We start from the raw sequence: 115,343 nt of genomic DNA on the forward strand, positions 1-115,343 counted from the left end.
TCGCCGCGCGCACTGCGGGCGAGAGGACTTCACCAGCCGCCTCCAGCTGCTCTATGATGCTCATGGGCCACAATATGTAGTGCTCATGTGAACAAAGTCTACAGTTTTGTACAACCCACTGAACGGTTACGTCGCGGCAACGAGGGCCCAAAGTCCGCCTTCGCGGACTGCACGCGTAGTCGAGTGCACCAGGCCGGCCGAAGCGCGATCGAATTCTCCCTTTCCCCCGCTTGCGGGGGAGAGGGCCGGGGAGAGAGGGCCGCCAGGGGCATGCGCCGGCCTCAATCGAAACGCCCCAAACCTCCTGCCGCCCGCCCGAACGCCGGCCCAACCGAAACGCACCACACTGGCTCCCTTCCCCCGCCCAGTTTGCGGGGGAAGGGCTGGGGATGGGGGGCGCCCGCCCGAGCGCCGATCCTGGCCTCCCACACCGAAGTTCCCCCCTCTCCGCACGCAGTTTGTGCGGGGAGGGGCCGGGGGAGGGGCCTCCGCGTCTAGTCCCGCCCCGCCCGCCTCCCTACATTCCCACCGAATCGACCGTCTCGAAACGCGGCCACGGTTGTGGCCCGTACCGTCGTGACCGTCTCGACCGTAGTTACCGTCGTTACCGTAGTTACCCGAAATCACGCCATGTCCGACCAGATCCGCGTCCGCTTCGCCCCCAGCCCCACCGGCTACCTGCACGTGGGCGGCGCCCGCACGGCGCTCTTCAACTGGCTGCTCGCCCGCCGCACCGGCGGCGTGTTCGTGCTGCGCATCGAAGACACCGACCGCGAGCGCAGCAGCGGCGAAATGACGCAGGCCATCCTGGACGGCATGACGTGGCTGGGCCTCACCTGGGACGAGGGCCCGTTCCACCAGGCCGACGGGCTCGACCGCCACAAGGGCGACGTGCAGCGGCTGCTGGAGCAGGACGCCGCCTACCGCTGCTTCTGCACCCCCGAAGCGCTGAACGCCAAGCGCGAGCAATTGAAGGAGGAGTACCGCTACGACCGCGCGTGCTACCACATCCCACGCGATGAGTCCGCGCGCCGCGCCTCCGCCGGCGAGCCGTTCGCCGTGCGCTTCCGCGTACCCGAGGGCGAGACGGCGTGGGACGACGAGGTGCACGGCGACACGCGCTTCAAAAACGAGAGCATCGACGACTTCATCGTCCTGCGCACCGACGGCACGCCCATCTACAACCTGGCCGTGGTGTCGGACGACATCGACATGCGCATCACCCACGTGATCCGCGGTGACGACCACATCGCCAACACCCCCAAGCAGATCCTGCTCTACCAGGCCATGGGCGCCGCCGTTCCCCGCTTCGCGCACCTGCCCATGATCCTGGGGCCGGACGGGAAGCGGCTCAGCAAGCGCCACGGTGCCACCGCGGTCGGCCAGTACGCGGAGCAGGGCATCCTTCCACAGGCGATGAACAACTTCCTCGCGCTGCTGGGATGGAACCCCGGCGGCGACGTGGAGGTGATGGGGATGGACGAGTTGGCCGAGCGCTTCTCGCTGGAGCGCGTCAACAAGAAGAGCGCAGTGTTCGACACGGCCAAGCTGGAGTGGATGAACGGCCAGCACATCGCCCTCACCCCCGCCGAAGCGCTGCTGCCCCTGGTGGCGCCCGTCCTGGTGCGCGACGGCCTGCTCGGCGAGGCGGACGTCGACGCGCGGCGCGACTGGCTGCTCCGCCTGGTCGAGGAGCTGAAGATCCGGGGCCGCACCATCCACGAGATCGCCGGCCACGCGCGCACCTACCTGGTGGACGAGGTAGAGGAGTACGACGAAGCCTCCGTCGCCAAGCACTGGAAGAACGCCGCCGAAGTGGACCAGCGGCTGGCCGAGGTGCACGAGGGCCTCTCGGGGGTGGACCCGTGGACGCCCGAAGGCATCGACACCGCCCTCCGCGCCGCCGCTGACAAGGCGGGCGTGGGGTTCGGAAAGCTGGCGCAGCCGCTGCGCGTGGCCCTCGTGGGGCAGGCCGCCAGCCCGGGAATCGACTTCGTGGTGCACACGCTGGGGCGCGAGGGGGCGCTGCGGCGCATCGCCCGCGCGCGCGAGAAGCTGGCCGCCATGCAGGGCGCGTGAGCCATCGCGATACGTGATTGTTGACTTCCGGACACTCTGCTCCTAAGTTGCGCCCCAAGGCCAGGTAAGGCGGAAACATCCCGCGCTTCCCACCGCCCGCGCCACGGAAACGTATCGTGCGGCGCGGAAACAACTTGGGACGCCGGAGGGTGGGCGCACGGCACCGTCGCGCCATCCCGTTTCGCGTTTTCCGACCTGAAGTGTGATAGGCGGATTCATGAAGAGTCCGGGACCCTTGGAGGGAAGTACCCCACCCACGTTTCATCCCCGCGGAGGCGGCCATGCCTGAAGCGCTGACCAAGATCGAGCGCCGGATCCTGAACTACCTTGTGGACTACCTCAAGGAGAACACGTATCAGCCGAGCATCCGTGAAATCGGCAAGCGTTTCGGGATCAAGAGCACCAAAACGGTCTCGGAGCACCTCCAGTCGCTGGCCGACAAGAACTTCATCGAGCGCGACGCCTCCCGTTCGCGCGGGGTGAAGATCCTGGGGATGAACCTGTCGCCGGGAGTGGCGAGCGTGCCGCTGTACGGGCAGATCGCAGCCGGCGTTCCCACGCTCCTTCGCGAGGACGTGGTGGAGGAGTTCGAGCTCGACCGCAAGCTGGCCGGCAGCGCCGACGCCTTCCTGCTGGCCGTCACGGGCGACAGCATGACGGGCATGGGCATCGTCGAGGGCGACATGGTGCTGGTGGAGCCGGCGGACGAGGCCGACATCCAGAACGGCGAGATCATCGCCGCGCGGGTGGATGGCAAGGCCACGGTCAAGCGCTACTTCGCCAACAAGGGCCAGGTGGTGCTGGAGGCGGCCAACACCAGCTACGCGCCCATCCTGGTGCACGAGCACAACGACTTCACCATCCTGGGCCGGGTGACGGGGCTGTACCGCCGCTTCACCCGCGCCCACACCGAAGCCATCGTCACCGGCGCGCCCTGAGCGCCGGAGCCGTTCCAGGCGGGGGACCCCGGCGTTTCGCCGGGGTCCCCTTTCGTTTTTATCCGGGCGGGATGCCAAATGATGGGCGAAGAGGCGCGGTGCGAGGAGGACGAAAAGTGGATGCGGCTGGCGCTTGAGCAGGCCGCGCTGGCCGAGGCCCTGGGCGAGGTGCCGGTGGGCGCGGTGGTGGTGCGCGGGGGCCAGCTGGTAGCCACGGGGCACAACCTCACGCATACGCTGCAGGACCCGAGCACCCACGCCGAGATGGTGGCGATCCGCCGCGCCGCCCAGGTGCTGGGCGAGTGGCGGCTGCTGGAGTGCACGCTGTACGTGACGCTGGAGCCGTGCGCCATGTGCTCCGGGGCCATCGTGCTGGCGCGCATTCCGCGGCTGGTCTTCGCCGCGCACGACCCCAAGGCCGGCATGTCGGGCTCGTTGGCCAACCTGGTGCAGCACCCCCTGCTGAACCACCGCGTCCATCTCACCACGGGCGTCCTGGCCGAGCAATCCGGCGACGTTCTGCGCGCCTTCTTCCGCGCGCGGCGCCGCGGCAAGGCCCCGATGGCAGGTGAAGGCAGCCCACCTCCGGGCGAAAGCGGCTGAATCCGACGTGACGCTGCGGCGGATTCAGCCGCCCTTCAGCACTCGCGCTGGCCCAGACTCAGCCCGCCACCGCGCGCCCGAATCACCCTGCCCACACGATCGGCTGGGCTTCCTTCTCTCGTAGCATCCCCAGGATCTGTTCCAGCCACCGCTGGTCCACCTCGTCGAACGCCGCCGGGATGGTGCTGTCCACGTCGAATACGGCGATCAGCTCTCCGCGGGCGTCGAACACCGGCAGTACGATCTCCGACGCCGACGCCGAGTCGCAGGCGATGTGGCCTGGGAACGCATGCACGTCCGGCACGATCACCGTCTCGCGCCGCTCCGCCGCCGCTCCGCACACCCCGCGTCCGAACTCGATGGACAGGCACCCCATCGTGCCCTGGTACGGTCCCACGAGCAGCCGCGTGGGACCGACGCGGCGGTAGAAGCCCGTCCAGAAGTAGTAGGGCAGGGCATTGTGAAGCAGGCACACGATGGTCACCATCGCCGCCACCAGGTCCGGCTCCCCTTCCAGCACCGCCTCGATCTGCTGCGCCACCTCGGCGTAGCGCTCTTCCTTGGCCGCCGCGTCCAGCCTCAACTCCCCCGTCTTTTCCGCCACGAGCGTGTATTCCGCCATCGACTGCCTCGATCCGTGTTGATGTGCCTCGATTCCCATCGATCGCCAGGCCGTGCCCGGGATGCGCCCGCATACACCGCCGCCCCGCATGGGTGCGAGGCGGTGATGAGCGGCGTCGAGATCATCGAGGGAAGGAGCAGAGCGGGCGGTGAGCACGATGGCGCGCGATGCGAGCGGTACTCGCGGGGCGCAGTCCGCAAAGGCGGGCTTCGGGCAGTGGTTGCCGCGACTTCAGTCGCCCCTGCGGGGATGGGTGAGAGCCCCCCGGCCCATCAGCGGTGTCCCGTCCGCAGGACCATTCCCCTCTCCATCAGCTGCTTGAAGCGGCGCAGGTCGTCCCGCAGCATCACCTCGGGCAGCTCGTGGAGCGCGCTGGCGATGGCCTGGCCCACGATGCCGCCCGGCGGATCGAAATCCAGCGCGTGGTGGACGATGGTCTCGCCCGGGCGGGCGCCGGGTGTGAACTCCACGAACCCGCGATGCGGCAGGTCCGAGCCGGGGAGCGTCGTCCACGCGATGCGGCCGGGCCGATCGTCCGTCAGCTCGGATGTCCACTCGATCGTCCGGCCGCGTAGCCCCTCGGCGGTCCACTTCGAGCGCTGGCCGTCCTCGAGCACGTCCACGCGGATGATGCGGTGCATGAACTTCGGGGCGTTGGTGAAATCCCGCCAAAACGCATACAACTCGTCGGCCGAGCGGGCGATCGTGACGGATGCTTGGACCCGGGTGCCCCCGTCCTCGGCCGCGGGCATCGCGTCCGGCGAATCCACCGTCTCTCGAGACGTGTCGATGCCTGCGGCTGAATACAGGTGGCAGTGCCCGGTCACGCCGCGATGCAGCAGCGCGGCGCCAAGCGTGGCGAGCAGCGCGCCGGGCACGCCGCGGCGCCGGGCCCCGGCCAGCGCCAGCGCTCCCCCGCCGAGGGTGGAAACCAGGCGCTCCGTCCTGCCGACGTTCACCTCTCCCCCGAGCGCGTGCGCAAGCGTTGCCCCCACGTTGGCCACGATCCACTCCTCGTCTATCGTCGTTACTGTCCGCCGGATGGCGGCGCGGGAGGGGTGCAAGAGGTATTCCGAGGTGGGTGCGGTAGATGTGCGTTCCGGGGGGTGCGGTGTTCGGGCCGGCGCCCCCCATCCCCAACCCTTCCCCCGCAAACAGCCCCGGGGGAAGGGAGCCAGCCTGGCGCGCTTCGGGGAGTCCGGCGCAATCCCCGGCTGCCCTCTCCCCCCGGCCCCCTCTCCCGCAAGCGGGCGAGGGGGAGAATTCGATCGCGCTCCGGCAGGTGCGGCGCATCGTGTCATCCCGACGGAGCGGCCACGCCGAACCGGCCCTGGCGACGTAGGCGGCAGCGACTGAGGGATCCGCCACACACGCCGCGAGGCGCCCGGCGGTCGTGGAGTGAGCCGGGGCCGCTGTTCCGGGCGTGTACCCCCGAGGAGGGGGTACACGCGAACGACACCCAGTGATGTGTCTGCCGTTCCGGAGTGGGGTCGCGAGGTGTGTGGCGGATCCCTCAGTCGCTGCGAAGTTCGGCGTGTGGGCAGGTAGGTCGGGGCCGCTCCGTTGGGATGACAGCGCGCCGGGGGGGCGGGTGCGCGCGCCTTGGATTCTGCGTGGTGCGATCCTAAGCCGCGGGCACGCTCGGCAGCTGGCTCTGGGTCTCCCCCTCCCCTGCGCAGCGGGGGAAGGGGGCCGGGGGGAGGGGGCTCCCTCAGAGTGAGCGGCAGCCTGTCGAGCCGGGTGGGACCAGGCTCAGAGCACCGCCGGCTCCGGCAACCGGGACTGCGCGGTCTCCTCCACATGGCCGTGCGGATCGCGCTCCGCCAGCGCCGAGGCCGCAGTCAGGACCAGGGCGATCCATAGCGCATCCGCCAGCAGCAGGTGAACGATCTGCATCCACACGGGAACGAGCAGCACCACGTTCACCGTCCCCGCGACGATCTGCAGTCCGAACAGCCACGCCAGCATCCGCGAAAACCGCACGGTGGACGGGTCCGGCCGCATCCTGCGCACCGCCGCGCCAGAGAGGACCACGAACAGCCCCGTAGCGATGGCGATGGCGGGGTGCACCACCCGCAGCCGCTCCAGGAAGTGCGCCGTGGGCGACAGGTTCAGCCCTACGGAAGTCTTGGGGAACAGGGTGTCGCCCAGCGCGGTGATGGCGCCCGTCACACCGACGATCAGCGTCAGCACGATGGCCGAAAGCATCAGCACCGCCGCGGCGCCCTGGCCGCGAAGGCGGATGCGTGGAGCCCCGGTGGCCCACCAGGCGGTGAGCGTGAGGGCGCCCAGCAGGAAGAAGGTGTTGACCAGGTGAAGCGCCATCATGAACGCCCGCCAGCCGGACGAGTTGGCGCCCACGAGTTCCAGCAGCACCAGCCCGGCGCCCACCGCCGCCTCGGTGAGCATCAGCACCACCGACGCGACGGCACCGGCGCGCGCGGGTGCGCCCTTCGGCAGGCTGCGGAACCCGTAGAGGAGCAGCGCCACGACGGCGAGCAGCGCCAGGCCGCTGGTGGCCCGATGCGTGAACTCGATGATGGTTTCGGCCGAGGGGCTGCGCGGAATCGTCTGGCCGTTGCAGCGCGGCCAGTGACGCCCGCACCCCGCGCCGGAACCCGTGGCGCGCACGTACGCCCCCCACAGCACCACGGCCATGGTGTACGCCAGCACCAGCTGCGCGGCGCGGGCAAAGCCCTTGTGGGCGTTGGGGTTGATGGACATCAGGCGTGCGTGGGTGATGGGCGGCGACGGCGCACCACGGTACAGGGCCGGGGCGCGCGCGCGCAAGTGGTTGAACGCTTTGGGCTTGGCGGCCGTGGGGCAATCTCCCGCGGGAGTGTCGGGAATCACCCGCATAGGGTGGCGCTCCGGGGCCGCCAGCGTATATTTGGGCCACCCTGCACCCGGAACGAGCAACTCGATGTCCGAAGCGATCGCCGCCCTTTCCACCGAACCCCTGAGCGCTCCCCGCCCCGCGCCCCCGCGCGACGGGGCCGACGCGCAGATGACCACGGCCACGCAACGGGCCGGCATGGCCGCCGCGCGCACCGGGTCGGGGGGCGTGGCGCAGCGGCTGCGCGACTATGTGACGCTCACCAAGCCGCGCATCATCTCGCTGCTGCTGGTGACCACGGCCGCGCCCATGTTCATCGCGCTGGGCCGCATGCCGGGCGCGGGCGTGCTGCTGTGGACGCTGCTGGGCGGATACCTGATGGCGGGCGGGGCCAACGCCATCAACATGTTCATGGACCGCGACATCGACGCGCACATGCCGCGGACGAAGCTGCGGCCCATCCCCAGCGGCCGCATGTCCCCGGGGCACGTGCTGGCCTTCGGCGTCACGCTCGGTGCGGCGGCGTTCGCGCTGTTCGCGTTCAAGGTCAACCTGATCAGCGGCATCCTCGCGCTGGCGGGGCTTCTGTTCTACGTCTTCGTCTACACGCGCTGGCTGAAGCGCACCTCCCCGCAGAACATCGTCATCGGCGGGGCGGCGGGCGCGTTTCCGCCGCTGGTGGGGTGGGCGGCGGCCACGGGCGAGATCTCGCTGACGGCCGTCTACCTGTTCATGATCGTGTTCTTCTGGACGCCGCCGCACTTCTGGGCGCTGGCGCTGGTCAAGCAGAAGGACTACGGCCGCGCGGGCGTGCCCATGGCCCCCAACGTGTGGGGCGAGCGCGAGACCATGAAGCAGATGCTGCTGTACACGCTCATCCTGGTGCCCCTGTCGCTGGGGCCCGTGACGTACGGCGGGCTGGGCGCCTTCTACGGCGTGATGGCGGCCATCCTGGGGCTGTGGTTCCTGCGCGACGTGGTGCGGGTGATGCGCGCGGCGGATTTCGTGAAGCCGGCCTGGGCGCTGTACCGCAACTCGCTGCTGTACCTGGCCCTGCTCTTCGTGGCGATGGCCATCGACGGCGTGGTCTCGGCCGAGGGCGAGCGCTCGCCGGGCGTGGTGTTCGTGCGCTCGTCGCCGGTGGCCGTCGCCGCCGAGCCCGCTGCGCCGTGAGCAGGGAAGCCAACATCGGCTTTCAGGCCAAGAGCCCGTCGGGGGACGAGGGCTACGTCATCATGCTCTTTCCGCCGGACGCGGATGGGACGGTGCGCTACCGTGAGTGGCCCTGCGACCAGGACCCGGAGCTTCCCGGGCACGACCGGCAGGCGCCCGCTGGCGAGCTGGTCCGGCGCGTGGAGGAGTGGCGCCGCGCCGGGTGGAAGTTCACCGAATCGCCCATCCGCATCACCTACTGGCTGACCGAAGGCCGCTGACCGGCGGCCTTTTCCCCGTCCCTCCCCAACCCTCCCGCACCCATGCCCGCGACCGTGCCGCGTACCGAGACGCGCTGGCGCTCGGCCCTCGAAGAGCACCAGGTGGCGCTCGCTGGCTATCTGAATGCCGCCGCCGCGCTCCCCGCCGACGCCTGGACGACGCCCTGGCAGCCCGGCAAGTGGACCCCCGCCGAGATCACCGAGCACCTGGCCCTGGTGTACCGCATGTTCATCGGCGAAGCGACCACGGGAACGGCGATGAAGCTCAAGCTGACGCCCTTTCGCAGGCGCATGCTGAAGCTGCTCCTGCTGCCGCACATGCTCTTCCACCGCACCTTTCCCAAGGGTGCCCGCGCCCCGCGCGCGGTGCGCCCCCACACCCCCGGCGGAACCCGCGAAGAGGCGCTGGCGCAGCTGCGAACGCTCGCCGAGCAGTTCGAGCGCGCGGCGGAGACGGCGCGCGGGGCGGGGAGACCGGGGCTCACGCATCCCTACTTCGGCCTGATCGACTGGAACCGCGGCATGCGCTTCGCGGCGCTGCACATCGAGCATCATCGCGGGCAGATCGCACGGAAGCGGAGTGCGTGAGTGGGTGAAGTGCGTGCGTGCGCGCCAGCACTGACGAACGCGCGATCTGTCATCCAGAGGCCCAGGCGCACCTAACTGGCCCGTAGCACACCCCTCGCGGGCCGAAGGATCTAGCCAGGCGGCACTTCCGAGCCCGGGCGCGGCAGCGACACGGAATCCCGAGCCTCGCCCTTACCTCCTCAACCGATGCTGATCCCTCCCGCGGAGAACTTCCGCTCCGAATCGGGCAGCGACATCCCGATGCGTTGCTGGGCGTCGCTTCCCGAAATGGGATACGATCTCGGCGTTCCCGTCGGCGTGGAATGGGAGCCCGAGGCCCGCTCGCTCGCGCTTGCCGAGACGGTGCTTCCCTCGATCGATTCGATCCTGGACGAAGCCGTCGGCCACGTGCGCAAGTACGCGGACGTACAGCGGCTCGGCATCGTTAGCAGCCGGCCGGAGTTGCTGTGCGTGTTCTGCGACGCTGCACGGGAACGCGTGGAACTGAGCTTCTTCTGGGAAGTACAGCTTTACATCCACTGGACGGTCGCATTCCATTGGAGCGGCACCGGCGCCCGTACTCCGCTGGAGTTGTCGATCAGGCCCCGCTGAAGAACGTTCCCGCGAACCAGCCACCAAAGCGCGCGATTATGCATACGAAACATCTCCTGCTGACCACCCTTCTGCTTGCCGCCTGCGGATCGGAGCCGTCTCGAGACACGGACGCCCGGGCTTCTCCCGATTCCATCGCCAAAGCTCCTGCGGCGGTGGTTTGGGACACGGCGGATACCGCTTCGAGCGGACCAGAACGCGGTGCTGCCTCCATCGTGCTCGCGCCGGACGGACTGACGATCGGCGGTGCGGGCGCCCCCAAGCGGCTCGCGTTCGGCGGCGCCCAGGCGGGCGTGCTCGCGGATGTCGACGCCGCGCTGGGCGCGCCGAAGGAGCAGGGAAACCAGGAGGAGTGCCCGGCCGGCCCGCTATATCAGGCATCGTACACGTCCGGCCTGCAGGTGGTGTTTCAGGACGGCGAGTTCGTGGGATGGTTTGCGGGGGAGGGCTCCCGCTTTCGTACCCCGGAGGGCATCGGACCCGGTTCCACCTTGGGCGAGCTGAAGAAGGCCTATCCCGCGACGACCGTCGAGGAAACCTCACTGGGCCACGAGTTCGCGGCGGGCGAGCTCTACGGCGTGGTCACGGGCCCGTCCGACGCCGCCACCGTGGAGGTAATGTTCGCGGGTACCAACTGCATCTTCCGGTGAGGCCCGCCCGCGTGCCGCGCACGATATTTGGCAATTCTGTCCACTATTCGCGGACAGTCGGGTCACTTTGCTCGCTTTTGTCCACTATTCGCGGACCCTTGTGTCATTTTGCCCACATCCGTCCACTATGGCTGAAATGCCGACAACGATGCCGCGTTGGGAGCCGGACGATGCCTCTCGAAGGGCAGCTGCTCTAATCTGTTACACGTCCAGCACTTAGGGCCTTGCTGCTGTTCGGGGCGCGAACTGGATCGGCGATGCGTATGAAGAAAAGTGTTGACACGTAGTGGCGTGACACCCACCTTCTTTTCTGTCCGTCTTGCTTGTACGAAGAGGCCGCGATCCTTCAGCCAGGATTGCGGCCACTGTCGTTTTGCAAGAAGAGGATGCATGCCACCGCGGAAATCGGTCTGGGAGATCACGCTCCGGATTCAGCGACAATCCGACGAGCCTGAGAGGCTGAGTGGCTTGTACCTGTCCGAGACGTCCACGAGGCGGCCCGTTGTCGTACGCGCACTGCTCTGGTTTGCCGCCGCCACGACAGCAGGCTTGATCGGGCTGCTGCTCCAGGTGCTCCTCGGGTGACCGGTTCAGTCCGCGATCGTTCCAGGGTCGTGCTGGTGCCTCCGGGCAGATGATGTGCGCGCCGATCAGTGCACGCTCTCGTCTCGCGAAAGGGACCGTGGGATCGGGGCGCCGCGCCGCGGCGAAGCGGAATGCCTTTCCATGATCGAGCGCTGACCCGCGTTGACCACGCGTAGCCATTAGTATACACTGTCCGCATTCCTCCCTCTTTCCTCGCCCAACCGCCCAACCTTCTCGGCGGTGCGCACCTCTACCCGGAGCCAACGTGCGGAAGTGGATCAGGAGCCGCAGCCTGAGCATCGCCGCGATCACTCTGTTCCTGGCGGCCTTCGTGGGCCAGGTGCTGACGGGGCGTGCCGAGTACAACCAGGACCAGCAGGCGCACGGGGAAGAATCCGCTTCGCTGGTGCAGTACCTGGCGACGGGCCACTTCGGCGAGGCGACGCTGGAGAACTGGGAATCCGAATTCCTGCAGATGGCGGTGTTCGTGTTTCTGACCGCGTTCCTCGTGCAGCGCGGATCGGCGGAGAGCAAGAAGCCGGATGACGAGTCCGGCGCGGGCGAGGAGCCGAGCGACGAAGACCCCGCGAAGCACCGGAACGATCCCCGCGCCCCCTGGCCCGTCCGCCGCGGGGGCATCGCCCTGGCGCTGTACCGGAACTCGCTGTCCATCGTGCTGTTCCTGCTGTTCCTGGCCTCGTTCTGGGGCCACGCCATCACCGGCGCGGTGGAGTACAGCGAAGACCAGCTGGCGCATGGCGACGTGGCCGTGGGTACGCTGGGCTACCTCACCACGTCGCGCTTCTGGTTCGAGAGCTTCCAGAATTGGCAGAGCGAGTTCCTGTCGGTGTTCGCCATCGCGGGCCTGTCCATCTGGCTCCGGCAGCAGCACTCGCCCGAGAGCAAGCCCGTTCACGCGCCGCACGAGCAGACGGGCGAGGAGTAACGGGGCGTCTGCGCACGCATCCGCTCGACGCGTTCGCCGCGGCCATGTTGCTGGCTGGCGAATTCCGGTTTTCTGCCGGGCCGCGTCACGCGTTCAGCATTCAGCGCCTGCGCGGCGGGTGGAAGCCGTGGATCGGCGCGCCGTGCCGCAGCGAAAGCGGAATGCTGCTCACTGAATGGCCGGCGTTGCACCGGACCGGGGAACGGCGTAGACTGTGCCGCATCCGCCGTTTGTTTCTCGCCCGATCGGCCTCTCCGCATGATCAGTTCGAAGTCCCTTCTGGCGCTGGCCGCCGGCCTGGCGCTCTCGTCCGCTCCCGCCGCCGCGCAGGGCCGCTGGATCGCCGCGTACGCACCGGCGCAGGATCCGCTCACCGCCGCACTCGGCGCTTCGCTGCAGCAGTGGGGGATGCTGGAATCGATGCTGGAGCCGTTGAACAGGGACATGCAGCTGCCACGCGACATTACCGTCGAATTGGCGGAGTGCGGCACCCCCAGCGCCACGTACGATCCGGGCCGGCCCGCGATCCGGCTCTGCTACGAGCTGTTCAACCAACTCATGGCGTACTCCACGGCGCGCGGAGACAGCTCCGCCGCGCTGTTCGGGCGGGCGTTCAACCTCATCTTCCTGCACCAGGCGGGGCACGCGCTGATCGACCTCCTGAAGCTGCAGCCCGGGGTACCACTGGAGGAGGCCGCCGACCAGTTCGCCGTCATCAACACGACGGGCTTCGGCGATCCGGAGCGTTGGGTGGACGCCGCCGCCGCCCTTCACCAGCACGCCGTGGACTGGGAGCACCCCGGCTCCGGAGAAACCGCCTTGTACTTCGGCAGCGACCCGGACGCGTTCGGTGCACCCGCGGGCAAAGGCCGGCCCAGACCGGCGGGTGCGGCCAATTGCAAGCACGAATACGACGCCGTGTTGACCGCCTGGGTCACCATGCTCGAGCCGTACCTGCGCAACTGAATCCTGGCCCGCCGCCCGACTCCTTAGTCCCCTCGAACCCGTCCGGTTTGCCCATGCCCGTGCGCCTCCTGGCCAGTGCCGCCGCCATGCTTGCCCTGTCCTCCGCTCCCGCCGCCGCACAGGGGCGCTGGCTCGCCTCCTATCCCGAGGTGCAGAATCCCATGCACGAGGGGATGCGGAACATCCTGCAGCTGGACGGGATGCTTGAAGAGATGGCGGAGTCGATGAACCAGGCATTCCGACTGCCGCGGGACGTGACGTTTGAGCTCGCTGAGTGCGACACGCCTACCGCGACGTACGATCCAGGCCGGAGCGCCATTCGGATCTGCTACGAACTGCTCACGGAGCTGGGCGACCGTGAGGACGGAATGGACTCTGGGGAGCCTGCCAGCTTTCAGAACGCCTTCGCATTCATGCTCATGCACCAGGTGGGGCATGCGGTGATCGACGTGCTGCAGCTGGACGTGGGGCTGCCGATGGAAGAAGCCGCGGATCAGTTCGTCGTGGTGATGGTGGGGCTGGCGCCCGGTGAACTCGATCACCTGGTGGATGGCGTCGTCCTCCTCCACGATCTGGAGTTGGACTGGGAGACGCCGGAAACGGGGGCGACCGTTCTCGACGGCGGGCGGTTGGCGAAGCTGACCTGCCTGATCTACGGCGGAAACCCGGAGGCGCATGCGAACATGGTGGAACAGGGCGAGCTTACCGCCAGCCGCGCAACCAGCTGCATCGGCGAGTTCGCGGACGTACAGGCCCGGTGGACGGCCCTGCTGGAGAGCCATCTCAACCAGGGCTGATCCCGTCCACCAGCGCACAGCAACACAGAGCCCCGGCGCGGTCCTCCGCACCGGGGCTTTCGTCGTCACGAATGGCTTGGCCGGGCTTCGATCCATAAGATGGCGGGTTCGGTCATCTTGCGCGAAGTGCGGCTCAGGCACTTTGTTGTACGGTCTCCGCCCGCATTTTGGCGCTCCCCGCACGGCCCCTCGCCATGAAGATCGAGCAGACCACGTGGACCGCGCCGGGCGGATGGCAGCCCGCGGCCGGGCAGGGGCTGGGCGGCGCCGCCCAGCTGGTCCTGCTGTTCGGCTCGCGCGAGCTGGTGCAGCAGGCGCAGTGCTGGGACGACGCGCGCGCCCGCTACCCCGGCGCCGGCGTGGTGGGCTGCTCCACCGCGGGCGAGATCGCCGGCACGCGCGTGCTGGACGACTCGGTGGTGGCTACCGCCGTGGCGTTCGCCCACACCGAGGTGCGCGTGGGGCGCGTGTCGCTGGAGGAGTTCGGGAGCAGCGAAGAGGCCGGCCGCGCGCTCGCCCGGTCGCTGGAGCCGGCGGGGCTGGTGCACGTGCTGGTGCTTTCCGACGGGCTACACGTGAACGGCACCGAGCTGGTGAAGGGGCTTTCGGAGCAGCTTCCGCGCGGCGTCGCGGCCACGGGCGGCCTGTCGGGCGACGGGTCGCGGTTCGAGCGGACGCTGGTGGGGGTGGATGGCGACGTGGCGGAGGGAATCGTCGTCGCCGTCGGCTTCTACGGCCCGCGGCTGCGCGTGGGATACGGCTCGCTGGGGGGGTGGGACCCGTTCGGTCCCGAGCGCGTCATCACCCGCTCGCGGGGAAACGTGCTGTATGAGATGGACGGCTGCTCGGCGCTGCAGCTGTACAAGCGCTACCTGGGCGAGCACGCCGCCGAGCTCCCGGCCAGCGGCCTGCTCTTTCCCCTGAGCCTGCGCACGCCGGACAGCGAGGCGCCCGTGGTGCGCACCATCCTGGCCGTGGACGAGGCCGAGCAGAGCCTCACCTTTGCGGGCGACGTGCCCGAGGGCGCCATCGCCCGGCTGATGAAGGCCAACTTCGAGCGGCTGATCGACGGCGCCACCGGCGCGGCCCGCACCAGCGGCGACGGCATCCGGGGAGGGACCGCCCAGCTGGCGCTGCTCATCTCGTGCGTGGGGCGAAAGCTCATCCTCAAGCAGCGCACCGAGGAAGAGGTGGAGAGCGTGCGCGACGTGCTGGGCGGCGGCCCCGTGCTGGCCGGCTTCTACTCGTACGGCGAGATTTCGCCCTTCTCCGCCTCTACGCGCTGCGAATTGCACAACCAGACGATGACCGTCACCACTTTTTCCGAAGCGGAGTGATGCACAAGCTCCTGCTTCGCCAGCTGCGCCGCCACTTCGGCTCCGCCGACGTGCCCGCGGAGCTGCGCGGGTTCGTGGACGCGGTGAACCAGGCGTACGAGGAGGCCCAGGGCGACCGGGTGCTCCTGGAGCGCGCCATGGATCTCACCTCGCAGGAAATGCTGGAGCGGTACCGCGACCTGCAGGCCCAGGTGGGCGAGCGTGAGCGCGTGGAGCAGGCGCTGCGCCACAGCGAAGAGTACTTCCGGTCGCTCACCGAGAACGCCTCGGACGTGGTGAGCGTGCTGGAGGCCGACGGGACGGTGCGCTACCACAGCCCGGCCATCGAGCGCATCCTGGGCTACTCGCCCGACCTGCTCGCGGGCACCCGCGCCTTCGCCGGCGCGCACCCGGACGACCGCCAGGCGGTGGAGGCGGCCTTCGGCGAGGTGCGGCGCACGCCGGGCGCCGTGCGGTCCGTCACCTACCGCAACCGCCACGCGCGCGAGGGGTGGCGTGTGCTGGAGTCCACCGCCACCAACCTGCTGCACGCCCCGGCCGTGGCGGGCATCGTGATCAACTCGCGCGACGTCACCGAGCGCTCCGTGGCCGAGGTGGCGCTGCGCGAGTCGGAGATCCGCTTTCGCACCGTGGCCGAGTCGCTGGGCGAGGGGCTGCTGATCACCGACCTGGACGACGTCATCCAGTACGCCAACCCGCGGGTGGAAGAAATCTACGGTTGGCGCCCCGAGGAGCTGGTGGGCCGCAAGGGGCTGGAGGTGCTGATCCCCCCGGACGACATCGCGCCGTTCCGGGAGCGGATGGCCCGCCGCGCCCGCGGCGTTGCCGAGCGGTACGAGATGCGCGCGCTGCGAAAGGACGGCACCACGGGGTGGGTGGAGATCCACGGCACACCCTTCCGCAACGCCGCGGGCGACATCGTGGGCACCCTGGGCGCCATCACCGACATCACCGAGCGCAAGCGCGTGCAGGAGCAGCTGGCCCACGGCGCCCTGCACGACGCGCTCACCGGGCTGCCCAACCGCGCGCTCTTCCTGAACCGGCTGGAGCACGCGCTGGAGCGCATCCGGCGGGGGCGGGGCATTCCCTTCGGCGTACTGTTCCTGGACGTGGACCGCTTCAAGCTGGTCAACGACTCGCTGGGCCACGGCCCGGGCGACGAGCTGCTGCGGCAGATCGGGGCGCGGCTGGTGCAGGCGCTGCGGCCGGGCGACACGGTGTCGCGCTTTGGCGGCGACGAGTTCACCGTCATGCTGGAGCGCGTGGCGACGGCGGTGGACGCCACGCACGTGGCCGAGCGGCTGCTGGCCGCGCTGGCGGTGCCGTTCTCCATCGGCGGGCGCGAGGTGTACGCGTCGGCCAGCATCGGCATTGCGCTGTGCGACGGCGGCGACGCCCATCCCGAGGAGCTGCTGCGCAACGCCGACGCCGCGCTGGGCCGCGCCAAGGCGCACGGCAGGGGGCGCTGCGAGGTCTTCGACCGGCAGATGCACGCGGCCGCCATGCGCCGGCTGCAGATGGAGACGGACCTGCGCCGCGCCGTGGCCAACGGCGAACTGCGGCTGGAGTACCAGCCCGTGGTGTCGCTGGAGGGCGGCGGCATCGTGGGCTTCGAGGCGCTGGCCCGGTGGGAGCACCCGCGCCACGGCACCATCGAGCCCGCCGACTTCATTCCCGTCGCCGAGGAAACGGGGCTCATCGAGGGCATCGGCCGGTGGGTGCTGGACGAGGCGTGCCGGGTGCTGGCCTCGTGGCAGGCGGCGGTGCCGCGCGACCCGCCGCTCACGATGGCGGTGAACGTGTCGGCCCGGCAGTTCGTGCAGCCGGACCTGGTGCAGCAGGTGGAGTGCAGCATCCGCCGCCACGGCGTCCCGGCCCACTCGGTGCGGCTGGAGATCACCGAAAGCGTGCTGATCGACAAGCCCGACGCCGCCGCCGAAACCCTGGTTGCGCTGCGCGGCCTGGGGCTGAAGCTGCACCTGGACGACTTCGGCACCGGCTACTCGTCGCTGGCCTTCCTGGAGCGCTTTCCCATCGACGCGGTGAAGATCGACCGGTCGTTCGTGCACGGCATGGAATCCGAGCCGCGGCGCGCGCGCTTCGTGGCGGGCATCGCGGCGTTTGCGCGCAGCCTGGGCGTAGGCGTGGTGGCCGAGGGCGTGGACGCGCCCGCCCAGCCCGCCCTGCTGCGTGAGCGCGGCTGCCAGCTGGCGCAGGGATACCTCTTTTCCCGCCCCCTGCCCCCCGAGCAGGCGGAGGCGCTTCTGCTGGGGGAGCCCGCCTGGACTCTGGACTGACCGGCACGAACGGGGAGAACTGCTGATCCCCCGGCCCCGGCGCCCGACGAAGCCCCGGCGCGGACCTCCGCGCCGGGGCTTCCGTGCGTGGTGTGCGCAACAGTCCGCGGGTGTCAGTGGCCGCCGCCCATCACGTTTCCTCCGCGACCCACCGTGTCCGCTGCCGGAGGTGTGGATTCGGCGGTGTTGGCGTGCGGAGTGGCCTCGGCGGTTCGGCTCGAGCCCGGCTCGCTCGGGGACGCGCAGCCAGCAACGGACGCGAGCACAACGATGGGAAGAATATGGCGGTGTGGAATCACGGGTCACCTCCTGAACAGGTGGAAGTAGATAACGTCATGGAATGTACTCGCCTCTCCGTCCGTGCGCCCGGGGGCGCCGCGCCGGGGCTCGCGCGGTTTGCGAACGTCAGGAGTCGCGTGCACTAAGCCGGGTATGTTGCTTGCGATTTATCGCTCGTAAGGTGCCGCCCTTTAGGGACATTGAAGGATGCGCCGAGTCTCCCCTTGCCATGCAGGCGCACAAAGGAGGAAGTCGTGTTGAAGTCATCGTCAGTTGCGGTGCTCGGGATACTACTGCTGGCGGCCGCTGCCGCGAACGCTGCAGGGCCTTCCACCCAGGCACGTCAGAGCCAAGTGCCGCAGGAGAGGGACCTCCGGACGCTCGATGAACGATTCAGTGCCTTGAACCGGCAGATTCCGGGGTTCGGTGGATATTATCGGGGCGAGAACGGAAACTTCGTCGTGTTTCTCACCGAGCCAGCCGTGCAGCAGGTCGTCGCTCTTCAGGTTCTCACCCCCGTGCTTACGTCCATACCCGTTCCTGGCCGGCTGAACCTGACGCAGGTACCACAGATCCTCGTTCGCCAGGGCCGGTTCACGTTCGATCAGCTTGACGGGTTTCGGAACCAGGCTCGCGATGCCGTGCTAGGCCTTGACGGACTCGTGTCGGTCGGGGTTCATCCCGCGCAGAACAGGGTGTGGATCGGCGTTCGAGACACGGCGGCACGGGACCGGGTTCAAGCCGCCGTCGCGGCGATGAACATTCCGGGAGAAGCTTTCGTGGTCGAGGTGGTGGGTACGGCACGGCTGGATCAAACCCTTACGTTACGTCAGGCGGCGCCGGTTGTTCACGGAGATCGAGATCGACTTCATCTCCGGAGCGGGCGGTGAGTGCACGCTTGGGTTCAACGCCACTTCGAGCGGTTCCGCTGCGTTCGTCACCGCCTCGCACTGCACCCGCACCCAAGGGGGAGTAGAGGGTACGGGCTACTCGCAGCCCTTGGTCGGCAGCCGGCAGATCGGCACGGAAGCAAAGGATCCGAACTGGTTTACGAATGCTCAGGTCCCGCGTTGCCCCCGAAGCACCACGACGACTCCGATCTATTGCCGGTGGGCGGATGCCGCCGTAGCCACCTATTCTTCCGGGATTTCGCACGAGCGCGGGTACCTCGCCCGGACTACCTATTCAAGCACGTTCCGTGGCGATTCCGGGTCATATGTGGTTGACCAGGCTTCACCGCGGTTTCGGATCACGCAGGGGCTCTACGGTACCACCGCAGGCGATCCCGTCGACAAGGTGGGCTGGCGAAGCGGGTGGACCTGGGGCGATGTGGATGCTCCGTGCCAGGACGTCGACCTCGCGACGTTCAGCCGTCCGGGCTATTGGTTGTTGTGTCAGGACTATGCATGGTACGGCGCGGAGCGTGGTGACAGTGGTGCCCCAGTGTTCGCGTACCTGAGCTCCACCGAAGCCGGGCTGCAAGGAATTCACTGGGGTGCCCTCAGTGGCGGGCGCAAGCTGTACAGTCCGCTCGGCGGAATCGAGCGTGACCTGGGAACTCTGGGCTACTTCCCGTGATATTCGCCCACGAGAGCAACTTCTTCGACGCCATGGTTTCGGGGTGGCTGCACCTGTCCCGGGACCGGTTGCTGGGAGTGAAAATGATGCGTTCGTACCTTCTGGACCTGGCTGCGGTCATAGCAATTGGACTCGGCGCTTGCCAACCAGCGGCGACCGTCGTGCCGCCGCCTGATGTCCCTGCGCAGCAGCCGGTTCTCGCGACTGCCGATTCGGTCCGGCTCTGGATTGAGGCCCCGGCGGAGGTGCGTCGCGGCGAGCCGGTTCCCATGACGTTGCGGGTGCGGAACCTCCTGACCCGGCCCATCACCCTGGAGCATGGCGGAAGGCCGCTCACGTTCGACCTGATTGTCACCCGGCCCGACGGAACGCAGGTCTGGTCGCGGATGCACGGGCGGGGGGTGCTGAACATCCAGTGGAGCACGACGCTTCAGCCGGGCGAAACCCTGGAATTCACAGAGTCGTGGGACCAGCGCGCGAACAACGGGACGCCGGTTGCGCCCGGCACGTACTCGATCCGTGGCGCACTCGTGGCGGTACCCGGGAATCCCACCACTGAACCCAGACCGATCATCATCCGGCCGTAACTGGCCCCGTGACGCTCGACCAGCAACGAGCCCCGGCGCCGTCCTGCGCGCCGGGGCTCTCTCATCTCATGCGGTCAGCCGCCGCACCACTTCTTGCGCGCCCTTCTTGTAGAGCGTGATGCACACCAGGGCGCCGTCCGGGGCAATCACCATCCAGTTGCGGTCCCGCTTCTTGATCACCCACACGCCGGGCGGAGGTGGCGGGGGAGGGAACGGCGACTTCGGCTTGCGTGGCATGGGTCGGCTCCGTGTCTCTTGACCCTCGGGCCGCGGCAGGGCACCTTTAGCGAACGAGGCGGCCTTCGGGTCGGTTCGTGAACGAGGCTGGTCGAGCTTTCTTGACGGGAGGATCGGCCAGCCTTGCTTTTCGCCCTGCTGTTAATAATGATACTACCTACGTGACTGAAGTCAATACCCTTACTACCCGAAGAGATGGATTTCAAGACTGCGACCGACCGGCTGACTGACCGCATCACTGCTGATGATATCGCGGAAGCGTTCGGAGTCGCGCGAAACTCAATCGCTCGTGCTCGGTTGGATGGTTCGAACCCCGGCTATCGGCCACCGCCCGAGAACTGGCAGCCGGTGCTGGCGCGGTTGGCGCGGGAGCGGAGTCGGGCATACAGTTCTTTAGCCGAGGAGTTGGACGGAACTACTCTCGGAGAGTGATAGTTGGGTTTGAATGCAGAAATCATGGCGGCCGTCATAAGCGGGCGGGGGAGGTGGCTGAGCCGGCGCCCCCTGCCCTAGTACCAGGTGAGCGTGATCATCTCAACAGGCGTGCAGCCACTGTGCGATTATGCCGAGACCAATTCGCCCCAAGCAGACTTGTTAACGGCATGTGCCAGGCCTGCGCTAGTAGCTTGAGGGTAGCAAACAATAAGGGTGTCTGCTTGAGTGCATCGGGCCCGGAAAGGAGATCAGGAAGGCCCCCCCACGCCATTTGCTCGCGTCCTGAGTAGTCCACAGGGACGATGGTCGTGTCCGGTGCGCCCTCAATGGGTACGTAGATCGTGTTCCGCGTTGCTTCTGGAAACCGTTCGTATGCGAACGTGGCAACTGACCACGGATGGACGTTGTTGTAGACCAGAATGACCTCATGTCTGCCGCCTAACAATTCCAGGAATCCCGCCGCTGACGTCAGGCTCGTCTGTCCCATGGGATCGACAATTGAGATCCACGGCAGCGTCGTCGTTCGCAGTAAGTCTTCGCCGTACAGCAGTCCAACCTTCGCCAAGAACCTGTAACGTCCCGGAATCGAGCCGTGCAGTGCCATTCGATCTAGGCTGTGCCGGATCTCCGGCCGCAACAAATCAATAAGGTTTTTCCTGAGCGTGGGCGTATCCCAGGAGAGTGGCTCGGTTCGCGCGGCATTTAGTTCGACGTCTCCAACTTCGACTAGTCCTGTGATCCCGTTTGCTTGGACTGTTGAGATTGCGAATCCTTTCGAGCACAAAACTACTTGAGAGACCTTCGGAATAGCTATGATTCGCAGGTCTTCTCTTATTACCTCGGGTTGTTGGTCTGGCCATTTCTCGACTGGAGAGATGTCCCGAAGGGTCCGCGGGTGTCGCGCACCGATCCGTTGGCCAATAGGTACGTTGCTGCGCCCTCTCATCCGGGCCGGAGTTGTCGAGATCTGCTCGCGATTAAACAAGAATGCGCTGAATTCGTCCTGAGAGACAGACTTCCACCACTGGGGCTCTACTCGAGTGACCGCCGCCTGTTGGTGAACATCTACGGGAATGTCCAGCATGGGAGCCTTAGCCCTAACGATTGCCGCAAGCTCATCGTAGGTGGAAAGCTCTGCATTCGCGACCTTGATGCGAATCGTGGTTCCGGAGATCCCTGTAGCGCTCTTCTTGAGCAATGCGCCGCGTCGGCCCACCCCGTACAAACGCAGCAGGAGTCGCTCGCCACCACGCCGCTCTGTCTCAACTTCGACCATATTACCGACCATGAACACGGAAAGAAACCCGATCCCAAATCGGCCTACCGGTTTGAACCCGGATCCAATAACGCCGGCGAATTCGGCGAAACACTCATTCGATTGCCAATAATTTGCCGCGATTCCAAGTAGGAAATTGGTGATGATATGTGGGCTCATACCGATCCCGTCATCAACGATCGAAAGCTCACCACCTTCTTTTTTAACTTCAAGGCTAAGTTTGATGGTTCCCCCGCGCGGGGATCTGCTTTGCGCGATATCAACGGCTTGCTGGAGCGCAATGGCGTCTCTGGCATTCTGGAGAAGTTCGCGGATGGGAGCGAAATGATCACTCCCGTATAGAGTTCTACCTCCCAGAATCGAGACAAGTCGGGCCATCGAGTCAGACCGGAAACGCACATCTACTGGTTCGAACCCGGTTGTGCGAACGTAGGTTGCAAAGCTCTGCGGGGTTCGCACCCCTTTGACGCTCTCAAGTGAAAAGCGGCCCTCTGAGCAGGATCTACCAGCAATGTATTCCGAAACAGCAGAGATCTCGCGGTCCAAGCCGCTCGCCATCTCATAGAAGACCCACCATCCATCGACATCAGCAATAGCCCGCGTGCAGCCGTACACGATGTGATTAGACTCGCGGAATGGCCCCGTAATGAACTCTTGAGCGTTCCAGTGCTTCAGGCTCTCAGCAGCGATGCTCGACCTAAGTATCCGGTCCAGGGTAGATGCGCGATCAGAGTTAATATGCGCGTAATCCGCAATCCGCAGTACTCCCGCTAAAAACCCGAGATCTATCGTGTCCCCAACTGGCGTAGGGATCTTTCCACGACTCCCGGCTCGACGATCCACCTCGGAAAGGCTCCAATGGTGGCTCGCTGCAACCGTGCCAATCTGTTCCCCCCAGTGCGTGCGTAAAGTTGTCGATTCCAGCAAGTAACGATCAAGTCCCGGCAGTTTTTCATCAATCAACCGTTCCGCTACAGACGCATGCTGCTCTCGTGCCGCGAGTTTGAGGGCAAGCACACGGGCAGACGCCGAGTCATACCCATCGGCCTTGACCGCCCGCTCGTACACGGAAGCATACGCAGGACTCGTCTCAAGCTGCTTTCGGCCCTCCGGTGTAATCGCGACGGCCATACCTAAATCATGTATATAGAACGAGCAAGCCAGAACGAAGGCTTCGCTCAAGGTAAAGCGCTCGACTTCGGATGGAGTAAGGACCTGGTCTGTCACGGCCCAAAGTGCGTCCATGTGCCGAACCGAATGATCCGTAAAATCCGGGATAACATCAGCAATTCTGGCCCCGATCTCCGATGCTGTAGACCGGAGATGCTTAACGGCCTGCTGGAACTCCGGTTCGACATCAAGTCGCTTCCAGATTCCGGTTCCGGTGACACTGCTCGGCATTTCCGCGCTAATCATCCAGGTTGGCTAATCGAGTGGGTTGAAGCGGTGGGCGTAAACAGCATATCAGTCAGGCATCCGCTGAACAAGCGTCGTCTTCGGGCTGGCATCGAAGGCCGGCCGGCACGACGCGCGGATTCGTTCCGGGCTTCAGCGCAGAGATAAGCCTCACACGGGAACATCCTCCCGGGGTCAGCGCGAGTTCAGCGTGGCGCTACGGCGCGGTTCTGCACACGTCACTATCGGCTAAATGCGCTCAGTAAGAGATGCCTTATCTCAATCTCCTGCACAAGGACAAGCCTATGCAGGGGCAACCCCATAGCTTGCGCGTGGACTTGGGGCCGTTGGACTGCGATAGGAGGCAGGCGGGGTGGGGATATGCCGGCGGGTGGCGGGCTTGTGCTCCGCGTGTACCGCGGCTACCGATTCTATTACCGGTTCCACAACGGGAGTCCCGGGCCCGCCGCGCGCATGTAGCATCCACTCGCAACAGGCATCCGAAGGCTCCCGGAACCCCGGGGCTTTTTGTTCGCCTGCCGCCGCCACGCCGACAGGAGAACAACCGATGATCATCGTCACGGACCCGGACCCATCAATGCCGAACTGGACAACTTCCGCGAGCACATCGAAACGCGCGGCATGCGCACGCACCTGTCGCGCGGCGGCTGCACCATCATCGGCTCCATCGCCCGAGACGCTGCTTCACAAGGCCGCGCTGCTCCGTCGCTTTCTACCGCAATCAAGCGAGATTGAAGCTGCGCCACAAACCCCGAGATGAATTCAGGGCGATCCGAGCGTGTCGAGTTGCTAGTCAGAATGCGAAGTGAGAGCGGCAGGTTGGTGACGTTTGGAGAATGTCGTGAATCGGACTACGCGCCACGCCGGTGATCTCGCAAATTCTGGGACAGGCTACTCGGCAAGGATTTGCCTGCCTAATTATCCGGTGGCGGCAAGTGATCGTGTCGAGGCGCTTGTGCTCCAGCGGCCGTCGTATTAGCCTTGATCCCATGAGCATCTGCGCGCGCACCTGGTACCGCGGCTACGGCTATTACGGGTTTCCCAACGGGAGTCCGGGGCCGGCCGCGCGCGCGTAGGATCAGCTCGCCACAGGCATCCGAAGGCTCCCAGCTCCCCGGGAGCCTTTTTGTTTGCCCGCATCCGCCACACACCGCAGGAGAACGACCGATGATCATCGTCACCCGTCCGAACGTCACTGACGCCGAGGTGGACCACATCCGCGAGCGAGTCGAAACGCTCGGCATGCGCACGCATCTGTCGCGCGGCGAGCACCGCACCATCATCGGCTGCATCGGCGACGAGACGCTGCTTCACGAGGCTGCGCTCCTCAGCATCGCCGGCGTGGAATCGGTGCACCCCGTGCTCAAGCCGTACAAGCTGGCGTCGCACGAGTTCTCCGCCGGGCCCTCCATCGTGCGCGTGGGCGACGCGGCCGAGGTGGGCGGGCGCGCGCTGGCCATCATCGCCGGGCCGTGCTCGGTGGAAGGGCGCGACATGCTGCGCGAGACGGCGCGGTCCGTGGCGGCTTCGGGAGCGGGGATGCTGCGCGGGGGCGCCTTCAAGCCGCGCTCGTCGCCGTACGCCTTCCAGGGGCTGGGCGAGGCGGGCCTGAAGATGCTGGCGGAGGTGCGCGCGGAAACGGGGCTGCCCATCGTCACCGAGGTGATGGACACGCGCCAGGTGGAGCTGGTGGCGGAATACGCGGACGTGCTGCAGATCGGCGCGCGCAACATGCAGAACTTCTCGCTGCTTTCCGAGGTGGGGCGGGTGCAGCGCCCGGTGCTGCTCAAGCGTGGCATGAGCGCCACCATCAAGGAGTTCCTGATGGCGGCCGAGTACGTGATGGCGCAGGGCAACCGCGACGTGATCCTGTGCGAGCGCGGCATCCGCACCTACGAGACGGCCACGCGCAACACGCTCGACATCGCGGCCATCCCTGTGCTCAAGGCCGAGACGCACCTGCCGGTGATGGTGGACCCCAGCCATGCCGGCGGCCGGGCCGACCTGGTGGCGCCGCTCTCCTTCGCCGCCATCGCCGCGGGGGCAGACGGGCTGGTCGTGGAGGTGCACCCGACGCCCGAGACGGCCCTGTCCGACGGAGACCAGTCGCTGACGCTGCAGAACTTCGAGAAGCTGATGCGGCAGATCCGGCCGTTCGCCGAGGCCGCGGGCCGCACCGTGGCCGGCCCGCGCACCGGCCTGCGGGTGGAGGCGGCATGAGCGCGTCCACGGAATCCGACTGGTCGCCCAAGGCCGAGCTGGACCGCCTTCGCGACGAAATCGTGGAGGTGGACCGCGCTATCGTGGGGCTGATCGCGCAGCGGGTGGAGCTGGCGCGGCGGGTGGGCCCGCTGAAGCGCGAGCTGGGGATGCCCACGCTCGATCCGCCCCGCGAGGCCGCCATCGTCCGCCGCGCCGGCGCCCTGGCCCGTGAAGCCGGACTGGTGGAAGACGACGTGCGCTACATCTTCTGGCACCTGGTGGGCCTCAGCCGCCGCGTGCAGCTGGAGCAGGAATGATCGAGTCCGCCGCCATCATCGGCCTGGGCCTGATCGGCGGCTCGCTGGCCCGCGACCTGGCGGCAAAGGGCGTCCGCGTGTTCGCGGGCGGCCGTGACGAGGCGGCGGTGCGGGCGGCGGCGGAGCAGGGGATTGCCCGGCCGCTGACGTGGAACGAGCCGGTGGACGTGGTCGTGCTCGCGGTTCCCGTCGTCGCCGCGCGCGAGCTGCTGCGGGAATTGGTGGGCCGGATGGAGGGCGTGCGGCTGATCACCGACGTGGGAAGCACCAAGCGGTCGATCGTGGACGCGGCGGAGCAGATGGGGATCGGCGATCGTTTCGTGGGATCGCACCCGCTGGCCGGCGATCACCGGAGCGGATGGGATGCGTCGCGCACCGGCCTGTTCGAGGGCGCTCGCGTGTACCTGTCGCCGACCCGATCCACCGAGGCCGATGCCTTGGAACTCGCACGCGAGCTGTGGACGATGATCGGCGCCGTGCCGGAGGTGATGGAGGCGGCCGAGCACGACCGGCGCCTCGCCTGGGCCAGCCACCTGCCCCAGGCCGCCTCGACCGCGCTGGCACGCGCGCTGGCGGAAGCGGGCATCGCGCGATCCGATCTCGGCTGCGGAGGCCGCGACGTAACGCGCGTGGCCGGCAGCTCGCCCGAGATGTGGGCCGACATCCTGGCGGACAACGCCGACGAGGTTCTTCCCGCGCTCGACGCGCTAGAATTGGAGTTGCGCGCCCTCCGCCGGGCCGTCGCGAGCGGCGACCGCGACCTGCTGCGGCAGCTTCTGGCGAGCGGACGGAACTGGCACGGCGAGCAACCGTGATGGCGCGCATCATGAAGTGAGCGCGCTAACGCGTTGCCGGCGAACATGATCGCACACGGGGGGACGATAGTGACTCGGGCAGCATCTCGCACGCTCGCGCAGACCCGCCGGCTTATCGGCACCGCCCTGCTCCTGGTGCTGGGGGCCTGCGGCGGAGACGTGGGCCTGGACGAGGAGGCGGAACTCGGCGCCGAGTACGCGGCCCAGGTCAAGGCCGAGATGCCGCTGATCACCGATCCCGCAGCCGTCGCCACCCTGAACCGGATGGGCGACGAGCTCGTCGCGCGCGCCGACTCCACCGGGCGCGAGTACACCTTCTACCTGGTGGATTCGCCCGAGGTGAACGCCTTCGCCATCCCGGGCGGCCACATCTTCGTCAACCGCGGGCTGATCGAGACGGCCGACCAGCACTCGGAGTTCGCCGGCGTGCTGGGGCACGAGATCGCGCACGTGACGGAGCGGCACGGCATCGAGCAGATGAAGAAGCAGCGCGGCGCCGGCACGCTGGTGACGCTCGTCTACGTGCTGCTGGGCCGCGAGCCCGGCGTGGTGGAGCAGGTGGCCATCCAGGCGGGAGGCTCGGCGCTCTTCGCCAAGTACGGCCGCGAGGCAGAGCGCGAAGCCGACATGCGGGCTGTGCAGACCCTGCCCGCGGCGGGGTACGATCCGGAGGGCGTGGCGACCTTCTTCGAGGACCTGCTCAAGCAGCAGGCGCGCGAGCCCGGGCTTCTCGACACCTGGTTCGCCAGCCACCCCACAAGCCAGGAGCGGGTGCAGAACGCGCGCACCATGATCCGCACGTTGAACGTGGACCGGCAGGGCCTCAAGGACGACACCCCTGAATACCAGGCCTTCCGCCAGCGCGTCCTGCAACTGGGCACCAGCGCACGCCGCTGAACGTGAGCCCCGGCCCGGGGCTTCCGTGAACGCCTGGGGAACGCGCGTTGTCATCCCGAAGAAGCGGCCACCCGGCACCTGACTGCACCCCACAGCCGGCAGCGACTGAGGGATCCGCCACACACTGCGCGCATGGCCCCACCGCCGCGGAAGCCCGGGCACTTTAGCGCTTCGCGAAGGACCGCCGACAAGCCAAATACCAGGCCCGTGGCAGCCGGAATCCCCGAGCAGATCCCCGGCTATGTGGCGGATCCCTCAGTCGCTGCGATCCATGGTGTACGGGCAGGCTCACCGGGGCCGCTCCTTCGGGATGACAGTGCGCGCGCCGCACCTGCCGGAGCGCGAGCGAATTCTCCCTTTCCCCTGCGAAGCGGGGGAGAGGGCCGGGGAGAGGGGGCTACCGAGGCGTGCACCGGCAGCCGGTCGAAGCGCACCCACGCCCAGAACCAAGGTGTGTCCGCGAGGACGGAGCGCCATCCCGGCTGTGTGGCGGATCCCTCAGTCGCTGCGGTCTATGGTGTTCGGGCAGGCTGACCGGGGCCGCTCCATCGGGATGACATTCCGCCGCCGTGTCGAAGTTCTCCCCTCTCCGCACGCAGTTTGTGCGGGAGGGGCAACCCGCGCCTGGGGGACGTCCCTCCGTTGCCGCACCCGTCCCCGGGGATTACCTTATGCGGGTTTGTGACGAAAAGGAACAAGCGACCGAAATACAGGCGTTCCATACATGCCGACGTACGAGTATCGCTGCCCCGAGTGCGGCAACGACTTCGAGAAGTTCCAGAAGATGTCTGACGAGCCCATCGCCGATTGCCCGGCGTGCGGCAAGCCGGCGCAGCGCCGCATTTCCGCGGGCGCGGGCCTCGTCTTCAAGGGGAGCGGCTTCTACATCACTGATTACCAGCGCGGCGAGGGCTACAAGAAGGCCGCCGAGAGCGACGGGGGCGCCAAGCCCGCCGAGACCAAGCCGTCCACCGAGACCAAGGCAGCCGATACCGCCGCCGCGGCCCCCAAGGCCGAGCCCAAGCCGGCACCCAAGAGCGAGTAGATGCCGGTAGAAAAGCTGCAGCGGGAAATCACCCGCGCCCTGGGCGAGATGGGCGTAAGCGAGCCGGGCGCCATCGTCCTGGAGCGCCCGCGCAACCCGGAGCACGGCGACTGGGCCACCAACGTCGCGCTCACGCTCGCCAAGCCGCTGCGCAAGGCGCCGCGCCAGATCGCCGACGAGCTGGTGGGCCGCATCGACGCGTCCGCCGCCGGCATCCGCTCGGCCGAGGTGGCGGGGCCGGGCTTCATCAACTTCCGCCTCTCCAGCGACTACCTGCGCGATGGCCTGGTGCGCATCGTCAGCGAGGGCGACGCGTACGGCCGGTCGAACGCGGGGCAGGGGAAGCCGGTGAACGTGGAGTTCGTTTCCGCCAACCCCACCGGCCCGCTGCATATCGGCCACGGGCGCCAAGCCGCGATGGGCGACGCGGTAGCCGAGCTGCTGGCCTGGGACGGGTGGGCGGTCGAGCGCGAGTACTACTACAACGACGCGGGCGAGCAGATCGCCCGGCTGGCCCGCAGCGTCTGGGCGCGCTACCAGCAGGCGGTCGGCAACGACGTGGCGTTCCCGGAGGATGGCTACCACGGCGGATACGTGGGCGAGATCGCCCAGTCGCTGGCGGCGGAGCACGGAGACCGCTGGCGTGGTGACGACTCCGTCGACGCGCTCGACGAGATGCGGCGGTACGCCGTGAAGGTGCTGCGCGAGGAGCAGAACCGCGACCTCGAAGGCTTCCGGGTGAAGTTCGACACCTTCTTCCTGGAATCGTCGCTGTACGGCGGCGGCGCGGTGGAAGACACCATCCGGCGGCTGCGCGAGACGGGGCTGGTCTACGAAAAGGACGGCGCGCTCTGGCTGCGGACCACGGAGTACGGCGACGACAAGGACCGGGTGATGGTCAAGAGCACCGGCCATCCCACCTACTTCCTCCCGGACGTGGCCTACCACGTCAGCAAGTGGGAGCGCGGCTTCCAGCGCGCCATCAACGTGCAGGGCGCCGACCACCACGGAACGACGGCCCGCGTCCGCGCCGGGCTGCAGGCGCTGGGGCTGCCGGCGGGCTATCCCGAGTACGTGCTACACCAGATGGTGCTGGTGATGCGCGGCGGCCAGGAGGTGAAGTTCAGCAAGCGCGCGGGCGACTACGTGACCATGCGCGAGCTGTACGACGAGGTGGGCGTGGACGTGGCGCGCTACTTCTTCTTGATGCGCCGCGCCGAGGCCCAGCTGACGTTCGACCTGGACCTGGCCTTGGAGCAGTCGGACCGCAACCCGGTCTACAAGGTCCAGTACGCCCACGCGCGGATGTGGTCCATCTTCCGCCGCGCCGAGGTAGACCCGGCTACGCTGGACGCGACGTCGGCGGACCTGTCGAAGCTGACGCACGATTCCGAGGCGGAACTGGCGAAGCTGCTGCTGCGCTTTCCGGAAGAGGTGCACCTTTCGGCCGAGGCGCACACGCCCCACGCGATCTGCGCGTACCTGGAGGAAGTGGCGGGCGCGGTGAACTCGTGGTACCACGCGGGCAACCGCGACGCCACGCTCCGCGTGATCGGCGCCGAGGTGACGCCCGAGCAGTCGCGCGCGCGGCTGGTGCTTGCGCGCGCGGTGCAGGTGGTGCTGCGCAACGGCTTGGCGGTGCTGGGCATCAGCGCCCCGGAGCGGATGGATCGCGCCGAAGCAGCCGATACGACATAGCCTGTCATCCTGAGGCCCAGGCGCACCGAACCGGCCCGCAGCACCAACGTCGCAGGCCGAAGGATCTAGCCGCGGAAACGTACAAGCCTGGGCGCGGCAGCGGTCACGGAAGCGTGGGCCTCGGCTGCCGTGGGGCCCTCACCCGTCCTCGCCTAGGCTCGTCCACCCTCTCCCACAAACAGCGTGGGAGAGGGGGTACACTTCGGGGCTGCGTGCGGCGGCGAGCACGAGCAGAGGCCTCGGCCCTGCTGGGGCGACTGAAGTCGCGGCTGGAACGTCACGAAGTCCGCCTTCGCGGACTGCACGCGTAGTCGAGTGCGCGAAGCCGGCCGAAGCGCAGTTTAGGTCTCCCCCTCCCCTGCGAAGCGGGGGAAGGGGGCCGGGGGGAGGGGGCTGCCGCGGCATGCACCGGCAGCCGGTCGCCCCACAATCGAAGTTCCCCCCTCTCCCGCGCAGTTTGCGGGGGAGGGGCCGGGGGAGGGGGAACAACCGAAACCGCGGGCCCGCGAGGGCCCTGCACACATACGCACTCACCTCTACGCACCAGGACCATGTCCCTTCTCGTCGTCGGCAGCGTCGCGCTCGATACCGTCGAAACCCCGTTCGGCCGCGCCGAAGACGCCCTGGGCGGCTCGGCAACCTTCTTCTCGGCCGCCGCGTCGCTGCTGCACCCCGTGCAGCTGGTGGGCGTCATCGGTGACGACTACCCCGTGGACGCGCTCAACTTCCTGTCCGAGCGCAACGTGGACCTCGCCGGGCTGGAGCGCGCCAAGGGCGAAAGCTTCCGCTGGTCGGGCGTCTACAGCCACGACCTGAACTCGCGCGAAACGCTGGAAACGCGCCTGGGCGTGTTCGCCGACTTCTCGCCCAAGATCCCCGACCAGTTCCGCGACGCCGAGTGGGTGTTCCTGGGCAACATCGACCCGGAGCTGCAGATCGGCGTGCTGGACCAGGTGCGCAAGCCGCGGTTCGTGGCCTGCGACACCATGAACCTGTGGATCGAGATCAAGCGCCAGCGCCTGGTGGAGCTGCTGGGCCGCGTGGACCTGCTGATGGTGAACGACGGCGAGGCGCGCCAGCTTTCCGGCCAGCACAACCTGTCCAAGGCCGCTCGCTGGATCCTGGACCGCGGGCCGCGGTACCTGATCATCAAGAAGGGCGAGCACGGGGCCATCCTCTTCACCCCCACCAGCACCTTCTTCGCCCCCGGCTACCCGCTGGAAGACGTGTTCGACCCCACCGGTGCCGGCGACGCCTTCGCGGGCGGCTTCATGGCGCACCTGGCCCAGTCGGGCCGCCTGGAAGACGCCGACCTGCGCCGCGCCGTGGTCTACGGCTCGGTGCTGGGCTCGTACGCGGTGGAAAAGTTCTCGGTGGAGCGCTTCAAGGACCTCACGGCCGAGGAGATCGAAGAGCGGGTGCGGCACTTCCGCGAGATGACCGGCTTCGAGCTGCCCGTGAGCGCCGGTGTCTGACCAGCCCGGCCTGTCGTACGCGGCCGCGGGCGTCGACATCGACGCGGCCCACCAGGCCATGAAGGGCGTGGCGGCGCTCGTCCGCTCCACCGCCACCGCGGACACGCTTTCGGAGCTGGGTTCGTTCGGCGGGCTGTACCGGGTGCCCCGCGGCGCGCGGCAGCCCGTGCTCGTCGCCTCCACCGACGGCGTGGGCACCAAGCTCAAGGTGGCGTTCTCGACGGGCCGCCACGGCACCGTGGGCGAAGACCTGGTCAACCACTGCGTCAACGACATCCTGGTGCAGGGCGCCCGTCCGCTCTTCTTTCTGGACTACGTGGGCGTGGGGCGGCTGGAGCCGGGGGTGGTGGAAGAGCTGGTGTCGGGCGTAGCGCGCGGGTGCCGGAACAACGGGTGCGCGCTGCTGGGCGGCGAAACGGCCGAGATGCCCGACATGTATCAGGCCGGCGAGTACGACCTGGCGGGTACCATCGTCGGGATGGTCGAAGAAGACCGCGTTCTGGACGGCAAGCCGATTCGTGCGGGCGACGCCGTCGTGGCGCTCGCCTCCACCGGGCTGCACACCAACGGCTACTCGCTCGCGCGGCGCATCGTCTTCGACCGGCTGGGGCTCGGGGCGGATGCGCCCTTCCCCGGCGAGGACGCCAGCGTGGCCGACGTGCTGCTGCGTGTCCACAAGTCGTACCTCCAGTCGTTGTATCCGCTGATCGAGGCGGGGCGGGTCCGCGGCCTGGCGCACATCACCGGCGGGGGGCTGGTGGACAACGTGCCCCGCATCTTGCCGGAAGGGCTGGACGCGCGCATCGATCGCTCGACGTGGCAGGTGCCCAACCTTTTCCGCGTGCTGCAGCGGGAGGGCGGGGTAGAGGAGATGGAGATGTACCGCGCCTTCAACATGGGCTTGGGGATGGTGGCGGTGGTTGCCGCGGACGAGGCTGATGCCGTCGTGCGCGAGCTGTCCGCCGCGGGGGAGCAGGCATGGATCGCCGGGGAGATCGTCCCCGGCGCGGGCACGGTGGTCCTGAGCTGAGGAGGATGGGATGCGGGTGAACAACATGCGCGCCGCGATCGCCGCGGCGCTGGTAGTGAGCGCGGCCCCGCTGGCCGCGCAGGGCGACATCGAGACGGTCTGCAACGAGTTTTCGGGGAACAGCCAGGCGCAGAGCCGGTGCGCGGCGGTGGCGCAGGCCGTGGACGCGGCGCAGCCGCAGCTGGGCATCCTGCTGGCGGGCGGCAACCCCACCCTGGGCACCGCCAGCACGGGCGGCGTGCGGCTGGGGCTGATTCCGCGCTTCAGCGTGACGGCGCGCGTGAACGTGGTGGCCGCGCGGCTTCCGGACATCCGTGAGGTGCAGTCCAGCGGCGGCAGCGTGGACGTGGACGAGTTCCGCGTGCCGGCGCCTGCGGTGGGCGCCAACGTTTCCCTGGGCCTGACGAACGGCTTCAGCGTCGCCCCGATGATCGGCGGATTCGGCGCCATCGACCTGCTGGGCGGCGTGACGGTGCTGCCGCTGGAGTTGGCGGGCGACGATTTCGGCGACAATGCGTTCTCGTGGGGCGCCGGTGCCCGCGTGGGGCTGATGCGCGAGTCGTTCATCACCCCCGGCATCTCGGTGTCGGTGATGTACCGCAACCTGGGCGAAATCCAGTTCGGCGACGTCTGCGAGGGCAGCGAAGTGAGCGTGGGGGGAAACCGCAGCACCTGCGCGGGCGAGGGCGACTTCGGCGAGATCAACTTCGGACTCACCAACCTCAGCGGCCGCGCCGCCATCAGCAAGCGGCTTCTTGGATTGGGGCTCACCGCTGGCGTGGGCTACGACAAGTTCAACACCGACGCCAATTTCGCCTTCCGCAGCCCGGTGATCGCCGGGACGACGGAGCAGATCATCCGCTTCGAGGACGTCGAGGTCGACAACGACCGCTGGTCGGCGTTCCTGGACGGATCGTTCACGCTGCTGTTCGGCTCCATCGTGGGCGAGATCGGCTGGATGCAGGGCGCCGATCCCATCGGCAACTTCCCCAGCACCAGCGACTTCGACCCGAAGGAAGGCACCTGGTACGGCAGCGCGGGCATACGGCTGTCGCTGTAGGAAGTGCGTGAGTGCGTGAGCGGCGCGTCGGCAACTGACGCACACTCCCGCGGCCTGTCATCCAGAGGCCCGAGCGCACCAAACTCGCACGTAGCACAACCGTCGCAGGGCCGTGGGATCTAGCCGAGGCCACGAACAAGCCGCGGCGCGGCAGCGGCACGAAACCCCGAGCCGCGTCCCTGGGGCCGTTACCCGACCCCGTGACGGGCGACTGAAGTCGCAGCAACGACCACACGAAGTCCACCTTCGTGGACTGGCTGATCATCGTGCCGGGGCGGGTGCCAAGCCCGCCCCGGCTTCGTTTTGGGGGCCGTGACCGAAGTCAGCGAGCAGGATCACGGGTGGATGCGGCGGGCGATCGCGCTCGCGGCGAACGGGTGGGGCAGGGTGGCCCCGAACCCGATGGTCGGCTGCGTGATCGTGCGCGACGGGGAAGCGGTCGGCGAGGGATGGCACACGGAGTACGGCCGCCCCCACGCCGAGCCCGAGGCTCTGCGCGCCGCGGGCGAGCAGGCGCGCGGCGCCACGGCTTACGTCTCGCTGGAGCCGTGCAGCCACTGGGGAAAGACACCGCCGTGCACCGACGCGCTGATCGCGGCCGGCGTGCGGCGCGTCGTTTTCGGCGGGTTCGATCCCAATCCCAAGGCGTCCGGCGGCGCGGACGTGCTCCGCGCCGCGGAGATCGACGTGGTCGGTGGCGTGGAGGAGCAGGCGGTCCGCGACCAGAACGCCGTCTTCTTCCACGCCCACTCGCCGCTCGGCGCCGAGCGCCCGTTCATCGCGCTGAAGCTGGCGATGTCGCTCGACGCCCGCATCGCCGACCGCGACGGGCGCTCCGTCTGGATCACCGGTGAAGAGTCACGAGCCGAGGTGCACCGCCTCCGCGCCGGCTACGACGCCGTGGCAGTCGGCATCGGCACCGCCTTGGCGGACGATCCGCAGCTGACGGTGCGTGGTCCCCTGAAGCCGCGCATCCCACCTACGCGCATCGTGTTCGACCGCACGCTGCGGCTGCCGCTTGATTCTACTCTCGTCCGCACCGCCGGTGAGGTCCCCACGTGGGCCGTCACCGGCTCCGGCGCCGCGGACGACGGCCGGCGCGCGCTGGAGCAAGCTGGCTTAAAGATCGTCATCGGGCAGTCGCTTCCGGAGCAACTGCGTGCGCTCCGCGATGCCGGCCTGCGGTCGATGTTCGTTGAAGGCGGCTCTGTTCTCGCCTCCGCGCTGCTGTCCGCAGACGTCGTGGATCGCATGTACCTGTTCTATGCGCCAGTCCTCATCGGCCCCGAGGGGATGGCACCGTTCGGCGGCATCTCCAGCCCGCCGCTCGGCGACGCGGTGCGCTGGCGCCCAATTGAGACGCGGGAGTTCGGATCCGATACGATGGTCACACTGGCGCGGTAACTCGCCGTTGCGACGGCACGGCTGTGCGCCGGCGGGAGAACTTCACACCCGTTTCGGCCGGGTTCTGCGCATCCGCGGCGGCCCATCCCCAACCCTTCCCCCGCAAACTGCGCGGGGGAAGGGAGCTAGCCGGGTGCTCGTGGCAAGCGGGACGCACTGGGCTGGCGGGAGCAGTCCGCGAAGGCGGACTTTGGGCCGTCGTTGCCGCGGATTCATCCGCCCCAGCAGAGCCGAGGCCTCGGCAAAGGTGACCGCTGCCGCGCCCCAGCATCAAGGTGTCCTCGGCTAGATCCCACGGCGCGCGGAGGTCGGATTACGGGCCGGTTCGGTGCCCTCGCGCCTCTGGATGACAGAGGGTTGCGCACCAATGATTTGGATGCGCACCCACCTGGTGTGTACCCCCTCTCCCACGCTGTTTGTGGGAGAGGGTGGACGAGCATAAGCGAGGACGGGTGAGGGCCCCACGGAGGCGGAGGCCTCGGCCTCCGTGACCGCTGCCGCGCCCCAGCATCGAGGCATCCTCAGCTAGATCCGACGGCGCCCGGAGGGTGGAGTGCGGGCCGGTTCGGTGCGCTCGCGCCTCTGGATGACAGAGGGTGAGATCGGCCCCGCGCCTCTGGATGACAGAGGGTGAGATCGGCCCCTCGCCAGCGCCGTGCTAAGAGCGTAAGTTTGCGCCCGCGCCGATGATGGCGCGGGCGTCGTCACATCGCACGAAACCGGATCGCCTTGTTCACGGGCATCGTAGAAGAAGTCGGCACCGTCGCCGCCGTGGAGCCCGAGGGCAACGGCGTGATCTTCACCGTGCACGCCAGCACCGTACTGGACGCCATGGGCCTGGGCGACAGCGTCGCCATCGAGGGCGCCTGCCTGACGGTGACGTCGTTCAGCGATGACGGCTTCACCGTGCAGGCCATCGGCACCACGCTGGAGCGCACGACGTTCGGCGGCTTCCGGCCGGGGCGCCGCGTGAACCTGGAGCGCGCGCTGGCGTTCGGGGCGCGGTTGGGCGGGCACCTGGTCGCGGGGCACGTGGACGGCGTCGGCAGGGTGACGCGCATCGAGCCGCGCGAAGAGCTGGTGCTGATCGACTTCAAGCTGCCCGAGGAAGTGGTCGGCGTGACGGTGCTGCACGGGTCCATCACGCTCAACGGCATCAGCCTGACGGTAAACGACCTGCCGGAACCGGGCGTCTGCCAGGTATCCATCATCCCGTTCACCTGGGATCACACCTCCATCAGCGACTTGAAGGTCGGGGATGCGGTGAACGTGGAGGGCGACATGATCGGCAAGTTCGTGCGCAACCTTCTGGGCGCCCCCGTGCGCGGTGGCGAACCCGGCGGCGCGGCCCGCGAGCACGTTCTGCGCGCGTGGGGGTACCAGTGACCGCGCGGCTGCTCGCCCTCGTGCTCGCGGCCGCGGCGTGCGATGCGCCCGCGCCACGGGCGGACGCCGCGGCGCCGGAGAGCACGCAGGCCGTGGCGGATACCGCAGCACCGGCACCGAGTGCGCCCGCCGCGGAGACCATCGACAGCCTGGCCGCGATCGTCGCCTCGTCCGGCGGCAGCGTGGGGATCGTCGCGGTGCACGTGGAGACGGGGCGGCGCGTGGAGCACCTGCCGGCGGAAGCGTTCCCGATGGCGAGCACGTACAAGCTCCCCATCGTGCTCGCCGTCCTGACCCAGGTGGACAGCGGCCGCATCTCGCTGGACGATTCGGTCGACGTGATGCCGTCCGACTTCCGCATCGGCCCCAGCCAGATCGCCGATTCGGTCGGCGCGGGGGGCGGCAAGGCGACCGTCGGCGCGATGATCCGGTCGGTGATGATGTACAGCGACAACACCTCCGCCGACCGCCTGATGCGGCTGGCGGGCGGCCCGCAGGCGGTGATGGCGCACGTCCGGTCGCGCAACGTCGACGGCATGCGGATCGACCGCTACGAAGGCGAGGTGCACTGGCAGTACAACGGCGTAAAGGACGTTCCTCCGCCGGACCAGTGGACCGTGGCCGAGTTCAATCGTCGCATCGCCGCCGTCCCCGCGGCGGAAAAGGAAGCGGCGCACGCGCGGTTCTGGGACGATCCGCGCGACACGTCTACCCCCGCGGCGTTCGCGGCGCTGCTCGTGCAGGTGCAGCGTCGGGACGGGCTTTCCGCCACCAGCCAGCGCGTTCTGCTGGATGCCATGGAGCGCTCGCCGACCGGGCGCGGCCGCATCCGCGCGCTGCTGCCGTCGGGGACCACGGTGGCCGATAAGACGGGTACCATCGGCCGCACGACCAACGACGTCGGCCTGATCACCCTGCCAGACGGGTCGCACGTGGCGCTAGCGGTGATGGTGAAGATGTCGACGCGCACCAACGCGGACGAGGAGCGCACCATCGCCCGGGTGGCGCGGGCCGTGTACGCCCACTTCGCGCGATAGCGGAGTCCATATTTTTGATCTTGCAGACGGCGAGGGAGAGATGCCGTTCGATACGATAGAAGAAGCGCTGCGGGACATCCGCGACGGCAAGATGGTGATCGTCGCCGACGACGAGGACCGCGAGAACGAGGGCGACCTCGTCTGCGCGGCCTCGGCCGTTACGCCCGAGATCATCAACTTCATGGCCACGCACGGCCGCGGGCTGATCTGCTTGGCGCTCACCGCCGAGCGCGCCGACGAGCTGGACCTGAAGCCGATGAGCGAGCACAACACCGAGGCGCTGCAGACGGCGTTCACGGTGTCCATCGATGCCGCCCATCGCTTCGGCGTCACCACGGGCATCAGCGCGTGGGACCGGGCCAAGACCATCCAGGTGTGCCTGGACCCGGCGACCAAGCCGGGAGACCTGCGCCGTCCGGGCCATGTCTTTCCGCTGCGCGCCCGCGCCGGCGGCGTGCTGCGGCGCGTGGGGCAGACGGAAGCGTCGGTGGACCTGGCGCGCCTGGCGGGCCTGGAGCCCGCCGGCGTGATCTGCGAGATCCTGAACGAAGACGGCACCATGGCGCGCCGTCCGCAGCTGGAGGAGTTCGCCGCGCGCCACGGGCTGAAGTTCATCACCGTCGCGCAGATCGTGGCCTACCGGCTGAAGCGCGAACGCCTGGTGCACCGCGAGGCGGAGGCCGTGATCCCCACGCCCACGGGCGACTGGCGGATCATCGCCTACCGCAACGACGTGGACCAGCACGAGCACGTGGGGATGGTCAAGGGCGAGGTGCAGGGGCAGGACCGCGTGATGGTCCGCATGCACTCCGAGTGTCTGACGGGTGACGTGTTCCACTCCATGCGCTGCGACTGCGGCGAGCAGCTGGAAGCGGCCATGCGGCAGATCGACGCCGAGGGACGCGGAGTGATCGTGTACCTGCGGCAGGAGGGGCGCGGCATTGGGCTGGTGCACAAGCTTCGCGCCTACAACCTGCAGGACCAGGGGATGGACACGGTGGAAGCCAACGAGGCGCTGGGCTTCCGCGCCGACCTGCGCGACTACGGCATCGGCGCGCAGATCCTGCTGGACCTGGGGCTGCAGTGCGTGCGCATTCTGACGAACAACCCCAAGAAGATCGTGGGGCTGGACGGCTACGGGCTGTCCGTGTCGGAGCAGGTTCCGCTGTCGGTGGAGCCCAACCCGCACAACAGCGGCTACCTGCGCACCAAGCGCGACCGGATGGGGCACCTGTTCTCGCTCGAAGGCGAGGACGCGGCATAGAAGGGAAGTACCAAGTGCCAGGTACCTAGTGCCAGGGATTCGCGGCACCTGGGCTTGATGCGTGGCACTCGGCACTCCGTACTTGGCACTCGGTACTTGGTACTTTGCACTCAGTACCTGGTACTTGGCACTAGAACCTTGGTACTCTCTTGATCGAACATCACGGGCAGATTCGCGGCGAAGGCAAGCGCTTCGGCATCGTCATCAGCCGCTTCAACGACCTGATCACCCGCCAGCTGCTGGCGGGCGCGCGCGACTGCCTGCGCCAGCACGGCGTGGCGGACGATGCCATCGAGGTGGTGTGGGTGCCGGGCGCATGGGAGATCCCGGGGCCCTGCCGCATGCTGGCGGAAGCGGGCAGCTACGACGCGGTGATCGCGCTCGGCTGCGTGATCCGCGGCTCCACGCCCCACTTCGACTACGTGGCGGGCACGGCCGCCAACGGGCTGGCGGCCATCGGCGTGAACTCGCGCATTCCCATCGTGTTCGGCGTGCTGACGACCGACACCATCGAGCAGGCCATCGAGCGCGCGGGCACCAAGGCCGGCAACAAGGGATGGGACGCGGCGATGGTGGCCATGGAGATGAGCGACCTGTACACCCGCCTGGGCGACGGCTCCATCGGCGGCAAGGAGGCCCGGTGAACAACCGGAGCCGTGCCCGCGGCTGGGCGCTGCAGGCGCTGTACGCGTGGGAGCAGCGCGGCGGCGACGTGTCCCAGGCGATTCCCGTTCTCCACGGCCTGTTCGAAAATCTTCGAGTGTCGCCCGCCAACCGGCCGTATTCCGAGGTCCTCGTGCGCCTGGTGGCGACAAACCTGCCGCGGATCGACCGCGCCATCGTGGAGTCGCTCACCAACTGGCGGATGGAGCGCCTTTCGGTGATCGACCGCGCCATCCTGCGGCTGGGGACGGCGGAGATGATGTTCGTGGACGACGTACCGGCCCGGATGGTGATCCGCGAGGCCATGCAGCTCGCGGAAAAGTACGGCACCCACGAGAGCGCCCGGTTCGTGAACGGCGTGCTGGACGCGGTGATGCGGCGGGTGGCGCCCGGGGAGTCTGCCCCGGCGTGAAGATCCTGGTCCTGAACTGGCAGGACCTCGCCAACCCGCAGTCCGGCGGGGCAGAGATTCACCTGCACGAAATCTTCGGGCGGCTGGCGCGGCGCGGGCACACGGTGCACGCGCTGGTCAGCGGCTGGCCGGGCGCCCCCGCCCGCGCCCGGGCGGACGGGATGGAAATCCACCGCACGGGCGGCCGCAACACCTTCTCCCTCGCCGCGCCGGCATACTACCGCAAGCACCTGGCGTCCGAACCCTGGGACGTGGTGGTCGAGGACCTGAACAAGGTCCCGCTCTTCACCCCGTACTGGGTGCGCCGCCCGCTCGTCCTCCTGGTCCACCACCTGTTCGGCGCGACGGCGTTCCGCGAGGCCTCTGTGCCGTTCGCGGCGGCCACCTGGCTGCTGGAGCGCCCCATCCCGCGCGTCTACCACGGGCTGGGCACGCAGGCCGTCTCCGAAAGCACCGCCGACGACCTCGTTTCCCGCGGCCTGCGTCGAAGCGACATCACCGTCATCCACAACGGCGTGGACCTCGCCTTTTTCTCGCCCGACCCGTCGCTGCCCCGCCTGGCGGAGCCGACGTTCCTGTACGTGGGACGGCTGAAGAAGTACAAGCGCATCGACCTGGCGGTCGAGGCCGTGCACCTGTTGAAGGAGCGCGGCCACCCGGCGCGCCTGCGCATCGCTGGCCGCGGCGACGACGAGGTGAACCTGCGCGCGCTGGTGGAGCGCCTGGGTGTGAGTGACCGGGTGAGCTTCGAGGGATTCGTGAGCGAAGAGCGCAAGCGCGAGCTGCTGCGCACCAGTTGGGCGAACGTGCTGCCCTCGCCGAAGGAGGGGTGGGGGATCACCAACGTGGAGGCCGGCGCCTGCGGCACACCCGCCGTCGCGGCGGACTCGCCGGGGCTGCGCGAATCGGTGGTTCACGGCGAGACGGGCCTGCTCGTATCCTACGGCGACGCCTCCGCCCTGGCCGACGCGCTCGCCTCGCTGACGGCGGAGCGGGTCGCGCGCCTGGGCGCCGGCGCCCGCCGCTTCGCCGAGGGCCTGTCCTGGGACCGCGCAGCGGATCGTACGGAAGCTCACCTGGCGGAGGTCTCCACTCGGCCGCGCTGACACTGCAAGGCCTGTCATCCTGAGGCCAAGCCACGCCACCATCGCCCGCAAACCATACCTTGCGGGCCGAAGGATCTAGCCGCGGACACGTACCAGCCCGGGCGCGGCAGCGGTCACGGCAGCCGAGGCCTCGGCTGCCGTGGGGCCCTCACCCCGCCGCGCTGACACGCGTGCGACCCTCTCCCACAAACAGCGTGGGAGAGGGGGTACACTTCGGGGTGGGGTGCGTGAGGGCTGGGTCCGGTGTTCGGGCCTGCGCCCCCCATCCCCAACCCTTCACCCGCAAACTGCGCGGGGGAAGGGAGCTAGCAGCGTGCGCGGGGCCAGCGGACGTGCACTCGAATTCTCCTCTCCCCCATGGGGTTTATGGGGGAGAGGCCGGGAGCGGGGGCGCCCAGGGCCATGCGCCGGGTTCCCCGAAGCGCACAGTTCCCCGCCTACGTTCCGTCGAGCGCGTGAGCCCAGCCGAAGCGCGGTTCAGGTCTCCCCCTCCCCTGCGCAGCGGGGGACGGGGGCTGGGGGGAGGGGGCTCCCGCGGCATGCGAGGCAGCCAGTCAAACCCCGATCGAAGTTCTCCCCTCTCCGCACAGCAGTACCGTGCGGGGAGGGGCCGGGGGAGGGGCCCCCGGCGGACGCGTCTCGGGGTTTCGTGTCGCTGCCGCGCCCAAGCCGGGTAGTGTCCTCCGGCAAGATCCTTCGGCGCGCCGGGTACAGCGTACGGGCGGGTGCAGTGCGCCTGCGCCTCTGGATGACAGCTGGCCGTTCTCCCCCCCTCCCAGGCGCCTCTGGATGACAGATGCAGTTCTCCCCTCTCCCGGCGCAGTTTGCCGGGGGAGGGGCGGGGGAGGGGCCAGCCGCGGCATGCGAGGCACCTAGTCGAACCCCGACCGAAGTTCTCCCCTCTCCCGCGCCGTTTGCGGGGGAGGGGCCGGGGGAGGGGGGAACCCGTCGCACCAATGTTGCGTGCGCATCCACCCCCGAACCGTTATTCTACCGGGCCGGCCCGGAGCCACCCAACCAGAAGGCGCGAATTGACGGTTGACGACCTGCTGCGCTCCAAGCGCGAATCGCTCGCGCTGGAGCTTCTGACCGACGAACGCGGGCTGTCGCGCACCATCCAAACCCCCGACATCAGCTCGCCGGGACTGGTGCTCACCGGCTACACCGAGCGCTTTCCCGCCGAGCGCATGCAGGTGCTGGGCGAAACGGAGGTCGCCTTCCTGGAGTCGCTGGACGAAGACCGCCGCCGCGCCGCGCTCGAGGTGTTCCTGGACTTCGACATCCCGGTCGTCTTCGTCACCAAGGGGCAGACCCCGCCGGCGCCGCTGCTGGAGCTGGCCAACCACACCGGCACCCCCGTCATCCGCTCGGCGCTCAAGACCGCCGACTTCTACACCCGCATCAAGCCCTTCCTGGAAGAGCGGTTCGCGCCCCGGACCACCCTCCATGGATCATTGGCCGACGTGTACGGGGTAGGACTGCTGTTCGTGGGCAAGAGCGGCATCGGCAAGAGCGAGACGGTGCTGGACCTGGTGGAGCGTGGGCACCGGCTGGTGGCCGACGACCTGGTGATGATCACGCGGCGGGGCCACGAGGTGCTGATCGGCAAGGGGCACGACCTGCAGCGGCACCACATGGAAATCCGCGGCGTGGGGATTATCGACATCCGCACCATGTTCGGCGTCCGCGCCATCCGGCAGCAGAAGCGCATCGAGGTGGTCGTGCAACTGGAGATCTGGGACGAGAACGCGGTGTACGACCGCACGGGGCTGGATACGAAGACCATGGACATCCTGGGGATTCCCGTGCCGATGGTGACCGTGCCGCTGGTGCCGGGAAAGAACATCACCGTGGTGTGCGAGGTGGTGGCCATGAACCACCTGCTGAAATACTCGGGCGTCGACACCGCCCGCCTGTTCAACCAGCGGCTGCAGGCCCGCATGGCGGGGGTGTCGGACTACCTGGAGGAAGATTATGAATGAGCCGGTGCGGGGGCTGGTGGTGAGCCACGCGTCGCTTGCCGAGGGGCTGGTGCAGTCCGTGCGGCAGATCGCCGGGGCCGACGCGGATGCCCTGGTGGCCCTGAGCAACGAGGGCTGCGGGCCCGACGCCCTGCAGCGCAACGTGCGGCAGGCGCTGGGCGAGGGGCCGGGGATCGTCTTCACCGACCTGCCCAGCGGCTCGTGCGCCTTTGCCGCGCGCAAGCTTTCGCTGGAGCGCGCGGACACGGCGGTGGTGTGCGGGGTGAACCTGCCCATGCTCCTGGATTTCGTCTTTCACCGCGAGCTGCCCCTCCCCGAGCTGGTGGACCGGCTGGTGAGCAAGGGCAAGTCGTCGATCACCGGCCAGTGCCGGGAAGGGGCGCATGCCGATCGTGCTGTTTCGGGTTGACGAGCGCCTGATCCACGGGCAGGTGGTGGTGGGATGGGGCGGGCCCCTTCACGCCGACCGCATCGTGGTGGCCGACGACGAGATCGCCGCCAGCCCCTGGGAGCAGGAGCTGTACTGCCTGGGCGTGCCGCCCGAGATCGAGGCGGTGTTCGTCACGGTGGACGAGGCCCGGCGCCGCGTCCCCGAGTGGAAGGGGGGGCGCCGCGTGATCGTCCTGGTGCGCGACGTCGCCACGGCGCGCCGCGTGGCCGAGGGCGGCGCGCTGGCGGGCGAGGAGGTGAACCTGGGCGGCATCCACCACGCCGAGGGGCGCACGCGTGTGCTTCCCTATCTGCACCTGGGCCCGGGCGACGGCGACGCCCTGCGCGAGATCGCGGCGTCCGGCGCCGAGGTGTCGGCGCGCGACCTTCCGGCCTCGCGAAAGGTGATGCTCGACGAGCTGCTGGCGGGAGGCTGAACGGCCCATGATCCCCGACGTTCCCATCCTGCTGCTGCTGGGGCTGCTGGGCGGCGTGCTGGCGCTGGACGGAACCTCGTTCGGCCAGTTCATGCTGTCGCGCCCGCTGATCGCGGCGGGGCTGGCGGGGATCGTCACTGGCAGCCCGCACGCGGGGATCGTCATCGGCGTGCTGCTGGAGGCGCTGCAGCTGGCCGTCCTTCCCGTGGGCGCCGCGCGCTACCCCGAGGCCGCCCCGGCGGCCGTGGCCGCGGCGGGGGCGTATGCGGGGGCGGCGGTGGACGTGCCGGTGGCGCTGATGGCGGCGGTGGTCTTTTCCATGGCCTGGGGGCGCGTCGGCGGAACGACGGTGGAGTGGCTGCGGCGCACCAACGTGGGTATCGCCGTGCCGGGAGACGGGCAGCTGGTATCGCCCGGGGAATTGGAGCGCATGCACCTGAAGGCGCTGGGGCTGGACTTCGTCCGCGGCGCGGTGGTGACGATCACGGGGCTGCTGGTGCTGGGGACGCTGCTGGAAACGCTGGGGTGGATTCCCTTCCAGGAGCACTGGACGCGGCCCGCGCTGGCGCTCTCCGCCGCGGGGGCGCTGGCGTCGTCGCTGCGATTGTTCGGACGGCGCCGGCTGCCGCTGTTCTTCGCGGGCGCCGCGGCCGGGCTGGCGGTGCTGTGGCTGAAGTGAGCCCGCTGCCGCGCGGCGTGCGCCGGGCGATGCTGCTGCGCAGCTTCGCGGTGCAGGGGTCGTGGAACTACCGCACCCTCATCGGCACGGGGATGGCGTTCGTGCTGGCGCCCGCGCTGCGCCACGTGCACGCGGGCGACGCCGAGCGGCTGCGGGCCGCCGTGGCGCGCCACGCCGAATTGTTCAACGCGCACCCGTACCTGGCCACCGTCGCGGCGGGAGCCATCGCGCGGCTGGAGGCCGAGGGCGCATCCCCCGTGCTGGTGGAGCGCTTCAAGAACGCGCTGCGCGGCTCGCTAGGCTCCATGGGCGACCGGCTGGTGTGGCTGACGTGGCGCCCCGCCTGCGCGCTGCTGATGGTGGCGCTGCTGCTGGGCGGCGCACCCTGGGGGGTGGCGGTGGCGGCCTTCCTGGTTTCGTACAACGCGCTTCACCTGTGGATGCGCGTGTGGGGGCTGAACGCGGGGCTGCGCGACGGGCTGCAGGTGGCCCGGGCGCTTCGCGAGGCGCCGTTCGAGCGGCTGGGCGACTGGGCGGGGTCGGCGGGGGCCTTTCTTTCGGGACTGGCCGCGGTGCTGGCCGTGGGATGGGGGGAGACGCAGGGCATTCCGTACACCGCCCTGGGCGCCGTGGCGCTGGCGGCGGGGGTGCTGCTGGGCCCGCGCGTGCGGATCGTGGCGGGGATCGGGCTGGCTGCGCTGCTGATCGCCGGCGTGGTGCTGGCGAGCAACTCATGACCTGACAGGGGATGGAACACCAGACCGAAGTCACCATCGTCAACAAGTACGGCCTGCACGCGCGGCCGGCGGCGGAGTTCGTGAAGCTGGCCAACCGCTACCGCTCCGACGTGTGGATCGGCAAGGACGACGTGGAGGTGAGCGGCAAGAGCATCATGGGGGTGATGATGCTGGCCGCCGAGTGCGGCTCGTCCGTGCGCATCCGCGCGGCCGGCGACGACGCCAAGGAGGCGGTGGACGCGCTGGCCGCGCTGGTCAACGGCCGCTTTGGCGAGGAGTGACGGCGTGAGCGTCGTGCGCGACGGCATCCCGGCCTCGCCGGGCATCGTCATCGCCCCCGTACGGGTGCTGCGGTGGGAGGTGCCGCGCGTGCCCCATGGCGCCGTGATCTCCGAAGACCGGGTGGAGTACGAGATCCAGCGCTTCCGCGACGCGTGCGACTACGCCCGCGAGCGCATCCGCGTGCTGCAGGAGCGCACGGCGCGCACGGTGGGCGAGGTGGAGGCGCGCATCTTCGAGCCGCAGGTGCTGATGCTCGAGGACGCCGACCTGATCGACGGCACCATCGGCACCATCCGCGAAAACCACCTGACGGCCGAGCGCGCCTTCGAGTGGCGGGTGCTGGAGTGGGAGTCGGCGCTGTCGCACAGCTCGCATCCCATGGTGCTGGACCGCCTGGCCGACCTGGCCGACGTGCAGACCCGCGTGCTGCGCCGGCTGATGAACATGCCCGACCCGGACCTGGCCGCGCGGGTGGACGACGGCGAAAAGTACATCCTGGTCGCGCGCGAGCTCACGCCCTCCGTCACCGTGCAGCTGGACCCGAAGACGGTCGTGGGCATCGCCACCGACCTGGGAACGCGCACCTCGCACAGCGCCATCCTGGCCCGCTCGCTGGAAATCCCCTGCGTCGTTTCCGTCGGCAACCTGTCGGACACGGTGCACGACGGCGACGAGATGATCCTGGACGGGCGCACCGGGCGCGTCGTCCTGGCGCCCACGGAGGAGGACCGCGAGGCCTATCGCCAGCGCGACTACCTGATCCGCGAGTGGGAGCAGGAGCTGGTGCTGCTGGCGCACCTTCCGGCGGTGACGCGGGACGGGTCGAGGCTGGTGCTGCGCGCCAACATCGACCTCCCCGGCGAGTCGGACCACGCCCGCGACCACGGGGCAGAGGGGGTGGGGCTGTACCGCACCGAGTTCCTGGTCGTGGGCCGCGGCACCGCGCCGGGCGAGGAGGAGCAGTACCGCGCCTACCGGCGGGTGGCCGAGTCGTTCCCGGGCCAGCCGGTGATCATCCGCACCTTCGACCTGGGCGGCGACAAGTTCCCCGCGTTCCTGCACATGGGGCGCGAGGAGAACCCGTTCCTGGGATGGCGCGCCATCCGCGTGTGCCTGGACGAGCCCGAGGTGTTCCGCACGCAGCTGCGGGCGCTGGTGCGGGCCATGGCGCACGGGGAGATTCGCGTGATGCTGCCGCTGGTCAACGAGATCAGCGAGGTGACGCGCACCCGCGTGCTCATCGACCAGTGCATCGGGGAGCTGCGCGCCGAGGGGCACGAGGTACCCGGCGGCTACACGCTGGGCGCCATGGTCGAGACGCCCGCCGCGGCGCTGATCGCGCCGGAGCTGGCCAAGCACGTGGACTTCTTTTCCATCGGCACCAACGACCTGGTGCAGTACACGCTGGCGGTGGACCGGGGCAACTCGCGCATCGCCAGCCGCTACAACCCCTTCCACCCCGCGGTGGTGCGGCTGCTGGACTTCATCTGCCGCTCGGGAAGGGACGCGGGGATCGAGGTGGGGGTCTGCGGCGAGGTGGCGGCCATGCCGCTGGGCGCGTTCCTGCTGATCGGCATGGGGGCCTCGTCGCTCTCCGTGGGCCCGCCCGCGCTGGCGGAAATCAAGAAGGTGATCCGCTCGGTGACGTACGAGGACGCCGCCGCCGGCGTGGCCGAGGCGCTGAAGGCGTCGTCCCCCGAAGAGGTGCTGCAGGTGCTCACGGCGCGGCTGGGGCGGGTGCTGGACCTCAACAAGTTCTCGGCGTCGCTGGGGTTGTCGCGTCCGGAATGACGCACTAGGTTGGCCGGCGGAACGGCGGGTAAAAACGGTAACAACCGTCACAACGGTCGGTACGGTATCGATCCTCGCGGGGGCGCCGTTCGTGCCGGACAGTCGTTACGCAGTTACCGTGGTGACCGTCCTTACCGTAGTTACCGCAGTCGTGACACCATGATCAAAGTCCGCGTGCAGAGCCTGGGGCTCGACCAGAGCACCCAGTCGCCGGTGGTGATCCTGCAGGAGGAAGGGGGCGAGCGCGTCCTTCCCATCTGGATCGGCCCGGCGGAGGCCAGCGCCATCGCCATGGAGCTGGCGGGGATGAAGTTTCCCCGCCCGCTCACGCACGACCTGTTTCCCTTGGTTATCCGCGGGCTTGGCGGCACGCTCACCCGCGTGCTGATCACCAAGGTGCACGACAACACCTACTTCGCCGAGCTGGTGATCACCCGCGGCGACGAGATGTTCACGGTGGATGCACGGCCGTCGGACTCCATCGCCATCGCGCTCCGCACGCAGGCGCAGCTGTTCACGACGGACGACCTGCTGACGGCCACCACCATCTCCATGGCGCCGGAAAGCGACGCGGGGACGGTGGACCTGACCGGCGAGCCCGGGTCCGCCGGCGAAGGGCCGCAGCCGGGGCTGAACCCCGAGCAGCTGAAAGAGTACCTGCGCAACCTCGATCCCGAAGACCTGGGCCGGTTCAACCCGTGATCTCTATTTTCTTTCCAGAGCGGGCGGCGCGCCGGGTGGCACGCCGCCCGTTGCCGCACCTGCTGGCCGCGCTGCTGCTTGCGCTGTTCGCCGTTCCCGCCCTCGCGCAGGACGTCGTTTCCGGACGCGTGGTCAGGGGCGGCCAGGGCGTCGCCGGGGCGTCGGTGGAGCTTCACCGCGTCTCGTCCGACACCTCGGGGATGGTCGGTCGCGCCCTGTCGGGCCCCGGCGGCGCGTTCCAGTTCACCCTGCCGGCGCGCACCGACACGGCCACCTTCACCGTCTTCTTCGCCGCGGCGATGGTGGACGGCGTGCGCTACCTGGGCCCGGCGCTCCACCCCGACCAGCCCGGCGCGGGGTACGAGGTGCAGGTGTACGACACCACCTCCGCCCAGGGCGCGGTGGACTCGCTGCGCGTCACCCGGCGCGACGTGATCGCCGTCGTGGGCGTGAAGGGTGGATGGGAGATCGCCGAGGCGGTGCGGGTGGAGAACCCCGGCACCCGCACGGTCGTCGGCCGCGGCGGCACGCCGGTGTTCGGCGTCTCCATTCCGCCCGGCGCCAGCGAGTTCCAGACGGAGCAGCCGCTGGCCGGCGCCTCCGCCTCCACTGGCGGCGACGTGATGCTGGTGGGCGACCGGGTGGTGGCCGCGGTGCCGCTGGTGCCGGGCTCGCGCGACTTCCTCTTCCGCTACCGGGTGCTGGGGAGCCGCAAGCCCCTGGCGCTCCCCATCTCGCAGGCCACGGACACCCTGGCGCTGTACCTGCGCCAGCCCGCGCCCAACGTGAGCGTCGAGGGGCTGAACGACGGCATTCCGTTCGAGGCCGAGGGCGACAAGTACCTGCGGTTCACCGGCGTGCGGCTCCGTCCCGGGGCACGGGTGGCGCTGCGTGCGCGCCAGCCGGCTGGCGGGGTGGACCCGCGTTGGGTGGCGGGCGCCGCGACCGTGCTGGTGCTGGGCGCGGGGGCGTTCTTCGCCCTGCGGCGGCGCCCCGCGGCGCAGGGCTGACGGGGGCGGGAGGGGGACGTGGCGCTCACCACCACGCGGGCGCTGGTCCTCCAGTCGTTTCCGTACAGTGAAACAAGCAAGGTGCTGCGGCTGTACACGTGGGACCACGGCGTGCGCTCGGTGATGGCCAAGGGCGCGCTGCGCCCCCGCAGCCGCTACGGCGGGGTGCTGGAGCCGTTCACCGAGGGGCACGCCACCTTCTACCTGAGGGAGGGGCGCGACCTCCACACGCTCAGCGGCTTCGACCTGGTGCGGAGCCGCCAGGCGCTGGGCCGGTCGCTGGTAGGCTTTTCCGGCGCCTCGCTGCTGGCGGAGCTGGTGATGCGCGTGGGGACGGAGGACCCGCACCCCGGCCTGTACCAGGCGGTCGCCAACGCCTGGGACGCCATCGCCGACGCGCCCACCCCCGCCGAGGCCCTGGGCGCCTCGCTGACCGGCGCCTGGTCGCTCGTGTCCCTCTTCGGCTTCGAGCCGCAGGTGGACGCGTGCGTGCTCTGCGCGGGCGACGTGGCGCCGGACGAGCCGGTGAGGTTCGACGCGGTAGCGGGTGGCGTGGCCTGCACGCGCTGCCGGCAGGCGGGGCGGGTGCTGGAGGCGGAGAGCCGGGCCGAGCTGCGGGGGATGATCCGCGGGCACGTCCCGGAAGGCGGCGTGGGGCGGCCGGGAACGCACCGCGCCCTGCTGCGCGCGTTCCTCGAGGCACAGCTGGCGCACGACAAGCCGTTCCGCTCGCTGGAGCTGTTCCTGGACAGCGCGGGCGATGCGCGCGCGGCAAAAGACGGGGACGAGGGGCCGCCGGTCGCTTGACCCCGCTGGCGCGCATCGGGTAAGTTGGATGCGGAGCCCTTTTCCCCTTTGCAGGACCGCGAATCGGAGGAGCCGACACGCAACAACCTGGTGAACAGTGAGGTGCTGATGCTGCGTGCACCACCTGTTCTGCTCCTCCTGCTCGCGTGTTTCGCTTGGCTCTTTCCCCCCGATGCGCGGGCGCAGGGCGGCACCACCGCGCAGGCCGCGCAATCCAAGGGATTTCGCCTGGAGCAGAACTACCCCAGCCCCGCGAATCCCGACACGTACATCCCGTTCATCCTGGAGGGAGACCTTTTCACCGATGGAGCCCCGCGCGTGGTCTCCATGCGGGTGGTGAACATGCTGGGCCAGATCGTCGCCGTGCCCCGGGCCGTGGGGCACCCCCGGGGCGCCAACGTCCCGGTGCTGAACCTGCGCTATACCGAGCCGGGGCGTAAGGTGGCGTACTGGGATGGGCGAGACCTGAACGGCAGCCGCGTGGCGACCGGCGTGTACTTCTGCATGTTGCAGGTGGGCGACCGCACGGAGTACCTGAAGGTGATCGTCACCGCGCCCCCACGGCGCAGGTCCCGGTTCTGGCCGTTCGGCCGCCGAGGCGACTAGAGCCGGTCTGACCACGAGGTCGGGCCGGCTCTTTCGTTTGGTTCCCCCTCCCCCGGCCCCTCCCCCGCAAACCGCGCGGGAGAGGGGGGAACTTCAATCCCGATGCGACAGGGTGCCTCGCACGCGCGGGAGCCCCCTCCCCCCGGCCCCCGTCCCCCGCTGCGCAGGGGAGGGGGAGACCTGAACTGCACTTCGGCGGGCCACGCGCACCCAACTGGCGCCCTTCCCCCGCGCAGTTTGCGGGGGAAGGGTTGGGGATGGGGGGCGCCGGCCCGCGCACCCCACCCTCCGAAGAGCGCCCCACCTTGGGTCCCTGTCGGCCCGCCCTCGCGCCTCACCTGACCGCCGCCTACATTCGGACGCACAGCATCACCCATCGCCCAAGCCGCCGATCGCGCCCATGCCGATCTCCGTTCGCCTTGCCGCCGCGCCCGCGCTGGCGCTGCTCGCCGCCTCCGCCGTGCAGGCGCAGGACCTTCGCGTCCCCGACCGCAACGCTCGCGTGCGGCAGGCGCTGGAGTACGCGCGCCAGGACGAGCCGCGCACCATCGAAGACCAGATCGCCATCTGCCAGATCGAGGCGCCGCCGTTCAAGGAGGCCCGCCGCGCCGAAGACCTGCGCGCCCGGTTCGCCGCCATGGGGCTGCGGAACGTCCGCATCGACTCCGTCGGCAACGTGATCGCGGAGCGGCCCGGCGCACCCGGCGAGCCCGTCGTCGTCATCTCCGGGCACCTGGACACCGTGTTCCCCGAGGGCACCGACGTCACCGTCAGGCGCGAGGGCACCATCCTGCGCGCCCCCGGCATCGGCGACGACTGCCGCGGACTGGCCATCTTGCTGGGGATTGCCCGGGCGATGGACCAGGCGCAGGTGCGAACGCGCGGCACCATCATCTTCGTCGGCACCGTGGGCGAGGAAGGCGCGGGAAACCTGCGCGGCGTGCGCCACCTGTTCAGCCACGAGCTGAAGGACCGGGTGGACTACTTCATCTCCGTCGACGGCACCGGGCTGGGGCTGACCAAGGACGCCGTCGGCAGCCACCGCTACACCGTCACCTTCCGCGGCCCCGGCGGCCACAGCTACGGCGACTTCGGCGTGCCCAACCCGGTCCACGCGCTGGGCCGGGCCATCGCCAAGGTGTCGGAGTTCCAGGTGCCCGCGGATCCGCGGGTGACGTTCAGCGTGGGGGTGATCCAGGGCGGCACGTCGGTGAACTCCATCGCCATGAGCGCCGGAATGCAGGTGGACATGCGCTCGGTGGATGCGGGGGCACTGCAGGCCCTGGACGACCGCTTCCAGGCCGCCATCCGCGAGGCGCTGGCCGAGGAGAACGCCCGCTGGCAGTCCGGCGAGCGGCTGACGGTGTCCGTCGACACGATCGGCATCCGCCCCGCCGGGTCGCAGCCGGCCGACGCGGCCATCGTGCGCGCGGCCAATGCGGCGGGACGGTCGCTGGGCTTCGACGTGCCCGCCATCGCCAGCAGCACCGACGCCAACATTCCCATCAGCCTGGGCATTCCCGCGGTCACCATCGACGGCGGGGGCAAGGGCGGTGGCGCGCACTCCCTCGGCGAGTGGTTCGACACGGCGGACAGCCACCTGGGCACGCAGTGGGCGCTACTCTTCGTCCTGACGCTCACGGGTGTGCGATGAACATCGTGCGACTGGCGATGCTGGCCGTGGTCGCCGCGCTGGCGTTCGTTTCCCTGCGCAACCGGTACGACCTGACCACCAGCATCATCATCGTCGCCGCGGCGGGGCTGCTCGTCGCCCGGCTGCTGGCCCGCTTCGCCGCACGACGGCGGCGCTGATCGGAGACACCGTCGCTCTTTTTGTGCCCGGACTTGTCGGCCTCCCGCCGGCGTGCTACCTTGGTCCATCCACTACATACCTGGCCGGCGCCAGGGCCGCCCCGGGAAACCGCCCCGGGCTCCGGCTCACGGATCCGGCCGCCCCCTCTGCACTACCCTCATCGTGACACACCCCAGGAAACAACAGTTCCGGCCGCTGATCCGCGCAGCCGCGGGCGCCTGCCTTGCGCTGGCCGCCTGCTCTGACAGCCCCAACCCGCTCGACAGCACGCTCGAAGGCGCGAAGCAGGTCGCATACGACTACGAGATCGACCGCAGCGATTCGCACCTGTACAGCGACGTCACGACGTACAGCGAGACCACCGTCTCGTCCGATGAGCCGTTCCCCCATCCCCACACCGGCGCGTCCGTGACCTCGCTGACCGTCACGTCGCCGGTGGAGCAGGCCAGCGTCGAGGCCGGGTACGACGTGTACGGAACCACTCGCACCAATACGTACTTCCCGCCGGATCCTGAGCTGTCGGACGAGCCGGGTGAGCAGATCGCCCGGATCCTTACGATCGGCGACGCCGTGTACCAGTACGACGGGCTGGGCAACTACGTCCAGGATGAGGCGGGACTGCACGCCATCAACCAACTGGGCTCGCTCGCGAACGCCACCATCGACGGCGCCGTCCGCGACACCGATCCCGGCGAGGACCACGAACTGCAGCCCATGTACTCCGTCTCGGGCACCAGCGGGGCGGCAGCGCCCACGGCCCCGCGCGTGGACCGCCTGGCCAACGGACGCGTCCGCTTTACGCGCGACCTTACGCCGCCGGCACCCGGCCAGGGGCAGCCCCGGCTGAACGTCGCCGGCCAGAGGCAGGGCCGCGGGCGCGTGGCGCAGACGTACCGCAAGCAGGGTGCGGTCTGGATCCTGGAGGAGGTCCGCGCCGAACTGGAGCAGGGAGACGGGGGCCGCACCACGCACCATGTGCAGGTGGTGCGCTACCGGAACGTGAAGTACAAGAAGAATAAGGAGCGCGACGACGCCCGCCGCGCAGCGAAGGCCCCGGTTGGGCCGTCCAGGGTGATGTACGAGGACGAGTGCAGCGCAACCGCGCTTGTCTGCGGTGGCGGTGGCGGTGGCGGTGGCGGTGGCGGTGGTGGTGGTGGCGGTGGCGGCACGGGGGACGGGTCGGGCGGCACCACGCCCGCGGGCGGAACGCTGACGGGCGGAGGATGGTACTACACGGACTGCGAACCCTACCTGCGCACCAACTCCCGCCCTGCCCCCTCGGGAGCGTCGATCAACGTGGTCGTGCAGCACGGGTTCATGGACGCCGCGTGCTCGTACTCCGGCGGTCGCACGGGTGCCGCGCTCTACAACAACATGTACTCCGATAATATCCTTTATCCGACGCTGCCGTGGGCTGCGCGGTACCAGGACCAGGCCGCAGACCTGATGTCGCAGCTGAGCGCGCGGACGGTGCCGGCCAACAAGTACGTGATGGTGGGCTACAGCAACGGCGGCATCGTCTCGCGCCTCGTAGGTCAGAGCCGCCCGGACCTGGTGCGCGGCGTGGTAACCGTCAGCACCCCTCATCGCGGCTTGCCCATCATGAAGGTGGGGCGCGGTGCCGCCAAGATCATTCTGGAGAACAGCGGCGCCGGGCTGGCCGCGTCGTGCTCCATCCGGAGACACGCGGGGTGTAATGCATCGGACAAGCTGCGCGACCAGTTGGGCAAGGCGTCACCCTTCGGCGTCGACGAACTGGTGCCCGTCAGTGGGCAAATGGTGCCCAACACATCGTTCCACGCCGCGCTGAACAACGCCCCCGAGAACTTCCGCCGCGTGGGGATCGAGCAGCACACCCGCCAGCGCTGGGTTTGGGCGCGCGTGGTGGCCGATCTGAACTGCGCCGGGCCCGAACTGGACTGCGGCGGACGCAAGCTGGTTCGCAAAGTGGACGACGCCCACAAGGGCCTCGTTGCGGGGACGATCCTCAGCGGCATCGTGGGGATCTTCTGGACGCCTTCGGCCTACGTGGCCGGCGCCCTGTTCTATGCCACGGCCGCTCTGAACGCGATCGACGGCGCGTACGATCTCCTCACCTCGCCCTTCGACGGCAGCGACGGCGTGGTTCCGAACGCGTCCCAGCGCTACCCCGATGCCGAGCACGACGAGATCATCCAGAACGCCGACTCGCACGATGCCGCCAAGAAGAGCGACAAGGCCATCCGGCGCGTGGGCATCACTCTCGTGAACAGGTTCGGCGCCCAAGTCCCGCCGGGGTCGCCGTGGTGATGGGCGCGGCGCCCCGCATCCGGCGTATGGTGCGCCTGACGGCTCCGGCGCTCGGGCTGCTCCTGTGCACCGGGTGCAGCGACCTCCTGGGCGGCGGCCGCGCCCAGGACTGGCTGGCCTGGACCATCCCGCACGGGTCCAGCCACGCCGCGCTGGCGCCCGTGGGCGGGCTGCTGCTGGTAGAAGCCGGACCGGGCGTAGTCGCGCTCCGGCAGTCCGACGGCTCCGAGGCGTACCGGACCACACTGGACCGGACGTCCGCCTCCTCCCGCATCTGGGTGCAGGGCGACCGTGCGTACTTTACACCCGGTGAAGACGTGTACGCGGTAGAGGCCGCCACCGGGGCGGTGTTCTGGCACGCCGCGCTGCCGTCTTCGGCCGACTACTCGCACAACACGGCCGACGAGCGCGCGGTGTACGTGGGAATGCGCAACCGGCGGGTCGTTGCGCTTTCCGCGGCGGACGGCGCCCAGCTGTGGGAGGTGGACGTGGGGCTAGGCTGGGTGTTCGCCTCTCTGATCACCGGCATTTCGGTTGCGGGCGACACCGTGTACGTGGCCGTACGCCGGCACATGGACGATGGCGACCTCCTGCAGAGGGCCGTGGTGGTGGCGCTGGACCGGCACTCCGGGCGCGAGATCTGGCGATACGAGGGCGGCGGCCCGCACGCCAACGTGATTGACGCGCCCACGGTGGCGGGCGATTTTCTGGTGCTGAGCGACGAGTACACGAACACGTTCTTCGCGCTGGACCGGGCAACCGGCCGCGAGGCGTGGCGGGTGCAGGGGTTGCGGGGGTACGTAGGTCCGTACAACCGGCCCCGGGTGGCGGATGGCGTCGTATACGCGGGTATGGGTGACACGCACGTGTGGGCCGCCGACCTGCGCACCGGAAAGGTGCTCTGGAAGACGGCCACCGGCAGCAGCATCTACGCCGTCGAGGTGTGCGGAGAGCGAATCGTCGTCAACGATGACGACATCGAGATCCTGGACCGCCGCACGGGCCGACACCTGGGATACGCGCTACGGTCCACTGACGCGGTGTTCGCGACCAGCGACGTGGTCGTCTCCGGAATGCGCGCCTTCGTCATCGGCAACAAGGCCAGCTACGCAATCGACTGCGGCTGACCGGGGGCCGTGTTTCATCCGGAAGCCCTGCACGGTTCCTTGCGTGCGGGGCTTCCGTCCGTTTGGAACTTGGCTTGACCCGTCCTGTAGACTCAGGTAGAATCCGCGTTCTGCCCCGTGCCTGGTATGGAGACGAGAAAGCGAATGGCCGAGCCGCTGCCGCCGCAGTACAACCCGCAGGAAAACGAAGACGCCCTCTACCGCTGGTGGGAGGAGCAGGGATTCTTTCGTGCTGACGCGGCGTCGGAGCGCGAACCGTACGTCATCGTCATTCCCCCGCCCAACGTCACGGCCATGCTGCACATGGGGCATGGCCTGAACAACACCATCCAGGACGTCCTGATCCGCTGGCGGCGCATGCAAGGCCGCGAAGCGCTCTGGCTGCCCGGGACGGACCACGCGGGGATCGCCACGCAGAACGTGGTGGAGCGGCTGGTGGCCAAGGAGGGCAAGACCCGGTACGACCTGGGCCGCGAGGCGTTCGTGGGCCGCGTGTGGGAGTTCGTCCACGAGACGGGCGGCGTCATCCTTCAGCAGCTGCGGGCCATCGGCGCCTCGGCGGACTGGACGCGCACGCGCTTCACGCTTGACGAAAGCCTGTCGCGCGCCGTGCGCGAGGTGTTCGTGACCCTGTACGAGAAGGGGCGCGTCTACCGCGGGCACCGCATCATCAACTGGTGCCCGCGCTGTCTGACGGCGCTTAGCGACGAAGAGGCCGAGCCGGCGGAGACGCAGGGCAAGCTCTGGCACCTGCGCTATCCGCTGGCCGACGGCGCGGAGGTCCCCGGCCTGCCGCGCCTGCCGGACGGGCGCCAGTACATGACCATCGCCACCACCCGGCCGGAGACCATGCTGGGCGACACCGGCGTGGCGGTGCATCCCGGCGACGAGCGGTACGCGGCGCTGGTGGGGCGCGAGCTGGAGCTGCCGCTCACGGGCCGCCGCATTCCCGTCGTTGCGGACGAGTACGTGGACCCGGAGTTCGGCTCGGGCGCGGTGAAGCTTACGCCGGCTCACGACCCCAACGACTTCGAGGTGGCGCAGCGCACGGGCGTGGCCACGCTGAACGTGATGACGCCCGAGGCCGCGATCAACGACGAGGCGCCGGAGCCGTTCCGCGGGATGGACCGCTTCGAGGCGCGGCGCGCCGTGGTGACCTCGTTCGAGCAGCTGGGGCTGCTGGACAAGGTGGAGGAGCACACCCACGCGGTGCCGCACTGCTACCGCTGCGACACCGTGGTGGAGCCGCGCCTTTCCGAGCAGTGGTTCGTCAGCATGAAGCCGCTGGCCGAGCCGGCGCTGCAGGCGTGGCGCGACGGCCGGGTGCGCTTCCATCCCGAGCGCTTCGGGCGCACGTACGAGCACTGGCTGGAGAACATCCGCGACTGGTGCATCAGCCGCCAGCTGTGGTGGGGCCACCGCATTCCCGTGTGGTACTGCGGTGACTGCGGCGAAACGATCGTGGCACGCGAGGATCCCACGTCGTGCACCCAGTGTGGCGGCGCGCGGCTGGAGCAGGACCCGGACGTGCTCGATACCTGGTTCAGCTCGTGGCTGTGGCCGTTCAGCACCATGGGATGGCCGGAAGACACGGCCGACATGGGGAAGTTCTATCCCAACAGCACGCTGGTGTCGGGGCACGACATCCTGTTCTTCTGGATTTCGCGCATGATCATGGCGGGGCTGGAGTTCCGGGGCGAGGTGCCGTTCCGTGACGTGTACCTGACGGGAATGGTGCGCGACCACCTGGGACGAAAGATGTCGAAGTCGCTGGGCAACGGCATCGACCCGCTGGTGGTCAAGCAGCGCTTCGGAGCCGACGCGCTGCGCTACACCGTGGTCAGCGGCTCCGGGGCGGGGACGGACCAGCTGCTGAATTACGAGAACCTGGACGAGACGTTCGGGCCCGGGCGCAACTTCGCCAACAAGCTGTGGAACGCCGGCCGGTTCGCGCTGATGAACCTGGGCGACGATCCCCGCGTGCCGCTGGACGAGGTCGCCGCCGACCTGGAGCCGATGGACCGGTGGATCCTGTCGCGGCTCTCAAAGGCCGTGCGCGAGGTCACCGACTCGCTGGAGCGCTTCCGGCTGCAGGACGCCGCCACCCGCGGTTACGAGTTCTTCTGGGGCGAGCTGGCCGACTGGTACCTGGAGCTGGTGAAGCCCCGCCTGCGCGGCGACATGGGCGACGCCAGCCGCCGCGCGGCACAGGCCACGCTCGCGCAGGCGCTGGACGGGGCGCTGCGCATCCTTCACCCGATGATGCCGTTCATCACCGAGGTGGTGTGGCAGAAGCTGCCCAAGGCAGCGGGCGAGGCCCCCGCGCTGATCGTGGCGCCTTGGCCTCAGCCGCGGCCGGAGTGGGAAGACGAGGCCGCCGAGCGGGCCATCGAAGAGCTGCAGGCGGTGATCGGCGCTGTGCGCACCATCCGCGGGGAATACGGCATTCAGCCCGCCGCCCGCGTGCCGCTGCGCATTCCCGGCGCGTCGGACGAGGTGAAGGCGGTCCTGGACGCCAGCCGCCGTGCGCTCCGCGACATGTGCCGCGTGGACGAGGTGGAGTTCGTGGGAGCGGATGGCGAGGTGGGCGCCAGCGCGGTGCTGCGCTCGGGGACGGAGCTGTTCATCCCCCTGGCCGGCGTCATCGACCTGGACAAGGAGCGCGCGCGGCTGCGGGACGAGATCCAGCGGCTGGACGGGCACATCGCGGGGACGGAAAAGAAGCTCTCCAACGAGTCGTTCGTCGCGCGCGCGCCGGAGAACGTGGTACAGTACGAGCGCGAAAAGCTGGCGTCGTTCGGGGACCAGCGTGGCAAGCTGGCGGAAAAGCTCCAGGCGCTGGAAGGCGCGGCGTGATGCGGGTGGAGCACCTGGCCCGCGCCGCCGTTCTCCTGGGGCTGGCGGCGTGCGCCAACGTGCAGGCGCCGCCGGGCGGGCCCGAAGACAAGCAGGCGCCGCGGCTGCTGGCCACGCGTCCGGACACCATGGCCAGCCTGCAGGGGTGGACAGGCCCGGTGGTCTTCGTCTTCGACGAGGAGCTGGCCGAGCAGGGCGTGGAGGACGCCGTGTCGCTGAGCCCCGTCCGCGGCCGGGTGGCGGTGGACAAGGAGGGCGACCAGATCGTGATCCGCTCGCGTGCCGGGTGGGAGCGGGGGCAGATCTACCAGGCCGAGGTGGCGGCGGGGATCAAGGACCGCTTCGGCAACGCGCGTACGGAGCCGATCCGGCTGGTGTTCAGCACGGGACCCGCCATCCCCGACACCCGCGCGTCGGGGGCCGTCGTCGAGCGGATCACCGGAAACCCGGGGCAGCAGACGCGGGTGGATGCGGTGCGCCTTCGCGACTCGCTGACGTACACCACGCGGACGGACAGCGTTGGCCGATTCGAGTTCCGGCAGGTTCCCGAGGGCGAATACCGCGTGATCGCCTACCGCGACGCCAACCGCAACGGCCGGCCGGACCCGTTCGAGGCGCGCGACACGGCGCGGCTGACCTTCGCTACGGGCCAGGCACCCACCGCGCGCCTGGCGACGCTGCTCCCCGACACCACGCCCCCGGTCGTGCGCTCGGCGACGATCACGCAGGGGTGGGTGGAGGTGCGCACGGACGACTACCTGGACCCCGAGCAGCCGTTGTCGGCCGCGCAGGTGGCCGTGATAGGCCCCGACAGCGTTCCTGTCGCCATCGCCGAGGTGCGCGTGGGCGCTCCGCCCGCCCCACGCGACACGACCGATGCGGTCGACGCGGACAGCGCGGCGCCAGCGGGGGCGGCGGGCACAACCCGTCAGCCCCCGCGCGCGGACAGCGCGGGAGCAGCGGCCGCCCCGCCGCGTGGTCCGCTTCCCGCGCAGGCGCTTTTCGTGCGGCCCTCCTCGCCCCTGCAGCCCGACACCGTCTATGTCGTGCGGGTGACGGCGGTCCGCAACATCAACGGGCTGGTGGGCAGCGGCCAGGCGCGGCTGCGCACGCCGGAAGCGGCTCCGGCTCCGGCACCGCGGGTGGGAACGGACTCCGCTGCGGCCGGGAGCGGCACGCCCGCTCGGCCGGGTACGGCGCGGCCCGCGCCGGCCGATCCTGCGCCGGCCCCGGGGCGCCCGCGCGCCTCGCTTCCCGCGCGCGGCGCCCTGGTGCCCGCGCGCGACTGACCTGAATCGCGAACATCCTCCGTTCACCGGATCAATCGGAACCGACCATGTCCGAAAACTCGCCGCTCGCCGGTCTGTTGGCGGGGAAGAAGGGCCTCATCGTGGGTGTGGCCAACCAGAACTCCATCGCCTGGGCGTGCGCGCAGGCACTGCACGGCGCGGGGATGGAGTTGGCCTTTACCTACCAGGGCGAGCTGATGCGCGACCGGGTGATGAAGACGGTATCGTCGCTGGGCGACGTGCCCGTGTTCGACCTGGACGCGCGCAGCGACGAGCAGATCGACGCGCTCGTGGCCGCGCTGCGCGAGCGCTGGGGCAGCCTGGACTTCCTGCTGCACTCCATTGCCTACGCCCCCAAGGCCGCGATGGCCAACGCGTTCATCGAAACGCAGCGCGAAGACTTTTCCGCCGCGCACGAGATCAGCGCCTACTCGCTGGTGGCCCTGTCGCGCGCCTTTGCGCCGATGATGCCCGAGGGCGGCAGCATCGTCACCATGACCTACTACGGCTCGCAGAAGGCGGTGCCCGGCTACAACGTGATGGGCGTCGCCAAGGCCGCGCTGGAGGCCAGCGTGCGGTACTTGGCGGTGGACCTGGGCGCGCGCGGCATTCGCATCAACGCCGTGTCGGCCGGCGCTATCAACACGCTGGCGGCGCGCGGCGTGGCCCACTTCCGCGACCTGCTGCGGATCACCGGCGAGCGCGCCCCGCTGAAGCGCGCGGTGGAGCCCAGCGAAGTAGGCAATGCCACGCTGTTCCTGGCGTCGGAGCTGGCGGGCGGCATCACGGGCGAGGTGATGTACGTGGACGCGGGCTTCAACATCACGGCGGGATAAGCGCCTGAGGATTGATCTTCGGCGCCGTCCGCATATACTTCAGTAGTTGAACAACGGCGCCGCGGCCCGGAACCTGCTGGTTTCGAGAGCGTACAAGTCGTTACGAGAGCGGGTGTTGGGTGCCCGCGACCAACCTTGTGATGCGGGGTTGCAGCAATGCAGATGAGCGAGATCAGCACCGAAGCACCGGCCACTCCGGTTCTTCTTACGGCCACGGCGGCCTCCGAGGTGCGCCGGTACATCGAGGAGCAGGGCGCGGCCGAGACGGCGGGGCTGCGCGTGGGCGTGCTGCCCGGCGGCTGCTCGGGCTTCCAGTACGGCCTGAACATCGAGGACGAGGCCGGCGAAGACGACATGATCCTGGAGTCGCAGGGCATCCGCCTGTTCGTGGATCCCTTCAGCCTGCAGTACCTGCAGGGCACGGAGATCGACTACGTGTCGACCTTCCAGGGCAGCGGCTTCACCTTCAACAACCCGAACTCGGCCGGCGGCTGCGGCTGCGGAAGCTCGTTCACGGTTTGAACGACAGTGCGTGAGTGCGTTGGTGCGTGAGTGCGGAAGTTCGCACGGCGCAGGGAGGCCCGCGGAGCACATCCGCGGGCCTCTTTTCTTTTTACCGCACTAACGCACTCACGCACTGACGCACTTCCCCTCCTCCCCTTGCATTCTCGTTACGAGTATGACATATTCCTATCGTTCTCAACACGAGAACACTTAGACGACACCTGCCGCCGAGGTGAGCCTTGATCCAGATCGCCGACGTCCTTTCCACGCCGCTCGAGTACGCTCGCCTCTCCCGCGAAGAGTTGGCGGAGCGCATTCGCCGCCGCAAGCAGGAGCTGAACGCGGTGATCTTGGGGCACAACTACCAGCGCGTGGAAATCCAGGAGGTCAGCGACTACTTGGGCGACTCGCTGGGGTTGTCGCAGGAGGCGGCCAGCACCGACGCGGACGTGATCGTGTTCTGCGGCGTGCACTTCATGGCCGAGACGGCCAAGATCCTGTCGCCCGACAAGACGGTGCTGATGCCCGACCTGCGGGCCGGCTGCCCCATGGCCGACTTCGTCACGGGCGACGCGCTGCGCAGGCTCAAGGCTCGCTTCCCCGGCGCGGTGGTGGTGGCGTACGTGAACTCCACCGCCGAGGTAAAGGCCGAATCCGACATCTGCTGCACGTCGGCGAACGCGGTGCAGGTGGTGAACACCATTCCCGCGGACCGGACCATCCTCTTCGTCCCCGACCGCAACCTGGCGCGCTACGCGGCGGAAAAGAGCGGGCGGCCGTACGTGATCGCCGGGCGCGAAGAGGGGGAGGTGAAGCCGGGGAGCATCGTGGCGTGGGACGGCTACTGCTACGTGCACGACGACCTTGTAATGGATGAGCTGGCCGCGGCGAAGAAGAAGCACCCCCGCGCCCTCGTGGTCATCCACCCCGAGTCCCGCGCCGAGCTGCTGGCCCAGGCCGACGTGGTGGCGTCCACGGCCAGGATGGTGGACATTGCCGAGCAGAACGACGAGGTGATCTTCGGCACGGAGCGGGGCATCATCGACCGGCTGAAGGCGCGCTTCCCGGAAAAGACGCTGGTGCCGCTGTCCGGAGCCGCCATCTGCGGCAACATGAAGGTGAACACGCTGGCCAAGCTGGCGTGGTGCCTGGACCACCAGCAGCACGAACTGGTGCTGGACGAGGACGTTCGCACGCGCGCCGAGCTTTCCCTGCGCCGCATGCTGAATCTGAACGACGGCTGGGCCGCCCCCACGGCAGAGGAAATGGCCCTGGAAGAAGCCGGCCTGCGCAAGACGGGCTGCGGCTGCGCCTGATCGCACCTGTCGGTCGCAACAACGAGCGGCGGCATCCCAAGGGTGCCGCCGCTTCTGTATCGCGGGCATCATCCCGGGATGCTGTCATCCAGAGGCCCAAGCGCACCGTACCCGCCCGTAAGCCGTCCATCGCGGGCCGAAGGATCCAGCCTGCGCCACTACGATGCTTGGGCGCGGCAGCGAACACCAAAACCCCCCAGCCCAAGCGCTCCCCCGCCCAGAACGACTTTCTAGCATCATCAATCGCGCGAACTCCCTCGGGGCCAAGGACATGCCCGCCGTAGTACGCCTGGTGGCGGATCACGTTGGATTGACAGGAGATACGCACGTCCATACCGTTCACATGCGAGCGCGGTACATCGTTCACCTGGGCGGACGGGCACCACGGATGATTCCCCGGCTTGAATTGAGGAGACTAGCCTTTGCGAGGCTGAAGGATGCGCGCGCTCTACGCAGCCGGCCGGTACGACGCAGCGCTGTACCTGTGCGGATACGCGGTGGAGCTGGCGCTCAAGGCGCGCATCTGCCGCACGCTGCGGTGGGAGGGGTTTCCGCAGACGCGGAAGCAGTTCGAGCACTACGGCAGCTTCAAAATCCACAACCTCCAGGTACTGTTGCGCTTAAGCGGGATGGAGGAGCGGATTCGAACCCGCCACCATGGCGATTGGGTGCAGGTTTCCGATTGGGATCCCGCCTTTCGGTATGCGGCGGAGGGCACAACGCGGCCCGACGTGGCGAAGAGCATCCTGACCTCTGCCCGCCAGATCGTGAGGGCCCTGTGAGAGACTTGATAGAGGAACTGCGGCCGGTCGAACTGGAACTCGCAGCTGAGTTCGGAGAGTTTGCGCTGTTCGCGTTGTTCGAAACCGAGGATAGCCTCTTCGACCAGTATGAGTTGTACGTCGCTGCCCCTTGGTTGAATACGGACTACGCGCTCCGTGTGCGGATCAGCGAGGTGATCCGGGCGCGGCTGTCGCTAGAAGATTTCTTTCGGGTGCAACGGATCATCGCGCCTGCGGTGACGCACCCTGACTTTTCGAAGGAGCTCCGTTACTATCCCACTGCCGGCTGCGTGGTCGAGATTTACAACCGTCAGCTTTTCGAGAAGTGGGTTGCACGCGGCTGCATCATCACCTGCCGGCCCGACCTTATGCCGGTCGCGGGAAGCGCGGAGAGCGAAGCGGAGGCGCCCCGTCGGGTGCGGCTTCCGAGGTCGGCTGGCTCCGCTCAACCTTCAGCGCTGCCGCGCAGGTAGGTGCGCGTCGCCGCGATCGAAGCGCCCGGTGCGGTTGCGGAAGGCGCCTCTAGGCTCGCGGCCTCCCGTGCGCTCAGCGGCGCGGACGTGCCGAGGAACGCCGCGGCGCTAAGTTCCTCGTCGGTGACGTTGCCGGAGTCCGCGTGCGGCGCGCGGGTTGCAACGGGCCTCGCAATCCGTTACTTCTACGGCGCTTATCCCGCGTCTTCACTGGTTCCGTCTCCACCTCAGCGCCCATGCCCGCACCCCGCATCGAGCGACTCCCCGTCCGGAGCCGTCGTTCTGCGTGGTTGCGGTCCGCTGGGCGGCGCTCATGACGCGTCCCCTTCGCCTGCTGACGCTGGGGCACTCGTACGTCGTTGGCACCAATCGGCGGCTGGCGCACGCGATCGCGCAGGCCGGGGCGGGGGAGTGGGAAGTGACCGTCGCCGCCCCGAAGGCGTTTCCCGGCGACCTTGGCCCCATTGCGCTGGAGCCGTTCCCCGGTGAGATGCCGCGCCTGGTGCCGGTGTCCGTCCACGGCGCGGGCCGCGTACACACCATGCGCTACGGGCGGCACCTTCGCGCGCTTCTGCGCGAGGGGTGGGACGTGGTGCACTGCTGGGAGGAGCCGTTCGTTCTCGCCGGCGCACAGTTGGCGGCATGGACGCCGCCCGAGGCACGGCTGGTGTACGCCACCTTTCAGAACCTGCCGAAGCGCTACCCGCCCCCGTTCGCCTGGGCGGAGCGGTACGCCCTTCGCCGCGCGGCAGGTTGGGTGGCGTTCGGCGCCACGGTACACGACGCCCTGCGCGTCCGCCGCGGGTATGAGCATCTCCCGGTCGCGGTGATCTCTCCGGGGGTGGACACGGAGCTGTTTCGTCCCGAGGCCCAAGCCGGCGCGCGCGTCCGCCACTCCCTTGGGTGGCGGGAGGATGGCCCGCCGGTGATCGGCTTTCTCGGCCGGTTCGTGGCGGAGAAGGGGCTGCGCACGCTGATCGGCGCGCTGGACGCGGCGCGGGAGCCGTGGCGCGCGCTGATCGTCGGCGGCGGGGCCATGGAAGGGGAACTGCGGGCGTGGGCGGCGAGGCGGGAGGACGCGGTGCGGATCGTCACGGGCGTGCCGCACCACGACGTCCCTGCGTACCTGAACGCGATGGACGTGCTGTGCGCGCCCAGCCAGACGACCGCGCGCTGGATGGAGCAGCTTGGGCGGATGCTGATCGAGGCGATGGCGTGCGGCGTGGCGGTGATCGGCAGTGACAGCGGCGAGATCCCGCACGTCGTCGGCGATGCGGGGATGATCGTCGCCGAGGCGGACGAAGCGGCGTGGACGCGCGCGATCGATCGCTTGCTGGTGGATGCGGCGTATCGCCACGTGCTTGCGGACGCGGGCCTTAGACGCGTCGGCGCGCATTTCGCGCTGCCGGTAGTCGCCCGCCGCCACCTGGATTTCTTCCAGTCGCTCCTGTGACGGCGGGCGTGTCCAGGTTCTTACCAAGTGATCGTCATGGGCCGCCACCTGCCAGACCGATGCTGAGGGGGATCGCCGCTTCCGGCCGGGCGCTGCTGAACCGCGCGGGGATCGACGTGGTTCGCCATCGTCCCATCCCGTCGCACCTCACGCGCAGGGCCCACCTGTTGTCGCGCTTCGGCGTGACGGTGGTGCTCGACGTGGGAGCCAACGCCGGGCAGTACGCCCGCGAGCTGCGGGGCATCGGGTATCGTCGCCGCATCGTGTCGTTCGAGCCGCTGTCGTCCGCGTACGCCGCCCTGAGCTCGCTTGCCGCGGCTGATCCCGCGTGGCAGCCGGTGAACCTGGCGTTGGGCTCCGCTACTGGCGAAGCCGTGCTGAACGTGGCGGGAAATTCCTGGAGCAGTTCTTTACGTCCGATGCTGGACGCGCATCTCTCCGCCGCGCCGGAATCGGAATACGTGGGGTCGGAAACGGTCACCGTCGAGCGGCTGGACGCGGTGTTCGGCAAATACGTCCAGCCGGACGACCGCGTCTGGCTGAAGATCGACACGCAGGGCCACGAGGCCGACGTGCTGGATGGCGCAGGCGTGGTTCTCGACCGCGTGGACACGATCCAGCTGGAGATGTCGATGGTGGGGATGTACGAGGGCGAGCTCTCGTTCCTGGAGATGTACCGGCGGCTGGAGTCGCTGGGCTACGCATGCGTGCACCTTGAGCCGGCGCTGGTGGATCCCCACAGCGAACGTCTGCTGCAGCTGGACGGCTACTTTCACCGGGTGGCGCCGGCGGCCGGAGGCGCGCCGCGGTGAATGGCGACAACGCGGAGCTGATCGCCTCGGGCGAGTACGCGCGGAAGCAGCTATCCGGGGGCGCGGGGCTCATCGGGTGGAGCCACGAGCGGCGGTTCCGGACGGCGCGGCGGATGGTGCAGCCGTACGCCGGCGCGGGGCTGCTGGACTACGGCTGCGGCGACGGGACGTTCCTGGCGATGGTGCACGACCTGTTTCCCGACGCGGTGGGTGCGGAGATCGACCAGGCGCTCGTGGACGGCGCGCGCGAGCGGTTCCGCGCCCTCACCGGCCTGGCGTTCGTCCACGCGGGAGACGAGCTCGACGACCTGCCTGCGGCCGGGTTTGGCGTGCTCACCTGCATGGAGGTGCTGGAGCACTGCACGTCCGAGACGGTGGAGCGGGTGCTGGGGCAGCTGAAGCGGCTGGCGGCGCCCGGCGCGGCGGTGATCATCAGCGTTCCGGTAGAGACGGGGCCGGCGCTGCTGGTGAAGCAGGCGGCGCGCGCGGTCGCGGGGCTGCGCGGCATCAGCGGCTACCAGGAACGCGAGCGGTACGCGCCCGGCGAGCTGGTGCGCATGATCGCCGGCGCGGCGGTCGATCGGCCCGTGTACGAATCGCGCTTTGCCGACGGCACTCCCAACCGCTACCACGGACACAAGGGCTTCAACTGGCGCGCGCTCGCGGCCCGCGTCGAGCGGGACTTCGTCATGGAGCGGACGCGGTTTTCGCCCGTTCCCGCGCTGGGCCCACTGCTGAACTCCCAGGCCTGGCTCCTGTGCCGCCCCAGGTGAGCGCCCGCGTCGGAATCGTCTACGATTACGCCGCCGAGAACTGGCCCAGCATGGACCTGGTCGGGGACCTGCTGGTCCACGCGCTGCTCGGCCACGCGCCGCAGTTCGCGCCGGAGCGCATTCAGCCACGCATGCCGCGCCTCCTCGGAGGGTGGGCGGGGGGAGCGGGGCACAACGCCGACCGCCTGATCGGGCGGCACGTGGCCTACCCGCGGTGGTTGCGCCGGCATGGCGGGGGGAGGGACCTGTACCACGTGGTGGACCACAGCTACGCCCAGCTCGTCCACTCGCTCCCCGCCAGCCGTACCATCGTCACCTGCCACGACCTGGATGCCTTCCGCTCGCTCCTGCAGCCGGAGCGCGACCCGCGGCCGCTGTGGTTCCGGGCGATGATGAAGCGCGTCCTGCTCGGCCTGCAACGGGCGGCCCACGTGGTCTGCGACAGCGACACGGTCCGCGATGAGCTGCTCCGCCACCGGCTCGTTCCCGAGAGCCGCGTGACCACCATCGCGCTGGCGGCGCATCCCGATTTTCACCCCGGGCCCGATGCCGATGCGGATGCGTATGCGGAAACGCTGCTTGGCCCGCCGGACGCAGTCGACATCCTGAACGTCGGCAGCACGGCGCCGCGCAAGCGCATTGGACTGCTGCTGCGCGCCGCCGCTCCCGTGCTGGCGGAGCATCCCCGGGCGCGCATCGTTCGCGTGGGCGGACCGCTGGAGCCGGAGCCGCGCAGGCTGGCTGAGGCACTGGGGATCGCGGCCCGCATCGTAGAGGTGCCGTGGGTCGATCGCCCGCGGCTGGCCGCCATCTACCGGCGCGCCGCACTGGTCGTCAGCACGTCGGAGCGTGAAGGCTTTGGGCTGCCCCTGGTGGAGGCGATGGCCTGCGGCGCTCCCGTGCTCGCCAGCGCCCTCGGCGTCTTCCGCGAAGTGGGTGGTTCGGCGGTGGAATACGTGGACGGCGACGATGCCGCCGCCTGGTCCGCCGCCCTGGACGCCGCGCTCACCCGGCTGGCCGATCCTTCCGCACGGATCGCCGCCCGCGCCGCGTCCCTCCTCCGCGCCCAGCTGTACCGCGTCGACCGGTTCGCCCCGGCGATCACGGCCGTCTACGACCGCGTGCTCGCGGAGGCGGCGTGAGCGCGCGGCTGAAGGTGGTGCACGTCGGCAAGTTCTATCCGCCCTACCCCGGGGGGATGGAAAGCCACCTCGCCACGCTCTGTGGCGAGCTGGCCAACGACGTGGACATGCGCGTGATCGTCGCCAACGACGGCCCCGGGACGGTGTCCGAGACGGTGGACGGCGTTCCCGTGCTGCGGATCGGCACGGCGCTTTGGATCTCGTCCGCGACCGTGAATCCGGGGATGGCCACCGCCATCCGCCAGTCGGGGGCGGACGTGGTGCACCTGCATCATCCCAACCCCACGGGCGTGCTTTCGTACCTCGCCAGCGGCAGCCGCGCGCCCCTGGTGGTCACCTATCACAGCGACATCGTCCGCCAGCGCGTGCTGCGGACGCTCTTCTCGCCCGTGCAGCACCGCTTCCTGCGCCGCGCGCACGCCATCATCGCCAGCTCTCCCGACTATGCGGCCAGCTCGCCCGTGCTGCGGCGCCACGCGGACCGCGTGCGGGTGATCCCCTTCGGCATCCGCCCGGACGACGCGGGCACGCCCGACCCGGCGACTGTCGCGGCGCTCCGGGAAAAATATGGCGCAAGGGTGGTGCTGGCAGTAGGTAGGCTGGTATACTACAAGGGTTTCGACTACCTTGTAAGGTCAATGGACAGGGTCGACGGGCACCTGGTGATCGTCGGCGACGGGCCCATGCATGGCGAGCTGGAGCGGCTGGCGGCCGAGCACGGCATCGCTGGCCGCGTGACGCTGGCGGGGCGTGTCGACAGCGTGGCATCGCACTACGCCGCCGCCGACGTGTTCGCCCTTCCCGCCACGGCGCGGAGCGAGGCGTTCGGCCTGGTGCAGCTGGAGGCGATGGCCGCCGGGCTGCCGGTGGTCAACACGCGAATCCCCAGCGGTGTGCCGTTCGTGTCGCGCGACGGCCAGACGGGGCTCTCCGTCCCGCCGCGCGACCCCGCCGCGCTGGCCGCCGCACTCACGCGCCTGCTGGACGACGCCGCGCTGCGCACGCGCCTGGGCCGGGCGGCGCGCGAGCGGGTGAGCACCGAGTTCAGCGCGGAGCGCATGGCCCGCGACACGCTGGCCCTGTACCACGAAGCCGCGGGCCGTTCCGGGCCCGCCATCCCCACGTCCAAGCCCGAATGACCTCCAGCGAAGCCGCCCCGCCGTCGCCCCTGCCTGAGCTCGAGGCCTCGTCCGACTTCTGGCGCGGACGGCGCGTCCTGGTCACCGGCGGATCGGGGTTCCTGGGCTCGCACGTCGTCGAGCGCCTGCGCGCCTGCGGGGCCGAGCCCTTCGTTCCCCGCCGCGCGCAGTTCGACCTGACGCGCCAGGCCGACGTGGAGCGGGTGTACGAGGCCGCCCGTCCGCAGCTCGTCATGCACCTGGCCGCGGAGGTGGGCGGCATCGGCGCCAACCGCGCCGCTCCGGGGCGCTTCTTCTACGCCAACGCCATGATGGGCGTGGCCATGATCGAGCAGGCGCGCGTGGCCGGGGTCGAGAAGTTCGTGCAGATCGGCACCGTGTGCGCGTACCCGAAGATCACCCCGGTTCCCTTCCGCGAAGAAGACCTCTGGGCGGGGTACCCCGAAGAAACCAACGCGCCCTACGGCATCGCCAAGAAGGCGCTGCTGGTGCAGCTGGCGGCGTACCGCGAGCAGTACGGGCTGAACGGCATCTACCTGCTGCCCACCAACCTGTACGGCCCGCGCGACAACTTCGACCCGGCCACCTCGCACGTGATCCCCGCGCTCATCCGCCGCATGGCCGAGGCGCGGCGGGATGGGGCCGAGGAGCTCCCGGTGTGGGGCACGGGCGAGGCGTCGCGCGAGTTCCTGTACGTGGACGACGCGGCGCGCGCCATCCTGCTGGCCGCCGAGCACTACGATGGTGTGGAACCCGTCAACGTCGGGATTGGTAATGAGATACGCATTCGCGAGCTGGCTGGGCTGATCGCCGGGCTGGTGGGCTTCGAGGGGCGCCTGGCCTTCGATCCCACGCAGCCCGACGGGCAGCCCCGGCGCTCCCTGGACACCAGCCGGGCCCTGCGCCTGTTCGGCTTCCGCGCGCGCATTCCCATGCACGAGGGGCTGCGCCGCACCGTAGAGTGGTACCTGAGCCAGGGTTCCTCGTAACTCCCCTTCAGCCGGTCTCCCGTGCCTGAATTCCAAGGCAACCGCCTTCTGCCCGAACCCATGCCGCCCCCGCAGCCCTCGCCGGTGCTGCGTGGCGTTCCCACGCCCGAGCGCTACGGCTCGGCGGTGGACGAGGGCATTCCCCTGGGCGAGTACCTGGACGCTCTGCGGCGCTACGCGTGGCTGATCGTGGCTGCAGTGGTCCTTTCCATGGGCTTCGTGTGGTACAAGCTGCAGCGCGAGGTTCCGCACTACGCCGCCGCGTCGACAGTGCGCCTGGTGAACGCGCGCGAACAGATGGCGGGCGGCATCGCCCCCGGGCAGGTGCAGGACGCGCAGGGCTGGTACACCGACCCCATCCTGTCGCAGATCCAGCTGCTGCGCAGCCGCGCGGTCGCCGCCGAGGTGGTCGATTCGCTGGGCCTGCGGCTGAGGCCCACGCTCCCCGGATTCCCCCGGTCGGCCATCAGGTCCATCCACGTTTCACCCGGCGCGCCCAATGGCGACACGGTGTCCTTTACCTTTCGGGCCGACCGTGTGGAGGCGCGGATGCGGGGGCGCGCCGTCGCGGCGGCCTACGGGCAGCCGCTGGACCTGGGCGCCGTGGCCGTTACCTTCGCCGGCCGGCCGGTCGGCGTTCCCACGGCCACGTTCCAGGTGGTCGACCACCAGGAAGCCGTGCTGGGCACGCTGGGGACGATGAACGTGGTGCAGCGCGAGCTCACCAACGTGATTGACATCCAGTTCACCGCCGACGACCCCGTCCTGGCGCAGAAGGCGGCCAACGCGTTCGCCGTGGCGTTCCAGAACGTCAGCATGCGCTCGGCGCAGAACATCTCGCGGCGGCGGCGCCAGTTCGTCGAGGAGCAGCTGCGCCAGACCGACGGGCTGCTGCTGGTGGCGCAGCGGCAGCTCAGCGACTTCCGCCGCGGCGTACGCGCCTTTTCGCCCCGTGAAAAGTTCCGGGTGACGGAGGAGGGGCTGGCCGGGTTCCGCCTGCAGCGCCAGGACCTGCTGAGCGAAAAGCAGATCTACGACCAGATGGCGCGCGGGCTGGCCAGCGGGACCGGCCGCGAGAGCACCGAGCAGGTGGCTGCCCTGGCCGCCTCGCCCGAGGTGTCGACCAACGCGGGGATCGTTTCGCTGTACACCACGCTGCTGCGCTACCAGAGCGACCGCGACTCGCTGACCACCGGGCGCTGGTCCCGGGCGGCCAGCAACCCCGACGTGCAGCAGCTGGATTCGCTCATCAACACCTACCGCGGCCGCCTGATGCGCGCCGTCGAGGCCCGCAGCGTCGCCCTCGCCGCGCGCATCGCCGTGCTGGACCAGGTGATGTCCGAGGACGCGGCCTCCATCTCGGGGCTTCCCGAGGCTGAGGCCGACGAGATGAGGCTTTCGCGCGAGGTGGAGACGCTGCAGAAGCTGGTGGACGACCTGCGGCGCGAGCAGCAGGAGGCGCGCATCGACGAGGCGGTGCAGGCGGGGCAGGTAGACGTCGTGGACCTGGCCATGGCCCCAGGCACGCCGATCGGCGCGGGCGCCAAGCGCCGGTTGTTGTTCGCCCTGCTGATCGGCCTGATGCTGGGCGGCGGCGGCGCGCTGGTCCTGGACCGGCTGAACACGGCCATCAGCCGCCGTGAAGACGTGGAGACCGCCATGCGCGCGCCGGTGGTGGCGGTGATCCCCCGTTTGGGCGAGCCGCCGCGCGCCGCCGGCCGCCTGGGCACCGCCAAGCTGCTGGCCCGCCGCGGCGAGCCGGAGCGTACCGAGCAGCTGGTGGCGGTGAACGACGTGCAGTCGGCCGGCTCGCAGGCGTACCGCAAGCTGCGCACGCACCTGATCTTCGCGCAGCACGGCATGGCCATGCGCACTCTGCTGGTCACCAGCCCGGGCGCGTCGGAGGGCAAGACCACGGTCACGGCCAACCTGGCCGCCACCTTCGCGCAGCAGGGGCTGCGCGTGTGCGTGATCGACGCCGACCTGCGCCGCGCGCGCCTTCACGGCGTGTACGGGCTGCCGCGGGCGCCGGGGCTCACCGAGGTGCTGCTGGGCGAGGTGCCGCTGGACGAGGCGCTGCGCCCGTCCAAGGTCGACAAGCTGCACGTGCTGGCCGCCGGCCGGCTGGTTCCCCACGTGTCGGAGCTGCTGGGCGGCCCGGGAATGGGGCGGCTGATGCGCGTGCTGAGCGGCGTGTACGACCTGGTGGTGGTCGACACGCCTCCGGTGCTCGCCGCCGCCGACGCCGAGATCCTGGGCGCCCAGTCCGACGCCCTGCTGATGGTGGTGCGCGCGGGGCAGACGGAGCGCCACAGCGCGCAGCACGCCGCCGACCAGCTGCGCGCGGTGGGCGCGCGCATCGTGGGCATCGTGCTCAACGACCCCGACCAGAAGATCGGGGGCCACGAGAAGTACGCCTACTACTACGACTCCTACGCGGACGAGGTAGAGGCGGACGGGGCGTGAGCGCCGGCGCACAGCAAGACGGGCCGTCCACGAGGGCGGCCCGTTTGCTTCATTCAGGCCCCTCGTCGCGCCCGGAGCCGTGTCATCGCATCCTTCATCGGGGGACGAAAATTTGGTCCGGCCTGTGGCTCAACCGGGGCGGGCCGAAGCCGACCGGGGTGCGACCGATCCAGGGACCTGGCCCGCGCGTTGAACCCGCGTGCCCCAGAGCGTATATTGATCGGCCTGCATTCTAGCGATCATCAACGAGATCATCAGCGACGGGAGGTGCCCGATGGCCGGGCATAGCAAGTGGAAGCAGATCAAGCACAAGAAGGCGCTCACCGACAACCGTCGCGCCGCCACCTGGACCAAGAAGATCCGTGAGATCACCGTCGCCGCCAAGGAAGGCGGCGGCGACCCCGCGGGCAACCCGCGGCTGCGCCTGGCCATCGACACGGCCAAGTCGGTGAACATGCCCAACGAGAACATCGAGCGCGCCATCAAGAAGGGCACGGGCGAGCTCGAGGGGGTGAACTACGAGGAGATCACCTACGAAGCGTACGGCCCCGCCGGCGTCGCCATCATGATCGAATCGCTCACCGACAACGGCAACCGCACCGTCGCCGACATCCGCCGCTGGCTCTCGCGCAACGGCGGCAACCTGGGCAGCTCCGGCAGCGTGGCCTGGATGTTCGACCGCCGTGGCCAGATCTCCATCGACGGCTCCAAGCACGACGAGGAGACGGTGATGATGGCGGCGCTGGACGCCGGCGCCCTGGACGTGGAGACCGGCGAGGACGGCCACACGGTCTACACCGAGGTCGCCGACTTCCACGCGGTGCAGGACGCGCTGCGCGCCGCGGGCATCGAGTGGGAAGACGCCGAGCTGGCGATGGTCCCCAAGACCGAGATCCGCGTGGAGGGCGCCGACGCCGAGCAGCTCGTCAAGCTGCTGGAACTGCTGGAAGAGCTGGACGACGTGCAGAAGGTTTACACCAACGCCGATCTTGACGCCGACGCCCTGGCAGGGGTGTGAGCCTGGGCCTTCCCCCGTCCGAGTCCGTGGTGCTGGGGGTGGATCCCGGCACGGCGGTCACCGGATACGGCGTCGTCCGCCGGGCCGCGGACGGCGCCCTTTCGCTGCTGGAGTGCGGCGTCGTCCGCACCGATCCCAAGGATGACCTCGCGGACCGGTTGCGCGTGATCTTCGAGGGCCTTTCGGAAGTCATCGAGCGTACCAGGCCCGCGGTCGTCTCGGTCGAGGGCGTGTTCTACGCCAAGAACGTCCGCACGTCCGTCGTCCTGGGCCACGCCCGCGGCGCCGTGCTGCTCGCTGCCGCGCTCAAGGGGCTGCGCGTGGCCGAGTACCCCCCCGCCGAGGTGAAGGCCGCCGTGGTGGGCGCCGGCCGTGCGACCAAGGACCAAGTGGGGCTGATGGTGCAGCGCCACCTGAAGCTGCGCGAGGTCCCCCGTCCCCACGACGCGGCGGACGGCGTGGCGCTCGCGCTCACGCACTGCTTCCGCGGCTTCGGCCCGCAGCTCAAGGCGCCGATTCCCCTTACGTTCGCGAACCTGCAGAAGCTGGGAGGCCGCCGATGATCTCGCGCATCCGCGGCGAGCTGATCGTCCGCGACCTGGAACGCGTGGAGGTGATGACCTCCGGCGGCGTGGCGTACGAAATCTCCATCCCCACAACCGTCTTCGAGCGCCTGCCGCGCCTGGGCGAGCAGGTGACCATCCGCACCTACCACTTGGTGCGCGAAGACGCGGTGATGCTCTTCGGGTTTCTCGACGACACCGAGAAGACCGTGTTCACCCGGCTGCTGGCCGTGAACATGGTGGGCCCGCGGCTGGCGCTGGGCCTCCTTTCGGCGCTGACGGCGGAGCAGGTGGTGCGCGCCGTACGCGAGCGGAACGCGGCGGCGCTGACGGCGGTGTCGGGCGTCGGCAAGAAGACGGGCGAGCGCATCGTCCTGGAGCTGACGGGCAAGCTGGACGACATCGCCTTCGCCTCGTCCGCGCTCGGCCAGCGTGCCCCCGCCGCCGAAGAGGCCCTGCGCGCCCTCACCGCGCTGGGCGTCACCACGGCGGACGCGGACCGCGCGGTGCGCTCCGTCGTCCAGGAGAAGGGAAGCCTCTCCGCGCCGGAGCTGATCCGCGAGGCGCTCGCGCGGCTGAAGTAAAGGCGGGCAGCGCCCGATCCCCTTCCGCCTTCGGCGGGAGGGGATCTTCGCGTAAAACCTCTGGTGTGATCCGAAGAAAAGCCGTACATTGTTGACGGACGGCATTCCACGACCCGGAACCATCGCCTGATGTCCCAGCAGCAACCGCGCTCCGAGATCACCACGCCCGCCGCGCTGACCGACGAGGAAGGCAGCGAGCTCAGCCTGCGCCCGCAGCGCCTGGCTGAGTTCATCGGGCAGGACAAGGTCAAGGAGTCGCTGCAGATCGCCATCGACGCGGCGCTCAGCCGCCGCGAGCCGCTGGACCACACCCTGTTCTACGGCCCGCCCGGGCTGGGCAAGACCACGCTGGCGCTGCTGATGGCACGCGAGCTGGGCGTCAACATCAAGATCACCGCCGCCCCCGTGCTCGAAAAGCCGGCGGACCTGGTCCGCGAGCTGACCACGCTGCGTGAGGGCGACATCCTCTTCATCGACGAGATCCACCGCCTGCGTCCCATCATCGAGGAGTTCCTGTACCCCGCGATGGAGGACTGGCGGATCGACGTGCGTCTTTCGGACGGGCCGCATGCGCAGATGATCTCCATGCCCATCGAAAAGTTCACGTTGATCGGGGCCACCACGCGCTATGGCCTGCTCACGCCCCCCATGCGCGCCCGCTTCGGCATCGTGCAGCGGCTTCACTACTATCCCGTGCAGCACCTGGCCTTCATCGTGGAGCGCACCGCTGAGATCCTGGGCGTGGGGTGCGAGAAGCACGGGGCGATGGAGATTGCGCGGCGGTCGCGGGGCACGCCGCGCGTTGCCAACCGGCTGATGCGCCGCGTGCGCGACTACGCCCAGGTGCGCGCGGACGGCGTGATCACCCGCGAGGTGGCCGACGCGGCGCTGCTGATGCTGGACGTGGACGAGTTCGGCCTGGACGAGATGGATACGCGGGTGCTGCGCAGCATGATCGAGCAGTTCGGCGGCGGGCCCGTGGGGCTGAATACCCTGGCCGTGGCCATTGGTGAGGACGCCGGGACGCTGGAAGAGGTGTACGAGCCCTTCCTGATCCAGAACGGTTTCCTGATGCGCACGCCGCGCGGACGCGTGGCGACGGCGCTGGCCTACCGCCGCTTCGGCTACGCGCCACCGGTGGACGGCGCCGGCGCCAACCTCCCCGGCATGTTCGGCGGGGCGGCGGGACCGGTGCAGCCCAACCTGTTCGACGCGTGACGGAGCGCGCGTTCCGCACGTCGGACTTCGATTTTCACCTTCCGCCGGAGCAGGTAGCCCAGGCTCCGGCGGAGCGGCGCGACGCCAGCCGGCTGCTGGTGGTGGACCGCTCCACCAGCGAACTGCACCACGGCGTCTTTTCCGACCTCCTGGAATACGTGCCCGCGGGAGACGCCCTCGTGCTGAACGAGACGCGCGTCTTTCCCGCGCGCCTGCTCGGGCGCAAGGCCACGGGTGCCGCCGCCGAGGTGCTGCTTCTGCACCCGCACGGCGGCGAGGAAAAGGTGTGGACGGCGCTCGTACGCCCCGGCGCCAAGCTCAAGCCCGGGCGCACGGTGGAGGTGGGCGAGGAGCTTTCGGTGGAGATCGTGGACTCCACCCCCGGCGGCGAGCGCATCGTGCGGCTGGTGACGCCGCTGCCCCTGGCCGAGGCGCTGGACCGCTACGGCGAGGTGCCGCTGCCGCCCTACGTGGAGCGGAGCGCGACGGAGGCGGACCGCGAGCGCTACCAGACGGTCTACGCGCGCGAGCGGGGCTCCGTCGCCGCGCCCACGGCGGGCCTCCACTTCACCCCCGAGCTGATCGCGGCCTTCGAGGCCAAGGGCGTGCGCATCGCCCGCCTGGTCCTTCACGTGGGCGTCGGCACCTTTCGCCCCGTTGAGGCCGAGGACCCCGCCGAGCACCGCATGCACTCCGAGTGGTACAGCGTGTCCGGCGAGGCGGCGGCGGCCGTCAACGAGACGCGCGCGGCCGGCGGCTCCATCTGGGCCGTCGGCACCACCGTCGTGCGCACGCTGGAGTCCGCGGCCACGGACGACGGCCTGGTGCACGCGGGCGACGGGTGGACGGACATCTTCATCCGCCCGCCGTACCGCTTCAAGGCCGTGGACCACCTGGTCACCAACTTCCACCTCCCGCGGAGCACGCTGTTGATGCTGGTGGCGGCTTTGGGAGGATACGAACGGGTGATGAGGGCGTACAGCGAGGCGGTAGAGCGCGGATACCGGTTCTTTTCCTACGGTGACGCGATGGTCCTCCTGTGACGGCTTCCGGATGGTGGTAAGACGTGGTCTAAATACCCTGAAACAAACCACTTGCGCAACAGCGGACCGGCGATCATCATTCGTCCGGTCCGTTTGCATTTTGCTCACCCGAGGGACGGGGACCATGGGTCCGATGCTCAGGTGGTTCGTCTTCACGATCGCGTTCGGCCTGCTGCCGTTCGGGGTTTCGATGCTGCTGAACGAGTTCGGCGGGGCCGTGTCGGCGCGGCGCTGACCTCGCCCGCGTTGCTCTTTTTCGCCGTGATGGTGTGTGCCGCCCAGGTCAGCGGACTCCTGGTTACGCTCTCCGCCGAGGAGCCGATCTCTCCGAGCCGGCGCGACCTGCTGTCGGCTTGTTTTGGCGTGTTCCTGCTGGGCGGCGTGTTCTCCGCCATGCTGTACGGGGTCTACGTGAATCATGAATTCAACGACCCCGGGGCGCGGTGGAACGCAACGTGTTCACGTGCTGGCGTAAAACTGGACGGTTGTGCGGAATGGCTGACTTTTCGCATGAACCTGTTTACGTTTTCCATTTGGGTGGCCGCGTTCGCGGGATTGGTGGGTACCTGGGCCGAGTGGATGAGGAGCCGAGCATGAACATCGAAACGTTCAACCAGACCGTCCTGATCCTGGGTTGGGTCGTGGTCGGGCTGATGGGGGTTGTTGGCGTGGTCAGCTTTGCGGTGGTGATGTACGAGGACCACATCGCGCCGAAGAAGTGCGCCGCATTCCCGGAGCGGCGGGTGGGGCCGGCGGACCGGCGGGTGCACATCAGGACGCGCTGACGTGGCCGAATGCAGGTCGCGCCTTGCCGTCGCCCCCCGCATCCGCCAAACTACCGGCCTGCCGACGCATGCGGGTGACGGCGCGGGTTTGACCAGGGGAGGCGCAGTCTGTTCGAGTTCCAGATCCACGCGACCGAAGGCGCCGCGCGTACGGGCACGCTCACGCTGCCCCACGGGCAGGTGCAGACGCCCGTGTTCATGCCCGTCGGCACGCAGGCGACGGTCAAGACGCTGACGCCCACCGAGGTGGCGGGGCTAGGCGCGCAGATCATCCTGGGCAACACCTACCACCTGTACCTGCGCCCCGGGCACGACCTGGTGCGCGAGATGGGCGGCCTTCACCGCTTCCAGGGGTGGGACGGGCCGATCCTGACGGACTCGGGCGGGTTCCAGGTGTTCTCTCTTTCCGACATCAACACGATCGAGGAAGAGGGCGTCACCTTCCAGAGCCACATCGACGGCTCGCGCCACCTGTTCACCCCCGAGCGGGTGATGGAGATCGAGCGGGCGCTGGGGGCCGACATCATCATGGCCTTCGACCAGTGCCCGCCGGGACAGTCGTCGCGCGAGGTGGCGACAGAGGCGTACGAGCGCACCCTGCGCTGGCTGGAACGCTGCCGCCGCCGCTTCGGCGAGCTGCCGGGCGAGGACCCGGAAGGCCCGGTGCAGACACTGTTTCCCATCGTGCAGGGTGGGGTGTACGAGGACCTGCGGCGCGAATCGGCGCGGGCCACGCTTTCGGCGGGCGACTGGCACGGCATCGCCATCGGCGGGCTGTCGGTGGGCGAGCCCAAGCCGAAGATGCACGCCATGCTCGAGGCCGTGCAGCCGGAGCTTCCGCCCGGGCTGCCGCGCTACCTGATGGGCGTGGGCTACCCGGACGACCTTCTGGAGGCGATCGCCCGGGGCGTGGACATGTTCGACTGCGTGGCGCCCACCCGGAACGGGCGCAACGGCGCGGTGTGGATCGCGGGCGAGGGGCAGGCGAACATCAAGCAGCACCGCTTTCGCGCCGACCCGGGGCCGCTGGATCCCGAGTGCGACTGCTACACCTGCCGCACCTACACGCGGGCGTACCTGCGCCACCTGTTCGTGGCGGGCGAGGGGCTGAGCATGCGGCTGCTCTCCATCCACAACCTGCGGTTCCTGGTGCGGCTGGCGGAAACGTCGCGCGAACGGATCGCGGCGGGCGACTTCACCTCGTGGAGCCGCGCCTGGCTGGACCGCTTTCACGCGGGCAAGGCGGCCCGCGCCAACGCCTGAACATCGGCACATCAACCCACGGCTGAACCGGATCGATGGAACTCCTTCTTCTCGCGCAGGCTTCGGGGCAGGGCCAGGGCAGCTCGCTGCTGGGGTTCATGCCCATGCTCATCATCATCGTGATCTTCTACATCGTCTTCTTCGTTCCGCAGCGGCGGCAGCTGAAGGCGCACCAGGAGATGGTGAACAGCCTGCAGCGCGGCGACCAGGTGGTCACCGCGGGCGGGCTGATCGGCGAGATCACGGGGATCAAGGACGACCAGGTGCAGGTGAAGAGCGGGCAGTCGACGGTGGTCGTCGAGCGCTCCAAGATCGCCCGGCGCACCGGCCCGGTGACGGCGGGCGCGGAAAAGAAGTAGCATGCCCGTGCTCAAGATCGAGACGCTGGGCGCCGAGGTCCTGCGCCGCCGCGCCGAAGAGGTGCCGGCGCCGGGTCCGGAGCTGGACCGCCTGGTGCACGACATGTTCGAGACGATGTACGACGCCCGCGGCATCGGCCTGGCGGCGCCGCAGGTGGGGCTGGGGATGCGGCTGATCGTGGTGGACGTGGACGAGGAAGGCGCCCGAAAGATGGCGCTGATCGACCCGCGCATCGTGGAGTCGGGGGGCGGCACCGAGCGGGTGGAGGAGGGGTGCCTTTCCATCCCCGGCGTCACCGGCTCGGTGGACCGGCCGGCGACGTGCGTGGTCGAGGGGCTGGACACGCAGGGCAACCCGGTGCGCATCGACGCCGACGGGATGATGGCGCGCTGCCTTCAGCACGAGATCGACCACCTGGACGGGGTGCTGTTCATCGACCGCCTGTCGCCCATCAAGCGCTCCATGCTGGTCAAGAAGTACCGCAAGCTGGCGAAGCCGTGAAGGTCCTGTTCTGGGGCACGCCGGCCTTTGCGCTTCCCGCGCTGCGCGCCCTGTGCGAAGAGGGGCACGACGTTGTCGGCGTGGTCACGCAGCCGGACCGGCCGGCGGGGCGGGGGAGGGCCGTGGCCCTTTCGCCGGTCAAGCAGGAGGCGCTGGAGATGGGCGTGCCCATCCTGCAGCCGGAGCGGGCGCGGGGGGACGAGTTTCTCGCGCAGATCCGCGCACTGGGGCCGGACATCTCGGTGGTCGTGGCGTTCGGGCAGATCCTGCGGCCCGAGGTGCTGGAACTGCCGCGACTGGGGTCGGTGAACATCCACGCTTCGCTGCTGCCGGAGCTTCGCGGCGCGGCGCCCATCCAGTGGGCCATCGTGCGCGGCCACGAGGCGTCGGGCGTTTCCATCATGCGCATGGAAGTGGGGCTGGATTCCGGCCCCGTCCTGCTGCAGGTGGAAGAGCCCATCGAGTCCGACGAGTCTGCCAGCGAGTTGGCCATGCGCCTGGCCGAGGTGGGCGCCGAGGCGCTGGTGGAGGCGCTGGCGCTGATGGAGGCGGACGGGCTGGATGCGCTGCCGCAGGACCACGCCCGCGCCACGTACGCGCCCAAGGTGGACCGGGAGGTCGCGCGCCTGGACTGGTCGCGCTCCGCCGGCGAGGTGGCGCTGTGGATCCGCGGGATGGATGACGTCCCCGGCGCCTGGAGCCCGCTGGGTGACCGCGGCCCCGTGAAGCTGTTCCGCCCGCAGGTGTTGCCCGAGGCCGCCGGCCCGCCGGGCGAGGTGCTGGAGGCGGATGGGCAGGAGGGCGTGCTGATCGCCTGCGGCAGCGGCGCCGTGCGGGTGCGCGAGGTGCAGCCGCCGGGCAAGCGCCGGATGGGCGCGGGCGAATGGGTCCGCGGCCGCGGCGTGTCGGTGGGCGACCGGTTCGGTGGCGAGGCCTGATCCCGTTCCGCCGCTTCACATCGTCACCGACGACGAGGTGGTGGGCCGGACGGACTTCGTGGACCGCGCGAGGCTCATCCTGGAGGTGGGCGGGCCCAACCTCGTGTTCCACCTTCGCGCCGCGCGCGCGTCCGGACGTCGCATGCACGACCTCTCCTGCGTGATCGGCAGCGCGATCGCAGACGGTGCGGTGCTGCTGGTGAACGACCGGATCGACGTCGCGCTCGCGGCGGCGGATGGCGCGCAGGTGGGCGCACGCGGGGTGCGGGTGCGCGACGCACGGCGGATGCTCGGCCCCGACCGCCTCCTCGGCGTCTCGGTCCACACGGCCGCCGAGGCGATCGACGTTGCGGCCGAGGGAGCGGACTTCGTCGTGGCGGGGACGATCTGGCCGACGCCATCGCACCCGGGACGGGAAGGTGCCGGTCCGGAGCTGATCCGCGAGATCGCGTCGTCCCACATCGCCGTGGTCGCGATCGGCGGCGTGACGCCGGAGCGGGCGGCGGAGGCGCGCGAGGCGGGGGCATCCGGGATCGCGGTGATCCGCGGCGTGTGGGACGCGGTGGATCCCGCCGAGGCGGTTCGCGAATACCTGGAGAACTGGAAGGGAACCGATGTCTGAGACGCTGGTAGCGGAGGAAATCACGGTGCGGGTGAACGGCGACGAGCGCGCCATCCCCGCGGGGCTGACGGTGGACCGCCTGCTGGAGCACCTGTCGCTGAACCCGCGCATGGTCGTGGTGGAGCGCAACTGCGAGATCCTGCGCCGAGAATCGCTGGCGGAGACGGTAGTCCAAGAGGGCGATTCGCTGGAGTTGGTCCACTTCGTCGGCGGCGGCTGACCACCAGTCGTCCAACGCGGGAGCGGTGTGGCGATGAAGCGCCTCGGGTTGATCCTTGCTGCTGGGCTGCTCGCTTTCGCGGGAGCCTGCGTCGGACGGGCGGAGGTCGGGGCCGGCGGCTCGGCAGCGAGCCAGGCTGAGCCCGACACCACCTGCTGTGAGGTCGCGGTAACGGCCAAGCTGAGCCCGCAGGACCGGTGCGTGTTCGATGCGTACCGGCAACGATGCAGGACGGGGACGGAGCGGGAACAGGACCTTTGCATCCTGCGCTGCCTCGCAAAGGGGCCGCCCAACATAGGGGGTGGGTGCTGGCACGCCTGCTTCGCATACACGGGAACTCCGTGGACCACTCCCCCGGCGGCGGAGGCGTGCGATACGCTCGCCGCTGAATAGGTTGTTCGAATCACGCAGTATTCAGGAATTGTATGTCGACTCTGCTGGACGAGCCGCTCGTGATGGACGCACCGCTGGTGATCGCTGATCGGCCGCTGCGCTCGCGGCTGATGCTGGGGACGGGAAAGTACCGCACGAATGCGGAGATGGTGGCAGCCATCGAGGCGTCCGGGACCGAGGTGGTGACGGTCGCCGTCCGCCGCGTGGACCTGGACCGGAACAAGGAGGAAGGCGTTCTCCATCACCTGGATCCCAACGAGTACCTGCTGCTTCCCAACACGGCCGGGTGCTACACGGCCGAGGACGCCATCCGCTACGCCCGCCTGGCGCGCGCCGCCGGCTTCACCAACTGGGTGAAGCTGGAGGTGATCGGCGACCAGGAGACGCTGCTGCCCGATGCCGAAGCAACCCTTCGCGCCGCGCGGGAGCTCGTGGCGGACGGCTTCGTCGTGCTCGCGTACACCAACGACGACCTGATCACGGCGTTGCGGCTGGAAGACGCCGGGTGCGCGGCGGTGATGCCGCTGGCGTCGCCCATCGGCAGCGGGCTGGGGCTGGTGAACCCGTACAACATCCGCACGATCAAGGCGCGCCTGTCGGTGCCGGTGATCGTGGATGCGGGCGTGGGCACGGCGTCGGACGCGGCGGTGACGATGGAGCAGGGCGTGGACGGCATCCTGATGAACACCGCCGTCGCCGAGGCGCGCGACCCCGTTCGCATGGGCCGCGCGATGGCGCTGGCGACGGAGGCGGGGCGCTTGGCGTACCTGGCCGGCCGCATGCCGCGTCGGGAGCGCGCCGTGCCATCGTCGCCCCTGTCCGGCATGCTGGACTGAACGGAATGGCGGCACAGCCGACGGTTACCCGGCAGGCGGCGCTGGAAGCGCTGGCCCGCGTGCGCGAGGGCGAGCTGGGCGACCGCGCGCTCGACGCGGCCACGGAAGGGCTGGACCCGCGCGACCGGGCATGGACGCAGGAGCTGGTGTACGGCACCTTTCGCTTGCAGGGGCGGCTGGACCACATCGTCGACACCTTTGCGCGGGACGGGGCGGCCAGCCTGGATCCCACCGTGCTGGACGTGCTGCGCCTGGGCGCGTACCAGCTGCTAGAGATGGGGAGCGTTCCCGCGTACGCCGCCGTTTCCGAGTCCGTGGAGCTGGTGAGGATGGCCGGGGTGCCGCGCGCCTCGGGGCTGGTGAACGGCATCCTGCAGAACCTGCGGCGCCGCCCCGAGATCGTGTATCCCGATTTCGAAGAAGACCCGGCGGGCTTCCTCACCGCCTGGGGCTCACACCCGCGCTGGCTAGTGGAGAAGTGGATCGAGCGCTGGGGCCCGGCGCAGGCGCGGGTGCTGGTGGAGGCGAACAACCGGCGGCCGGAGCTGTACATCCGGCCGCTGGGCGTCTCGGTTGATGAAGCGCGGGCCCGGCTGCGGGCGGCGGAGATCGAATCGAACCCGGTCGACTTCGCGCCCGACTCGCTGCACGTCCCCGTCGCACCCGTCGCGGAGGTGCTGACCGCGGTGCCCGCGGTGGTGCAGGACCCGGCGGCCGCCCTCGTCGTCCGCTACGCGGACGTCGCTGAAGGTGCTACGGTGCTGGACGTCTGCGCAGCGCCGGGTGGCAAGGCGCTGGGGCTGGCGGAACGTGCGGGGCGGGTCGTCGCGGCGGATCTATCGCGTCGGAGGATGCGGCGCGTGACGCAGAACTCTGCGCGCCTGGGGTGGGACGACCGGATCGGCGTGGTGGTGGCGGACGCACGGCAGCCGCCGTTCTGCCCGGCGGACGCGGTGCTGCTGGACGCGCCCTGCACGGGAACGGGAACGCTGCGCCGGCACCCCGACGGCCGCTGGCGGGTGACGCCGGACGACCTGCAAGCCCTGGTGCGGCTGCAGGACGAGCTGCTGGCCGCGTCGGCGGAGCTGGTGCGCCCCGGGGGGCTGCTGGTGTATTCCACCTGTTCGCTGGAGCGGGAGGAGAACGAGTTGCGAGTGGAGCAGTTCCTTGGTGCGCGCCCGGGGTGGGCGCTGGAGGCGACGAACGCCGTGGACGAGTCCGTGCTGGACGAATGCGGACGCCTGTGCGTGCTGCCCCAGCGCCACGGCGTGGACGGCGCGTTCGCGGCGCGGCTGCGGAGGCCCGCGTGAGCCGCAAGCCTCCGCGGTACTACGCCCGTGTGCGGCCGCCGTCGCGCGGCTGGCACCGCGAGATCCCCGGCCGCGTCCGGCGGTACTTCGACGAGCGGCGCCTGCTGAAGTACGTGCTGATCACCGGGCTGTCGATGTTCGTGATCGGCTATCTGGTGATGACATTCCTGTTCTTTCCCGGCTTCGGGCGCTCGCCCATCGTCACCGTTCCGGACCTGACCGGGCGGACGGCGGGGCAGGCGGAGCGCGCGGTGGAGCGGCTGGGGCTGGACATGCTGCGCGGCGGGCAGCTTCCCAACCCGCGCGTGGGCCGCGGGCGCGTGCTGATGCAGACGCCCCTGCCCGGCGAAGAGGTGGCGCGGGGCACGCAGGTGCGCATCGTGCTCAGCTCCGGCGCGGAGACGCGCGTTGTGCCCTCCATCAAGGGGCTGTCCCGCGCGGACGCCATCGGCCTGCTGCAGCGCTACGGTTTTCGCGTGGCCGTTCGCAACGTGCTGCACCGCAGCGAGGAGGGCAGCATCATCGGCCTGCGGCCCGAGGCGGGAAAGCCGGCCTCGCTTCCCGGGCCCGTGGAACTGCTGATCAGCGCGGGGCCGCCCAAGGTGCTGGTGCCCAGCGTGGTGGGGCTGCTGGAGGACGACGCCCAGGCGCGGCTGCAGGCGACGTCGCTGAGCGCGGGCCGGGTGGCGTACGATCCGGCGTCCGCCGAGCCGGCGGGGACGGTGATCGCCCAGTCGCCCGCGGCCGGCGACAGCCTGCGGATGGGCAGCTCCGTCCGGCTCACGCTGGCGGGCGCGGATCCCCGTCCGCCCCCGCCGCCCACCGTCACGGATACGCTCGCGGTGGATTCAGCGGTGGCGGAACCGGTGGTGGAGGAGCCCATCCCCGATCCGGAGCCTGAGCCGGATGAGCCTCCGCGGCGATAGGCCGGCGGGGACGAGAGACCACTGAACAGCGGGACGACGGCGAAACGATGGCGAAGCGGCGGCAGTGGGTGTGGTGGGTAGCGACGCTGGGGGTGCTGGCGGCCCTGCTGGCGGCGGGGTGGAGTGCGCGCCACCGCTTCCTGCCTATGGACGTGGGCACCCGCGCTCCCGACTTCCAGGCGGTGGACATGCAGGGGCGGCCGGTGTCGCTCTCGTCCCTGCGCGGCCAGGTGGTGCTGGTGAACATCTGGGCCACGTGGTGCGGTCCCTGCCGCGACGAGATGCCGTCGATGGAGCGGCTTCACCGCGAGCTGGGCCCCCTCGGCTTGAAGATCGTGGCCGTCAGCGTCGACAAGGCGCCCACGGGGGCAAAGGAGCTGCAGGCGTTCGGCCGGGAGCTGGGGCTTACGTTCACCGTGTGGCAGGACGCATCGGGCCGCATCCAGCAGACCTACCGGACGACGGGCGTGCCCGAGTCGTTCCTGGTGGGGCGCGACGGCGTGATCGTCCACAAGGTGATCGGCGCGACGGAGTGGGACCACCCGGCGCAGGCCGACCTCGTGCGCCGCCTGCTGGCCGAGGGCCCCGCGTGAAGCGGTCCCTGGCCCGCAGCCTCACGTACAACTGGCGGCTGAAGCTTTCCGCCCTGGCGCTGGCCGTGCTCATCTGGGCGGTGGTCAGCGCCGAGCAGGTGACCAGCCAGTGGATTCCCGTGCGCGTGGATCCCGTGGTGCGCGACCCGGAGTTCGTGGTGACGGCCCCGGCCGAGCCGGCGGTGGTCAGCGTGCAGGTCACCGGGCCCGGCCGCGAGCTGTGGGAGCTGGCCATCAACCGGCCCACGCTGGTGCTCTCCGTCCGCGATGTGGGCGAGCGGCGCACCTTTGGGCTGGACCCGTCGATGGTGCGCATTCCGCAGGGGCTGGCGGTGCGGGTGAGCGACGTGCGGCCCTCCGTCGTCACGCTGGGGCTGGAGCGGCTGACCAGCCGCATGGTGCCCGTCCGCGCGCGCATCGCCGGGCGGTCCACGCAGCGCTACGTCGTCGGCGAAGACCTGGTGATCCTACCCGCCGAGGTGCGGGTGACCGGCCCGGCGGACCGCTTGGCGGTCTTGGAGGCGCTGACGACGCGCAGCTTCGACGTGGTGCCCGACGACTCCACCTTCAGCCACGAGGTGGTGCTCGACACCGCGGCGCTGGACGGGTTGAGCTTCGCCCGCACCCGCGTACGGGTGAGCGGAACGGTGGACCGGCGTGTGGAGCGGACGGTGGGGCCGATCCGCGTCTCCGCGCCGGACGGCCTGCAGGCGCAGCCCGCGGAGGTGACGGTCCGCCTTTCCGGGCCGGAGCGCGCCCTGAGGCGTGTGTTCCCCGGGGCAGTGCGCGCCGTGGTCCCCCGCGATTCGCTTCCGCCCGCGCTTCCCCTGGTCGGAGCGGACGCGCGGGTGGTGATCGAGGGTCTGCCGGCGGGCATGTCGGCCACGGCGGTCCCGGATCGGGTGCGGGTGCTGCCCCCGGGGGAAGCGTCCTCCCCGCCACCGGCCAATCCGCCTCCCGCCGCCCGGGCGCCCCGGTGAGCGGCGATCCGCTGGTGCTGGCGATCGAGACCAGCTGCGATGAGACCTCCGCCGCCGTACTGTGGGGGGAGCGCGAACTGCTGGGCCACGTGATCTTCACGCAGGACATCCACACGCTGTACGGGGGCGTGGTCCCGGAGCTCGCCTCGCGCGCCCACCTGCGCACCGTGGACGACGTGGTCGCGGGCGCGCTGCGCGAGGCTGGCGTAGGGCTGGAGGACGTGGATGTCGTGGGTGTCACCGCGGGGCCCGGGCTGATCGGCGCGCTGCTGGTGGGCGTGGCTTGGGGGAAGGCGGCGGCGTGGGCCGCGGGCAAGCCGGTGGTGGGCGTGCACCACATGGAGGGGCACCTGTTCGCCACGCACCTGGAGCACCCGGGCGCCGAGCCGCCGTTCGTGGCCCTCCTGGTCTCCGGCGGCCACACCATGCTGCTCTGGGTGCCCGCCTGGGGCGAGTACAAGCTGCTCGGCGGCACGCGCGACGATGCGGCGGGCGAGGCCTTCGACAAGGCGGCGAAGATCCTGGGGCTGCCGTACCCCGGCGGCCCCTCCATCCAGCGTGCCGCTGCCGAGGGAGACCCCACCCGCCACCCGCTGCCGCGTCCGCTGCTCAACCGCGGCGAGCGCCTGGGCGACCGCGAGTACTACGACATGTCGTTCAGCGGGTTGAAGAACGCGCTGCGGCTGCTGGTGCGCGGACTGGAAGGGGAGGGAAGGCTTGCGGACGAGGTGCCGCACGTGGCCGCCTCGTTCCAGGCGGCGGTGGTGGACGTGCTGGTCGCCAAGACCATGCGCGGCGTGCGCGAGATGCGTTGCCCGCGCGTGGTGCTGGGCGGGGGCGTGGCCAACAGCCGGGCGCTTCGCGAGGCACTGGCGCAGCGGCTGGGCGAGAAGGGCCAGCTGTACGCGCCCTCGCCGCGGCTTTCCACCGACAACGCGGCCATGATTGCCCGCGCCGCGCTCTTCCGCTGGCAGCGTGGCGAGGTGGGCGGGCTGGAGCTGAACGCCCGCGCGGACCTGCCGTTTCCCGGGCTGACGAAGTAAGGGAACCCGCGGTGGCACGGGGAGTGAAGGAAAGCACCGGAGGTCGGGGAAGTCACCACGTCACGAAAGTCACTCCAGGGCCGGCTTGATCTCGCTTCTTCACGTCTCGGACCTTCACTTCGGCCCGCCGCACTACCCCGAGGTAGCGCGGGCGCTGCATGCATTCGCGCACCGGCTGCAGGCCGATTGCATCGTAGCGTCGGGCGATTTCACCCAGCGCGCCACCGAAGAGCAGTTCGCCGAGGCGCGCGCGTTCCTGAACACGCTGCCCAGCGTTCCCCTGATCGTCACGCCGGGGAACCACGACGTGCCGCTGATGCGGATCGCCGAGCGGGTGCTGGACCCGTATCGCTACTACCGCAAGCACATCCTGCCGGAGCTGGACACCGTTACCGACATCCCGGGCGCGCGCATCGTCGCCATCAACTCCACCGCGCCGCTCAAGGCCACGGTCAACGGCCGCATCCACCAGTGGCAGATCGACTTTGCGCGCGAGGCGTTCCAGGGAATCGCCGACGAGACGTACCGCATCGTGGTGGCCCATCACAACTTCGCGCCGCCGCCAGACTGGGAGGGCGCCGATGCCATGCCCCAGGCCAGGCGCGCGCTCGACGCGTTCACGGCCATGCGCGTTGACCTGATCCTGGGCGGCCACCTGCACCGCGCCTACCTCGGCAACTCGCTCGACGTGTACGCCGGGGCGGACCGCGAGCACGGCATCGTCATCGCGCAGAGCGGCACCACCACCTCGCGGCGCGGGCGTGCGCGCGAGCGGGAAAAGAACTCGCTGAACGTGCTGAAGCTGGATGACAAGCACATCCGCATCACGCACTACATGTACTTCGACGATGCGGGCGACTTTCTGCCCACCAGCCGCCACCTGTTCTACCGCCGCGGCCGGCCGCCGCTGGACGACGAGGGCGAGGTGACGAAGGCGCTGTGGATGGACGACCGCAAGGAGGTGCGCGATGCCGCGGTATGAGCGCCGCCGCCTGTCGCGCGGCGAAGAGATGAAGGCCGTGGGAATGGCGGCCGGCGTGGCCGCGGGCATCGGCGCGGCGGCGTGGTACGTTGCGCGGATCTTCCTGGCGCGCGAACGGGTGGACGGCGCCTCCGTGCCCTCCCCGGCACCCGTACCGGAGGCCGGGGGATGAAGAGGAACCGGGCCGTTCGCCTGCTCACCTGGGGTCTGGGCGGGGTGCTGCTGGGCGTGGCGCTCGCCGTGCTGGTGCTGAACATCGTCGCGCGCACCCAGACCGGGCACGAGTTCGTGCTGCAGCGCACCCTGCGCGCGCTGGGCAAAGGGCTGAACGGCGGACAGCTGAACGTCGCCCGGATCGACGGCAACCTGTTCGAGGGCGCCAAGCTGTACGGCGTATCGCTCAAGGACCGGCAGGGCCGCGCCTTCATCCTGGCCGACAGCGCCTACCTGGACTACGACGTCAAGACGCTGCTCTCGCCGCGCATCCACATCACCCGGGCCACCCTGTACGAGCCCGAGGTGTACGTGTTCAAGCTGCCCGGCGACTCGCTGTGGAACTACCAGGCGATCTTCGCCGCCGATCCCACCCGCAGCGACACGACGAAGCGCGTGGAGCGCATCACGCTGCTCGACACGCTGCGGATGATCGATGGCGTGGTGCGGGTGCAGAACGTGTGGAAGCCCGACTCCACCCTTTCCACGCGCGCCCAGCAGGCCGAGATCGCGGCGGCGCTCTCCGACACCTCGGTGGTCCTGGTGAACCGCGTGGGGGGCGGGTACATCCGCACCATGAACTTCCGGCGGATGAACGGCCGCCTTTCCCGCGTCCGCTTCGCGCCGGGAACGCGCTCCGGCTCGCGCATCCACGTCGATTCGCTGCGCACGGAAGCGCAAATCTTCCGGCAGCCGGTGCAGCTGCACCACAGTCAGGGGACCATCGCGCTGCTCAAGGGGCACATCGAATTCGACGTCCCCATCGTGCGGCTGCGCAACTCGCTGCTCGCCACCTCGGGGGTGGTTCGCACGGACAGCTTCCCCCGGTGGTTCAACCCCGCCGAGGCGCCCATGTACGACGTGGCGTTCCGCACCGATTCGGTGGATTTCGGCGACCTGCGCTGGCTGTACAAGCGCTTTCCCGAAGACGCGTCCGGGCGGCTGTCGCTGCGCATCGAGTCGCGGCCGGGCGGCACCATGTTCCTGGCGCGCAACGCCGACGTGCGCGCGCCGGGCACGCACATCGCGGGCAGCTTCGGCATGCAGGTGGGCGACACCCTGCGCTTCATGGACGTGGACCTGAAGGCGGAGCCCGTCCGAATCTCCACCATCGAGCGGATGCTCCCCGAAGGCCTCCCGGTGCGCGGCCTGCAACTGGGCGGGGCGGAGATTCGCGGCGCTCCCTGAGATCGTCGTCATCCACGAAACGCAGCGGGCCCGGAGGAAAGATCCTCCGGGCCCGCTCTCGTTGTTGCTCCACCCGGCTCAGCCGGCGGCCACCAGTTCGCCCTGGGACGAAGGGGCGGGTGCCAACCGGCGCACCACGGTAAGGATGCGGTGCAGGTTGCATGGCTTGGGAAGCAGCGCGCTGAAGCCTTCTTCCAGGACGCGCGCCTCGGGCCACTTCAGGACGTCGGCGGTAAGGGCGACCACGGGGATGCCGGACGTTTCCGGAAGCGCCGCCAGCTCCCGGCGCGCGGCGATGCCGTCCATGCGCGGCATCCGCATGTCCATCAGCACCACGTCGGGGCGGGAGTCGCGCGCCATCCGCACACCCTCGACGCCGTCACGGGCCTGGAGCACACGGTAGCCCGCGTGCTGAAGCAGCACGCCGCAGACGGTCTGGTGGTCGGGGTCGTCGTCGACGATGAGGATGGTAACGGGCGGCATGGGCCACTTCCGCGGGCGGGCTTCCGGATGGGGGGTGGAAACAGCAATCTAGTCGCGGCTTCCGGATTGTACAATGTATTTGTAGGGTTGATTCCTTCAGCGCCGTTTTTCGCCTCCGTGGGTCAGTCGCCGCCCCGGTTCTTGTCGATGATCGCGGCCAGGATCAGCACGAACGCCAGCAGGCGCACGGAGTACAGCAGCACCTGCTCGCCGTTGGGATCGGCGGCGAGTGCCAGCGCGGCCCGCTGCGCGGCGAGCAGCCAGAACGCCGCGGCAAAGATTCCGAACAGGCGGTCGCGGGTGTCGCGCCAGAACCGCAGGAAGTACAGGCCGGCGACGAAGTACCCCATCACCAGCGCGCCCGAGATGAGCTGGCTCAACGCGTCTCCCATACCAGGCCGTAAAGTAGGATGACGATTCCCGCCAGCGCCGGAAGCGTGCGCCAGACGGAAAGGTCGATGTCGGGCACCACCCGCATGTCGACGAGCAGGATGATGTTGTTCAAGGCAAGCCCCGTGAAGCACAGCCCCGACCACAGCAGCAGCCGCACCCGGTTGCGGGCGTAGCCGCGCAGCAGCAGGACGGCACAGGCAAGGCTGGTGAGCGCGCAGAGGGCGTATACGAGTGTCGCCATCGGTCAGCCCTTCCTGAGCTTGAAGGCGTCGGCGAACGAGCGCACGGGGTCCGGGGGCTGGTTGTAGATCAGGTTGATGACCGCCACGCGGTTTTGGCGGTAGGCGGCGGCCAGCGCATTCACCTCGTCGCGCAGGCGGGGACTGGACGGATGGTAGCGATACACGGGAGTGCCGCCGCCGTTGGACGTGGCGAGGCCGATCCCCACCAGCTGCTCCAGCCGTCGGGTGGCACCCGCCGGCACGGTGTAGATGGACCGGGCGACGTCTTCCGGGGACCAGTCCTGTTCAGGCTGCGAGTGGATCAGCAGAAGCGTTTCCAGAAGCTCCGCGGACTCGATGTTGTGTGCGATGAACGCCCTTACGACGTCCGGGATCGCCTCGCTCATCCTCTCCGGCAGGTAGCGGGAAACGGGTCGAGGGCACCGCGATGGCGCTGCCGACCCGGTCGAGAACGGAAGAACGGCGACGTACGCGCTCCACGTCCGGGAGCGCAGACTATCGTTCTCCCTGCGCCAGCGCAACGGCTCGTCTGGTCGCGCGCCGGCCTCGCCGCCGAACCGCGAATCCCGAAGCTCAGGTGCGGCATGCACGTGAGGCACCACGCAGCAGCGGTCACCGAAGCCGGGGCCTCGGCTGCCGTGGGGCCCTCACCCGGCCGCGCTGACACGCGTGCCACCCTCTCCCACAAACAGCGTGGGAGGGGGGTACACCCCAGAATCGAGCGCGCCAAGCCAGCCGAAGCGCAATCGAATTCTCCCTTTTCCCCGCTTGCGGGGGGAGAGAGGGCAGCCTGAGACTGCGCGGGAGCTGCCGAAGCACACCGAGCTTCGCCAGCCTTCGCGCGCCGCGCCGACGCGGAGCGAGGCGATTCCGGCGTCCGTACCGCTGTCGCGTCCAAGGTGAGAAGTGGCGCATGCAAGATGCGGGTGTGCTACGGGCAGGTTTGGCGCGCTTGGGCCTGAATAGAAAAAGTCCAGTTCGTCCAAATCATAAACGGCGCCCGCGAGCCCTTTTCATCCCTCAGGGTCGGCCGGAGGACGGTGAAAGACTCAGGATGACAGCGCTGTGGGGCCGCACTGAGGTGGGGTGGCGCACCGGACTGGCTCCCTTCCCCCGCGCTGTTTGCGGGGGAAGGGTTGGGGATGGGGGGCGGCCGCGGCATGCGCCAAACCCAGCCTCCTTCGCCCCGAAGTTCTCTCCTCTCCGCACAGCACTATCGTGCGCGGAGGGCCCGCGGGAGGGGCCTCCCCCGGAAACAAGAAATCCGCCCCTCCCCCGGAGTCCGGGGGAGGGGCGGTCTTCCATCCACGATTCGGCGAGGACGGTTCTACTTCTCGTCCGTGTACGTCGGACGCGGAGGCGTGTCGACGTGCGCCTGGTGGTGCGTGCGCTGCACCACGCTGTGCCGCCGGCCGTACAGGAAGTAGATCGCCAGGCCGATCGCCAGCCACAGGAACAGCCGCTCCCACGCAACGCGCGGCAGCCCCGTCATCAGGTACACGCACGACAGGATGCCCAGGATGGGGAACAGCGGCACGAACGGCGTCTTGAACGGACGCGGACGGTTCGGCTCCTTCACGCGCAGGTACCACACGCCCGCGCACACGATGCTGAAGGCCAGCAGCGTGCCGATGGACACCAGGTGCCCCAGCTCCGAAACGTCGTAGTAGCCCGCCAGGAACGCGCAGACCAGGCCCACCAGCGCGCTGCTGATGTGCGGCGTGCGGAAGCGCGGGTGCAGGCGGCTGAAAATCGGCGGAAGCAGGCCGTCGCGCGACATCGTGTAGAAGATGCGGGGCTGGCTCATGAGCATCACCAGCATCACCGACGAAAGACCGGCGATGGCGCCCACCTTGATCCACGGGGCCAGCCAGGTGTAGCCCGTGGCGTCGATGGCCACCGCGATGGGCTCGCCCACGTTCAGGCGCGGGTACTCCACGATGCCCGTCATGATGCCCGACACCAGGATGTACAGGATGGTGCAGATGATCAGCGAGCCCAGGATGCCGATGGGCATGTCGCGCTGCGGGTTCTTGGCTTCCTGCGCCGTCGTCGACACCGCGTCGAAGCCGATGTAGGCGAAGAAGATCACGCCGCCCGCCGCGATGATGCCGTTGAAGCCGAACGCCCCCGGACCGGTGGCCTGCGGGATGAACGGCGTCCAGTGGTCCATCGACTGTCCCCAGTGCGTGAGGACGTAGTACCCGCCTGCCAGGATGAACGCCGCCACGACGGCCAGCTTGATGGCCACCGCGACGTTGTTGAAGCGCGCCGACTCCTTGATGCCCGTCACCAGCAGCACCGTTACGGCGAAGATGCCGAGCGCCGCGATCACGTTGAAGCCGCCGTTCGCCTGCGGAAGGCTGTCGATGCTGACGCCCTGCGCCGCCAGAGACTGGGTGAGCTCCTCGGTCTTGCGCACCCAGGTGTCGGAGCCCGGGGCCTGCACCAGCTCGCCGGCCGGGTTGGTCAGGTAGGGCGGAAGGATGACGCCCAGGTCCTTGAGGAACGAGTTCACGTACCCCGACCAGCCCGCTGCCACCGTCGCCGCGCCGAACAGGTACTCCAGGATCAGGTCCCACCCGATGATCCACGCGATCAGCTCGCCCAGCGTGGCGTAGCCGTACGTGTACGCGGAGCCCGCGATGGGGATCATGGACGCGAACTCGGCGTAGCAGAGGCCGGCGAAGACGCAGGCGATGCCGGCGAACACGAACGCCAGCACGATGGCCGGTCCCGCGTGCTGCGCCGCCGCCGTGCCCGTGAGCACGAAGATACCGGTTCCGATGATGGCGCCGATGCCCAGCGACACCAGGTTCAGCGGGCCGAGCTCGCGTTTCAGGCTGTGCTCGCCTTCGGAAAAGGCGTCCGCCTGCAGCTCGTCGATGTTCTTGCGGGCGAAAAGACTCATGACTGCTCCGGTGTGGGCGGACTCCGGTCCGCCGCGGGGGGTGGAGTGTGATGTACCGCGCCGGGCGGGCGCGTGCTTCCAGCGGCCATGGGCCGCGCTCGGCCGTGTGTGCTCCGCCCCTGGGCGGGCGGGGGTTCTCCCGGAGTCGGGGGAAATCGCGATCCAGCGTTGATGATGCTGAAGCGCATGAATGTAAGCGCCGTGCGGCTCCGGTCAAGCATTCGTTCAAAGCCCCTCCCAAAATCGTCGCGTTCCGGCGCGGCGCGGACGCGCGCCCGCTGTTACGTCCGCATTGCGCCCCCGCCCCCGCGCGCGTTAGTGTGCCGCTCCGGGGCGGCCCCGCGCCGCCCGCGAACCCCGCGTGCGCGAGTTCCATGTCAGAGCTGCTGGCCGTTCCCGAGTCCCGCGCCTTTCCCCTGCGCCGGCTGCTGCAGCCGCTGCTGGGCGCCCGCAGCGTGGCGCTTCACACGCACGTGCACGCCGACGGCGACGGGGCCGGGTCGCAAGCGGCCCTGGCGGCGTGGCTGGAAGGGCGGGGAATCCGCTGCACCATCGTGAATCCCACGCCCTTTCCCGACTCGCTGCGCTTCGTCCTCCACCGCCAGGACGTGGTGGCCGACCTGGGCACCCCCGAGGCCGAGGCCGCCCTGGACGAGGCCGACCTGTTCCTGGTGCTCGACACCAGCGAGCCGGAACGCATCGGCAAGCTGGCGCAGCGCATTCCCCGCGACCGCACGCTGGTGGTGGACCATCACCCCGCGGGAAGCGAGGTGGTGGGCGACGTGGCCGTGCAGGACCCCACCGCCGCCGCCACGGGCGAGATGGTGTACGACATCATCACCCTGTCGGGCGACGCCGTGCCCCAGGCGTCGGCGCTGGGGGCCTACGTGGCGCTGGTCAGCGACACGGGCTCGTTCCGCTTCGGCAACACCACGCCGCGGGTGCTGGCGGTGGCCGGCGAGCTGATGACGCTGGGCATCGACCCCGAGGTGGTGTACCGCCGCCTGTTCGCCACGGCGCCGCGCCGCCGGCTGGAGCTGCTGCGCGAGGCGCTGGCCAGCCTGGAAAGCGACGACGGCGTGGGGTGGATGGTGGTGCCCCACGAGGTCACCCAGCGGCTGGGCGTGTCGGGCGAGGACTTCGACGGGCTGATCGAGCACGTTCGCTCGATGGAGGGAACGGAGGTGGCGCTGCTCTTCCGAGAAACCGCTCCCGGCGAAACCAAGATCTCCTTCCGCTCCAACGGCGCCGCCGACGTCAACCGCATCGCGCGTGAGTTCGGCGGGGGCGGGCACGTGAAGGCGGCGGGCGCCAACGTCCCGGAGCCCGCCTCCGCCCTCGTCCCCCGCGTGATCGACGCCGTCCGCCGCGCCCTCCGCGGCTGAACGGCCCACCCTTCCGGCGCTCCGCGAACCGCGTGCGAGCGCCGTCTTCACCCCCTCCGCCACACGCCCATGACCGTACCCTGCCGCCAGTGCAGCACCCCCGTGGATCCCTCCGCCCCCGTCTGCCCCGTCTGCGGCGCGGCGAATCCCGGCCAGCGCCACGGCCCGCCTCCGGGCCCCGCCGCCGCCGCCTCGTACGCCAGCGTGCAGCGGACCGGCCCCGAGCAGGTGGTGATCACGAACGTCGACATCCCGTTCGGCAGGATGGTGATGCTCATCCTGAAGGTGATGATCGCGTCCATCCCCGCGTACATCCTCCTGATGATCATCTTCCTGGCGATCTTCGCGGTGCTCGGCGGGATGGCGGCCGCGATGATGCCGGAGCTGTTCAGCGGAGGCGGCGGGGGAATGGAGGGGCTGTAGTCGATCGCCGCACGAACGCGAAGGGGGCGCATCCGGTCAGCCGGATGCGCCCCTTTCGCACTCTCGCCGTCCGGCCGCTAGAAGTCGCGGTACGGGCGGCGCTTGGCGTAGTTGTAGGCGGTGATGGCGGCGATCACGTGAGCCACCCATCCCAACAGCCCGCCCGTTCCCAGCCACAGGCCGGGGGTAAAGACGAACCAGAACAGCGCGCGGAACCATGCGCCGTTGTACAGCTGCCCCAGGCCGGGGATGAAGAAGCTCAGCAGAGCCGCAAAACCGGGATCACGCACGGTATCCTCGCTTTCGTATTCAGGTCGCAGGACACGCCCTCGTCCCGCTCAAAGGGAGCATACGGCGGAGCACCAGCGGAAGTTTCAGGTCCCGCGGACTACTGGAAAAGATGGTCTCACGCAGAGACGCAGAGCCGAAGAGAGAGAGAAGGGAGAGAGTGATCTGCACCGTTTCGGTGAAGCGCGATCCTCACCCCTCACCACAATCGTGCAGGCGGCGTGGCCCTCCTGTCCCTCGCCGAAACCGTAAGTGACGGTGGCGGAAAGAGTTGGCTTCCATCCACGCGGGCGTACCGGCGCTTGCATTGGAGGGATCGCAATCGAGACTTCCACATCACACCGGAGTTCAAGCCGATATGCGACGCTCCCTGCTTGTCCTTGCCGTGGCCGCGCTCGGTGCCTGCGACGGCGCCGACACTCCGCTGGCCCCCGACCTCCAGCCCTCGTCGCTGCTGGCGGCGGCGACCGACGGCTCCATCCCCGGCCACTACGTCGTACAGCTGAGCTGGGGCGCCAACGCCTCCGCGCTGGCCGCGGAGTACGGCCTCAAGCCCCGCTACGTGTACGAGCACCTGCTGAACGGCTTCGCGGGCTCCATCCCCGACGCCAAGGCGAAGGCGCTGTCGCTGGATCCCCGCGTGTTGAAGATCAGCGTGCAGCGGCAGTACCGGGTGGTATCGACCACGCAGTCCGGCGCCACGTGGGGGCTGGACCGCATCGACCAGCGCGCGCGGCCGGTGGACGGCAACTATACCTACGACTTCGACGGCGCCGGCGTCACCGCCTACATCATCGACACCGGCATCCGCTTCGACCACGTGGAGTTCGAGGGGCGCGCCGTGCCGGGCTTCGACGCGTACGCCGCCGATCCCACCGACCCGCTGCTGATCGGCGACATGAACAACGACTGCCAGGGCCACGGCACGCACGTGGCCGGCACCGTCGGCGGCAAGACGTACGGCGTGGCCAAGCAGGCCAAGCTGGTGGCGGTGCGCGTGCTGAACTGCGCCGGCTACGGCTCCGACGCCGACGTGATCGCGGGGATGGACTGGGTGGCGGCGAACGCCACGCTCCCCGCCGTGGTGAACATGTCGCTGGGCGACGTGATCCCCACCAAGACCCTGGGCACCAGCGCGCCCATCGACGACGCGGTGCGCGGAATGATCTCGTCGGGCATTACCGTGGTCGTCGCCGCCGGTAACGGCTGGGGCAACGGCACCATCGGCGCGGACGCCTGCATGTTCCCCATCGCCAACGTCGCCGAGGCGATCACCGTGGCCGCGAGCAACGCGGCGGACACGCGCACCTCGTGGACCAACTACGGCGCCTGCGTCGACATCTTCGCCCCGGGCGACGGCATCACGTCGGCGTACAACACCAGCTCCACGGCGACGGACGTGCTGGGCGGCACCTCCATGGCCAGCCCGCACGTGGCCGGCGCCGCCGCCCTGGTGCTGCAGCAGGCCCCCGGCGCCACCCCGCAGCAGGTGCGCGACCTGCTGGTGGCCAGCGCCACGCAGAACATCGTCGTGCCCGTGACGCTGAACAGTGGCCACACCATGAACAGCCACCTGCTGTACAGCCGAGTGACGGTGCCGGTGACGACGACCACCGAGCCGGTGAAGACGAAGCCCTGCACGCCCAGGCGCCAACGGCAGGGAGAGTGCGTGAGTGCGTGAGTGCGTGAGTGCGGAGGGTCACGCGTGATGCGCGGCTCTCCGGGTTCACCACAAATTCTGTGAACGCGCGAAGGGCGCCCTCCCGCGCGGGAAGGCGCCCCTCGTCTTTTTCACTTCCGCACTAACGCACTAACGCACTAACGCACTAACGCACTAACGCACTTCCCTCAGGCGTCGCCCTCGAGGTACGTGTACCCCGCCAGCCCCGCGATGTAGTCGGCGATGAAGGCGTTCGCCTCGGCGCGGGTGAGGCCCTTGGCGTTGGCGATCTTGCGGCGGAAGGTGCTGATCAGGTCCTGCGTGTTGAACTGCACGTAGTTCAGCACCTCGGTGATGGTGTCGCCGTGCACCAGGTCGCCGATCTCGTACCCCGTGTCCGTCAGCTTTACGTGCACGGCGTTGGTGTCGCCGAACAGGTTGTGAAGGTCGCCCAGGATCTCCTGGTACGCGCCGGTCAAAAAGATCCCCAGCACGTACGGGTCCCCGTGGCCGAATGTGTGGAGCTCCAGGCTGGGCTTGGGCTTCCGCCATCCCACGAACTGGTCGATCTTGCCGTCGGAGTCGCACGTCACGTCCTGCAGCGTTCCCCGGCGCGTCGGCTCCTCGTTCAGCCGGTGCACGGGCATGATGGGGAACAGCTGGTCGATGGCCCACGAGTCGGGGAGCGACTGGAAGAGCGAGAAGTTGCAGAAGTACCGGTCGATCAGCATCCCGTGAAGCTCGGGAAGGATGTCCTCGTACTCCTCCGGGTCCTTCGCCGCCAGCTGCGCCACGCGGTTCATGATCGCCAGCCAGTACCGCTCGCCGATCGCCCGCTCGCGCAGGGTGAGCGTGCCCGAGTTGAAGTGGTTCTGCAGCTGCTCCTTGATGAACGAGGCATCGTGGTACACCTCCCTCATGCTGCGGCCGTCCAGCTCGCGCAGCACCCCCGCCAGCTCCTGCACCAGCAGGTGGTCGTCTTCCGACACCTCGTCGAGCTCTTCGGGGCTCTGCGTTTCCAGGTCGATGACGTTGATCAGCAGCAGTGCGTGGTGCGCCGTGAGCGCGCGGCCGCTTTCCGAGATCACGTGGGGCATGGGCACCTCGTTCTCGCGGCACGCCTCGGCCAGGGCGTAGACGATGTCGTTGGCGTACTCCTGCATGGAGTAGTTCACGCTGGCCGAGGTGGCGGAACGTGAGCCGTCGTAGTCCACGCCCAGCCCGCCGCCCACGTCCACGTACTCCACGTTCACCCCGATCTGGCGCAGCTCCACGTAGTACCGCGCCACCTCGGTCATCCCCAGCTTGATGTTGCGGATGTCCTGGATCTGGGACCCCAGGTGAAAGTGGATGAGCTTCAGCGCATCCAGCTTCCCCGCCTCGCGCAGCTTGTCGAGCACGCGCATCAGCTGCGAGGCGTTCAGCCCGAACTTGCTGCGCTCGCCGGCCGACTCGCTCCAGCGCCCGGAGCCCGTCGCGGAGAGCTTGATGCGCACGCCGGCCATGGGCACCACGCCCATGTCGTCGGCCACGCGCAGGAGCACGTCGACCTCGCCCGGCTTTTCGATGACGATCACCACGCGGTGGCCGAGCTTCTGGCCCATCAGCGCCAGCCGCATGAACTCTTCGTCCTTGTAGCCGTTGCAGACGATCAGGTGGTCCGTGCGCTCGGTGAGCGCCAGCACTGCCTGCAGCTCGGGCTTGCTCCCCACCTCCAGCCCCACCCCGTGCCGCTCGCCGAACGCCACGATCTCTTCGACCACGTGGCGCTGCTGGTTCACCTTGATGGGGTAGACGGTGGTGTAGCCGCCCTGGTAGTCGAAGTCGCGGATGGCCGTGGCAAAGCGCTCGCCCAGGTTCTCGATGCGCGTTCGCAGGATGTCGGAAAAGCGCAGCAGCAGCGGCAGCCCGACGCCCTGGGCCTCCAGGTCGGTGGCCAGCTCGAACAGGTCCAGGCCGCGGGCCGGGTCCTTGGTGGGGTGCACGGAAACGTGCCCCTTGTCGTTGATGTCGAAGTAGCCGATTCCCCAGCCTTCCACGTTGTACAGCTCGCGGGAATCTTCGATGCTCCACTTCTTGTCGATCTCTGCCTCCGGGCTCGGGCGCCTGGCCATGGTCGGTTCAGGTGAAAGCGGGGACGGAATTTGGAGCCGATGGCCCCCGCGCGAAAGTGGTGCCGCTCTCCGCGGCGCGCGCAGCCCCCGCCACCCTGTCGCGCCCGCGGGGCGGCGGATACTTTCCGGCGAGCACACGTCCCGAAAAAACGCCCGGACCCCAGATCCCTTCGATGTACCACGCACCCGACTTTTCGCAGCCCCGCTTCGCCAGCGCGCCCGACGCCACCTTCGCGCCGGCCCCGGCCGACGGGGTGCTTCCGGAAGGTTTCTTTTCGACGACCAACCTGCCGACGTACGTCCGCCTGAACGGCGAGTGGAAGCTGCCCCGCGACCCGCGCATGGACAGCGCCCTGGTGCTGGACCCCGACGGCGTTCCGCGCGTGCTGGAGGCGCGCTACGTCCGCGCCGGGCAGCAGGTGGCCATGGGGCTGGCCGAGGACGGCAGCGAAGGCATCTTCGTGCACGCCAGCGGGCTGATGGGCGCCGAGGGCGACGTGGGGCCCGAGGGCGAGTTCAAGTTCATGTCGTCGGAGGTCAGCCGCGAAAAGCCGACGGACTACGGCGAGATGGCGCGCATCCTGGTGGACGAGCGCGAGCGCGGCGGCCACTTCATCTGGGTCGTAGGCCCGGCGGTGCTGCACTCGCGCGGCCGCGACACGCTGGCGTGGTTCATCCGCGAGGGGTACGTGGGCGCGCTGTTCGGCGGCAACGCGGTCGCCGTGCACGACATCGAGAGCGCCACCATGGGCACCACGCTGGGGATGAACAACCGTGGCATTCCCATGGAGGGCGGCCACGCCTTCCACATGCGCGCCATCAACCGCGTCCGTGCCGCCGGCTCCATCCCCGCAGCGGTGGAGCAGGGGATCATCCGCGAGGGGGTGATGCACGCCGCGGTGACGTCGAAAGTGCCGTACGTGCTGGCCGGCTCCATCCGCGACGACGGCCCGCTTCCCGACACCATCACCGACGCCATCCGCTGCCAGGAGGTGATGAAGGAGCACACGCGCCGCTGCACGGGGGTCATCATGATCGCCACGGCGCTGCATTCGATCGCCACCGGCAACATGCTGCCGTCGTACGTGTGGAAGGAGGAGACCGGCGAGGTGCGGCCGCTCACGACGATCTGCGTGGACTCGTCGGAGTTCGTGGTCAGCAAGCTCAAGGACCGCGGCACGCACCAGGCCTTCGGCGTGATCACCAACGCGCAGGACTTCCTGCACGTCCTTCGCTTTTACGTGGAGCAGGAAGCCGCCTCGCGCGCCCAGGCTCCCGCGGGCGTCGCCTGAGCGCGGCGGCGGGCGGCGCCTCGCCCGGCGCCGTCAATCCGCACCTGGCCGCCGCGCTCTCCGCCGTCGCCCAGGCGATCCCCCCGGAGCGGATCGACGGCGCGTGGATCTTTCCCGCCCGGCAGCTGGGGCCGCGCGAGAGCGGGCTGGCGGTGCTCTCCGTCTTCGTGGAGGGGGACGAGGCGCGGAGGACGCGGACGATCTACACCATCGGCTACGTGCTGGAGCCGCCCGCGCCCCGCGCCCGCCCGGTGCGCGCGGACGAGGTGGCGGAGCAGGGGACGGTGCCGGTGGACCGCGTCGGGCGCATCATCGAGGGCGTGCTGCGGCGCCTGGACGAGCCCGAGATCCCGGACGTCCGCGAGACCGGGGGCGACGCGGAGAAGTGGAAGGACCTGCTGGGCGAGTTGGGCGGCCTTCCTGGTACCGTCGCCCAGCCGGGCCGGTGAGGCCGCGGATCAGGATCGTCGAGGAGACGGACATCAGCGAGATGCACCGCATTCGCCTGGCCGTTCGTGAGAAACGCCTGGTCGATCCGTCGATGGTGCAGCCGGACGACTACCGCCGCCTGCTGGCGGAGAACGGGCGCGGATGGGTGGCCGAAGCGGAGGGGCGGATCGTGGGCTTTGCGGTGGCGGATGGGACGCGCGGCAACATCTGGGCGCTGTTCGTCCACCCGGATTTCGAGGGCCGCGGGGCCGGGCGGATGCTGCACGACACGATGATGGACTGGTTCTTCGCCTCGGGCGCCGACTCCGTCTGGCTGAGCACCGATCCGGGCACCCGGGCAGAGGCGTTCTACCGCGCTGCCGGCTGGCGGCCGGCCGGCGAGTACCACGGCGAGGCGCGCTACGAGATGTCGAGCCAGGACTGGCTTGCGAGGGGTGGGGGAGGGGAGAGGCGCTGAAGGCGGACGCTGATCGGAACGCGTCGTTTCCCCGGCGAGTGCACGGTGCGGCTTGACCGCACTTATCAAGAATGATTATCGTTCCAGGCAGAACGCCCGCGCGACGGCCCGCTCCCGAGGACCCTTCATGGCCACGATCGAAAAGAACGCCACGGCCCCGCACCTTCACCTGTTCCGCCGGTACCTGCGCCAGCAGGGGCTGCCGGTGACGCAGCAGCGCGAGGTGGTGGCCGACGTTCTGTTCAGCAGCACCGAGCACCTGTCGGTGGAGGAGATCGAGGCCGAGCTCAAGAAGCGCGGCGAGCGCATCGGCAAGGCGACGATCTACCGGACGATGGAAATCCTGGTGCGCGCCGGGCTGGTGGAGGATCACGACTTTGGCGACGGCTTCAAGCGGTACGAGCACCTGTTCGGGCGGCAGCCGGTGCACGAGCACTTGGTGTGCACCCACTGTCGCAAGGTGGTGGAGTTCCGGCGCCGCGAGATCCACCGCATTCAGGACGAGGTGGCGCGCGAGCACGGCTTCATGGCCGTCCGCCACCGGCTGGAGATCTACGGCCTGTGCGCCGACTGCCGCGCGGCGGGCGTACAGCTGAGCAACGACGGCGTGGCGTGCCCGGCGCTGCGGTTGTGAACGGCAGTGCGTAAGTGCGTTAGTGCGTGAGTGCGGAAGTGGACCGCCCCGTGAGATGATCTCGCGGGGCGGTTTTCGTTCGTGCGGTCGAGGATTGTGCAGCGTGGGCCGGTGCCGCGGGGGGCCCTCACTCGGGCCCTCACCCCCCGATCCGCCTCGGCGGTCGGACGGCGGATGCGGTCCGGCTCGTGCAGCGCGCCGGGCCTGCGGGTGCAGTCCGCGCAGGCGGACTTCGTGCCGTTTCAGCTGCGGTTTCAACCGCCGGACAAAAGCCGGGGTGCTCTGCATCCGTGACCGCTGCCGCGCCCGGGCTTGTACGTGTCCGCCGCTAGATCCTTCGGCCCGCGAGGCTCGGCGGACGGGCGAGTTCGGTGCGCAGGGGCCTCAGGATGACAGGCTATGGTGCACCAAAGACTTGGGCGCGCCGAAGTCTGGTGTGTACCCCCTCTCCCACGCTGTTTGTGGGAGAGGGTGGCACGCGTGTCAGCGCGGCCGGGTGAGGGCCCCAGCGAGGCTTGGTGAACGCGCCCTTCCGCTTGACGCGGCCCGGCGTGTGCCTTCTTTTCGGCGTCCGAACCCGAGACGAACGCCGAGCCTGATTGGATAGATGAGCGACCAGATTCCCGCCGCGCTCCAGGAGCTTCCCTGGGAGCTGCCCCGCAACTTCCTGGGGCTGGAAGGCGACGCGGCCACCTGGCAGAACGCCGGCGTGGTCATCGTGCCCATTCCGTACGAGAGCACCGTCAGCTACCAGGGCGGCACCAAGCTGGGCCCCGACGCCATCATCCAGGCGTCGCGCTTCATCGAGCTGTACGACCAGGAGCTGGATGGCGAGCCGGGGCCCGACGTGGGCGTGTGCACGCTGCCCGCGCTGCACCTCACCAGCGCCGGGCCCGAGGCGGCCGTCCGCGAGCTGCGCGAGTGCTACGACGCCATCCTGGCGGAGGCGGGGGATCGTCTCGTCATCGGGCTGGGGGGCGAGCACAGCATCACCAGCGCGCCGGTGCTGGCGCATGCGGACCGCCTGGGCGAGGGGCGCCGCCTGTCGATCCTGCAGTTCGACGCGCACGGCGACCTGCGGCTGGAGTACGAGGGCTCGGCGTTTTCGCACGCGGCGGTGATGGCGCAGTGCATCGACCGCGCGGACCTGGTGCAGGTGGGCATCCGCGCCATCACCAGCGAGGAGCGCGCTCTGATCCGCGAGCGCGAGGGCAGCATCACCACCATCTTCGCCGACGAGATGTGGGACAACGACGCGTGGCAGGACCGCGCGTTCGATGCCCTGGGTGACGACGTGTTCATCACCTTCGACGTGGACTACTTCGACCCGTCGCTGATGCCCGCCACCGGCACCCCTGAGCCCGGCGGCCCGCCGTGGTACCCCACGCTGAAGCTTCTGCGCCGGGTGTTCGAGGAAAAGAACGTCGTGGGCGTGGACGTGGTGGAGCTGGCGCCGATGGGTGGCAACTCGGCGCCGGACTTCGTGGTCGCCAAGCTCGTGTACAAGATGATCGCGTACCACAGCCTGGCGACGCGCCGCGGCTAAGCGAAAGAAGGTCTCACACGGAGTCCACGGAGGGCACGGAGGAAAAGGAGGGCGCTCCCCGGCCTCCTCCGTGTCCTCCGTGCCCTCCGTGTGAGCTGCAGTTTTCTTTAGATACAGGAGCAATGATGCCGCGCGAAGTGACGGACGGGAACGGGGTCACGTGGAGCCTCGTGGAGGCGTACGCGGGGCTGTCGGAGGATGGAAAGAGTGAGGCGGCGCGCGTGGAGGGCACCGACCGCTTCCGCGTGATCGCCACTCCCACCGGCGGCGCGCAGAGCGTGGAACTGGAGCTGCCCGCCGGCTGGGCCGACGACCTGTCCGACGATGACCTTGTGAAGGAGATCGGCGCCGCGGCGGAGTGACAGGAAAAGCATCCCGGGACTGCCACGCCGACCAATCGTTCCGCCACTCTGGCACGATCCAGAAGGTACAGTGGATGCACTGCGCCGGGCCCGTTGCCGCCTGCTTGACAGCGGGCGGCTGCGGGTTATGTTACCCGGGCTGTTAGCACTCCCCGAGTGCGAGTGCTAACAGAAAGCAACCAATCACATCTACGTTCCACGGAGGGTCACTGATGCCTACCGCGACCGATCTCAAGGTCAAGCCGCTCGCGGACCGCGTCGTCGTCAAGGCGCTCGAAGAGAGCGAGCAGATGCGCGGCGGTCTGTACATTCCGGACACGGCCAAGGAAAAGCCCCAGCAGGGCGAAGTCATGGCCGTTGGGCCGGGACGCGTGGAGGACGGCAAGCGCGTTGAGATGGAGCTGAAGGTGGGTGACAAGGTGCTCTACGGGAAGTACAGCGGCACCGAGGTCACCGTCGAGAACGAGCAGTACCTGATCCTGCGCGAGTCCGACGTCCTCGCGGTGGTCGGCTGAATCGTCCCGGCGACCGCCGCACGTTCTGACTGACTGAAATTTTTCCACCCAGATAAAAGAGGATACGAACGATGGCTGCCAAGGAGCTGACGTTCAACACCGATGCGCGCGCCTCGCTGAAGCGCGGCATCGACAAGCTGGCCGAGGCGGTGAAGGTCACGCTCGGCCCCAAGGGCCGCAACGTGGTCATCGACCGCAAGTTCGGCTCGCCCCTGATCACCAAGGACGGTGTGACGGTGGCCAAGGAGATCGAGCTGGACGACGCCATCGAGAACATGGGCGCCCAGATGGTCAAGGAGGTCGCCACCAAGACCTCGGACCTCGCCGGCGACGGCACCACCACCGCCACCGTGCTGGCCCAGGCCATCTTCCGCGAGGGCCTGAAGAACGTCACCGCGGGCGCCAACCCCATGTCGCTCAAGCGCGGCATCGACAAGGCCGTCGACGCCGTCATCGCCGAGCTCAAGAGCATCTCGGTGGAGACGGCCGGCAAGAAGGAAATCGCCCAGGTGGGCACCATCTCGGCCAACAGCGACGAGGAGATCGGCAACCTCATCGCCGACGCGATGGAAAAGGTGGGCAAGGACGGCGTGATCACCGTCGAAGAGGCCAAGGGGCTGGAGACCACGCTGGAGACCGTCGAGGGCATGCAGTTCGACCGCGGCTACGTGTCGCCGTACTTCGTGACCGACCCGGACCGCATGGAGGCCGTTCTCGAGGACGCGCTGATCCTGATCCACGACAAGAAGGTCAGCACCATGAAGGACCTTCTGCCCATCCTTGAAAAGGTGGCGCAGATGGGCCGTCCGCTGATGATCATCGCCGAGGACGTGGAGGCCGAGGCCCTGGCCACCCTGGTGGTGAACAAGCTTCGCGGCACCCTGCGCGTGGCGGCCGTCAAGGCGCCGGGCTTCGGTGACCGCCGCAAGGCCATGCTGCAGGACATCGCCATCCTCACGGGCGGCCAGCTGATCACCGAGGAAGTGGGCTTCAAGCTCGAGAACGCGGTGGTGAGCGACCTGGGCCGTGCCAAGCGCGTGGTGATCGACAAGGACAACACCACCATCATCGACGGCGCGGGCGACACGCAGGCCATCCAGGGCCGCATCGCCGAGATCCGCAACGCGATGGACAAGACCACCTCGGACTACGACCGCGAGAAGCTGCAGGAGCGGCTGGCCAAGCTGGCCGGCGGCGTCGCGGTAATCCACGTGGGCGCGGCCACCGAGACGGCCATGAAGGAGAAGAAGGCCCGCGTGGAGGACGCCCTTCACGCCACCCGCGCGGCGGTGGAAGAGGGCATCGTTCCCGGCGGCGGCGTGGCGCTGCTTCGCGCCCAGGCCAGCCTGAAGAAGCTGACGCTGGACGACGCCGACGAGAACATCGGCGTGCGCATCATCGAGCGCGCCCTGGAGGAGCCCATCCGCCAGATCGCCACGAACGCCGGCGTCGAGGGAAGCATCGTTGTGGCGCAGGTGCGCAACAACGAGAGCCCGTCGTACGGCTACAACGCCCGTACCGACGAGTACGAGGACCTGGTGCAGGCCGGCGTGATCGACCCCACCAAGGTGACGCGCACCGCGCTGCAGAACGCCGCGTCCATCGCAGGCCTCCTGCTGACCACCGAGGCCGTGGTCACCGAGAAGCCCGAGCCCAAGGGCGGCGGCGCCCCGTCGATGCCGGGCGGCGGTGGCATGGGCGACATGTACTGATGTCGCACCGGTGAACGGGCTTCGGTCCGCTCACCGGGAGTGCTGTCGGATAACTCCGGATTTCGTACCCACCGCCCGCAGGGATCTCCCTGCGGGCGGTGGTGCGTTCAGGCTCCTTTCTCGCGGCCGCACCTCCTCCCTGCAGCCGCGTCATCTTGTCCGTGGGCGCCCGCTCCGGCCAAGCCGAAAGCCCGATGGCACTCCCGCGGGGTTTTCCGGGTACGTCCCATCACCTCCCTTCATCGCCACGAGAGCATCCGTGGCGACTCTCCTGCTCCAAGGCTTCTCCATGGCACTTTCCATCGACAACAACACCTCCATCGTTTCGGTCGCCGATCTAACCCAGCTGAAAGCGCAGTCCGTGCCGCCCGGCGCGGATTTGTGCTGGGTAGAAGGCATCGGGCTGTACCGCTACGACCCGAATGCCACCGGCGATCAGGAGCCGTTCGTGGTGATTCCGGGCAGCGGCAACCCCACCACAGACGGACGCTGGGTGCTGGATGATCCCGAAGACGACGCCCGCCTGTCTCGACAGCCAGCCACCGACACGGACCGCCTCCTGGCCTGGGCGGAGCGCGCCCGGGCACTGACCCGGGCGGTGGGCGACAAGGCTGCGCTCACGTACAACCACATCGCCAAGGGCAGCCTGAACCTTTCGGGGGTGGAAGTGATCGCGCCGGCAGGGCTGGAGATCGCGGCCGAGATCAGCGTCGCAGATAATCTGAACGTTCTGGCCAGGATCGGCGCGGTTTCAGACATGCCCTCCACGTTCTACGCGGTGGATGAGAACGTTCTGCCCGGGACCGACCGCCTGAAGAGCGCCGCATTGCTCACCGCGTACAACCTGAAGCCCGGCGACCTCATCGTGCTGCGGCGCACCGCAACACGGGGGGCCACGCAAATCGGTGAGATGAACGCGGTGAAAGGGATTCGCGACGGCATCATCTATTGCGAGCACCCGTGGCTTTACGACGGGATCTACAACGCCGCGGGCGCGCAGACGCAGGTAGGAGGCTATCCCGTGGGCGATGGGGCGGAGGTGGCGTTCATCACGCCTCGCCATGTTTCCTTCACCAGCCCGCTCACGCTCTCCTTCGCCCGGACGCCCTTCGAGTCCCAGGGAACGAAAGGCGTCCCCAAGATTCCGGTCGGCATGGACGTGTGGATGCCCGCCTGGAGCGAAATCAAGGCGCGGGCGGTAGGAGCCACCGGCGGCGGCGTGAGGGTATACGGCGGCTATGGAACGCAGGTGGAACTGTGGGGAGCCGCCTGCACCAGCAAAAACATGGACGACGGTACCATCGGGTTGGTGACGGGCGGGCGCAACGTACGGGTATACCTGCACGCTGGGGCGGGGCGGCACGTGGTGGGCTCCGGCGGCCATGACAAGCTTGGAATGGCGATCTGGCGCTTTGGCGGCGAAGCGCAGGGCGGGCGCAGCACCGCGGCGCTGGATACCCACGCCAACGTGATGGAGCTGCTGGTGGAGCCCGGGACCGTCTTCTCCGGCGGCGACGTGCAGGACCCCAACGCAGCCGACGGGCAGACGTTCCGCCCCGGCGGCGCTTCCATTGCCGCGTACCGATGGCGTGCGCCGCACGTCATCGGCCGGAGTTTGACCGCGGTAACCTCGCTACGCAATGGGGAATACGTCCATCTCATCGAGATTGGCGTAATAGACCTGGAGGATTGCGACCACGGTTACAGGCAGAACGAGGGGGCTGATGGTCCTGTGGTACGGCTGGCGCGCATCGGTTGCATCCGGGGGTCGCTACGCAGCACGTGGGTGCCCGCGCTTCAGAACCAGTCGCCGTCGTTAGGCCGGTGGTACGTCGGCCACGCGATCAGCCTACTGAAGGACACGATCTACCGGTTGGAGGTGGGTGACATCGACGTGACCGGCGGGGCGGCGCTCTACATTGGCAGTAAGCCGAAGCCGGCGGACGGGGATACGCCGGCGGTGCTAGGAGTGACGTTCCCGGCAGGAACGCGGCTGCGGCTGGGTCGCGTCCGCTGCCGCAGGCTGTACCGGGTTCCCGCCGCGGATCACAACACGGTTGCGTCTGACGGGAGCCGAAGCCAGGTGTCGGCTCTCCAGATGCTCTTTGCGATACGGAACATCAACACGAACGTCACGGGGCTGACTGCGGAGAGCTTTGCGGCGGAGGGGTACGACGCAGCGCTCATGGTGGGCACCCCGATGGACCATGTGGAGTTCGGCCGGGTGGAGTGGCGGAACAACTTCACCAACGGGTTCATCTCCGCCAACATCGGTACCCTGGTTCTGGGGAGCGGCGAAATCGCGCAACCCACTCAGACAGCCGCCACGTACGGCTATGTGGAGTGCGAGAACGACGCCACGATCGGCATGCTCTACCTGTCGTCGGAGCTGCGCTTTACCGGGGACCACCAGTTCATCTTCGGCCGGACAGGCAAGGTGGGCACCATCGTGGGCACGCCGGCGCGGCTGCCGGCCAGCTTCGCTGGCTTTGGCTACCGGACCCGCGCTATCGCCAACTTCGATCCCGCGATCCACACCGACGAAAACTCGGAGATCTGGGTTCGCACCGGTGCGCTCACCAGTCCCGGCGAGGTGTGGATCTGGCGGGCCCCGGCCACGCACCCGGACGCGAACGGCACGCTCGCGGGCTTTCCCAACGGCACGCGGGTCACGGACCGGACCACGGGCACCAGCTACGTCAAGTCGGGCGGAACGTGGACTGCGGTGTGATCGGGTGCATAAGGCGCAGATAGGCCGCCCGTTGCTCAGGTAAACGCGCTGCAAGGCGGAACGGATGCGGTCGATGAAAAAGGCCGGCGGAGTGCCGTAAAGGCTCTCCGCCGGTTCGTTGTTCGTCCTGCTGCAGAGCGTTTATGACAATGCGTGTCGATCAGTTATTGTTCTCAAGTTCCTTCACCAGCCGGTCGAGTTCGCGGACTCGTTCCCTCGCCAGGCGAGCGATGGCCTTCTCCCACCCCGCAGGAGGCGAGCGGTAGCTCGCACACCGTGTGACGTTCACGAGTTTCGAAGGTTCCCGGCGCGCAACTCGCGCGCGAAGTGGTTGAGATCCCCTCCGCGCTCGTGGGCGAGTTGAGCAAGGACTTCGGGCCAGTTGTCCGGCGGCGGAAATCCTCCGCCCTCACGTCTCCACCGGCTGATCGTCTCCCGACGCACGCCGAAGCGTTCAGCGACAGCGCCAAGGGAGAGCCCGATGTCAGTGAGTCGATCCGTAGCCGCTGCGAAAGTGAGCTTCGCCGCCATCTCCAGCCAAGTCAAAAAGTGTTGACATCAGCCCTCTTGACAAACCCTATTGACATGGCAGGGCAAAAGACAAGGGGATTGGCGTCAGACCCGCGAAGATCAGGACGCCAACCCCCTCCCACAGACGACCCGAAGGCCGCCCGCTCACATAGAGTAGCCCTGTCCGCGGCTTAGGGGCAAGAGCTTGGAGGTACGGCATGGAACAGCAGCACACACCCTCGCCCATGCGGCTCCTGGAGATCCTGACGGACCGGTTCGGCGCGCTGGAGGCGGTGGCCAACTCGTCGATCAAGCTGGCCCGCTACGCGCCCGGAGGACGAGCTGGCGATGGATCGGCTCGTCGCGGAAGCGGTGCTGGAGTTCGGCACCAGCCTGCGCGAGGCGGGCGACGGGGCGACGCAGTGGGCGCGGGACCGCGGAGTGGCACGCCTGCAGTAGCGAGCGGATCGGTCCCGCCACCCCGGGGTGACGGGGACCGATTCGTTCAGCGATCAGTGGCTGTTGGGCCGTTCGAAGCGCCAGATGCCACGCTTCATCCGGGCCCTCCACGCGGCCTCGGCCGCGGCGAGGCGGGCGGCATCCGCGGGCGCACGCAGGTCGCCGACCCATTCCGACGAGCGCTCACCGTTGATGACGACGTACTCGCTATCCACGACAGCATCGTCAAACCGCACCAGCTCCTTGAGGATGTCGTAACAAAGCGTACCCGCCCGCACCGGCTCTCCCTTCACCCCGTCCTTGACGACTCGCGCGGTGGTGGGACCTGCGTCATCCAGGCAGTCGACCAGCATCTCGATGCCTGCATCGCCGAACCTGTAGATGGACGCCTTGATCTGGCGATACAGGTCCGCCGAGTCGGCGTCGAAGACCCAGCCCCACATCCCCCGTTCCGCGTACGTTCCCTCCAGGAGCAGAAGATTGACCTTGAGCGCCACCAGTCGGTTCGCGTTTTCCGTTCGCCACTGGTGCTCCCGGGCAAGCCACGAATCATAGAACGCCAGGGCCGCCTGTCGGGTCAGCGGCGGCCCGGGCGGCTCCTGGTGGTTCGTCCCGATGCGCTCTGGTGCGGGGTACTCGTCGTAGATGACCGTGAGTTGACGCCGCCACCGGTGAAAACCCTGCCGCAGGGTGACGTGGAACACCTGCCCGAGAACCGGCCCGCGGGCGCGCTGATGGAGGAAGTAGCTCACGGAATCCGCTTCCTTCATGGCCTTCTCGGCCGCACGCGGATCCAGCGCCTTCGCCAGGTCAGCGTCGAAGGCGCCCTTCGGCCAGACCCCGATGGCTCCGCGACGAGCCAGGTCGGCCTTCGCGGCCCGGTCGAAGGCGCCGGCCTCATACACCCAGGCTGCACCCAGGCCACAGAGAACGAGGAGGGTCTGGATCGCGCCGCTGAGGGTGATGATGCGGCGGCGCGGAGGTACGTCGGTCATGGTGGTAGACCGCGGAGGATGGAGGGTGAGACGCGGGGCAGGGGATTCGCCGCGCGCCCAGGGGTGGGGTGCACCGGAAGACAAAATCTCCCGGCCGTTCTCGGCGACGAGCAAACTATGCCGCGAATTCCGAAAAGTCGACGATCTTCGCCGCGTGCGGTACGGCCCGTCGCTCTCCGAAGAGGTGGCCGCGAGGGGGGATGATGCGGCTGAACGGCTGACGCGTTCGACGAGGATGGGTGGCGCCCGCCCGCCAGGGGTTCGGACGTGGCCGGCGGGTCCGGGCGCAGTCGCCCGGACCCGCGGCCGTCAGCAGGTGCAGGTGCGCTGCTCGGTGTAGAAGCAGTTCATCACGTACGTCCCGAGATCGGCCTCCACGGCTTCCAGGCCGCGCACGGAGCCCACCCCGGCCTCGCCAGCGGACAGTCAATCAGGCCGTCACGCCATCTGCAGCCAGCGGATCAGCTCCTTCGGAGTTGCGAAGAGACAGCCCTGTCCGTACGCTGGAGTCTGACTTCCGTGGAGGGCAGAGACATGATCCCGCTTGACCGTGAATGGCACCCGGCCCCTGGAGCGTCGCCAACTGTGCTGGCCCGTCTCCAGGGCGCCTCGCCTGTCCGGCTGCCGCCCGCGTACCTAAATCTGCTGGCGTTCAGCAACGGGGGAGAAGGCCCCTTGCCCGTGCAGCCGTTCAACCTCTGCCTGTATTCCGCCGAAGAGGTAATCGAGATCGAGCACGAAGGCTCCTACAAGGACTTCTTTCCGGGGCTCCTGGTGATCGGCGGCAACGGAGGCGGAGAGGCGATCGCGCTCGACGTCCGCCGGGGTGAACCCTGGCCGGTGGTCTTCTTCGATATGACGAACATCGACCTCGAAGAGAGCATCCGACCCCTCGCGCCGGACTTCGACGCGTTTCTCGAAAGGGTCGGCGTTGAGGAGGACGAGTAGCGCCCAGCAGCGACAACGGGCGAACATGCAACGTAGATGTTGCATGTTGGATGGACGGCGGACGCCGTGCCGGCCGAGCTGCAGCACCTGCGATCCGGGAATCCGCTACCTCACCGAGGTGCACCTCCGCGAGCGGCGCCGCGACGGCAAATCCCGGCGACCCGCTCCACGCGTACAGCCACGCCTGAGCAACGAACCCCGGCAGGGCCGCGCCTGAGGCCGACTCGCCCACTCTGAACCTGCGCCGCACCCATGGACAAAATCTTCACGGGAACCCTGCTCGCCGGGCGATACGAAGTGATGGGACAGGCGGGCCGCGGGGCCGGCGGGTCCGCGTACCGCGCACTGGACCGGAGCGGCGGCGGCGAAGTGACCCTCAAGCTGCTGCCCCAGGCCGAGGGGGATGAGCGCGAGCGGCTGCTTTCCGCCGCACGCGCCGCCGCCGGGGTGCGGCACCCGAACCTGCCGGCGGTGCTGGACGTGGTCCACGACGCTGCCGCCGGCGTAGATGCCCTGGTGCTGCCGCCCATGAAGGGCGAAGACCTGGGCCGGTGCGTGCAACTGCGCGAGCTGCCCCTGGCCGATGGATTGGCGGTGCTCGCCGCGGCCGCGCGGGCCGTGGGCGCGGCGCACCGCGCGGGGTTGGTGCACGGCTGGGTGCGGCCCTCCGCGGTGTTTCTGCTGGAGGGCGCCGCGGGAAGTGAGGCCGTACGGGTGATGGACCTGGGCGTGGGCCCGCCTATGAGGCCGGAGTGGCGCACCGCGCCCCGGTTTTCCCGCCATGCGGGGGTGATGGAGTTCGCGGCGCCCGAGCAGTGGCGGGGCGAGGAGCCCACGCCCGCCACGGACGTCTTCAGCCTGGCGATGACGGGCGTGTTCGCGCTCACCCGCCAGGCGCCGTACGCGCCGGACGAGGTGAAGCGCATGGCCGGCGAGCAGGCCGACGTTCCCGCGGCGCTCCCCACCGGATGGCCAGCGCCCGTCGCCGCGCTGTTCCGCCGCGCGCTGCTGCCCGATCCCGGGCAGCGGTTTGGCGACGGTGACGAGTTCGGGGACGCAGTGGATGCCGTACGCGCGGCGGAGGCCTCGGACGAACCCGCCGCCGCGCGCGCGGAGCAGGTGCAGAGCCCCCCCGCCCACCGCGGAAGGGCGGTCCCCGCCGGCGCGTGGGCCATACTGCTGCTCGCCGCCGGGTGCGCCCTGTGGCTCTGGACCGCGAGCCGCTCATCCGCCCCTCGAACCCCCGATCCTGCCCCGCCCCCGGCTGCCGCCGTAGACGAGCGGGTAGACTCCGTGGACCCGCCCCTCTCCGCCGCATCTGCGGACCGCCCGGCGGACGCACGCGACCTCGCCGCACCGGGCGGTAAAGCCGATACCGCCGACGCCTCGCACACGTACGAGCTGTCCGAAGTGGTCGAGCCGCCCAGGGTACGCAACATGGTAGCCCTCCTACGCGAGCTGGAGCGAAGCTATCCGCCCGGGCTGCGCGACGCGGGGGTCACGGGCGTGGTGCTGGTGCGCTTCCGGATCATGGAGAGCGGGGCCGTGGACGCATCGAGCATGACGATCACGGAGGCGAGCCACCCCGCCTTCGTGGAGCCCACCATCCTCTCCATCCAGAAACTGCGGTTTGATCCCGCCCGGGTGAACGGACGCCCGGTAAAGGTGTGGGCCGAGCTGCCCGTCCAGTGGCAGCTGGCGCAGTAGCAGGGCGGCGCGTCCTGGTGCGAGGGTTCCAGCTCCGGCCGGTGCGAACGAATGAGGGCGCGCTTCCGCCACCGGAAGCGCGCCCTCGCCGCTCACCCGCCGTGGACGGGCATCAGGCCATGCGCAGCCAGCGGATCAGCTCGCCCATCGAGGGCTTCTTGCCCGTGCTCAGGATGCCGACGCGGTAGATCTTTCCCGCGATCCACACCACCCCCAGCATTCCCGCCACCAGCAGCGCGATGGCCGCGGCGATCTCCCACGCGGGGACGTCCGTCGCCACGGCGCGCATGGGCATCACCACGGGCGACGTGAAGGGAATCAGCGACAGCGTGCGCGCGGTGGTGCCCAGCGGGTCCGTCATCACGGGAACGATGAACACCATGGGGATGAACAGCGGCAGCATCAGCGGAAAGGTGAGCTGCTGCGCCTCCTGCTCGCTGGTGACGGACGCGCCGGCCGCCGCGTACATCGCCGCGTACAGGATGAACCCGAAGGTGAAGAACACCAGCAGGATGGCGATCACCGAGGGCTCCATCTTCACCGCCGAGAACGCGGCCGCGCTGATGCCGAACTTGCGCTCCAGGAATCCCGCCTGCGACGCCAGCAGCGCCCCGAACGCCGCCCAGATGCCGATCTGAAAGAGCACCACCGAGGCCAGCCCCAGCACCTTGCCCGCCATCAGGTGCATGGGCTTTACCGAGCTGACGATCACCTCTACGATGCGGTTGTTCTTTTCCTCCAGCACGCTGCGCATGGCGTTCTGGCCGTACAGCGTGATCAGCTGCACGAACAGGAACAGGATCACGTAGCTGGCGATCAGCGTGGCCATCAGGTTGCCGCGCTCCTGCCCGTCGCCGGTGATGCGGGCGGCCTGCACGTCCACGTCGCGCACCAGCTCGGCCACCTGCGCCGGGGTCATTCCGCTGCCGGCCAGCCGCACCTGCTGCACCGCCGCGGTCACGGCGCCCTCGATGTCCTGCACCACCTGCAGCTTGGTGACGTCGCGGGCGCGGTAGGCCACCTGGCTCGTCTTCAGCACGTCCGCCCCGATCACCACGTAGCCGTCGATCTCCTTCTTCTCCACGCGGCCGTTCAGCGAGGCGCGCTGCGCGTCGATGGGGCCGGGAACGCGCTCCACG

111 protein-coding genes (1 of these 111 running past the window's edge) are annotated in these 115,343 nt (G+C 69.2%); 97 read left to right on the plus strand and 14 right to left on the minus strand.

The annotated features are described in order from the left end of the window. Window positions 1–630 precede the first annotated feature (630 nt). The 3 genes from gltX to tadA all read left to right on the plus strand — a co-directional run bounded on the left by gltX (window position 631) and on the right by tadA (window position 3,620). On the plus strand, window positions 631–2,079 hold the full coding sequence (gltX, locus tag VF632_RS23390) for a glutamate--tRNA ligase (RefSeq protein ID WP_331025354.1): 1,449 nt from the start codon (window positions 631–633) through the stop codon (window positions 2,077–2,079). Window positions 2,080–2,360: 281 nt separating this feature from the next. Beyond that, complete coding sequence (gene lexA, locus VF632_RS23395) at window positions 2,361–3,017, plus strand: transcriptional repressor LexA (RefSeq protein ID WP_331025355.1); 657 nt, start codon at window positions 2,361–2,363, stop codon at window positions 3,015–3,017. 78 nt (window positions 3,018–3,095) lie between these two features. Next, complete coding sequence (tadA, locus tag VF632_RS23400; RefSeq protein ID WP_331025356.1) at window positions 3,096–3,620, plus strand: tRNA adenosine(34) deaminase TadA; 525 nt, start codon at window positions 3,096–3,098, stop codon at window positions 3,618–3,620. An 82-nt stretch (window positions 3,621–3,702) separates the two neighbouring features. On the opposite strand, the gene VF632_RS23405 is transcribed toward tadA, so the two are convergent. The 3 genes from VF632_RS23405 to VF632_RS23415 all read right to left on the minus strand — a co-directional run bounded on the left by VF632_RS23405 (window position 3,703) and on the right by VF632_RS23415 (window position 6,966). After that, window positions 3,703–4,224 (minus strand): GAF domain-containing protein, encoded by a 522-nt coding sequence (locus tag VF632_RS23405; RefSeq protein WP_349264033.1) that lies wholly within the window; start codon window positions 4,222–4,224, stop codon window positions 3,703–3,705. A gap of 290 nt (window positions 4,225–4,514) precedes the next feature. Further along, window positions 4,515–5,306 (minus strand): SRPBCC family protein, encoded by a 792-nt coding sequence (locus VF632_RS23410; protein WP_331025358.1) that lies wholly within the window; start codon window positions 5,304–5,306, stop codon window positions 4,515–4,517. Between the two features lie 688 nt (window positions 5,307–5,994). Continuing rightward, window positions 5,995–6,966 carry a COX15/CtaA family protein gene (locus VF632_RS23415; protein ID WP_331025359.1) on the minus strand — a complete coding sequence of 324 codons (972 nt, stop codon included), beginning with the start codon at window positions 6,964–6,966 and terminating at the stop codon, window positions 5,995–5,997. A 199-nt stretch (window positions 6,967–7,165) separates the two neighbouring features. On the opposite strand from VF632_RS23415, the gene VF632_RS23420 reads away from it, so the two are divergent. From VF632_RS23420 to VF632_RS23480, 13 genes are all read left to right on the plus strand, one after another. Next, on the plus strand, window positions 7,166–8,251 hold the full coding sequence (locus VF632_RS23420) for a heme o synthase (RefSeq protein ID WP_331025360.1): 1,086 nt from the start codon (window positions 7,166–7,168) through the stop codon (window positions 8,249–8,251). Continuing rightward, window positions 8,248–8,511: a hypothetical protein gene (locus VF632_RS23425; protein ID WP_331025361.1), complete on the plus strand. Its 264-nt coding sequence runs from the start codon at window positions 8,248–8,250 to the stop codon at window positions 8,509–8,511. The genes VF632_RS23420 and VF632_RS23425 overlap by 4 nt, the downstream gene beginning before the upstream one ends. Before the next feature lie 42 nt (window positions 8,512–8,553). Further along, a complete protein-coding gene (locus VF632_RS23430) occupies window positions 8,554–9,099 on the plus strand; it encodes a DinB family protein (protein ID WP_331025362.1) in 546 nt (181 codons plus the stop codon). A gap of 186 nt (window positions 9,100–9,285) precedes the next feature. Further along, complete coding sequence (locus VF632_RS23435) at window positions 9,286–9,690, plus strand: hypothetical protein (protein WP_331025363.1); 405 nt, start codon at window positions 9,286–9,288, stop codon at window positions 9,688–9,690. A gap of 215 nt (window positions 9,691–9,905) precedes the next feature. Next, a complete protein-coding gene (locus VF632_RS23440) occupies window positions 9,906–10,340 on the plus strand; it encodes a hypothetical protein (protein WP_331025364.1) in 435 nt (144 codons plus the stop codon). A gap of 850 nt (window positions 10,341–11,190) precedes the next feature. Beyond that, window positions 11,191–11,871, plus strand: a complete 681-nt coding sequence (locus VF632_RS23445; RefSeq protein WP_331025365.1) for a DUF6766 family protein — start codon at window positions 11,191–11,193, stop codon at window positions 11,869–11,871. 258 nt (window positions 11,872–12,129) lie between these two features. Then, window positions 12,130–12,837 carry a DUF4344 domain-containing metallopeptidase gene (locus VF632_RS23450; protein ID WP_331025366.1) on the plus strand — a complete coding sequence of 236 codons (708 nt, stop codon included), beginning with the start codon at window positions 12,130–12,132 and terminating at the stop codon, window positions 12,835–12,837. A 53-nt stretch (window positions 12,838–12,890) separates the two neighbouring features. Beyond that, window positions 12,891–13,634: a DUF4344 domain-containing metallopeptidase gene (locus VF632_RS23455; protein ID WP_331025367.1), complete on the plus strand. Its 744-nt coding sequence runs from the start codon at window positions 12,891–12,893 to the stop codon at window positions 13,632–13,634. A gap of 194 nt (window positions 13,635–13,828) precedes the next feature. Then, the gene (locus tag VF632_RS23460) at window positions 13,829–14,971 is read left to right on the plus strand and encodes an FIST signal transduction protein (RefSeq protein ID WP_331025368.1); all 1,143 of its coding nucleotides are present in this window, start codon (window positions 13,829–13,831) and stop codon (window positions 14,969–14,971) included. Next, the gene (locus VF632_RS23465) at window positions 14,971–17,268 is read left to right on the plus strand and encodes a putative bifunctional diguanylate cyclase/phosphodiesterase (RefSeq protein WP_331025369.1); all 2,298 of its coding nucleotides are present in this window, start codon (window positions 14,971–14,973) and stop codon (window positions 17,266–17,268) included. Before VF632_RS23460 ends, VF632_RS23465 begins: the two co-directional genes overlap by 1 nt. A 533-nt stretch (window positions 17,269–17,801) precedes the next feature. Then, a complete protein-coding gene (locus tag VF632_RS23470; protein ID WP_331025370.1) occupies window positions 17,802–18,437 on the plus strand; it encodes a hypothetical protein in 636 nt (211 codons plus the stop codon). Continuing rightward, window positions 18,391–19,125 (plus strand): hypothetical protein, encoded by a 735-nt coding sequence (locus tag VF632_RS23475; RefSeq protein ID WP_331025371.1) that lies wholly within the window; start codon window positions 18,391–18,393, stop codon window positions 19,123–19,125. The genes VF632_RS23470 and VF632_RS23475 overlap by 47 nt, the downstream gene beginning before the upstream one ends. Continuing rightward, entirely contained in the window at window positions 19,122–19,712 is a 591-nt protein-coding gene (locus VF632_RS23480; protein WP_331025372.1) for a BsuPI-related putative proteinase inhibitor, read from the plus strand. The genes VF632_RS23475 and VF632_RS23480 overlap by 4 nt, the downstream gene beginning before the upstream one ends. Before the next feature lie 66 nt (window positions 19,713–19,778). On the opposite strand, the gene VF632_RS23485 is transcribed toward VF632_RS23480, so the two are convergent. Next, window positions 19,779–19,949 carry a hypothetical protein gene (locus VF632_RS23485; protein WP_331025373.1) on the minus strand — a complete coding sequence of 57 codons (171 nt, stop codon included), beginning with the start codon at window positions 19,947–19,949 and terminating at the stop codon, window positions 19,779–19,781. A 529-nt stretch (window positions 19,950–20,478) separates the two neighbouring features. After that, entirely contained in the window at window positions 20,479–23,076 is a 2,598-nt protein-coding gene (locus VF632_RS23490) for an HD domain-containing protein (protein WP_331025374.1), read from the minus strand. 1,167 nt (window positions 23,077–24,243) lie between these two features. On the opposite strand from VF632_RS23490, the gene aroF reads away from it, so the two are divergent. The 67 genes from aroF (at window position 24,244) to VF632_RS23825 (ending at window position 89,987) form a co-directional block, all read left to right on the plus strand. Further along, complete coding sequence (aroF, locus tag VF632_RS23495; protein ID WP_331025375.1) at window positions 24,244–25,296, plus strand: 3-deoxy-7-phosphoheptulonate synthase; 1,053 nt, start codon at window positions 24,244–24,246, stop codon at window positions 25,294–25,296. Further along, a complete protein-coding gene (locus tag VF632_RS23500; RefSeq protein ID WP_331025376.1) occupies window positions 25,293–25,595 on the plus strand; it encodes a chorismate mutase in 303 nt (100 codons plus the stop codon). Before aroF ends, VF632_RS23500 begins: the two co-directional genes overlap by 4 nt. Then, window positions 25,592–26,410, plus strand: coding sequence for a prephenate dehydrogenase (locus VF632_RS23505; RefSeq protein WP_331025377.1), 819 nt, complete (start codon window positions 25,592–25,594; stop codon window positions 26,408–26,410). Before VF632_RS23500 ends, VF632_RS23505 begins: the two co-directional genes overlap by 4 nt. 69 nt (window positions 26,411–26,479) lie before the next feature. Then, window positions 26,480–27,307: a M48 family metallopeptidase gene (locus VF632_RS23510; RefSeq protein WP_331025378.1), complete on the plus strand. Its 828-nt coding sequence runs from the start codon at window positions 26,480–26,482 to the stop codon at window positions 27,305–27,307. Between the two features lie 724 nt (window positions 27,308–28,031). After that, entirely contained in the window at window positions 28,032–28,352 is a 321-nt protein-coding gene (locus VF632_RS23515; RefSeq protein ID WP_331025379.1) for an FmdB family zinc ribbon protein, read from the plus strand. Beyond that, window positions 28,353–30,050 carry an arginine--tRNA ligase gene (gene argS / locus VF632_RS23520; protein WP_331025380.1) on the plus strand — a complete coding sequence of 566 codons (1,698 nt, stop codon included), beginning with the start codon at window positions 28,353–28,355 and terminating at the stop codon, window positions 30,048–30,050. Between the two features lie 551 nt (window positions 30,051–30,601). After that, entirely contained in the window at window positions 30,602–31,525 is a 924-nt protein-coding gene (locus VF632_RS23525; protein WP_331025381.1) for a PfkB family carbohydrate kinase, read from the plus strand. Then, window positions 31,518–32,555, plus strand: a complete 1,038-nt coding sequence (purM, locus tag VF632_RS23530; RefSeq protein WP_331025382.1) for a phosphoribosylformylglycinamidine cyclo-ligase — start codon at window positions 31,518–31,520, stop codon at window positions 32,553–32,555. Before VF632_RS23525 ends, purM begins: the two co-directional genes overlap by 8 nt. Before the next feature lie 10 nt (window positions 32,556–32,565). Beyond that, entirely contained in the window at window positions 32,566–33,615 is a 1,050-nt protein-coding gene (locus VF632_RS23535; RefSeq protein WP_331025383.1) for a hypothetical protein, read from the plus strand. A 312-nt stretch (window positions 33,616–33,927) separates the two neighbouring features. Further along, the gene (gene ribD / locus VF632_RS23540; protein WP_331025384.1) at window positions 33,928–35,019 is read left to right on the plus strand and encodes a bifunctional diaminohydroxyphosphoribosylaminopyrimidine deaminase/5-amino-6-(5-phosphoribosylamino)uracil reductase RibD; all 1,092 of its coding nucleotides are present in this window, start codon (window positions 33,928–33,930) and stop codon (window positions 35,017–35,019) included. A gap of 729 nt (window positions 35,020–35,748) precedes the next feature. Continuing rightward, window positions 35,749–36,405: a riboflavin synthase gene (locus tag VF632_RS23545; protein ID WP_331025385.1), complete on the plus strand. Its 657-nt coding sequence runs from the start codon at window positions 35,749–35,751 to the stop codon at window positions 36,403–36,405. Next, complete coding sequence (gene bla, locus VF632_RS23550) at window positions 36,390–37,442, plus strand: class A beta-lactamase (RefSeq protein ID WP_331025386.1); 1,053 nt, start codon at window positions 36,390–36,392, stop codon at window positions 37,440–37,442. Before VF632_RS23545 ends, bla begins: the two co-directional genes overlap by 16 nt. A gap of 40 nt (window positions 37,443–37,482) precedes the next feature. After that, the gene (locus VF632_RS23555) at window positions 37,483–38,706 is read left to right on the plus strand and encodes a bifunctional 3,4-dihydroxy-2-butanone-4-phosphate synthase/GTP cyclohydrolase II (protein ID WP_331025387.1); all 1,224 of its coding nucleotides are present in this window, start codon (window positions 37,483–37,485) and stop codon (window positions 38,704–38,706) included. Window positions 38,707–38,855: 149 nt separating this feature from the next. Next, window positions 38,856–39,350 (plus strand): 6,7-dimethyl-8-ribityllumazine synthase, encoded by a 495-nt coding sequence (gene ribE / locus VF632_RS23560; RefSeq protein WP_331025388.1) that lies wholly within the window; start codon window positions 38,856–38,858, stop codon window positions 39,348–39,350. Then, window positions 39,347–39,781, plus strand: coding sequence for a transcription antitermination factor NusB (gene nusB, locus VF632_RS23565; RefSeq protein WP_331025389.1), 435 nt, complete (start codon window positions 39,347–39,349; stop codon window positions 39,779–39,781). Before ribE ends, nusB begins: the two co-directional genes overlap by 4 nt. Further along, on the plus strand, window positions 39,778–40,887 hold the full coding sequence (locus VF632_RS23570; RefSeq protein WP_331025390.1) for a glycosyltransferase family 4 protein: 1,110 nt from the start codon (window positions 39,778–39,780) through the stop codon (window positions 40,885–40,887). The genes nusB and VF632_RS23570 overlap by 4 nt, the downstream gene beginning before the upstream one ends. A 1,031-nt stretch (window positions 40,888–41,918) precedes the next feature. After that, entirely contained in the window at window positions 41,919–42,869 is a 951-nt protein-coding gene (hprK, locus tag VF632_RS23575) for an HPr(Ser) kinase/phosphatase (RefSeq protein ID WP_331025391.1), read from the plus strand. Next, window positions 42,862–43,278, plus strand: a complete 417-nt coding sequence (locus tag VF632_RS23580; protein WP_331025392.1) for a hypothetical protein — start codon at window positions 42,862–42,864, stop codon at window positions 43,276–43,278. Before hprK ends, VF632_RS23580 begins: the two co-directional genes overlap by 8 nt. Next, a complete protein-coding gene (locus tag VF632_RS23585) occupies window positions 43,253–43,735 on the plus strand; it encodes a PTS sugar transporter subunit IIB (protein ID WP_331025393.1) in 483 nt (160 codons plus the stop codon). Before VF632_RS23580 ends, VF632_RS23585 begins: the two co-directional genes overlap by 26 nt. Window positions 43,736–43,742: 7 nt before the next feature. Continuing rightward, on the plus strand, window positions 43,743–44,414 hold the full coding sequence (locus VF632_RS23590) for a PTS sugar transporter subunit IIC (protein ID WP_331025394.1): 672 nt from the start codon (window positions 43,743–43,745) through the stop codon (window positions 44,412–44,414). Continuing rightward, on the plus strand, window positions 44,411–45,151 hold the full coding sequence (locus tag VF632_RS23595) for a PTS system mannose/fructose/sorbose family transporter subunit IID (protein ID WP_331025395.1): 741 nt from the start codon (window positions 44,411–44,413) through the stop codon (window positions 45,149–45,151). Before VF632_RS23590 ends, VF632_RS23595 begins: the two co-directional genes overlap by 4 nt. An 11-nt stretch (window positions 45,152–45,162) precedes the next feature. Continuing rightward, entirely contained in the window at window positions 45,163–45,432 is a 270-nt protein-coding gene (locus VF632_RS23600; protein ID WP_331025396.1) for an HPr family phosphocarrier protein, read from the plus strand. Between the two features lie 4 nt (window positions 45,433–45,436). Continuing rightward, window positions 45,437–47,224 (plus strand): phosphoenolpyruvate--protein phosphotransferase, encoded by a 1,788-nt coding sequence (ptsP, locus tag VF632_RS23605; RefSeq protein WP_331025397.1) that lies wholly within the window; start codon window positions 45,437–45,439, stop codon window positions 47,222–47,224. Between the two features lie 159 nt (window positions 47,225–47,383). Next, on the plus strand, window positions 47,384–47,926 hold the full coding sequence (locus VF632_RS23610; protein ID WP_331025398.1) for a bifunctional nuclease family protein: 543 nt from the start codon (window positions 47,384–47,386) through the stop codon (window positions 47,924–47,926). Next, complete coding sequence (locus VF632_RS23615) at window positions 47,923–48,936, plus strand: hypothetical protein (RefSeq protein ID WP_331025399.1); 1,014 nt, start codon at window positions 47,923–47,925, stop codon at window positions 48,934–48,936. Before VF632_RS23610 ends, VF632_RS23615 begins: the two co-directional genes overlap by 4 nt. A gap of 18 nt (window positions 48,937–48,954) precedes the next feature. After that, a complete protein-coding gene (gene recO, locus VF632_RS23620) occupies window positions 48,955–49,743 on the plus strand; it encodes a DNA repair protein RecO (protein WP_331025400.1) in 789 nt (262 codons plus the stop codon). A gap of 90 nt (window positions 49,744–49,833) precedes the next feature. Beyond that, window positions 49,834–50,349 carry a hypothetical protein gene (locus VF632_RS23625; protein ID WP_331025401.1) on the plus strand — a complete coding sequence of 172 codons (516 nt, stop codon included), beginning with the start codon at window positions 49,834–49,836 and terminating at the stop codon, window positions 50,347–50,349. 400 nt (window positions 50,350–50,749) lie between these two features. Then, entirely contained in the window at window positions 50,750–52,003 is a 1,254-nt protein-coding gene (locus VF632_RS23630; RefSeq protein WP_331025402.1) for a M20/M25/M40 family metallo-hydrolase, read from the plus strand. Further along, window positions 52,000–52,161 (plus strand): hypothetical protein, encoded by a 162-nt coding sequence (locus VF632_RS23635; protein WP_331025403.1) that lies wholly within the window; start codon window positions 52,000–52,002, stop codon window positions 52,159–52,161. The genes VF632_RS23630 and VF632_RS23635 overlap by 4 nt, the downstream gene beginning before the upstream one ends. Before the next feature lie 163 nt (window positions 52,162–52,324). Then, a complete protein-coding gene (locus VF632_RS23640; protein WP_331025404.1) occupies window positions 52,325–54,451 on the plus strand; it encodes an alpha/beta hydrolase in 2,127 nt (708 codons plus the stop codon). 26 nt (window positions 54,452–54,477) lie between these two features. Further along, window positions 54,478–55,578 carry a PQQ-binding-like beta-propeller repeat protein gene (locus tag VF632_RS23645; protein WP_331025405.1) on the plus strand — a complete coding sequence of 367 codons (1,101 nt, stop codon included), beginning with the start codon at window positions 54,478–54,480 and terminating at the stop codon, window positions 55,576–55,578. Between the two features lie 144 nt (window positions 55,579–55,722). Next, a complete protein-coding gene (locus VF632_RS23650; protein WP_331025406.1) occupies window positions 55,723–58,434 on the plus strand; it encodes a valine--tRNA ligase in 2,712 nt (903 codons plus the stop codon). Then, entirely contained in the window at window positions 58,434–59,723 is a 1,290-nt protein-coding gene (locus VF632_RS23655) for an Ig-like domain-containing protein (protein WP_331025487.1), read from the plus strand. The genes VF632_RS23650 and VF632_RS23655 overlap by 1 nt, the downstream gene beginning before the upstream one ends. Window positions 59,724–59,770: 47 nt before the next feature. Continuing rightward, complete coding sequence (locus VF632_RS23660) at window positions 59,771–60,559, plus strand: enoyl-ACP reductase (RefSeq protein ID WP_331025407.1); 789 nt, start codon at window positions 59,771–59,773, stop codon at window positions 60,557–60,559. Between the two features lie 162 nt (window positions 60,560–60,721). After that, entirely contained in the window at window positions 60,722–61,081 is a 360-nt protein-coding gene (gene erpA / locus VF632_RS23665) for an iron-sulfur cluster insertion protein ErpA (RefSeq protein ID WP_331025408.1), read from the plus strand. A gap of 221 nt (window positions 61,082–61,302) precedes the next feature. After that, window positions 61,303–62,379 (plus strand): quinolinate synthase NadA, encoded by a 1,077-nt coding sequence (gene nadA, locus VF632_RS23670; RefSeq protein ID WP_331025409.1) that lies wholly within the window; start codon window positions 61,303–61,305, stop codon window positions 62,377–62,379. Window positions 62,380–62,816: 437 nt separating this feature from the next. Further along, complete coding sequence (locus tag VF632_RS23675; protein WP_331025410.1) at window positions 62,817–63,161, plus strand: hypothetical protein; 345 nt, start codon at window positions 62,817–62,819, stop codon at window positions 63,159–63,161. 5 nt (window positions 63,162–63,166) lie between these two features. Beyond that, a complete protein-coding gene (locus VF632_RS23680) occupies window positions 63,167–63,634 on the plus strand; it encodes a hypothetical protein (protein WP_331025411.1) in 468 nt (155 codons plus the stop codon). Between the two features lie 313 nt (window positions 63,635–63,947). Further along, on the plus strand, window positions 63,948–65,087 hold the full coding sequence (locus tag VF632_RS23685) for a glycosyltransferase family 4 protein (protein WP_331025412.1): 1,140 nt from the start codon (window positions 63,948–63,950) through the stop codon (window positions 65,085–65,087). 59 nt (window positions 65,088–65,146) lie between these two features. Next, window positions 65,147–65,899 (plus strand): FkbM family methyltransferase, encoded by a 753-nt coding sequence (locus VF632_RS23690; RefSeq protein WP_331025413.1) that lies wholly within the window; start codon window positions 65,147–65,149, stop codon window positions 65,897–65,899. Further along, window positions 65,896–66,672 carry a class I SAM-dependent methyltransferase gene (locus tag VF632_RS23695; RefSeq protein ID WP_331025414.1) on the plus strand — a complete coding sequence of 259 codons (777 nt, stop codon included), beginning with the start codon at window positions 65,896–65,898 and terminating at the stop codon, window positions 66,670–66,672. Before VF632_RS23690 ends, VF632_RS23695 begins: the two co-directional genes overlap by 4 nt. After that, window positions 66,669–67,814 (plus strand): glycosyltransferase family 1 protein, encoded by a 1,146-nt coding sequence (locus VF632_RS23700; RefSeq protein ID WP_331025415.1) that lies wholly within the window; start codon window positions 66,669–66,671, stop codon window positions 67,812–67,814. The genes VF632_RS23695 and VF632_RS23700 overlap by 4 nt, the downstream gene beginning before the upstream one ends. Beyond that, complete coding sequence (locus VF632_RS23705) at window positions 67,811–68,953, plus strand: glycosyltransferase (RefSeq protein WP_331025416.1); 1,143 nt, start codon at window positions 67,811–67,813, stop codon at window positions 68,951–68,953. The genes VF632_RS23700 and VF632_RS23705 overlap by 4 nt, the downstream gene beginning before the upstream one ends. Beyond that, window positions 68,950–69,942 (plus strand): GDP-L-fucose synthase, encoded by a 993-nt coding sequence (locus tag VF632_RS23710; RefSeq protein ID WP_331025417.1) that lies wholly within the window; start codon window positions 68,950–68,952, stop codon window positions 69,940–69,942. The genes VF632_RS23705 and VF632_RS23710 overlap by 4 nt, the downstream gene beginning before the upstream one ends. Before the next feature lie 60 nt (window positions 69,943–70,002). Beyond that, on the plus strand, window positions 70,003–72,408 hold the full coding sequence (locus VF632_RS23715) for a polysaccharide biosynthesis tyrosine autokinase (protein WP_331025418.1): 2,406 nt from the start codon (window positions 70,003–70,005) through the stop codon (window positions 72,406–72,408). Window positions 72,409–72,682: 274 nt separating this feature from the next. Then, window positions 72,683–73,426 carry a YebC/PmpR family DNA-binding transcriptional regulator gene (locus VF632_RS23720; protein WP_331025419.1) on the plus strand — a complete coding sequence of 248 codons (744 nt, stop codon included), beginning with the start codon at window positions 72,683–72,685 and terminating at the stop codon, window positions 73,424–73,426. Further along, window positions 73,423–73,989, plus strand: a complete 567-nt coding sequence (gene ruvC / locus VF632_RS23725) for a crossover junction endodeoxyribonuclease RuvC (RefSeq protein ID WP_331025420.1) — start codon at window positions 73,423–73,425, stop codon at window positions 73,987–73,989. Before VF632_RS23720 ends, ruvC begins: the two co-directional genes overlap by 4 nt. Then, complete coding sequence (ruvA, locus tag VF632_RS23730) at window positions 73,986–74,573, plus strand: Holliday junction branch migration protein RuvA (RefSeq protein ID WP_331025421.1); 588 nt, start codon at window positions 73,986–73,988, stop codon at window positions 74,571–74,573. Before ruvC ends, ruvA begins: the two co-directional genes overlap by 4 nt. A gap of 129 nt (window positions 74,574–74,702) precedes the next feature. Beyond that, window positions 74,703–75,791: a Holliday junction branch migration DNA helicase RuvB gene (gene ruvB / locus VF632_RS23735; protein ID WP_331025422.1), complete on the plus strand. Its 1,089-nt coding sequence runs from the start codon at window positions 74,703–74,705 to the stop codon at window positions 75,789–75,791. Continuing rightward, window positions 75,788–76,834 carry a tRNA preQ1(34) S-adenosylmethionine ribosyltransferase-isomerase QueA gene (gene queA, locus VF632_RS23740; RefSeq protein ID WP_331025423.1) on the plus strand — a complete coding sequence of 349 codons (1,047 nt, stop codon included), beginning with the start codon at window positions 75,788–75,790 and terminating at the stop codon, window positions 76,832–76,834. Before ruvB ends, queA begins: the two co-directional genes overlap by 4 nt. 246 nt (window positions 76,835–77,080) lie before the next feature. Beyond that, a complete protein-coding gene (locus tag VF632_RS23745) occupies window positions 77,081–77,431 on the plus strand; it encodes a hypothetical protein (protein ID WP_331025424.1) in 351 nt (116 codons plus the stop codon). Then, window positions 77,428–77,619, plus strand: coding sequence for a hypothetical protein (locus VF632_RS23750; protein ID WP_331025425.1), 192 nt, complete (start codon window positions 77,428–77,430; stop codon window positions 77,617–77,619). Before VF632_RS23745 ends, VF632_RS23750 begins: the two co-directional genes overlap by 4 nt. 108 nt (window positions 77,620–77,727) lie before the next feature. Next, complete coding sequence (gene tgt / locus VF632_RS23755) at window positions 77,728–78,882, plus strand: tRNA guanosine(34) transglycosylase Tgt (protein ID WP_349264034.1); 1,155 nt, start codon at window positions 77,728–77,730, stop codon at window positions 78,880–78,882. Window positions 78,883–78,917: 35 nt separating this feature from the next. Continuing rightward, on the plus strand, window positions 78,918–79,241 hold the full coding sequence (gene yajC, locus VF632_RS23760; protein WP_331025426.1) for a preprotein translocase subunit YajC: 324 nt from the start codon (window positions 78,918–78,920) through the stop codon (window positions 79,239–79,241). 1 nt (window position 79,242) lies between these two features. Then, a complete protein-coding gene (gene def, locus VF632_RS23765; RefSeq protein WP_331025427.1) occupies window positions 79,243–79,743 on the plus strand; it encodes a peptide deformylase in 501 nt (166 codons plus the stop codon). Next, a complete protein-coding gene (fmt, locus tag VF632_RS23770) occupies window positions 79,740–80,681 on the plus strand; it encodes a methionyl-tRNA formyltransferase (protein ID WP_331025428.1) in 942 nt (313 codons plus the stop codon). The genes def and fmt overlap by 4 nt, the downstream gene beginning before the upstream one ends. After that, window positions 80,668–81,303, plus strand: a complete 636-nt coding sequence (locus tag VF632_RS23775) for a thiamine phosphate synthase (protein WP_331025429.1) — start codon at window positions 80,668–80,670, stop codon at window positions 81,301–81,303. Before fmt ends, VF632_RS23775 begins: the two co-directional genes overlap by 14 nt. Then, complete coding sequence (gene thiS / locus VF632_RS23780; RefSeq protein ID WP_331025430.1) at window positions 81,296–81,523, plus strand: sulfur carrier protein ThiS; 228 nt, start codon at window positions 81,296–81,298, stop codon at window positions 81,521–81,523. Before VF632_RS23775 ends, thiS begins: the two co-directional genes overlap by 8 nt. A gap of 425 nt (window positions 81,524–81,948) precedes the next feature. Beyond that, on the plus strand, window positions 81,949–82,752 hold the full coding sequence (locus VF632_RS23785) for a thiazole synthase (RefSeq protein WP_331025431.1): 804 nt from the start codon (window positions 81,949–81,951) through the stop codon (window positions 82,750–82,752). A gap of 5 nt (window positions 82,753–82,757) precedes the next feature. Beyond that, window positions 82,758–84,062, plus strand: coding sequence for a 16S rRNA (cytosine(967)-C(5))-methyltransferase RsmB (gene rsmB, locus VF632_RS23790; RefSeq protein ID WP_331025432.1), 1,305 nt, complete (start codon window positions 82,758–82,760; stop codon window positions 84,060–84,062). Next, a complete protein-coding gene (locus VF632_RS23795; RefSeq protein ID WP_331025433.1) occupies window positions 84,059–84,988 on the plus strand; it encodes a PASTA domain-containing protein in 930 nt (309 codons plus the stop codon). The genes rsmB and VF632_RS23795 overlap by 4 nt, the downstream gene beginning before the upstream one ends. A gap of 47 nt (window positions 84,989–85,035) precedes the next feature. After that, a complete protein-coding gene (locus VF632_RS23800; protein WP_331025434.1) occupies window positions 85,036–85,581 on the plus strand; it encodes a TlpA disulfide reductase family protein in 546 nt (181 codons plus the stop codon). After that, window positions 85,578–86,561 (plus strand): hypothetical protein, encoded by a 984-nt coding sequence (locus tag VF632_RS23805; protein ID WP_331025435.1) that lies wholly within the window; start codon window positions 85,578–85,580, stop codon window positions 86,559–86,561. The genes VF632_RS23800 and VF632_RS23805 overlap by 4 nt, the downstream gene beginning before the upstream one ends. Continuing rightward, window positions 86,558–87,604: a tRNA (adenosine(37)-N6)-threonylcarbamoyltransferase complex transferase subunit TsaD gene (gene tsaD, locus VF632_RS23810; protein ID WP_331025436.1), complete on the plus strand. Its 1,047-nt coding sequence runs from the start codon at window positions 86,558–86,560 to the stop codon at window positions 87,602–87,604. Before VF632_RS23805 ends, tsaD begins: the two co-directional genes overlap by 4 nt. Before the next feature lie 85 nt (window positions 87,605–87,689). Further along, window positions 87,690–88,586 (plus strand): metallophosphoesterase family protein, encoded by an 897-nt coding sequence (locus VF632_RS23815; RefSeq protein ID WP_331025437.1) that lies wholly within the window; start codon window positions 87,690–87,692, stop codon window positions 88,584–88,586. After that, window positions 88,573–88,758, plus strand: a complete 186-nt coding sequence (locus tag VF632_RS23820) for a hypothetical protein (RefSeq protein WP_331025438.1) — start codon at window positions 88,573–88,575, stop codon at window positions 88,756–88,758. Before VF632_RS23815 ends, VF632_RS23820 begins: the two co-directional genes overlap by 14 nt. Beyond that, window positions 88,755–89,987 carry a hypothetical protein gene (locus tag VF632_RS23825; RefSeq protein WP_331025439.1) on the plus strand — a complete coding sequence of 411 codons (1,233 nt, stop codon included), beginning with the start codon at window positions 88,755–88,757 and terminating at the stop codon, window positions 89,985–89,987. The genes VF632_RS23820 and VF632_RS23825 overlap by 4 nt, the downstream gene beginning before the upstream one ends. Before the next feature lie 78 nt (window positions 89,988–90,065). Here VF632_RS23825 and VF632_RS23830 read toward each other — a convergent pair whose 3' ends face one another. From VF632_RS23830 to VF632_RS23850, 5 genes are all read right to left on the minus strand, one after another. Then, window positions 90,066–90,470 carry a response regulator gene (locus tag VF632_RS23830; protein WP_331025440.1) on the minus strand — a complete coding sequence of 135 codons (405 nt, stop codon included), beginning with the start codon at window positions 90,468–90,470 and terminating at the stop codon, window positions 90,066–90,068. Between the two features lie 122 nt (window positions 90,471–90,592). Further along, the gene (locus VF632_RS23835; RefSeq protein ID WP_331025441.1) at window positions 90,593–90,850 is read right to left on the minus strand and encodes a DUF5985 family protein; all 258 of its coding nucleotides are present in this window, start codon (window positions 90,848–90,850) and stop codon (window positions 90,593–90,595) included. After that, entirely contained in the window at window positions 90,847–91,104 is a 258-nt protein-coding gene (locus VF632_RS23840) for a DUF5985 family protein (protein ID WP_331025442.1), read from the minus strand. Before VF632_RS23840 ends, VF632_RS23835 begins: the two co-directional genes overlap by 4 nt. Before the next feature lie 3 nt (window positions 91,105–91,107). After that, the gene (locus VF632_RS23845) at window positions 91,108–91,491 is read right to left on the minus strand and encodes a hypothetical protein (protein ID WP_331025443.1); all 384 of its coding nucleotides are present in this window, start codon (window positions 91,489–91,491) and stop codon (window positions 91,108–91,110) included. 941 nt (window positions 91,492–92,432) lie between these two features. Beyond that, window positions 92,433–94,016 carry an amino acid permease gene (locus VF632_RS23850; protein ID WP_331025444.1) on the minus strand — a complete coding sequence of 528 codons (1,584 nt, stop codon included), beginning with the start codon at window positions 94,014–94,016 and terminating at the stop codon, window positions 92,433–92,435. Window positions 94,017–94,390: 374 nt separating this feature from the next. On the opposite strand from VF632_RS23850, the gene VF632_RS23855 reads away from it, so the two are divergent. Together VF632_RS23855 and VF632_RS23860 are read left to right on the plus strand one after the other, a co-directional pair. Continuing rightward, window positions 94,391–95,401 carry a bifunctional oligoribonuclease/PAP phosphatase NrnA gene (locus VF632_RS23855; RefSeq protein WP_331025445.1) on the plus strand — a complete coding sequence of 337 codons (1,011 nt, stop codon included), beginning with the start codon at window positions 94,391–94,393 and terminating at the stop codon, window positions 95,399–95,401. Between the two features lie 69 nt (window positions 95,402–95,470). Next, on the plus strand, window positions 95,471–95,824 hold the full coding sequence (locus VF632_RS23860; protein WP_331025446.1) for a hypothetical protein: 354 nt from the start codon (window positions 95,471–95,473) through the stop codon (window positions 95,822–95,824). A gap of 77 nt (window positions 95,825–95,901) precedes the next feature. Here the strand turns inward: VF632_RS23860 and VF632_RS23865 are convergent, their stop codons facing one another. Then, the gene (locus VF632_RS23865; RefSeq protein WP_331025447.1) at window positions 95,902–96,114 is read right to left on the minus strand and encodes a hypothetical protein; all 213 of its coding nucleotides are present in this window, start codon (window positions 96,112–96,114) and stop codon (window positions 95,902–95,904) included. 356 nt (window positions 96,115–96,470) lie between these two features. Between VF632_RS23865 and VF632_RS23870 the strand changes: the two genes are divergently transcribed. After that, window positions 96,471–97,793, plus strand: a complete 1,323-nt coding sequence (locus tag VF632_RS23870) for a S8 family peptidase (protein ID WP_331025448.1) — start codon at window positions 96,471–96,473, stop codon at window positions 97,791–97,793. A gap of 167 nt (window positions 97,794–97,960) precedes the next feature. Here VF632_RS23870 and speA read toward each other — a convergent pair whose 3' ends face one another. Then, window positions 97,961–99,886 (minus strand): biosynthetic arginine decarboxylase, encoded by a 1,926-nt coding sequence (gene speA, locus VF632_RS23875; RefSeq protein ID WP_331025449.1) that lies wholly within the window; start codon window positions 99,884–99,886, stop codon window positions 97,961–97,963. Between the two features lie 173 nt (window positions 99,887–100,059). On the opposite strand from speA, the gene VF632_RS23880 reads away from it, so the two are divergent. The 9 genes from VF632_RS23880 (at window position 100,060) to VF632_RS23920 (ending at window position 109,585) form a co-directional block, all read left to right on the plus strand. Continuing rightward, complete coding sequence (locus VF632_RS23880) at window positions 100,060–101,178, plus strand: hypothetical protein (protein ID WP_331025450.1); 1,119 nt, start codon at window positions 100,060–100,062, stop codon at window positions 101,176–101,178. Window positions 101,179–101,330: 152 nt separating this feature from the next. Next, complete coding sequence (locus tag VF632_RS23885) at window positions 101,331–101,627, plus strand: hypothetical protein (RefSeq protein ID WP_331025451.1); 297 nt, start codon at window positions 101,331–101,333, stop codon at window positions 101,625–101,627. Continuing rightward, window positions 101,624–102,085: a GNAT family N-acetyltransferase gene (locus VF632_RS23890; RefSeq protein WP_331025452.1), complete on the plus strand. Its 462-nt coding sequence runs from the start codon at window positions 101,624–101,626 to the stop codon at window positions 102,083–102,085. Before VF632_RS23885 ends, VF632_RS23890 begins: the two co-directional genes overlap by 4 nt. Window positions 102,086–102,212: 127 nt before the next feature. Then, window positions 102,213–102,719, plus strand: coding sequence for a Fur family transcriptional regulator (locus VF632_RS23895; RefSeq protein WP_331025453.1), 507 nt, complete (start codon window positions 102,213–102,215; stop codon window positions 102,717–102,719). A 607-nt stretch (window positions 102,720–103,326) separates the two neighbouring features. After that, window positions 103,327–104,265 (plus strand): agmatinase, encoded by a 939-nt coding sequence (speB, locus tag VF632_RS23900; protein ID WP_331025454.1) that lies wholly within the window; start codon window positions 103,327–103,329, stop codon window positions 104,263–104,265. A gap of 122 nt (window positions 104,266–104,387) precedes the next feature. After that, complete coding sequence (locus VF632_RS23905) at window positions 104,388–104,627, plus strand: hypothetical protein (RefSeq protein WP_331025455.1); 240 nt, start codon at window positions 104,388–104,390, stop codon at window positions 104,625–104,627. A gap of 212 nt (window positions 104,628–104,839) precedes the next feature. Further along, window positions 104,840–105,142, plus strand: coding sequence for a co-chaperone GroES (gene groES, locus VF632_RS23910; RefSeq protein ID WP_331025456.1), 303 nt, complete (start codon window positions 104,840–104,842; stop codon window positions 105,140–105,142). A gap of 71 nt (window positions 105,143–105,213) precedes the next feature. Further along, window positions 105,214–106,854, plus strand: coding sequence for a chaperonin GroEL (groL, locus tag VF632_RS23915; protein WP_331025457.1), 1,641 nt, complete (start codon window positions 105,214–105,216; stop codon window positions 106,852–106,854). 259 nt (window positions 106,855–107,113) lie between these two features. Next, the gene (locus VF632_RS23920) at window positions 107,114–109,585 is read left to right on the plus strand and encodes a hypothetical protein (protein ID WP_331025458.1); all 2,472 of its coding nucleotides are present in this window, start codon (window positions 107,114–107,116) and stop codon (window positions 109,583–109,585) included. Between the two features lie 1,022 nt (window positions 109,586–110,607). Here VF632_RS23920 and VF632_RS23925 read toward each other — a convergent pair. Then, the gene (locus tag VF632_RS23925; RefSeq protein ID WP_331025459.1) at window positions 110,608–111,663 is read right to left on the minus strand and encodes a hypothetical protein; all 1,056 of its coding nucleotides are present in this window, start codon (window positions 111,661–111,663) and stop codon (window positions 110,608–110,610) included. A gap of 420 nt (window positions 111,664–112,083) precedes the next feature. Here VF632_RS23925 and VF632_RS23930 point away from each other — a divergent pair, with 420 nt between their 5' ends. Beyond that, a complete protein-coding gene (locus VF632_RS23930; RefSeq protein ID WP_331025460.1) occupies window positions 112,084–112,497 on the plus strand; it encodes an SMI1/KNR4 family protein in 414 nt (137 codons plus the stop codon). Between the two features lie 252 nt (window positions 112,498–112,749). After that, entirely contained in the window at window positions 112,750–114,204 is a 1,455-nt protein-coding gene (locus tag VF632_RS23935; protein WP_331025461.1) for a serine/threonine protein kinase, read from the plus strand. Window positions 114,205–114,316: 112 nt separating this feature from the next. Here VF632_RS23935 and VF632_RS23940 read toward each other — a convergent pair whose 3' ends face one another. After that, on the minus strand, window positions 114,317–115,343 hold the 3' portion of the coding sequence (locus tag VF632_RS23940) for an ABC transporter permease (RefSeq protein WP_331025462.1). Its footprint extends 245 nt past the window's final position; the window shows 1,027 of its 1,272 coding nt (coding positions 246–1,272); the start codon falls outside the window, past its right edge; its stop codon occupies window positions 114,317–114,319.

The sequence above is a fragment of the Longimicrobium sp. genome (assembly GCF_036388275.1).
Lineage (GTDB): Bacteria > Gemmatimonadota > Gemmatimonadetes > Longimicrobiales > Longimicrobiaceae > Longimicrobium.

Coding starts and splice junctions, on each gene's coding strand:
- gltX (WP_331025354.1), top strand. CDS start 631: ATGTCCGACCAGATCCGCGTCCGCTTCGCCCCCAGCCCCACCGGCTAC.
- lexA (WP_331025355.1), top strand. CDS start 2,361: ATGCCTGAAGCGCTGACCAAGATCGAGCGCCGGATCCTGAACTACCTT.
- tadA (WP_331025356.1), top strand. CDS start 3,096: ATGATGGGCGAAGAGGCGCGGTGCGAGGAGGACGAAAAGTGGATGCGG.
- VF632_RS23415 (WP_331025359.1), bottom strand. CDS start 6,966: ATGTCCATCAACCCCAACGCCCACAAGGGCTTTGCCCGCGCCGCGCAG.
- VF632_RS23420 (WP_331025360.1), top strand. CDS start 7,166: ATGTCCGAAGCGATCGCCGCCCTTTCCACCGAACCCCTGAGCGCTCCC.
- VF632_RS23430 (WP_331025362.1), top strand. CDS start 8,554: ATGCCCGCGACCGTGCCGCGTACCGAGACGCGCTGGCGCTCGGCCCTC.
- VF632_RS23435 (WP_331025363.1), top strand. CDS start 9,286: ATGCTGATCCCTCCCGCGGAGAACTTCCGCTCCGAATCGGGCAGCGAC.
- VF632_RS23450 (WP_331025366.1), top strand. CDS start 12,130: ATGATCAGTTCGAAGTCCCTTCTGGCGCTGGCCGCCGGCCTGGCGCTC.
- VF632_RS23455 (WP_331025367.1), top strand. CDS start 12,891: ATGCCCGTGCGCCTCCTGGCCAGTGCCGCCGCCATGCTTGCCCTGTCC.
- VF632_RS23460 (WP_331025368.1), top strand. CDS start 13,829: ATGAAGATCGAGCAGACCACGTGGACCGCGCCGGGCGGATGGCAGCCC.
- VF632_RS23465 (WP_331025369.1), top strand. CDS start 14,971: ATGCACAAGCTCCTGCTTCGCCAGCTGCGCCGCCACTTCGGCTCCGCC.
- VF632_RS23485 (WP_331025373.1), bottom strand. CDS start 19,949: ATGCCACGCAAGCCGAAGTCGCCGTTCCCTCCCCCGCCACCTCCGCCC.
- VF632_RS23490 (WP_331025374.1), bottom strand. CDS start 23,076: ATGATTAGCGCGGAAATGCCGAGCAGTGTCACCGGAACCGGAATCTGG.
- aroF (WP_331025375.1), top strand. CDS start 24,244: ATGATCATCGTCACCCGTCCGAACGTCACTGACGCCGAGGTGGACCAC.
- VF632_RS23500 (WP_331025376.1), top strand. CDS start 25,293: ATGAGCGCGTCCACGGAATCCGACTGGTCGCCCAAGGCCGAGCTGGAC.
- VF632_RS23505 (WP_331025377.1), top strand. CDS start 25,592: ATGATCGAGTCCGCCGCCATCATCGGCCTGGGCCTGATCGGCGGCTCG.
- VF632_RS23515 (WP_331025379.1), top strand. CDS start 28,032: ATGCCGACGTACGAGTATCGCTGCCCCGAGTGCGGCAACGACTTCGAG.
- argS (WP_331025380.1), top strand. CDS start 28,353: ATGCCGGTAGAAAAGCTGCAGCGGGAAATCACCCGCGCCCTGGGCGAG.
- VF632_RS23525 (WP_331025381.1), top strand. CDS start 30,602: ATGTCCCTTCTCGTCGTCGGCAGCGTCGCGCTCGATACCGTCGAAACC.
- VF632_RS23535 (WP_331025383.1), top strand. CDS start 32,566: ATGCGGGTGAACAACATGCGCGCCGCGATCGCCGCGGCGCTGGTAGTG.
- VF632_RS23555 (WP_331025387.1), top strand. CDS start 37,483: ATGCCGTTCGATACGATAGAAGAAGCGCTGCGGGACATCCGCGACGGC.
- VF632_RS23580 (WP_331025392.1), top strand. CDS start 42,862: ATGAATGAGCCGGTGCGGGGGCTGGTGGTGAGCCACGCGTCGCTTGCC.
- VF632_RS23585 (WP_331025393.1), top strand. CDS start 43,253: ATGCCGATCGTGCTGTTTCGGGTTGACGAGCGCCTGATCCACGGGCAG.
- VF632_RS23590 (WP_331025394.1), top strand. CDS start 43,743: ATGATCCCCGACGTTCCCATCCTGCTGCTGCTGGGGCTGCTGGGCGGC.
- VF632_RS23600 (WP_331025396.1), top strand. CDS start 45,163: ATGGAACACCAGACCGAAGTCACCATCGTCAACAAGTACGGCCTGCAC.
- VF632_RS23610 (WP_331025398.1), top strand. CDS start 47,384: ATGATCAAAGTCCGCGTGCAGAGCCTGGGGCTCGACCAGAGCACCCAG.
- VF632_RS23630 (WP_331025402.1), top strand. CDS start 50,750: ATGCCGATCTCCGTTCGCCTTGCCGCCGCGCCCGCGCTGGCGCTGCTC.
- VF632_RS23635 (WP_331025403.1), top strand. CDS start 52,000: ATGAACATCGTGCGACTGGCGATGCTGGCCGTGGTCGCCGCGCTGGCG.
- VF632_RS23645 (WP_331025405.1), top strand. CDS start 54,478: ATGGTGCGCCTGACGGCTCCGGCGCTCGGGCTGCTCCTGTGCACCGGG.
- VF632_RS23650 (WP_331025406.1), top strand. CDS start 55,723: ATGGCCGAGCCGCTGCCGCCGCAGTACAACCCGCAGGAAAACGAAGAC.
- VF632_RS23655 (WP_331025487.1), top strand. CDS start 58,434: ATGCGGGTGGAGCACCTGGCCCGCGCCGCCGTTCTCCTGGGGCTGGCG.
- VF632_RS23660 (WP_331025407.1), top strand. CDS start 59,771: ATGTCCGAAAACTCGCCGCTCGCCGGTCTGTTGGCGGGGAAGAAGGGC.
- erpA (WP_331025408.1), top strand. CDS start 60,722: ATGAGCGAGATCAGCACCGAAGCACCGGCCACTCCGGTTCTTCTTACG.
- VF632_RS23675 (WP_331025410.1), top strand. CDS start 62,817: ATGCGCGCGCTCTACGCAGCCGGCCGGTACGACGCAGCGCTGTACCTG.
- VF632_RS23685 (WP_331025412.1), top strand. CDS start 63,948: ATGACGCGTCCCCTTCGCCTGCTGACGCTGGGGCACTCGTACGTCGTT.
- VF632_RS23690 (WP_331025413.1), top strand. CDS start 65,147: ATGCTGAGGGGGATCGCCGCTTCCGGCCGGGCGCTGCTGAACCGCGCG.
- VF632_RS23710 (WP_331025417.1), top strand. CDS start 68,950: ATGACCTCCAGCGAAGCCGCCCCGCCGTCGCCCCTGCCTGAGCTCGAG.
- VF632_RS23715 (WP_331025418.1), top strand. CDS start 70,003: ATGCCGCCCCCGCAGCCCTCGCCGGTGCTGCGTGGCGTTCCCACGCCC.
- VF632_RS23720 (WP_331025419.1), top strand. CDS start 72,683: ATGGCCGGGCATAGCAAGTGGAAGCAGATCAAGCACAAGAAGGCGCTC.
- ruvA (WP_331025421.1), top strand. CDS start 73,986: ATGATCTCGCGCATCCGCGGCGAGCTGATCGTCCGCGACCTGGAACGC.
- ruvB (WP_331025422.1), top strand. CDS start 74,703: ATGTCCCAGCAGCAACCGCGCTCCGAGATCACCACGCCCGCCGCGCTG.
- VF632_RS23750 (WP_331025425.1), top strand. CDS start 77,428: ATGAACATCGAAACGTTCAACCAGACCGTCCTGATCCTGGGTTGGGTC.
- yajC (WP_331025426.1), top strand. CDS start 78,918: ATGGAACTCCTTCTTCTCGCGCAGGCTTCGGGGCAGGGCCAGGGCAGC.
- def (WP_331025427.1), top strand. CDS start 79,243: ATGCCCGTGCTCAAGATCGAGACGCTGGGCGCCGAGGTCCTGCGCCGC.
- thiS (WP_331025430.1), top strand. CDS start 81,296: ATGTCTGAGACGCTGGTAGCGGAGGAAATCACGGTGCGGGTGAACGGC.
- VF632_RS23785 (WP_331025431.1), top strand. CDS start 81,949: ATGTCGACTCTGCTGGACGAGCCGCTCGTGATGGACGCACCGCTGGTG.
- rsmB (WP_331025432.1), top strand. CDS start 82,758: ATGGCGGCACAGCCGACGGTTACCCGGCAGGCGGCGCTGGAAGCGCTG.
- VF632_RS23800 (WP_331025434.1), top strand. CDS start 85,036: ATGGCGAAGCGGCGGCAGTGGGTGTGGTGGGTAGCGACGCTGGGGGTG.
- VF632_RS23820 (WP_331025438.1), top strand. CDS start 88,573: ATGCCGCGGTATGAGCGCCGCCGCCTGTCGCGCGGCGAAGAGATGAAG.
- VF632_RS23825 (WP_331025439.1), top strand. CDS start 88,755: ATGAAGAGGAACCGGGCCGTTCGCCTGCTCACCTGGGGTCTGGGCGGG.
- VF632_RS23830 (WP_331025440.1), bottom strand. CDS start 90,470: ATGCCGCCCGTTACCATCCTCATCGTCGACGACGACCCCGACCACCAG.
- VF632_RS23840 (WP_331025442.1), bottom strand. CDS start 91,104: ATGGCGACACTCGTATACGCCCTCTGCGCGCTCACCAGCCTTGCCTGT.
- VF632_RS23845 (WP_331025443.1), bottom strand. CDS start 91,491: ATGAGCGAGGCGATCCCGGACGTCGTAAGGGCGTTCATCGCACACAAC.
- VF632_RS23850 (WP_331025444.1), bottom strand. CDS start 94,016: ATGAGTCTTTTCGCCCGCAAGAACATCGACGAGCTGCAGGCGGACGCC.
- VF632_RS23855 (WP_331025445.1), top strand. CDS start 94,391: ATGTCAGAGCTGCTGGCCGTTCCCGAGTCCCGCGCCTTTCCCCTGCGC.
- VF632_RS23860 (WP_331025446.1), top strand. CDS start 95,471: ATGACCGTACCCTGCCGCCAGTGCAGCACCCCCGTGGATCCCTCCGCC.
- VF632_RS23870 (WP_331025448.1), top strand. CDS start 96,471: ATGCGACGCTCCCTGCTTGTCCTTGCCGTGGCCGCGCTCGGTGCCTGC.
- speA (WP_331025449.1), bottom strand. CDS start 99,886: ATGGCCAGGCGCCCGAGCCCGGAGGCAGAGATCGACAAGAAGTGGAGC.
- VF632_RS23880 (WP_331025450.1), top strand. CDS start 100,060: ATGTACCACGCACCCGACTTTTCGCAGCCCCGCTTCGCCAGCGCGCCC.
- VF632_RS23895 (WP_331025453.1), top strand. CDS start 102,213: ATGGCCACGATCGAAAAGAACGCCACGGCCCCGCACCTTCACCTGTTC.
- speB (WP_331025454.1), top strand. CDS start 103,327: ATGAGCGACCAGATTCCCGCCGCGCTCCAGGAGCTTCCCTGGGAGCTG.
- VF632_RS23905 (WP_331025455.1), top strand. CDS start 104,388: ATGATGCCGCGCGAAGTGACGGACGGGAACGGGGTCACGTGGAGCCTC.
- groES (WP_331025456.1), top strand. CDS start 104,840: ATGCCTACCGCGACCGATCTCAAGGTCAAGCCGCTCGCGGACCGCGTC.
- groL (WP_331025457.1), top strand. CDS start 105,214: ATGGCTGCCAAGGAGCTGACGTTCAACACCGATGCGCGCGCCTCGCTG.
- VF632_RS23930 (WP_331025460.1), top strand. CDS start 112,084: ATGATCCCGCTTGACCGTGAATGGCACCCGGCCCCTGGAGCGTCGCCA.
- VF632_RS23935 (WP_331025461.1), top strand. CDS start 112,750: ATGGACAAAATCTTCACGGGAACCCTGCTCGCCGGGCGATACGAAGTG.